83 protein-coding genes, 7 tRNA genes and 31 pseudogenes (2 of these 121 running past the window's edge) are annotated in these 115,343 nt (G+C 42.8%); 67 read left to right on the forward strand and 54 right to left on the reverse strand.

Annotated elements, in window-relative coordinates; genetic code table 11:
• From N4T56_RS01915 to N4T56_RS01945, 7 genes and pseudogenes are all read right to left on the reverse strand, one after another.
• Positions 1-117, reverse strand: partial view of a DUF6482 family protein gene (locus N4T56_RS01915; RefSeq protein WP_261732042.1) — the 5' end (the start) only. The gene continues 174 nt to the left of window position 1, outside the view; only the first 117 of its 291 coding nucleotides appear in the window; its start codon is at positions 115-117; the stop codon falls past the left edge of the window.
• Positions 118-267: 150 nt separating this feature from the next.
• Positions 268-1,830 (reverse strand): annotated as a pseudogene (gene lnt / locus N4T56_RS01920) (apolipoprotein N-acyltransferase).
• A 3-nt stretch (positions 1,831-1,833) separates the two neighbouring features.
• The gene (gene corC / locus N4T56_RS01925) at positions 1,834-2,712 is read right to left on the reverse strand and encodes a CNNM family magnesium/cobalt transport protein CorC (protein ID WP_188919677.1); all 879 of its coding nucleotides are present in this window, start codon (positions 2,710-2,712) and stop codon (positions 1,834-1,836) included.
• A gap of 45 nt (positions 2,713-2,757) precedes the next feature.
• Positions 2,758-3,225, reverse strand: coding sequence for an rRNA maturation RNase YbeY (ybeY, locus tag N4T56_RS01930; RefSeq protein WP_261734732.1), 468 nt, complete (start codon positions 3,223-3,225; stop codon positions 2,758-2,760).
• Between the two features lie 36 nt (positions 3,226-3,261).
• Positions 3,262-4,287: pseudogene (locus N4T56_RS01935) on the reverse strand (PhoH family protein); the annotation flags it as partial.
• Between the two features lie 161 nt (positions 4,288-4,448).
• Positions 4,449-5,873: pseudogene (miaB, locus tag N4T56_RS01940) on the reverse strand (tRNA (N6-isopentenyl adenosine(37)-C2)-methylthiotransferase MiaB).
• An 82-nt stretch (positions 5,874-5,955) separates the two neighbouring features.
• Positions 5,956-6,186 (reverse strand): hypothetical protein, encoded by a 231-nt coding sequence (locus N4T56_RS01945; RefSeq protein ID WP_261732043.1) that lies wholly within the window; start codon positions 6,184-6,186, stop codon positions 5,956-5,958.
• Between the two features lie 367 nt (positions 6,187-6,553).
• Between N4T56_RS01945 and N4T56_RS01950 the strand changes: the two are divergent.
• From N4T56_RS01950 to N4T56_RS02000, 11 genes and pseudogenes are all read left to right on the forward strand, one after another.
• Positions 6,554-7,770 (forward strand): annotated as a pseudogene (locus tag N4T56_RS01950) (FAD-dependent monooxygenase).
• 150 nt (positions 7,771-7,920) lie between these two features.
• Complete coding sequence (gene pth, locus N4T56_RS01955; RefSeq protein WP_261732044.1) at positions 7,921-8,508, forward strand: aminoacyl-tRNA hydrolase; 588 nt, start codon at positions 7,921-7,923, stop codon at positions 8,506-8,508.
• A 78-nt stretch (positions 8,509-8,586) separates the two neighbouring features.
• The gene (gene ychF, locus N4T56_RS01960) at positions 8,587-9,678 is read left to right on the forward strand and encodes a redox-regulated ATPase YchF (RefSeq protein WP_261732045.1); all 1,092 of its coding nucleotides are present in this window, start codon (positions 8,587-8,589) and stop codon (positions 9,676-9,678) included.
• Between the two features lie 200 nt (positions 9,679-9,878).
• Positions 9,879-9,955 (forward strand) — tRNA-Met (locus N4T56_RS01965).
• A 43-nt stretch (positions 9,956-9,998) separates the two neighbouring features.
• A tRNA-Leu gene (locus tag N4T56_RS01970) sits at positions 9,999-10,083 on the forward strand.
• 46 nt (positions 10,084-10,129) lie between these two features.
• A tRNA-Gln gene (locus N4T56_RS01975) sits at positions 10,130-10,204 on the forward strand.
• Between the two features lie 23 nt (positions 10,205-10,227).
• A tRNA-Gln gene (locus N4T56_RS01980) sits at positions 10,228-10,302 on the forward strand.
• 5 nt (positions 10,303-10,307) lie between these two features.
• Positions 10,308-10,384: transfer RNA gene (locus N4T56_RS01985), tRNA-Met, on the forward strand.
• 106 nt (positions 10,385-10,490) lie between these two features.
• Positions 10,491-10,575: transfer RNA gene (locus N4T56_RS01990), tRNA-Leu, on the forward strand.
• A gap of 53 nt (positions 10,576-10,628) precedes the next feature.
• Positions 10,629-10,703: transfer RNA gene (locus N4T56_RS01995), tRNA-Gln, on the forward strand.
• Between the two features lie 181 nt (positions 10,704-10,884).
• A complete protein-coding gene (locus tag N4T56_RS02000) occupies positions 10,885-11,916 on the forward strand; it encodes a patatin-like phospholipase family protein (protein WP_261732046.1) in 1,032 nt (343 codons plus the stop codon).
• Between the two features lie 70 nt (positions 11,917-11,986).
• Here N4T56_RS02000 and N4T56_RS02005 read toward each other — a convergent pair whose 3' ends face one another.
• The 3 genes from N4T56_RS02005 to lolB form a co-directional block, all read right to left on the reverse strand.
• A complete protein-coding gene (locus tag N4T56_RS02005) occupies positions 11,987-12,934 on the reverse strand; it encodes a ribose-phosphate pyrophosphokinase (protein ID WP_188919654.1) in 948 nt (315 codons plus the stop codon).
• Positions 12,935-13,025: 91 nt separating this feature from the next.
• Positions 13,026-13,898 carry a 4-(cytidine 5'-diphospho)-2-C-methyl-D-erythritol kinase gene (ispE, locus tag N4T56_RS02010; RefSeq protein ID WP_261732047.1) on the reverse strand — a complete coding sequence of 291 codons (873 nt, stop codon included), beginning with the start codon at positions 13,896-13,898 and terminating at the stop codon, positions 13,026-13,028.
• 42 nt (positions 13,899-13,940) lie between these two features.
• A complete protein-coding gene (lolB, locus tag N4T56_RS02015; RefSeq protein WP_261732048.1) occupies positions 13,941-14,552 on the reverse strand; it encodes a lipoprotein insertase outer membrane protein LolB in 612 nt (203 codons plus the stop codon).
• Between the two features lie 236 nt (positions 14,553-14,788).
• On the opposite strand from lolB, the gene hemA reads away from it, so the two are divergent.
• The 8 genes and pseudogenes from hemA to N4T56_RS02055 all read left to right on the forward strand — a co-directional run bounded on the left by hemA (position 14,789) and on the right by N4T56_RS02055 (position 22,578).
• The gene (hemA, locus tag N4T56_RS02020; protein WP_188919646.1) at positions 14,789-16,039 is read left to right on the forward strand and encodes a glutamyl-tRNA reductase; all 1,251 of its coding nucleotides are present in this window, start codon (positions 14,789-14,791) and stop codon (positions 16,037-16,039) included.
• 14 nt (positions 16,040-16,053) lie between these two features.
• A complete protein-coding gene (gene prfA, locus N4T56_RS02025) occupies positions 16,054-17,139 on the forward strand; it encodes a peptide chain release factor 1 (protein ID WP_261732049.1) in 1,086 nt (361 codons plus the stop codon).
• 9 nt (positions 17,140-17,148) lie between these two features.
• A complete protein-coding gene (gene prmC / locus N4T56_RS02030) occupies positions 17,149-18,027 on the forward strand; it encodes a peptide chain release factor N(5)-glutamine methyltransferase (RefSeq protein WP_261732050.1) in 879 nt (292 codons plus the stop codon).
• An 87-nt stretch (positions 18,028-18,114) separates the two neighbouring features.
• On the forward strand, positions 18,115-18,510 hold the full coding sequence (locus N4T56_RS02035; RefSeq protein ID WP_188919639.1) for a SirB2 family protein: 396 nt from the start codon (positions 18,115-18,117) through the stop codon (positions 18,508-18,510).
• 9 nt (positions 18,511-18,519) lie between these two features.
• The gene (locus N4T56_RS02040; protein ID WP_261732051.1) at positions 18,520-19,308 is read left to right on the forward strand and encodes a transglutaminase family protein; all 789 of its coding nucleotides are present in this window, start codon (positions 18,520-18,522) and stop codon (positions 19,306-19,308) included.
• 121 nt (positions 19,309-19,429) lie between these two features.
• Positions 19,430-20,678 (forward strand): annotated as a pseudogene (locus tag N4T56_RS02045) (DUF819 family protein).
• Between the two features lie 17 nt (positions 20,679-20,695).
• Positions 20,696-21,547: a 3-deoxy-8-phosphooctulonate synthase gene (kdsA, locus tag N4T56_RS02050; protein ID WP_261732052.1), complete on the forward strand. Its 852-nt coding sequence runs from the start codon at positions 20,696-20,698 to the stop codon at positions 21,545-21,547.
• A gap of 158 nt (positions 21,548-21,705) precedes the next feature.
• Positions 21,706-22,578 carry a DMT family transporter gene (locus N4T56_RS02055; RefSeq protein WP_261732053.1) on the forward strand — a complete coding sequence of 291 codons (873 nt, stop codon included), beginning with the start codon at positions 21,706-21,708 and terminating at the stop codon, positions 22,576-22,578.
• 18 nt (positions 22,579-22,596) lie between these two features.
• On the opposite strand, the gene N4T56_RS02060 is transcribed toward N4T56_RS02055, so the two are convergent.
• Together N4T56_RS02060 and N4T56_RS02065 are read right to left on the reverse strand one after the other, a co-directional pair.
• Positions 22,597-23,568 (reverse strand): ketopantoate reductase family protein, encoded by a 972-nt coding sequence (locus tag N4T56_RS02060; RefSeq protein WP_261732054.1) that lies wholly within the window; start codon positions 23,566-23,568, stop codon positions 22,597-22,599.
• Between the two features lie 29 nt (positions 23,569-23,597).
• The gene (locus tag N4T56_RS02065; RefSeq protein ID WP_188926493.1) at positions 23,598-23,957 is read right to left on the reverse strand and encodes a VanZ family protein; all 360 of its coding nucleotides are present in this window, start codon (positions 23,955-23,957) and stop codon (positions 23,598-23,600) included.
• A 357-nt stretch (positions 23,958-24,314) separates the two neighbouring features.
• Here N4T56_RS02065 and N4T56_RS02070 point away from each other — a divergent pair, with 357 nt between their 5' ends.
• Entirely contained in the window at positions 24,315-24,800 is a 486-nt protein-coding gene (locus N4T56_RS02070) for a YajQ family cyclic di-GMP-binding protein (protein ID WP_188919624.1), read from the forward strand.
• 122 nt (positions 24,801-24,922) lie between these two features.
• On the opposite strand, the gene N4T56_RS02075 is transcribed toward N4T56_RS02070, so the two are convergent.
• The 4 genes and pseudogenes from N4T56_RS02075 to N4T56_RS02090 all read right to left on the reverse strand — a co-directional run bounded on the left by N4T56_RS02075 (position 24,923) and on the right by N4T56_RS02090 (position 28,252).
• Entirely contained in the window at positions 24,923-26,338 is a 1,416-nt protein-coding gene (locus N4T56_RS02075; protein WP_261732055.1) for an AmpG family muropeptide MFS transporter, read from the reverse strand.
• A 100-nt stretch (positions 26,339-26,438) separates the two neighbouring features.
• The gene (locus N4T56_RS02080; RefSeq protein ID WP_188926143.1) at positions 26,439-26,765 is read right to left on the reverse strand and encodes a hypothetical protein; all 327 of its coding nucleotides are present in this window, start codon (positions 26,763-26,765) and stop codon (positions 26,439-26,441) included.
• 270 nt (positions 26,766-27,035) lie between these two features.
• Positions 27,036-27,621: pseudogene (locus N4T56_RS02085) on the reverse strand (peptidylprolyl isomerase).
• Positions 27,622-27,682: 61 nt separating this feature from the next.
• Positions 27,683-28,252 carry a YajG family lipoprotein gene (locus tag N4T56_RS02090; protein WP_261732056.1) on the reverse strand — a complete coding sequence of 190 codons (570 nt, stop codon included), beginning with the start codon at positions 28,250-28,252 and terminating at the stop codon, positions 27,683-27,685.
• Positions 28,253-28,479: 227 nt separating this feature from the next.
• Between N4T56_RS02090 and N4T56_RS02095 the strand changes: the two are divergent.
• Positions 28,480-29,506: pseudogene (locus N4T56_RS02095) on the forward strand (DUF2804 domain-containing protein).
• Between the two features lie 48 nt (positions 29,507-29,554).
• Positions 29,555-30,444, forward strand: a pseudogene (locus N4T56_RS02100) (sterol desaturase family protein).
• Here N4T56_RS02100 and N4T56_RS02105 read toward each other — a convergent pair.
• From N4T56_RS02105 to N4T56_RS02130, 6 genes and pseudogenes are all read right to left on the reverse strand, one after another.
• Positions 30,439-31,212: a class I SAM-dependent methyltransferase gene (locus N4T56_RS02105; protein WP_261732057.1), complete on the reverse strand. Its 774-nt coding sequence runs from the start codon at positions 31,210-31,212 to the stop codon at positions 30,439-30,441. The pseudogene N4T56_RS02100 and the gene N4T56_RS02105 sit on opposite strands and share 6 nt — an antisense overlap.
• A 140-nt stretch (positions 31,213-31,352) precedes the next feature.
• Positions 31,353-32,640, reverse strand: a pseudogene (locus N4T56_RS02110) (MFS transporter).
• Positions 32,637-32,984, reverse strand: a complete 348-nt coding sequence (locus N4T56_RS02115; RefSeq protein ID WP_238102496.1) for a cupin domain-containing protein — start codon at positions 32,982-32,984, stop codon at positions 32,637-32,639. Before N4T56_RS02115 ends, N4T56_RS02110 begins: the two are co-directional and overlap by 4 nt.
• 35 nt (positions 32,985-33,019) lie before the next feature.
• Positions 33,020-35,308: pseudogene (locus N4T56_RS02120) on the reverse strand (alginate lyase family protein).
• Positions 35,305-35,544, reverse strand: coding sequence for a hypothetical protein (locus tag N4T56_RS22900; protein ID WP_261732058.1), 240 nt, complete (start codon positions 35,542-35,544; stop codon positions 35,305-35,307). Before N4T56_RS22900 ends, N4T56_RS02120 begins: the two are co-directional and overlap by 4 nt.
• A complete protein-coding gene (locus tag N4T56_RS02130) occupies positions 35,514-37,592 on the reverse strand; it encodes a polysaccharide lyase 6 family protein (RefSeq protein ID WP_261732059.1) in 2,079 nt (692 codons plus the stop codon). Before N4T56_RS02130 ends, N4T56_RS22900 begins: the two co-directional genes overlap by 31 nt.
• Before the next feature lie 568 nt (positions 37,593-38,160).
• Between N4T56_RS02130 and N4T56_RS02135 the strand changes: the two genes are divergently transcribed.
• On the forward strand, positions 38,161-38,901 hold the full coding sequence (locus tag N4T56_RS02135; RefSeq protein WP_261732060.1) for a FadR/GntR family transcriptional regulator: 741 nt from the start codon (positions 38,161-38,163) through the stop codon (positions 38,899-38,901).
• 494 nt (positions 38,902-39,395) lie between these two features.
• On the opposite strand, the gene N4T56_RS02140 is transcribed toward N4T56_RS02135, so the two are convergent.
• On the reverse strand, positions 39,396-40,544 hold the full coding sequence (locus N4T56_RS02140) for a methyltransferase (protein ID WP_261732061.1): 1,149 nt from the start codon (positions 40,542-40,544) through the stop codon (positions 39,396-39,398).
• Between the two features lie 194 nt (positions 40,545-40,738).
• Between N4T56_RS02140 and N4T56_RS02145 the strand changes: the two genes are divergently transcribed.
• Positions 40,739-41,149: a hypothetical protein gene (locus N4T56_RS02145; RefSeq protein ID WP_238102952.1), complete on the forward strand. Its 411-nt coding sequence runs from the start codon at positions 40,739-40,741 to the stop codon at positions 41,147-41,149.
• An 8-nt stretch (positions 41,150-41,157) separates the two neighbouring features.
• Here N4T56_RS02145 and N4T56_RS02150 read toward each other — a convergent pair whose 3' ends face one another.
• Positions 41,158-41,649 carry a prepilin-type N-terminal cleavage/methylation domain-containing protein gene (locus tag N4T56_RS02150; RefSeq protein WP_261732062.1) on the reverse strand — a complete coding sequence of 164 codons (492 nt, stop codon included), beginning with the start codon at positions 41,647-41,649 and terminating at the stop codon, positions 41,158-41,160.
• Between the two features lie 120 nt (positions 41,650-41,769).
• Between N4T56_RS02150 and N4T56_RS02155 the strand changes: the two are divergent.
• A pseudogene (locus N4T56_RS02155) lies at positions 41,770-43,567 on the forward strand (ABC transporter transmembrane domain-containing protein).
• A gap of 62 nt (positions 43,568-43,629) precedes the next feature.
• Here N4T56_RS02155 and N4T56_RS02160 read toward each other — a convergent pair.
• Positions 43,630-45,230, reverse strand: a pseudogene (locus N4T56_RS02160) (AMP-binding protein).
• 461 nt (positions 45,231-45,691) lie between these two features.
• Between N4T56_RS02160 and N4T56_RS02165 the strand changes: the two are divergent.
• Positions 45,692-48,264, forward strand: a pseudogene (locus N4T56_RS02165) (TonB-dependent receptor plug domain-containing protein).
• A 75-nt stretch (positions 48,265-48,339) separates the two neighbouring features.
• Here N4T56_RS02165 and N4T56_RS02170 read toward each other — a convergent pair.
• Both N4T56_RS02170 and N4T56_RS02175 read right to left on the reverse strand, forming a co-directional pair.
• Positions 48,340-48,609, reverse strand: a complete 270-nt coding sequence (locus N4T56_RS02170) for a hypothetical protein (RefSeq protein ID WP_261732063.1) — start codon at positions 48,607-48,609, stop codon at positions 48,340-48,342.
• Positions 48,584-48,883 carry a hypothetical protein gene (locus N4T56_RS02175; protein ID WP_261732064.1) on the reverse strand — a complete coding sequence of 100 codons (300 nt, stop codon included), beginning with the start codon at positions 48,881-48,883 and terminating at the stop codon, positions 48,584-48,586. Before N4T56_RS02175 ends, N4T56_RS02170 begins: the two co-directional genes overlap by 26 nt.
• A gap of 92 nt (positions 48,884-48,975) precedes the next feature.
• Here N4T56_RS02175 and N4T56_RS02180 point away from each other — a divergent pair.
• Positions 48,976-49,593: pseudogene (locus N4T56_RS02180) on the forward strand (LysE family translocator).
• Positions 49,594-49,654: 61 nt separating this feature from the next.
• Here N4T56_RS02180 and N4T56_RS02185 read toward each other — a convergent pair.
• Positions 49,655-49,972, reverse strand: coding sequence for a DUF3144 domain-containing protein (locus N4T56_RS02185; protein ID WP_261732065.1), 318 nt, complete (start codon positions 49,970-49,972; stop codon positions 49,655-49,657).
• Between the two features lie 198 nt (positions 49,973-50,170).
• Here N4T56_RS02185 and ung point away from each other — a divergent pair, with 198 nt between their 5' ends.
• Entirely contained in the window at positions 50,171-50,782 is a 612-nt protein-coding gene (ung, locus tag N4T56_RS02190) for a uracil-DNA glycosylase (RefSeq protein ID WP_390903998.1), read from the forward strand.
• A 91-nt stretch (positions 50,783-50,873) separates the two neighbouring features.
• Here ung and ispB read toward each other — a convergent pair whose 3' ends face one another.
• Complete coding sequence (ispB, locus tag N4T56_RS02195; protein WP_261732066.1) at positions 50,874-51,845, reverse strand: octaprenyl diphosphate synthase; 972 nt, start codon at positions 51,843-51,845, stop codon at positions 50,874-50,876.
• A 438-nt stretch (positions 51,846-52,283) separates the two neighbouring features.
• On the opposite strand from ispB, the pseudogene rplU reads away from it, so the two are divergent.
• The 7 genes and pseudogenes from rplU (at position 52,284) to N4T56_RS02230 (ending at position 56,525) form a co-directional block, all read left to right on the forward strand.
• Positions 52,284-52,596, forward strand: a pseudogene (gene rplU, locus N4T56_RS02200) (50S ribosomal protein L21).
• 16 nt (positions 52,597-52,612) lie between these two features.
• The gene (gene rpmA, locus N4T56_RS02205) at positions 52,613-52,867 is read left to right on the forward strand and encodes a 50S ribosomal protein L27 (RefSeq protein ID WP_261732067.1); all 255 of its coding nucleotides are present in this window, start codon (positions 52,613-52,615) and stop codon (positions 52,865-52,867) included.
• 202 nt (positions 52,868-53,069) lie between these two features.
• Positions 53,070-54,236, forward strand: a complete 1,167-nt coding sequence (gene cgtA, locus N4T56_RS02210) for an Obg family GTPase CgtA (RefSeq protein ID WP_188919576.1) — start codon at positions 53,070-53,072, stop codon at positions 54,234-54,236.
• Positions 54,237-54,256: 20 nt separating this feature from the next.
• A complete protein-coding gene (locus N4T56_RS02215) occupies positions 54,257-55,048 on the forward strand; it encodes a threonine/serine exporter family protein (RefSeq protein ID WP_261732068.1) in 792 nt (263 codons plus the stop codon).
• Positions 55,017-55,486, forward strand: a pseudogene (locus N4T56_RS02220) (threonine/serine exporter family protein). Before N4T56_RS02215 ends, N4T56_RS02220 begins: the two are co-directional and overlap by 32 nt.
• A 74-nt stretch (positions 55,487-55,560) precedes the next feature.
• Positions 55,561-56,043 carry a type 3 dihydrofolate reductase gene (gene folA, locus N4T56_RS02225; RefSeq protein WP_261732069.1) on the forward strand — a complete coding sequence of 161 codons (483 nt, stop codon included), beginning with the start codon at positions 55,561-55,563 and terminating at the stop codon, positions 56,041-56,043.
• Positions 56,044-56,139: 96 nt separating this feature from the next.
• A pseudogene (locus N4T56_RS02230) lies at positions 56,140-56,525 on the forward strand (DUF3718 domain-containing protein).
• 256 nt (positions 56,526-56,781) lie between these two features.
• On the opposite strand, the gene N4T56_RS02235 reads toward N4T56_RS02230, so the two are convergent.
• The 7 genes and pseudogenes from N4T56_RS02235 to lptD all read right to left on the reverse strand — a co-directional run bounded on the left by N4T56_RS02235 (position 56,782) and on the right by lptD (position 65,764).
• Positions 56,782-58,803: a methyl-accepting chemotaxis protein gene (locus N4T56_RS02235; RefSeq protein WP_261732070.1), complete on the reverse strand. Its 2,022-nt coding sequence runs from the start codon at positions 58,801-58,803 to the stop codon at positions 56,782-56,784.
• Between the two features lie 144 nt (positions 58,804-58,947).
• Positions 58,948-59,766, reverse strand: a complete 819-nt coding sequence (locus N4T56_RS02240) for a symmetrical bis(5'-nucleosyl)-tetraphosphatase (RefSeq protein WP_261732071.1) — start codon at positions 59,764-59,766, stop codon at positions 58,948-58,950.
• 2 nt (positions 59,767-59,768) lie between these two features.
• Entirely contained in the window at positions 59,769-60,149 is a 381-nt protein-coding gene (apaG, locus tag N4T56_RS02245) for a Co2+/Mg2+ efflux protein ApaG (protein ID WP_261732072.1), read from the reverse strand.
• Positions 60,146-61,010, reverse strand: a pseudogene (gene rsmA / locus N4T56_RS02250) (16S rRNA (adenine(1518)-N(6)/adenine(1519)-N(6))-dimethyltransferase RsmA). The gene apaG and the pseudogene rsmA overlap by 4 nt, the downstream one beginning before the upstream one ends.
• A 9-nt stretch (positions 61,011-61,019) precedes the next feature.
• A pseudogene (gene pdxA, locus N4T56_RS02255) lies at positions 61,020-62,005 on the reverse strand (4-hydroxythreonine-4-phosphate dehydrogenase PdxA).
• 9 nt (positions 62,006-62,014) lie between these two features.
• A complete protein-coding gene (gene surA / locus N4T56_RS02260; protein ID WP_261732073.1) occupies positions 62,015-63,319 on the reverse strand; it encodes a peptidylprolyl isomerase SurA in 1,305 nt (434 codons plus the stop codon).
• A gap of 144 nt (positions 63,320-63,463) precedes the next feature.
• Complete coding sequence (gene lptD / locus N4T56_RS02265) at positions 63,464-65,764, reverse strand: LPS assembly protein LptD (RefSeq protein WP_261734733.1); 2,301 nt, start codon at positions 65,762-65,764, stop codon at positions 63,464-63,466.
• Between the two features lie 144 nt (positions 65,765-65,908).
• Between lptD and N4T56_RS02270 the strand changes: the two genes are divergently transcribed.
• The 4 genes and pseudogenes from N4T56_RS02270 to N4T56_RS02285 all read left to right on the forward strand — a co-directional run bounded on the left by N4T56_RS02270 (position 65,909) and on the right by N4T56_RS02285 (position 69,450).
• On the forward strand, positions 65,909-66,940 hold the full coding sequence (locus N4T56_RS02270; RefSeq protein ID WP_261732074.1) for an aminoglycoside phosphotransferase family protein: 1,032 nt from the start codon (positions 65,909-65,911) through the stop codon (positions 66,938-66,940).
• A 2-nt stretch (positions 66,941-66,942) separates the two neighbouring features.
• On the forward strand, positions 66,943-67,626 hold the full coding sequence (gene murU / locus N4T56_RS02275) for an N-acetylmuramate alpha-1-phosphate uridylyltransferase MurU (protein ID WP_261732075.1): 684 nt from the start codon (positions 66,943-66,945) through the stop codon (positions 67,624-67,626).
• Positions 67,627-67,677: 51 nt separating this feature from the next.
• Positions 67,678-68,452, forward strand: a pseudogene (gene djlA, locus N4T56_RS02280) (co-chaperone DjlA).
• 45 nt (positions 68,453-68,497) lie between these two features.
• A pseudogene (locus tag N4T56_RS02285) lies at positions 68,498-69,450 on the forward strand (D-2-hydroxyacid dehydrogenase).
• A gap of 115 nt (positions 69,451-69,565) precedes the next feature.
• On the opposite strand, the gene purT reads toward N4T56_RS02285, so the two are convergent.
• From purT to N4T56_RS02300, 3 genes are all read right to left on the reverse strand, one after another.
• Complete coding sequence (gene purT, locus N4T56_RS02290; protein WP_390904103.1) at positions 69,566-70,741, reverse strand: formate-dependent phosphoribosylglycinamide formyltransferase; 1,176 nt, start codon at positions 70,739-70,741, stop codon at positions 69,566-69,568.
• Between the two features lie 272 nt (positions 70,742-71,013).
• Positions 71,014-71,643, reverse strand: coding sequence for a peroxiredoxin-like family protein (locus N4T56_RS02295; protein WP_261732077.1), 630 nt, complete (start codon positions 71,641-71,643; stop codon positions 71,014-71,016).
• Between the two features lie 176 nt (positions 71,644-71,819).
• Positions 71,820-73,121, reverse strand: a complete 1,302-nt coding sequence (locus tag N4T56_RS02300) for a DEAD/DEAH box helicase (protein ID WP_261732078.1) — start codon at positions 73,119-73,121, stop codon at positions 71,820-71,822.
• A 618-nt stretch (positions 73,122-73,739) separates the two neighbouring features.
• On the opposite strand from N4T56_RS02300, the gene N4T56_RS02305 reads away from it, so the two are divergent.
• From N4T56_RS02305 to N4T56_RS02335, 7 genes are all read left to right on the forward strand, one after another.
• Entirely contained in the window at positions 73,740-74,660 is a 921-nt protein-coding gene (locus tag N4T56_RS02305; protein ID WP_261732079.1) for a hypothetical protein, read from the forward strand.
• Positions 74,661-74,844: 184 nt separating this feature from the next.
• Positions 74,845-75,759 (forward strand): LysR family transcriptional regulator, encoded by a 915-nt coding sequence (locus N4T56_RS02310; protein ID WP_261732080.1) that lies wholly within the window; start codon positions 74,845-74,847, stop codon positions 75,757-75,759.
• A 100-nt stretch (positions 75,760-75,859) separates the two neighbouring features.
• Entirely contained in the window at positions 75,860-77,818 is a 1,959-nt protein-coding gene (locus N4T56_RS02315) for a TonB-dependent receptor domain-containing protein (RefSeq protein ID WP_261732081.1), read from the forward strand.
• A 405-nt stretch (positions 77,819-78,223) separates the two neighbouring features.
• Entirely contained in the window at positions 78,224-78,688 is a 465-nt protein-coding gene (locus tag N4T56_RS02320) for a DUF4405 domain-containing protein (protein WP_261732082.1), read from the forward strand.
• Positions 78,689-78,690: 2 nt separating this feature from the next.
• Positions 78,691-78,969, forward strand: a complete 279-nt coding sequence (locus N4T56_RS02325; RefSeq protein ID WP_261732083.1) for a hypothetical protein — start codon at positions 78,691-78,693, stop codon at positions 78,967-78,969.
• Positions 78,970-79,370: 401 nt separating this feature from the next.
• A complete protein-coding gene (locus N4T56_RS02330) occupies positions 79,371-79,751 on the forward strand; it encodes a hypothetical protein (protein ID WP_261732084.1) in 381 nt (126 codons plus the stop codon).
• Entirely contained in the window at positions 79,705-80,823 is a 1,119-nt protein-coding gene (locus tag N4T56_RS02335; protein ID WP_261732085.1) for a DUF1566 domain-containing protein, read from the forward strand. The genes N4T56_RS02330 and N4T56_RS02335 overlap by 47 nt, the downstream gene beginning before the upstream one ends.
• Before the next feature lie 243 nt (positions 80,824-81,066).
• Here N4T56_RS02335 and N4T56_RS02340 read toward each other — a convergent pair.
• Positions 81,067-82,853, reverse strand: a pseudogene (locus tag N4T56_RS02340) (aminopeptidase P family protein).
• A gap of 205 nt (positions 82,854-83,058) precedes the next feature.
• On the opposite strand from N4T56_RS02340, the pseudogene N4T56_RS02345 reads away from it, so the two are divergent.
• A pseudogene (locus N4T56_RS02345) lies at positions 83,059-84,274 on the forward strand (M24 family metallopeptidase).
• Between the two features lie 76 nt (positions 84,275-84,350).
• Here N4T56_RS02345 and N4T56_RS02350 read toward each other — a convergent pair.
• From N4T56_RS02350 to N4T56_RS02360, 3 genes are all read right to left on the reverse strand, one after another.
• A complete protein-coding gene (locus N4T56_RS02350) occupies positions 84,351-84,821 on the reverse strand; it encodes an FKBP-type peptidyl-prolyl cis-trans isomerase (RefSeq protein ID WP_261732086.1) in 471 nt (156 codons plus the stop codon).
• Between the two features lie 123 nt (positions 84,822-84,944).
• Positions 84,945-85,295 carry a DUF1294 domain-containing protein gene (locus N4T56_RS02355; protein WP_261732087.1) on the reverse strand — a complete coding sequence of 117 codons (351 nt, stop codon included), beginning with the start codon at positions 85,293-85,295 and terminating at the stop codon, positions 84,945-84,947.
• Positions 85,296-85,367: 72 nt separating this feature from the next.
• Entirely contained in the window at positions 85,368-86,510 is a 1,143-nt protein-coding gene (locus tag N4T56_RS02360; protein ID WP_261732088.1) for a DUF418 domain-containing protein, read from the reverse strand.
• A gap of 330 nt (positions 86,511-86,840) precedes the next feature.
• Here N4T56_RS02360 and N4T56_RS02365 point away from each other — a divergent pair, with 330 nt between their 5' ends.
• On the forward strand, positions 86,841-88,745 hold the full coding sequence (locus tag N4T56_RS02365; RefSeq protein WP_261732089.1) for a methyl-accepting chemotaxis protein: 1,905 nt from the start codon (positions 86,841-86,843) through the stop codon (positions 88,743-88,745).
• A 179-nt stretch (positions 88,746-88,924) separates the two neighbouring features.
• On the opposite strand, the pseudogene N4T56_RS22330 reads toward N4T56_RS02365, so the two are convergent.
• Both N4T56_RS22330 and N4T56_RS02380 read right to left on the reverse strand, forming a co-directional pair.
• Positions 88,925-89,810, reverse strand: a pseudogene (locus N4T56_RS22330) (SPFH domain-containing protein).
• Between the two features lie 327 nt (positions 89,811-90,137).
• On the reverse strand, positions 90,138-90,614 hold the full coding sequence (locus N4T56_RS02380) for a hotdog fold domain-containing protein (protein ID WP_261734734.1): 477 nt from the start codon (positions 90,612-90,614) through the stop codon (positions 90,138-90,140).
• 189 nt (positions 90,615-90,803) lie between these two features.
• Between N4T56_RS02380 and N4T56_RS02385 the strand changes: the two are divergent.
• The 13 genes and pseudogenes from N4T56_RS02385 to N4T56_RS02445 all read left to right on the forward strand — a co-directional run bounded on the left by N4T56_RS02385 (position 90,804) and on the right by N4T56_RS02445 (position 103,954).
• Positions 90,804-91,705: pseudogene (locus N4T56_RS02385) on the forward strand (DUF368 domain-containing protein).
• Between the two features lie 198 nt (positions 91,706-91,903).
• Positions 91,904-92,868: pseudogene (locus N4T56_RS02390) on the forward strand (YbgA family protein).
• 12 nt (positions 92,869-92,880) lie between these two features.
• Entirely contained in the window at positions 92,881-94,314 is a 1,434-nt protein-coding gene (gene phrB, locus N4T56_RS02395) for a deoxyribodipyrimidine photo-lyase (RefSeq protein ID WP_261732092.1), read from the forward strand.
• 225 nt (positions 94,315-94,539) lie between these two features.
• A pseudogene (locus N4T56_RS02400) lies at positions 94,540-95,752 on the forward strand (NnrS family protein).
• Positions 95,753-95,792: 40 nt separating this feature from the next.
• Positions 95,793-97,203 (forward strand): annotated as a pseudogene (locus tag N4T56_RS02405) (ammonia-forming cytochrome c nitrite reductase subunit c552).
• A gap of 316 nt (positions 97,204-97,519) precedes the next feature.
• On the forward strand, positions 97,520-97,918 hold the full coding sequence (locus tag N4T56_RS02410) for a nuclear transport factor 2 family protein (RefSeq protein ID WP_261734735.1): 399 nt from the start codon (positions 97,520-97,522) through the stop codon (positions 97,916-97,918).
• Positions 97,918-98,673: an SDR family NAD(P)-dependent oxidoreductase gene (locus N4T56_RS02415; RefSeq protein ID WP_261732093.1), complete on the forward strand. Its 756-nt coding sequence runs from the start codon at positions 97,918-97,920 to the stop codon at positions 98,671-98,673. Before N4T56_RS02410 ends, N4T56_RS02415 begins: the two co-directional genes overlap by 1 nt.
• A gap of 25 nt (positions 98,674-98,698) precedes the next feature.
• Positions 98,699-99,967, forward strand: a pseudogene (locus tag N4T56_RS02420) (NAD(P)/FAD-dependent oxidoreductase).
• The gene (locus N4T56_RS02425; protein WP_261732094.1) at positions 99,964-100,788 is read left to right on the forward strand and encodes a DUF1365 domain-containing protein; all 825 of its coding nucleotides are present in this window, start codon (positions 99,964-99,966) and stop codon (positions 100,786-100,788) included. Before N4T56_RS02420 ends, N4T56_RS02425 begins: the two are co-directional and overlap by 4 nt.
• 103 nt (positions 100,789-100,891) lie before the next feature.
• Complete coding sequence (locus tag N4T56_RS02430) at positions 100,892-102,127, forward strand: SAM-dependent methyltransferase (protein ID WP_261732095.1); 1,236 nt, start codon at positions 100,892-100,894, stop codon at positions 102,125-102,127.
• A 60-nt stretch (positions 102,128-102,187) separates the two neighbouring features.
• Positions 102,188-102,706: a DUF2878 domain-containing protein gene (locus tag N4T56_RS02435; RefSeq protein ID WP_261732096.1), complete on the forward strand. Its 519-nt coding sequence runs from the start codon at positions 102,188-102,190 to the stop codon at positions 102,704-102,706.
• On the forward strand, positions 102,703-103,329 hold the full coding sequence (locus N4T56_RS02440; RefSeq protein ID WP_261732097.1) for a chalcone isomerase family protein: 627 nt from the start codon (positions 102,703-102,705) through the stop codon (positions 103,327-103,329). The genes N4T56_RS02435 and N4T56_RS02440 overlap by 4 nt, the downstream gene beginning before the upstream one ends.
• A 124-nt stretch (positions 103,330-103,453) precedes the next feature.
• Positions 103,454-103,954: a DUF3833 domain-containing protein gene (locus tag N4T56_RS02445; protein WP_261734736.1), complete on the forward strand. Its 501-nt coding sequence runs from the start codon at positions 103,454-103,456 to the stop codon at positions 103,952-103,954.
• A gap of 63 nt (positions 103,955-104,017) precedes the next feature.
• On the opposite strand, the gene N4T56_RS02450 is transcribed toward N4T56_RS02445, so the two are convergent.
• On the reverse strand, positions 104,018-104,362 hold the full coding sequence (locus N4T56_RS02450; protein WP_261732098.1) for a DUF3634 family protein: 345 nt from the start codon (positions 104,360-104,362) through the stop codon (positions 104,018-104,020).
• Here N4T56_RS02450 and N4T56_RS02455 point away from each other — a divergent pair.
• Positions 104,361-104,516 (forward strand): hypothetical protein, encoded by a 156-nt coding sequence (locus N4T56_RS02455; protein ID WP_261732099.1) that lies wholly within the window; start codon positions 104,361-104,363, stop codon positions 104,514-104,516. The two genes, N4T56_RS02450 and N4T56_RS02455, sit on opposite strands and share 2 nt — an antisense overlap.
• 115 nt (positions 104,517-104,631) lie before the next feature.
• Here the strand turns inward: N4T56_RS02455 and N4T56_RS02460 are convergent, their stop codons facing one another.
• The 5 genes and pseudogenes from N4T56_RS02460 to N4T56_RS02475 all read right to left on the reverse strand — a co-directional run bounded on the left by N4T56_RS02460 (position 104,632) and on the right by N4T56_RS02475 (position 108,753).
• Positions 104,632-105,354, reverse strand: coding sequence for a TorF family putative porin (locus N4T56_RS02460; RefSeq protein ID WP_261732100.1), 723 nt, complete (start codon positions 105,352-105,354; stop codon positions 104,632-104,634).
• Between the two features lie 124 nt (positions 105,355-105,478).
• Positions 105,479-105,856, reverse strand: a complete 378-nt coding sequence (locus N4T56_RS02465; RefSeq protein ID WP_261732101.1) for a cupin domain-containing protein — start codon at positions 105,854-105,856, stop codon at positions 105,479-105,481.
• 9 nt (positions 105,857-105,865) lie between these two features.
• Positions 105,866-107,366: pseudogene (locus tag N4T56_RS02470) on the reverse strand (CoA-acylating methylmalonate-semialdehyde dehydrogenase).
• Positions 107,367-107,399: 33 nt separating this feature from the next.
• A complete protein-coding gene (locus tag N4T56_RS22635; RefSeq protein WP_390904001.1) occupies positions 107,400-107,723 on the reverse strand; it encodes an aminotransferase class III-fold pyridoxal phosphate-dependent enzyme in 324 nt (107 codons plus the stop codon).
• A gap of 65 nt (positions 107,724-107,788) precedes the next feature.
• Positions 107,789-108,753, reverse strand: a pseudogene (locus tag N4T56_RS02475) (aminotransferase class III-fold pyridoxal phosphate-dependent enzyme).
• A 292-nt stretch (positions 108,754-109,045) separates the two neighbouring features.
• Between N4T56_RS02475 and N4T56_RS02480 the strand changes: the two are divergent.
• The 3 genes from N4T56_RS02480 (at position 109,046) to N4T56_RS02490 (ending at position 111,993) form a co-directional block, all read left to right on the forward strand.
• Positions 109,046-110,542 (forward strand): aldehyde dehydrogenase, encoded by a 1,497-nt coding sequence (locus tag N4T56_RS02480; protein ID WP_261732102.1) that lies wholly within the window; start codon positions 109,046-109,048, stop codon positions 110,540-110,542.
• A gap of 150 nt (positions 110,543-110,692) precedes the next feature.
• Complete coding sequence (locus tag N4T56_RS02485; protein ID WP_261732103.1) at positions 110,693-111,109, forward strand: VanZ family protein; 417 nt, start codon at positions 110,693-110,695, stop codon at positions 111,107-111,109.
• Positions 111,110-111,159: 50 nt separating this feature from the next.
• Positions 111,160-111,993: a sulfurtransferase gene (locus N4T56_RS02490; RefSeq protein ID WP_261732104.1), complete on the forward strand. Its 834-nt coding sequence runs from the start codon at positions 111,160-111,162 to the stop codon at positions 111,991-111,993.
• Positions 111,994-112,912: 919 nt separating this feature from the next.
• Here the strand turns inward: N4T56_RS02490 and N4T56_RS02495 are convergent.
• A complete protein-coding gene (locus N4T56_RS02495) occupies positions 112,913-113,344 on the reverse strand; it encodes an oxidoreductase (RefSeq protein WP_261732105.1) in 432 nt (143 codons plus the stop codon).
• Positions 113,326-113,757 (reverse strand): hypothetical protein, encoded by a 432-nt coding sequence (locus N4T56_RS02500; protein ID WP_261732106.1) that lies wholly within the window; start codon positions 113,755-113,757, stop codon positions 113,326-113,328. Before N4T56_RS02500 ends, N4T56_RS02495 begins: the two co-directional genes overlap by 19 nt.
• A 111-nt stretch (positions 113,758-113,868) precedes the next feature.
• Between N4T56_RS02500 and N4T56_RS02505 the strand changes: the two genes are divergently transcribed.
• Both N4T56_RS02505 and N4T56_RS02510 read left to right on the forward strand, forming a co-directional pair.
• The gene (locus N4T56_RS02505) at positions 113,869-114,201 is read left to right on the forward strand and encodes a LysR family transcriptional regulator (protein ID WP_261732107.1); all 333 of its coding nucleotides are present in this window, start codon (positions 113,869-113,871) and stop codon (positions 114,199-114,201) included.
• Complete coding sequence (locus N4T56_RS02510; RefSeq protein ID WP_261732108.1) at positions 114,189-114,767, forward strand: substrate binding domain-containing protein; 579 nt, start codon at positions 114,189-114,191, stop codon at positions 114,765-114,767. Before N4T56_RS02505 ends, N4T56_RS02510 begins: the two co-directional genes overlap by 13 nt.
• 354 nt (positions 114,768-115,121) lie before the next feature.
• Here the strand turns inward: N4T56_RS02510 and N4T56_RS02515 are convergent, their stop codons facing one another.
• Positions 115,122-115,343 carry the end of an NAD(P)/FAD-dependent oxidoreductase gene (locus tag N4T56_RS02515; RefSeq protein ID WP_261732109.1) on the reverse strand. It continues 1,086 nt past the right edge of the window, so only the last 222 of its 1,308 coding nucleotides appear in the window; its start codon lies off the right edge, out of view — the gene reads right to left on this strand; the stop codon is at positions 115,122-115,124.

Below are 115,343 nucleotides of genomic sequence, written 5' to 3' on the forward strand. Positions count from 1 at the left end.
AAAGTTACCTTGCTCATCTTCTATTCCAAGTAAATAATGATTTGAATCGGCATAACTGATAATGGTTGGGTGAAGCGCTTGCTGGCTAATGGCTGACTTTATCTCTGATAGTTGCATAGTAACCTCCAGTTGCTGTGTATGATCTATTACGATGCTCAGATGGATATAGTTCAATATTTAATCGGTGTTTGATGAGGGGTAAAAAATTAAGTGAAAAAATAGGCTACCTCAATGAGATAACCTATTTATGGTCAATATTTATGTTGACTACTTACGCAGGTAATTAGCGATGCCCATCAGTAACATGAAGCCACATAAGATGAGTAAAGGTAATTGGCCTATTTTTCTAAACCAGGTTTCACCTTTGTAAAGCGCGACATTAGTCACCAGTACGCCGGTTTCAAATTGAGGAAGAGCATCTGTTATGCGCCCGTATGGGTCGACGACAGCGGTGACGCCATTGTTGGTGCCACGTAGCAGGGGTTTACCCATTTCAATAGCGCGCATCTGGGCTATTTCCATGTGCTGTAATGGCCGTTAGATGCGCCAAACCAGGCATCGTTTGACACCGTTAATAGCATGTCTGTTTGATTGGTTACACTCGCTCTAACTTGTTCTGGAAACACTATTTCATAACAAATGGCTGGCGCAATATGGTAACCCACAGCGGTAAGGTTTTTTTGGGTATATTTACCCCGCTGAAACGATGACATGGGCAAATTAAAAAACGGGGCGATGGGACGCAATAAGTCACCAAAAGGCACAAACTCGCCTATAGGCAGCAAATGATGTTTTTTAAACTCATTACTGCCATTGCCGAGGTGATCTGCGCTCGGTTGCTGCTTTTGATTATGGTTACCCAATACAATCAGTGAGTTAAAATAGTCATCTTGCTGGTGGCTAATAATGCCGGTGATGATAGCAGTATTATTGATGTTGGCCACTTGGTTGGCATTGAATAAAAAGTCTTCCACCATAACTTCAGGCGCCGGTATTGCAGCTTCTGGCCAAATGACAATATCTACACTGGATGTTTCATCAAACTGGGCGCGAGTGAGATCCATGTATTTCAGCATGGTTGGCCACAATGCGTCGGGCTCCCACTTCATACTTTGGGGAATGTTGCCTTGCACTAAGGCAACTTTGACAGACTTTCCGCTTGGGGTTATGGGGTTTAACTGCGGTGCAGCCCATGCGCTTAACGTTAAAATTGGGATAATAATTAAAACAGGTAATAGGCGTTTTTGTGTGAGTAACACCAACGCGCCAGCCACTAGTGCAACAATAAAACTCAGTCCAAGTGCGCCAATAAAACTGGCTAGCTCACTTAATGGCTCCAACTGTTTGGCTGTAACCTGCCCATATCCATGGGAATCCGGTTAATACCCAACCTCTTAACCATTCAGTTAACACCCATAATGCAGGGAACAAGCCTAAATAGGTTAAATATGGGGATAAGACATGTTTACGCGTTTTGGCTAGTTTATTAAGTAGATAGCCGCACAGAGCAGGATAAATGGCTAAATACAGCGCTAAGATAGCCATCAATGCCATCGACACTACAATGGGCATGCCACCAAAGGTGTCAATACTGACATGCACCCAGCTTATACCCACGACAAAGCAACCAAAACCAAAGCTTAGCCAATAGTACAGGCTGTGTTTAGCCGTTAATGATTGGCTTTGCCATAGTGCAAAAGTCAGTGCGAGCGGGAAGGCGGCTCAGATTTCATATGGTGCAAAAGATAATGCAGTGCTGGTGCCAGCAATAAATGCTGTCACCAGACTGATAATACTCAAGTTAGAGTATACAGATTGATTGTTTAACACGATTTAGTCGTCGAGTTCTTCGCTAAGATTAGGGTCGGGTAGTTTAACACGAAGTTGCACTAAGCGGCGGTTATCTGCGTTGATGACTTTGAATTCAATATTGTCGATAACAATACTTTCGTTACGCTCAGGCAAATGACCAAAGGCGTGTGATACTAACCCACCAACGGTATCGAACTCTTCGTCGCTGAAGTGAGTACCACAGGCTTCGTTAAAGTCGTCAATTTCGGTTAATGCTTTAACCATGAATACCGTATTGCTGAGCTTTTTAATTTCGGTGTCTTCTACTGAATTATGGTCAAATTCGTCTTCAATTTCACCAACGATTTCTTCCAAAATATCTTCAATAGTCACAAGACCTGATACGCCGCCGTATTCATCGACCACAATAGCCATATGATAACGTTGTGATCGGAATTCTTTAAGGAGTACGTCGACACGCTTGCTTTCAGGCACCACCACTGCTGGGCGGATCACTTGTGCAAGAGTAAAAGGATCATCAGACTGTTTAAAACCGAATTTGATCAAATCTTTAGCCAGTAAAATGCCTTCGATATGATCTTTATCTTCATTGACGACAGGGAAGCGCGAGTGGCCTGAGTCGATAACTGTTTCTAACAATTGTTCGACGCTACAGTCTATTTGAATGGTCACTATCTGTGCACGTGGGATCATAATGTCACGCACACGAAGGTCGGAAACCTCTAATACACCTTTAATCATTTCGCGAGTGTCTTCGGTTATCAGGTCGCGCATTTCAGCGCCTGCTATGACCTCGACTAAGTCTTCGCGGTTTTGAGGTTCGCCCTGAAATAGTTGGTTGATTTTATCGAACCAGCTTCTCTTGTGGGCGCTTGTACTCGGGGGGATGTCGTCACTCATAATATTTTTATAAACTTGTCTATCTACCAGATAAATATCGTTTATTTATGCTTCCTTATAGGGATCTGTAAAACCTAAGCCTTCAACAAGTTGGGTCTCTAATGACTCCATCTCATCGGCTTCCTCGTCGATAATATGGTCATAACCTAGCAAATGCAAGCAGCCGTGTATGACCATGTGTGCCCAATGGGCATTTAAGGGTTTATTTTGATCGGTAGCCTCTTGTTCAACAACCTTTGCGCAAATCACTAAATCACCTAAAAGTGGTAGTTCAACTTCTGGCGGCGCCTCAAAGGGAAACGACAATACATTAGTGGGTTTGTCTTTGCCGCGATAAGTACTATTAAGTTGTTGGCTTTCGGCTATTTCGACGACTCTAATCGTCAACTCAACCTCTGGCATGGTTTGACCAATGGCGGTGCGCACCCAGGTTTCAAACTCTGCTTGTGTTGGCAGATTTGCGGCTTCGATTGCAATTTGCAGATCGAGATCTAATTTGATTACTTGGCTCATTGGTAGCCGGCCCTGTGTTTCTTGCTGCAGTCGTTTTTGCTCACGTTCACGGTAGGCTTGTTCTTTTGCTGCTTTTTCGATTTGCTCTTGCTGCTCAAACGCCTCGTAGGCTTCAACAATTCGTGCTACTACAGGGTGACGCACCACATCTTGCGCAATAAAGAAGTTAAAGCTGATTTCTGGCACTTCACTTAAGACTTCAATTGCGTGGCGCAGTCCTGATTTTTGGCTGCGAGGTAAATCGATTTGGGTTATGTCGCCGGTGATCACCGCGCGTGAATTAAAACCAATACGGGTTAAGAACATTTTCATTTGTTCAACCGTGGTGTTTTGACTTTCATCTAAAATAATAAATGCATCGTTGAGTGTACGACCGCGCATGTAAGCCAGCGGGGCGACTTCAATGACACTGCGTTCAATGAGTTTTTCAACTTTCTCAAAGCCCATCATTTCAAACAGTGCATCGTAAAGCGGACGTAAATAAGGGTCGACTTTCTGGCTTAAATCACCCGGCAAGAACCCGAGTTTTTCACCGGCCTCAACAGCAGGGCGAGTCAGTAAAATACGGCGCACTTCTTGGCGCTCATAAGCATCGACTGCGGCCGCAACGGCTAAATAGGTTTTACCGGTACCGGCAGGACCAATACCAAAGCTGATATCGTGGCGGGTAATATTGTGCATGTACACGCTTTGATTTGGTGTGCGTGGCTTAATCACGCCACGTTTGGTTTTAATATGCACGCCGCTGTCATCGTTTTCTTGCTCGGCTTCAAGATTGATCGCCTCTTGAATGGCTAAGTGGACGACTTCGGGCTCTAAATCTGGGGTGCTGCCTTTGACTGTTTGGGTTTCGATGTACAGTTGGCGCAATAAATTATTAGCATTTAAAGCATTGCGCGGTAGCCCAACAATAGTAAAGTGATTGTTTTTATGAATAATCTCAACACCTAAACGACGTTCGAGCTGCTTAATGTTATCATCGAATAGGCCACATAATGAGGCTAAACGGCGTGTATCTGAAGGTTCTAGATACAAGTTCATGGTAGTGACTTTAGTGGTCAAATAAGGCTCCAGTGCTTAGTCGAAAACGACACAAAATGAATATGGCTCGCAATATAGATAGTTTACGAGTGTCTTTATTGAATTACCATAATACGCCGATTTTTCGGCAAAAATAAAGGCGGACTAGCCGCCTTTATTACTGCATTCACAATCAAGCTGATTTATGGCTTATATTGGGTAACACCCAAAGCATCATCTTGTTTGTGTTTAGCTAAAATATCAGACGGACGTAAACTTCGGCGTAAATCCATTTCATTTTCGCCACGAATAAATTCGCCGCGTAATGAGTTGGTGTATACGTCAACAATGTTCACATCAACAAAACTGCCAATGTGAGTGTGCGGTGCTTCAAAGTTAACCACACGATTGTTTTCAGTACGACCGCGAAGCTCCATTGGATTCTTAACCGATGGCGCCTTCAACCAAAATACGCTGTACAGTGCCTAACATTTGGCGGCTATAACGCATGGCTTGTTGAGTTATACGATCTTGTAAAATGGCTAAACGCTGTTTCTTTTCATCGTCGCTGACATCATCAGGCAAATCAGCCGCAGGCGTACCTGGACGAGCGCTGTAGATAAAGCTAAAGCTGTGATCAAATGCCACATCTTCAATAAGCTTCATGGTGTCAGCAAAATCGGCAGCCGTTTCACCCGGGAAACCAATAATAAAGTCAGAACTGATTTGAATATCAGGACGGGCTTTACGCAAACGACGAATGATTGATTTGTATTCAATCGCCATATGGCCGCGCTTCATTTGGGTTAAAATGCGGTCAGAACCCGACTGCACAGGTAAATGTAAGAAGCTGACCAATTCAGGCGTGTCTTCGTACACATCAATAATGTCTTGAGTAAACTCAATCGGGTGGCTGGTGGTAAAGCGTAAACGATCGATACCATCAATCGTGGCGATTAGACGCAACAATTCAGCAAAGGTACAGATTTCATCATCGTGAGTGGCACCGCGATAGGCATTGACGTTTTGGCCAAGTAAATTCACTTCGCGTACGCCTTGCGCCGCTAATTGCGCGACTTCAAGAATGATGTCGTCTAATGGACGGCTCACTTCTTCGCCCCGAGTATAAGGTACTACGCAAAAAGAACAGTATTTGCTGCAACCTTCCATAATCGATACAAACGCCGTTGAACCATCAGCGCGAGGCTCTGGTAAACGGTCGAATTTTTCGATTTCAGGAAAGCTAATATCGATCACCGCTTTTTCACCGCGTTGGATCTGATCGATCATATCGGGTAGGCGGTGTAAAGTTTGTGGCTAAAAATAATGTCGACGCATTGGGCGCGATCTTTAATGGCTTTACCTTCTTGTGAGGCCACACAGCCACCCACCCCAATAATCAAATTAGGATTTTTATCTTTTAAAGATTTCCAACGCCCTAGCTGATGGAAAACCTTCTCCTGTGCTTTTTCACGAATAGAGCAAGTATTAAGCAGCAGTACGTCTGCTTCGCTCGCATCTTCGGTCAAGGTATAACCTTGATAGTCGTCTAACAAATCAGCCATCTTTGATGAGTCGTACTCATTCATCTGACAGCCCCAGGTTTTAATATGAAGTTTTTTACTCATCAGTGCTCGCCGGTAAAACATAGTAAAAATAGCGCGATATTTTACCTGTTGTCTGGCCGTATGGCTAGCACTAGTGCAAGTTTCACTCGTTTAGCGATAAGCTTGTTGATAACCCTGAAAATAGTAATGTTTTATCTTTTTCATTAAAACGACTTGATTGTGCTACAAAAATCGTAAATTCAGCTGCCATTTTGTGGCTTTGTTGTCGCACCGCAAGTAAGTTACTTTGGGCTAAATCACGAATAAACAGTAGCAGCATTTCCGTGGTTTGTTGATATAGGGCATAATCGAACGCATTTCTAATGGTTTCCATGCTGGATTGGCTTGGCTAAATGTCGCTTCCGTTATCATTCCATGGCTTGAGTTATCGGCTAACACGGGTACAAATAGCTTAACTGAGCAAGTTATCGCCGTGACGATGAGCGTTGAATGTGGATGTTGACTGTCCATAATGTCTTCTCTTAACTGGTTTAAGTGGAGCCATTAATAAGACAGTCACAGTATAAAACTGGGGTTAGTGATTTATTTTTAGTCATGATATGCAAGTGTTGTAAAACTGCCCAATAGCCACATTTACTTATGTACTGGTGGTTTTAGACATGTTTCGACACAGTTAACCTAGTGCAAATTATAAATAGGCGAGAGCACCCGCCACATCACTTTTTATGGATATAAACACCATGCAACAAACGCCTGACACTCAAAATACCCAACACTTAATTGAATATGATGCCGTGATTGTGGGCGGCGGAATGGTGGGTGCCGCAGCCGCAATCGGCCTCGGACAGCTTGGCTTAAACGTGGCGGTAATTGAAGCGCGTGAGCCGCAAGCTTATGATCCTGAACAACCATTAGATGTACGTGTGTCGGCGATCAGTGTCGCATCAGAGCAGTTGTTGTCTCGACTGGGCGCAATGGAAACACTACTAACAATGCGCCATGCACCTTATGACGGTTTAGAAACCTGGGAGATGGACGGCTGCTTAACTTCTTTTACTGCTGAGCAAGTGGGGCAAACACATTTAGGCTACTTCTTTGAAAACCGTCTAATACAGCTGTGTTTGTGGCAACAAATCCGCCTAATGGATAATGTAGACTTGTTATGCCCTCACAAAGTAAGCCAATTTCACAGGCAATCTGCACAGCAGTGTATTAACGTTACCTTAGAAGATGGAAGCCAACTGTCTACACGCCTGCTTGTTGGCGCCGATGGTGCTAACTCGCAAGTGCGTCAGTGGTCGGGGATTGGTGTGACTGGTTGGGATTATGCTCAGTCGGCGATGTTAATCAATATCCACACCCAAACCGAGCAGCAATCCGTCACTTGGCAGCAATTTACCCCAGCGGCTCAAGGAGCTTATTGCCGCTACCTGGTCATCACGCCTCATTAGTTTGGTACGACGATGCCAATCGCATTAAACAATTATCGCAATTGAACAAACTGCAATTAGCTGAACAAATTAAACAGCATTTTCCTGACCGATTAGATGTTAACTTCAGTGTTGAATCGAGTGGCAGCTTTAGCTTAACTCGCCGCCATGCTCAGCAGTATTATCAAGATAACTTAGTGATTCTTGGCGACGCCGCTCACACCATAAACCCGTTAGCAGGTCAGGGGGTTAATATCGGCTTTAAAGATGTTGATGTGCTGGTGGCTCAAGTCGCTAATGCCATTGGCAGTGGTGAGACATGGTGGCAAGCAACGGTATTAAAACGTTATCAGCAGGCACGCTATTACGATAACCAATTAATGATGACCGCGATGGACGCTTTTTATGCAAGCTTTAGTAATGACTTATTGCCATTAAAATTATTACGTAATGGCGCACTAAAACTGGCTAATATCGACTCACCGATAAAGCGCAAAGTCTTAAAGTATGCGTTAGGGTTAAATTAGCCAAGTTATAAGCGAAACTTGTGGTTTGTTGACAAGCCATTTGAGTGCTAAAATGCCGCGTTTTGCATCAGCTGTATTAAATGCAATCCATAAAAAGACTGTTGCGCAACTGATGAGAGTCACTTGTGTGAATAAATTGACTAGGTTGTGATGAGTAACATTAAACTAATTGTTGGGTTAGCAAACCCCGGTGCTGAATACGCACAAACTCGCCATAATGCAGGTGCATGGTACGTGCAAGAATTAGCACGTATTTGCAATGTGCCTTTAGTGGCCGACAGTAAATATTTTGGTGTCACAGCACGAACCATTTTGCATGGCAAAGATGTGCGCTTGTTGATCCCGACAACATTTATGAATTTAAGTGGCAAGTCGGTTGCGGCCTTAGCTAACTTTTTTCGTATTCTGCCTGAAGAAATTCTAGTGGCTCATGACGAGCTTGATATGGCCCCTGGCGTGGCTAAATTTAAATTAGGCGGCGGGCATGGCGGACATAATGGCTTAAAAGACATTATAGCAAGCTTAGGTAACGACAAAAATTTCCACCGTTTGCGTATTGGCATTGGCCATCCAGGCGATAAAAATAAAGTTAGCGGCTACGTATTGGGCAGAGCGCCAGCGGTAGACCAAGAGCGAATTAATGCTGCGATTGATGAAGCTGTACGCTCCACCGAGATTTTATTTAAACAAGACATGGTGAAAGCCATGCACAGATTACATTCGTTTAAAGCAGAATAAGCTCGGCGAGTTTTGTTTTAGCACCTCATTCGACATCATTATCCAGTGGGATAATTCTACATATATAAAGGTAAGCATATGGGTTTTAAATGCGGCATTGTTGGTTTGCCAAACGTGGGTAAATCAACGCTGTTTAATGCGTTAACACAAGCCGGTATTGAAGCGGCAAACTTCCCGTTTTGTACTATTGAGCCAAACACCGGTGTGGTACCAGTACCAGACTCACGTCTTGACGCATTAGCTGAAATAGTAAAACCACAACGTATTTTACCTACCACAATGGAGTTTGTTGACATTGCGGGTCTAGTGGCTGGTGCCTCTAAAGGTGAAGGGTTAGGGAACAAGTTTTTAGCTAACATTCGTGAGACTGATGCCATTGGTCACGTGGTACGTTGTTTTGAAGACCCAAACATTGTTCACGTTGCTAACAAGATTGACCCAGCAGGCGATATCGAAGTGATTAACACTGAACTTGCTTTAGCTGACTTAGACTCATGCGAGCGAGCTATTTTTCGTCAAGCCAAGCGAGCCAAAGGTGGCGACGGAGATGCTAAATTTGAAGTGAGCGTACTTGAAAAAATGCGCCCTGTGTTAGATGAAGGCAAAATGTTACGTTCATTGGAATTAACTAAAGAAGAGTTAGCCGCTGTTGCTTATCTTAATTTCTTAACCATTAAACCAACAATGTACATTGCTAACGTGTCTGAAGACGGATTTGAAAATAATCCTCATTTAGACGTGGTGCGCGAGATTGCCGCTGGTGAAAATGCAGTAGTAGTACCAGTATGTGCCGCTATTGAATCTGAGCTTGCTGAAATGGAAGCAGACGATCGTGCCGAATTTATGGCTGATCTTGGTATAGAAGAGTCAGGTTTAGACCGTGTTATTCGCGCAGGTTATGAGTTATTAAACCTACAAACGTATTTTACAGCGGGTGTCAAAGAAGTTCGCGCTTGGACTGTGCCTATTGGCGCATCAGCACCACAAGCGGCTGGTGTTATCCATACCGACTTTGAACGCGGTTTTATTCGTGCTCAAGTGATGGCTTATGCTGACTTTATTACTTACAAAGGTGAAGCTGGCGCAAAAGAAGCAGGTAAATTGCGTGTTGAAGGTAAAACTTATACCGTTAAAGACGGCGATGTAATGCATTTCTTATTTAACGTTTAAGCGTTATTAAGAATAAAAGGGGCGTAAGGCGACAAAAGGTAAGTTAAGTGGGGTTATTTTGTCGATTCGGCATCCAGTTTGGTGAAGATATAGCCGAACAAGACGAATTGATGAAAATAGCGAAAAAACCAGTTGACCTCGATAACCTGAATAAGCATAATACGCCCCGTTCCTCACCAAGAGGGATTGCAAAAAGTAGTGGCAATATAGCTCAGTTGGTTAGAGCACAGCACTCATAATGCTGGGGTCGCAGGTTCAAATCCCGCTATTGCTACCATTACTTTGCTCATCTTACTCAAGATGTAAAACATGAGCGTAGTGCGGGAATGGTGAAATTGGTAGACACGCCAGATTTAGGTTCTGGTGCCGCAAGGTGTGAGAGTTCAAGTCTCTCTTCCCGTACCATTTATTAGAAAGGCTGGCTTAGGCGGGCATTTCAACAAAGTTTGATTGGGATATCGCCAAGCGGTAAGGCACCGGGTTTTGATCTCGGCATCCCCAGGTTCGAATCCTGGTATCCCAGCCACTTATTAGTTAGAAAAAGATTATTGGGATATCGCCAAGCGGTAAGGCACCGGGTTTTGATCTCGGCATCCCCAGGTTCGAATCCTGGTATCCCAGCCATCTTTGGCAATATAGCTCAGTTGGTTAGAGCACAGCACTCATAATGCTGGGGTCGCAGGTTCAAATCCCGCTATTGCTACCATTTTTACTAGGTAGAATGAGGGCTTAACCAAGTACTTGTTTGCCGATAGTAAAAGTCAAAGTGTACACTTAAAAAATTTAAGGTATACTCAGAGTTGAAATTTGATGCGGGAATGGTGAAATTGGTAGACACGCCAGATTTAGGTTCTGGTGCCGCAAGGTGTGAGAGTTCAAGTCTCTCTTCCCGTACCATCAAATTTAGTCAAATAGATTTACCTTCTGTTTTACAATAAAAAGATTTCAATTGGGGTATCGCCAAGCGGTAAGGCACTGGGTTTTGATCTCAGCATTCCCAGGTTCGAATCCTGGTACCCCAGCCATATTATAAAAAGCCCGTCTTGATGACGGGCTTTTTATTTTTTGATGTTTTTTCGCACCATTACAACCCTTGGTGTATTGATAGTCTTTTCCTATTAACACAATTGATTCTATCTGTTATCCATCATCAACACAGTTGTTTAGAATTGCCTTATACAATTCATTATCCGTATCAGGTCAACTATGAACAGCCAAGTCAACCCACCATTCACTTCTTCAAAGCAAGCATCAGAGCCCATGACGGCATTAATTGCTGAGGGTGGCGGTCAGCGTGGTATTTTTACTGCTGGAGTGCTTGATGCGTGGTTAGATGCTCAGTTTGACCCATTTGATTTATTTATTGGTACCTCAGCGGGGTCGCAAAATCTCACCAGCTTTTTAGCTAGACAAAAAGGTTATGCAAAACGCTTAATCCGCGGCTTGTCGAGACATAAACGTTTTTATCAATTAGGCCGAGGTTTAGTGGGCGGGCATGTGGTAGATTTAGATTGGTACTTTGAAAAAACCACTCGTGGCAGCTTTGCGTTAGATTTTGATACCGCCAGTAAAACTCTGGGGCAGCGACAATTATTAATTACCGCAACCAGTGCCAGAGACCGTCAAGGCTACTTTTTAAGCCCTAGTGATGATAACAATCACTGGCGCGAGCTATTAAAGGCATCAAGTGCGTTACCGTTTCTTTATAAACAAGGTGTTAAGTTAACGCCATGGTTGTCGTCGGATGCAGCGAACCAATCTGCAGAGCAAACTCCAGCATTACAAGAAGACTTCTTTTTAGACGGTGGCTTGGCTGCGCCATTACCTGTGCGAGAGGCCTATCAACGTGGCGCGCGCAAAATTGTGGTGATCCGCACCGTAAATGCTGACTTTCAAGCGCAATCAGCTTGGGTGCATAAGCTTAAATCGTGGATTTGTGTCTCAGGTTATTGCCCTAAAACCATTGATTATCTAGTGCAGCATGAACAAGCTTATCAAGAGGAGCTTGCGTTTATGGCCAATCCGCCTGCTGATGTAGAAATCGTGCAAATTTTTGCTGATGATACTTTGCAAAGTAAATTGCTTGGCAGTACCGATGCTGATTTACGTCAAGACTATCGTACAGGTATTGCTGCTGGTAATGCGTTTTTACAACGAGGTAATGAAGAGAAGGTGGCACCAGTTGCCTTTAATGTTCAACATGGCAATATCATACAACCGCAGGCGCTGTCGGCATAATAGGGGTGATACAGACAACAAAAAACGCACTCAATGAGTGCGTTTTAGTATGCGACTAATTAAACAAATATTAGTGGCGGAACATCGCAGAGATAGACTCTTCGTTGCTTACACGGCGAATGGCTTCAGCAAGCACTGCTGACATAGTCAATTGGGTGACTTTACCCACTTTAAGCATTTCAGGGCTTAACGGTACAGTGTCAGTGACGATAACTTCATCGATAACTGAGTCTGCAATGTTTTGCGCAGCATTACCCGAAAATACTGGGTGAGTCGCATAGGCAAACACGCGATTAGCACCGTGTTCTTTTAATGCTTCAGCAGCTTTGCATAAGGTGCCACCCGTGTCGATCATGTCATCAACGATAATACAGTCACGGCCTTGAACATCACCAATGATATGCATTACTTGGGCAACGTTAGCTTGTGGTCGACGCTTATCGATAATCGCAAGATCTGAATCATCTAATAGCTTGGCAACCGCACGCGCACGAACAACGCCACCAATGTCTGGCGAAACCACAACTGGGTTTTCAAGTTTTTTCGCTAGCATGTCTTCAAGTAACACAGGGCTACCGAATACGTTATCAACTGGTACGTCGAAGAAACCTTGGATTTGCTCAGCGTGAAGGTCGCACGTGAGTACGCGGTCAACACCGACGCTAGACAAGAAGTCAGCAACCACTTTCGCGGTGATAGGTACACGGGCACTGCGAACTCGGCGGTCTTGACGAGCATAACCAAAATAAGGGATAACGGCAGTAATACGACCAGCAGACGCACGACGAAGGGCATCAACCATCACGATAAGTTCCATAAGGTTATCGTTAGTTGGTGCGCAAGTAGATTGAATGATGAACACATCCGCACCACGTACATTTTCGTTTATTTGAACACTGATTTCACCGTCGCTGAAACGGCCTACAACTGCGTCGCCAAGTTTGCAAAATAAACGTTCGGCAATTTTATTGGCTAGATTTGGGGTAGCGTTACCAGCAAAGAGCTTGATGTCGGGCACTTTATGAACCTCAGGTGTTTGCTTTACTATTAAAGGCTAGATCAATTTTACGTGTTGTCACTCAAAACTGACCCAGAAGAAAAATATGTTGTTAGAGTTGTTCAAGCCGCGTTAATAACGGTGACTTATTCATCCCTTTTGCGACAAAGCCATGCATATCAGCCGGCAATTCGGCTAAAGCATCTAAAGCTTGCTGCGAATGTGTAAATTCCCCGAACACGCATGCACCTGTTCCGGTCATTCTTGACGGCGCATATTCTACCAGCCAGCTTAAGGCATTGGCAACTTGAGGGTACTTAGTTGTGACGAGTTTCTGACAATCATTTGTCCATTGTTGAGTCAGTAAACGCTTCATATCTAATTTAGGCGTGTTACGGGGTAAGTCAGGATCTTGGAATATGTCTTTGGTGGATACATGGGCATCTGGCACAATCACAAGGTACCAAGGCTCATTGGGTTGCACGCTAATCAGTTGTTCACCAACGCCTTCTGCAAAAGCAGCTAAACCATTAATAAAAACAGGTACATCCGCACCTAACGCCAAGCCGATCTCGGCCAGTTTTGATGGGGTAACATTGGTTTTCCACAGCGCATTTAGGGCGACTAATGTCGTGGCCGCATCTGATGAACCGCCGCCTAAACCACCGCCCATGGGCAGCAATTTATTTAACCAAATATGCGCGCCACCTTTATATTGGGTGTAACGTTTTAACGATTTTGCGGCTTTTAGAATTAAGTTATCGCTGTCGGCAACAGCATCACCTAAATTGGAGTGCAGTACCAAATCGGCAGATTCAGTAACATGAAAATCAAGGTAATCACAATGATCAACAAACTGGAATAGTGTTTGTAATTCATGATAACCATCAGCGCGTTGCCCTGTTACATGCAAAAACAAATTAAGTTTCGCTGGCGCAGGCCAGCTTTTAGATGCGGCAGATTTATGTAAATAAGTTGAATTCATTTTATATAACTACCTTGTTATAACGTCACAAGCCGGGCAGGACTATTTACCTTTGACCTGTACAGCAGTCCATTGGTTACTTTGAATTTTAATTTGTACATCATCGCGCTTTATCGTCAATAGTTTGGGTACTAATGCACCACTTTGCAGCTGCCAACTATTAAAACTCACATGCCAGTCGGCTTGTGGATCATAGCTAATTAATTGTTTAATCGTACCATCCGAATTATAGCTGACAATGGTATCATTTTCGCCAATCTGGCCAGTAATCCACAGTGGTAAGCTGTCTAACGGAATTGACCAACCACTAATACCGGTAAGTAAGTCTTGGGCGCTTCGGTCATGATAGGTTTTGCCATCCACCTCTAAGGTTGCCATACCTTCATTTGTGGTTAACGTTAATACTGTTGTACCTAATACCGTGGTGAGGCGTAAGTCATTAGCCAGAGGTTGATGAAACCAATATAGGTTAGTGCTAAATTTGTCGTCAGCAGTTTTGACTGCAATTTTGCCTTGTAACTCCCACGACTTTGCTTGTGAGGCCTCGGTGACTTCTATTGGGGTCAATGGCTCTGACGGGGTGATGCTACAACCTGTTAGCAATAGCACAGTGGCGACGATGATTAATTTGAACGCTGATACTGATAAACGCAATGGCTTGCCTAACAGTTGCTGAAGATGGCGTTATGATACTGGGCTTAAGGTATGATGTAAAAATGCTTTTTTAAAATTAATGTGATTTTAATCTAGCGAATTATGCAATGCCTTTATATCTAAGAAATAAAAAATTAGACATTTATTCGGTTTTGTTAAGCCAATTGTGTTTTTAGTTGGTTCAATTCAGTAGAATAGCCTAATTAACATCACCGAAAAGAACTTGATACAGTCACATGAGCCTAGTAGCAATCGGGATAAACCATAAAACAGCCACGGTAGATTTGCGTGAAAAAGTCGCTTTCTCTCCAGACCGCATTCATGACGCCATGAAAAGCTTGGCCAGTCGCACCCGCACGGGTGAGGCTGTGATTGTGTCTACCTGTAACCGCACTGAACTTTACTGTAATAATGCTGAGAAGCAGGACATTATTGAGTGGTTAGAAGAGTATCACCAATTAAATCATGACGATTTAATGCCTTGCATATACGCCTACGAAGAACAAGTTGCCGTTAAGCATTTAATGCGTGTGGCATCGGGATTAGATTCGTTGGTCTTGGGTGAACCGCAAATTTTAGGTCAAGTAAAGCAAGCTTTTGTTAAAGCAAAAGAGGCCGGTACTACCGCAGCGACCATTGACCGCTTATTTCAAAACACCTTCTCAGTTGCTAAAAAAGTGCGCACCGACACCGAAATTGGTGCTGCAGCGGTGTCAGTTGCTTTTGCCGCAGTGAGCATGGCTAAACATATTTTCTCCACGCTGAGCACCACTAAAGTGTTGTTGATTGGCGCAGGTGAAACCATTGAACTAGTTGCAAAGCACTTAAAAGATAATGGTGTAGCAACTATGGTGGTGGCAAACCGAACCATTGAGCGCGCTCAAGCGATGTGCGAAGAGTTCAATGCCACTGCGATTACCTTGCAACAAATACCAGATTTTCTCGCTAAAGCCGATATCGTGATATCCTCTACGGCAAGCCCTTTACCTATTTTAGGCAAAGGTATGGTCGAAAAAGCATTAAAACAGCGTCGTCATCAACCGATGTTGTTAGTTGATATTGCAGTTCCGAGAGATATTGAAGCAGAAGTCGGTGAGTTAGACGACGCATTCCTTTATACTGTCGACGATCTGCATAGCATTATTGAACAGAACATGGCTTCACGTAAGGAAGCCGCCGAGCAAGCAGAATTAATTACTGAAGATCAATCGCACTTATTTATGGAGTGGATTCGATCTTTAGAGTCAGTTGACAGTATTCGCGAATATCGCAGCCAGAGCTTGGCGATTAAAGATGAGTTAATTGAGCGAGCCTTGAACAAATTGTCTCAGGGCGGTGATAGTGAGCAAGTGATTGTTGAATTAGCCAATAGGTTAACCAATCGCTTAATTCATGCGCCCACACAATCGCTTACCTCAGCCAGTCGTCAAGGTGATTTGAATACGTTAGGCTTATTAAGATCTGCGCTTGGTTTAGATAAAAACTAAGGTTAGCGAGCTAAATGAAAGAATCCGTTATCCGCAAGCTAGAAGGCTTGCTTGAGCGTAATGAAGAAGTATTAGCATTATTAAGTGATGCTAGCGTGATTGCGGATCAAGACCGCTTCCGTGCGTTATCAAAAGAATACTCACAACTTGAAGATGTAGTAAAAAGCTTTACAGCTTATCAACAAGCGCAAAAAGACTTTGATTACGCCAAAGAAATGCTTGAAGAAGATGATGCTGATATGCGCGAAATGGCGCAAGAAGAGTATAAGCAATCAAAGCAAGCGTTAGAAACGCTCGAAGACGAGCTACAAATTTTATTATTACCCACAGATCCTAACGACGACACTAACGCGTTTATGGAAATTCGTGCCGGTGCTGGTGGTGATGAAGCCGCTATTTTTGCTGGTGACTTATACCGTATGTACTCGCGTTACTGTGAAGCCAACCGCTGGCAAATGGAAGTCATGAACCTAAACGAAGGCGAACATGGCGGCTTTAAAGAGATTATTGTTAAAGTGAGCGGCGACGGTGCTTACGGTAAATTAAAGTTTGAGTCAGGCGGACACCGGGTACAACGTGTACCAGAAACCGAATCTCAAGGCCGTGTGCATACCTCGGCATGTACTGTAGTTGTACTGCACGAAGTGCCTGAAGCAGAAGCCATTTCAATTAACCCTGCCGATCTTAAAGTGGATACTTTCCGTGCGTCAGGCGCGGGTGGTCAGCACGTTAACAAAACCGACTCAGCAATCCGTATCACTCATATTCCTTCAGGGATTATTGTTGAGTGTCAGGATCAACGTTCACAACATAAAAACCGTGCCCAAGCGATGAGCGTGCTAGCTGCGCGTATTCAAGCGGTTGAAGATGAAAAGCGTCGTAGTGCAGAAGAAACGACTCGTCGTAGTTTGGTTGCCAGTGGCGATCGTTCTGAACGCATCAGAACGTACAACTACCCACAAGGGCGCGTGAGCGATCACCGTATCAACTTAACCTTATATCGCTTAAATGAAGTGATGGAAGGCGACTTAGATGCCTTGCTTGACCCTATCATGCAAGAACATCAAGCCGATATGCTAGCTGCATTAGCTGACGAATAAGGAGTAATCTTGCCTCATTCTTCGTATTCAACTATCGCTGAAGCCCTGCAATGGGCTTATTCACAGCTGGCAGCTACCTCTGAATCTGCACATGTCGATGCAGAGGCGCTGTTATTGCATTGTTTGAATAAAAATCGCAGCTTTTTATATACCTGGCCAGAAAGGCAGCTCACCAGTGAGCAATTTAAAACCTTTAGCCAAATGGTAGACAAACGCCAGGCGGGGGCACCCGTTGCGCATATTATTGGTGAGCGAGAGTTTTGGTCATTACCTTTTATTGTCAATGACTCCACCTTGATCCCAAGGCCTGACACTGAAATTTTAGTTGAAACCGCACTCAATTTAACCGTGCGGCATAATGCTAAGGTATTGGACTTAGGGACTGGCACTGGTGCTATAGCCTTATCTTTGGCCTCTGAACGCCCTAAATGGCGTATTACCGCCATCGACAATGTGCCAGGTGCTGTTGAGCTTGCGAAAGCTAATCGTAATAATTTAAACCTACCCGATGTTGAGATCATCCAATCAGATTGGTTTTCTGCTGTCGAACATCGTGACTTTGATTTAATTGTGTCAAATCCACCTTACATAGATGAAACTGATGAGCACTTGAGCATGGGTGACGTTCGTTTTGAGCCGCAAAGTGCGTTAACTGCGGCTGACGAAGGTTATGCTGATTTGTTTCATATTGCCGCTGAGGCTCGTTCACATTTATTAACCGGAGGGTACTTGCTGCTTGAACATGGTTATGAACAAGCTATAAGAGTGCGTGAAAAGCTCATTGAACTTGGTTATCAAAACGTGGCGACAGTACGCGATTTTGGCAGCAATGATCGCTGTACCTTGGAGTCAATGGGTTGGTTGATAATTCAACAAGTTAATCCCTAATCTGCCGAACAATAACACAGACCACAATATTGGTATGTGTTGCGCTGTTCGAGTAAACTAACACTTTTGATTTTACGAGACTTAGTAATGGAAACCTTTTACAGTTTATATCCAGCGTTAAAACACACTCACATGTTGTTCGTTGTATTAAGTGTGACATTCTTTATTGTGCGTTTTGTGCTGCATTTACGTCAGTCTCCGATTATGGAGAAAAAGTTTGTTAAAGTTGCACCTCATGTTATTGATACTTTTTTACTACTGTCAGGCTTCACGCTTTGCTTTATGATCAAGCAGTATCCGTTTGTCGACCCGTGGATGACTGAAAAAATCATCTGTGTGGTGGCTTACATTGCATTAGGGATTATGGCACTTAAATCTAACCGAAATAAACTGTTTAAGTTTTTTGCCTTTATCGGCGCAATCGGATGGGTAGTGCTCGCGGCCAAGCTGGCTCATTTTAAACAAGTCGTATTAATGGGTTAATTGGGTTTAATGGCAAAATATCTTCTTAATGATGCAGTTTCACTCCCTGAAACTGCATTTGAACTTTCTGAGCACCTTGGTTTTTCATCAACTAAACCTGCAATGTGGGCTTGGTATGAAATGGCTGGGTCGGTACTGAGTCACTATGTTGTTGACCAGCAAGCACGCTTAACAGGCCTGTTTAGCTGGTTTTACAATGACCTGGGTTTTTGCGCGCGCGATAATTACTTTAGCGTTGAAGCCGCCGACTTAAGTTACTGCGTATTAAAGCGTCAAGGTAATAGCACTACGCTGTCAATTTTGCTGATTTTATTAGCAAAACAACTCGATCTGACTCTTGAGGCAATCTTGCTTCCTGGTAATACGGTGTTAAAAAGCCAAATTAACGATGTGGTGAAATACTACGACCCGTTAACCGGCAAAGAACTTAACCGTCATCAGTTGCATGCATTGGTTCGTGGTGAAATGGGCAATGCGGCAAAGTTAAAACCGAGCCATTTAAAACCTGCCAGCTTAAAGCGTCTGATCAGTCGTATGCTGCATGAGCTCAAAGCGGGTTGCATTGTTAATCAAAAATTTGAGTCGGCAATGGAGTGTTGTAATTTATTATTACAATGGCACCCAGATGATGTACACCTCAATCGTGAGCGGGCGTTTATTGCTCAACAATTAGGTTGCATCAAAGTGGCTATGTCAGACTTACAGCATTTTATTGATTTAAGTCCACATGATCCTGTCATTGAACTGGTTAAGATTCAATTAAAGGAACTGAGTCAACATACAGAGGTTTATCACTAAATTTATGCACGCTGCTTTACGAGGTTAACGCAGCGTAAAACAATAATAGGCTGTAAAAGCCAGTTTAAATAAGCACCACTATAACTATTATAAATATTGCACTTGCAAGGGAGAATACTGCATGACCACGTCAGCTATGGTGAGCAATGATGCCACCGCACTGGGTTTACTCGCTGTTATTTTAGGGTTTGTATTTTACACTAGCTCTTCACCGCACCCATTTTGGCAAAAATTCTACAAATTTATTCCTGCTTTATTACTGTGTTATTTCTTACCCTCGCTGCTTAATACCTTTGGCGTGGTTGATGGGCATACATCGCAATTATATTTTGTCGCGTCACGTTATTTACTCCCAGCATGTTTGGTATTACTGATTTTAAGTGTCGACTTAAAAGCCATTTTAGGACTCGGACTCTAAAGCGGTCATTATGTTTTTAACCGGTACCTTAGGGATTGTTATTGGCGGCTCCAATAGCCTTGTTGTTAGTGTCGATGATTGAACCAAGCTTAATTGGCAATAATGGCCCGATGCCGTGTGGCGCGGTATGACTACCCTTGCTGGTAGCTGGATTGGCGGCGGCGCAAACCAAGCAGCCATGAAAGAAATTTATGAAGTGGGCGGTGAGATTTTCTCGGTAATGGTAACCGTTGATGTGATTGTGGCTAATATTTGGATGGCGGTATTGCTGTTTATGGCCTCAAAAGCAAAAGAGATTGATGCCAAAACCGGTGCCGATACTACCGCTATTGAATCGTTAAAACAAAAAGTTGAAAAGTATCACGCCGAAAACTCACGTATTCCATCGCTGCGCGACATTATGATGATTGTGGCAATTGGCTTTGGTGTGACCGGTTTTGCCCATTTTGCCGCTGATTTCTTAGAGCCATTTTTTGAAACCAATTACCCATGGACTGAAGATTACAGCTTAACGTCTAAGTTTTTCTGGTTAGTCGTGATTGTGACGACAATAGGCTTAGGGTTGTCGTTTAGCCCAGTACGTCATGTTGAAGCTGCTGGCGCGTCTAAAATTGCCTCGGCATTTTTATACATTTTAGTCACCACGATTGGTTTGCATATGGACGTGTCTAAGATTATGGATACGCCGATTTACTTCCTAGTCGGTATTGTGTGGATGCTAGTGCATGCAGGCTTAATGCTATTAGTGGCTAAACTCATTAAAGCCCCATTGTTTTATATGGCGGTGGGTAGCCAGGCTAACGTTGGCGGCGCGGCTTCAGCCCCTGTTGTGGCGGCGGCATTCCACCCTGCATTAGCGCCAGTTGGTGTGCTATTAGCTGTATTTGGTTATGCATTAGGTACCTACATGGCATGGCTATGTGGTCAGTTTTTACAAGTTGTCGCAGGTTAATGCGCAAAGAGGATCAAATGGATCAAAAAAATATTCAGTTAGCTAACGATATTCAAGTGGCCAATGACAAGCCGTTTGTACTGTTTGGTGGCATGAACGTACTTGAGTCTCGCGACTTAGCCATGTCAATTGCTGAGCACTACGTTGAAGTGACCCAGAAATTGGGCATTCCTTATGTGTTTAAAGCATCATTTGATAAAGCGAATCGCTCGTCGGTTAATTCTTACCGTGGTTCAGGTATGGAAGAAGGCTTACGTATTTTTGAAGAGATTAAATCAACCTTCAATGTGCCATTAATCACCGACGTGCACGAAGTGCATCAATGTGCACCAGTGGCTGAAGTGGTTGATGTTATTCAGTTGCCAGCCTTTTTAGCCCGCCAAACCGATTTAGTGGTGGCGATGGCTAAAGCAGGTGCGGTGATCAACGTGAAAAAACCACAGTTTTTAGCACCGCACGAAATGCGCCATATCATCACTAAATTCAATGAAGCCGGTAATGACAACATTATTTTATGTGAACGCGGCAGCAGTTTTGGTTACAACAACCTTGTGGTCGACATGCTTGGTATGGACGAAATGAAGCAGTCGGGTTATCCGGTTATCTTCGATGCCACTCACGCACTACAGCGTCCTGGAGGTCGTGCTGACTCTGCTGGTGGCCGCCGTGCACAAGCCACTGAACTTGCACGCAGCGGTATGGCATTAGGTTTAGCGGGGTTGTTTATTGAAGCACACCCCGATCCTGATAACGCCAAATGCGATGGCCTATGTGCATTGCCACTGCATTTGTTAGAGCAATACTTGACGCAAATGAAAGCTGTCGATGACTTGGTTAAATCATTTGAGTTTATTGATACAAGCAAATAAGCATGGTGCGATTAGATGCCGAACGGCAGGTAAGTTGATTTTTAATTAATTTGACATACTTTGAGTGTCTTTTACTCACCGTAAACAGTAATCTAATTACCCTTGTATAAGCCCTGACTTTTTACAAAGTTGGGGCTTTTGTCTTTCTGGATGTAACGATGTGGATCTTATTTACCTTTCTTGCGGCATTTATGCAGGCATGGCGGAACGCCTTTCAAAGTAAACTCAGTAAAGAGGTCAATGTTGCAGGTGTGACCTTAGCGCGATTTATTTGGGCGGGATCGATTGCCGCTGTGTATTTGTTTAGTCTACATCAATATCAACCCGCCGCATTACCACAATTTAGTGCTGACTTTTGGGGCTTTGTTATTGGTGCTTCTTCAATGCAGATATTGGCGACGGGCTTAATGGTAAAGCTGTTTAAAATGCAAAATTTTGCCATTGGTGCTGGGTTGGCAAAAAGTGAAGCCTTAGTCGCTGCAATCCTTGGGGTGTTTTTCTTTGGTACTCAATTATCATTACTTGGTTGGATAGGCGTTGTGGTCGGCGGTTTAGCTGTCATGTTGCTTAGCAGTAAACAAGGATTTAAGCAGCTTTCAGTTAAAACGGTCATGTTAGGTTTGGCCTGTGGCAGTGCGTTCGCGTTAACATCTTTGTGGGTACGAGAAGCCAGTTTAACCTTGCAAGAGTCGTTTACCCATCGCGCAGCATGGGTTTTATTGTGGGTTATTAGTATTCAAACCATCGTGCTGATTGCTTATTTAATCGCAAAAGACAAATCCACCTTAAGCGCATTATGGCAACGTCCAAAGCTTACTGTCGCAATCAGTGTCGCCAGTTGTATTGGTTCAATTGGGTGGTTTAGTGCAATGTCATTGCAGGCCGTGCCGTATGTTAAAACTCTTGGTCAAGTCGAAGTGTTTTTTACGTTAATGATTGCCGCTCTGTGGCTTAAAGACAAAGTCAAAATCAATGATGTTGCTGGCTTAGTGCTGATTGCCATTGCCGCGATTTTGGTGATGTGGAGTTAACAGTGTTGTGAAGCTTGTTTATTGCTGACTTAGCGCAACGATCTTAGCCACAAGAGATTGGTTAATCGGCACTGCAAGATTATAACGCCGAGCTTGCTGGCAAATATAACCATTAATGTAATCGATTTCGGTGGCGCGATGATGAGCTACGTCCTGATACATGGATGAAAAGTTAGCAGAGGTGAGCGCGATGACTTGCTTCACCCGGGTCAATAACTGTGAGGGGGCTAGCTCAATGCCGTCGCATTTTGCCACATCGACTAACTCATTAATAATCGCCTTAATCTGTGGTTGATATTTTTCAGCCGCTAACTGGCCATTAGCACATTTGTTTAATGCACTTAATGGATTAATTACTGCGTTTATCGCCAATTTTTGCCACAAAATAGGCAACACTGGCTGATACCATTCTAACGGTTGGTTGTCGCTGTGTAATACCTGGAGCCTGAGTTTTAGCTCCGCAGATAATGGCGTGCCACAATAATGCCCTAACTGAGTAACACCAAATCCTGTGTGTTTAATGTGCCACTGGTTTATTTTTAATGCAGCTTGTGACGTTGTGCCTAGTGATAAACCTAGGCCAGGATAATGTTTTAGAGCTGCAGACACCGCTAAATGCGGTACTAATCCATTATGCAACAACACCACATGACAATTGGGCGTCAATTTACTCAGTAATGGCAGTAGGGCGTTTTCAACTTGATAAGCTTTAACGCACACGATTAATAAATTGATATTTGCGAGGTGTGTATCGTCGCGGTTAAGGATTGTTGCCGTGGTATGGTGTGTTCGCCCATTAGAATCCGTAAATTGCAATGTGCGTTGTTGAGTGTGTGGCTGGCGGCCAATCAATACCACGTCATTACACTCTTCTGCCTGACCCGATTGCCCGGTTAAGCCAAGCTTATGATACATCAATTGCCCAATGGCACCAGCGCCTAAAATGGCGATGTTAGCGTGAGCAGTTAGTGGCTTTGCTGTAACTACCATCTGACTGGCCTTTGTTGTTAATGTCGCGATTAAGGGCGTTTAGCGGTTATTTTACGGTATTGCAAAATAGAGAAGTTCATTAAGTAAAATAGGCCAATGCCTGCAAAATCAGCGGCGACATCGGCAGTTGAAGCACTTCGGTAGGGCAAACGCGACTGAACGAGTTCTATTAGAATGGCATAACTGCCTAATGCCGCACATAAATAAAACCATTTAGGCTTAAAGGCATAATGAGCAAGATAAGATAAAGCAAAAAAGCTGCCTAAGTGGCCGACTTTATCCATATGAGAAAAGGTTTGTGGGTAGTTCGGTTTAGAGAAAACTAAATAGCTTGTCACAATCACGGCGACAACTAACGCAAGTTTAAACATATTTTTGTAAGTGATCACGAGCGTTACATCAGCCTTGTGAAACGAGAATATACTTAATAATAAGAAACCTGTTTGATATTGTCACGAATAAACCACTAAGTGATGCCAATATTGTCGTTAATTGGCCTTTGTCAGCCGATTGAATGACCCAGTTGCCAAGGCTAAACCCAATAATAATGGGCTTTGATGGTGCTTGTGTGACAAAAATACCCCCTTAGTTATTTTTTGTTAATTAAGTAAATCTTTGCCACAGTTTTAGCTCGATAACTCAACCGTGTTGCACTTTACTATCCCGTAATACTGACCTAGTGTAAAATACGCATTAATTGCCATTATTTGGGTGGAAACCCGTAGAAGTATCAAAGAGGAATTAATATGCCATCTATGGATATCGTGTCAGAAATCAACGAAGAAGAACTACGTAATGCGGTTGAAAACACCCGCCGCGAAGTGTCGAGCCGCTTTGATTTGCGTGGCAAAGAAATTGATATTGATTTGAAAGATAATGTCGTTAACTTAAAAGCTGAAGATGACTTTATTTGTAAGCAACTTGTCGACATATTACGTATGCAGTTGACTAAGCGTAATGTCGACCCATCGGCAATGGAAGTCGATGACAAAGCGGTACACAGCGGTAAAACGTTCAGCTTAAAAGTGAGCTTCAAGCAAGGTATTGATACCTTAGTGGCCAAAAAATTGGTTAAAGCAATTAAAGACAGCAAGCTTAAAGTACAGTCAGCCATCCAAGGCGACAAAGTACGCGTTACCGGTAAAAAACGTGATGATTTACAAGCCGTAATGCGATTAGCTAAAGAGTCTGAACTAGGCCAGCCGTTTCAGTTTGATAATTTTAAAGATTAATCTTTAACGCGACTCATGCCTTAGCGTTAAACGCCGAAACAATAAAGCCGATAAGAGAAACCCTATCGGCTTTTTTGTATTTTAGGATACAGAAAATGTTGCGGTGTAGGACTATTTTTATTTTATAGTGGTGGCTTTTCTGTATCCATTACGTCCTCTGTCGATGGTGTATCTCTCACCATTGCTTGATGTTGCGAACGATTGACTAATACCACTAACAGCAACACCGGAAACCCTATCAAACTGGCCGCAACAAAGAAGTTGATATAGCCAAATGCATCCACGTACAAGCCAGAGAACCCGGCAATAAACTTTGGAAACAGCAGCATAATTGATGACAACAATGCATATTGTGTCGCGCTGTAGCCGCTGCTGGTCAAGCTGGACAAATAGGCAATGAATGCAGCGGTAGCAATACCTGCGCTGAAGTTATCGACCGAAATAGCAAAGGTTAAAAAGGAGATGTTGTAACCAATGTAGGCTTGCCAAGCAAATAACAAGTTAGTGATAGCCACCAACAATGCGCCTAAGAATAAGATTTTCATGGTGCCATAACGCATCAATAATACGCCACCAAACGCTGCGCCAACCAAGGTCATGATTAAGCCATAAACCTTACTGATAAATGCGATTTCTTCTTTGTTAAAGCCCATATCAACGTAAAATACGTTGGCCATAATACCCATAACAATGTCCGAAATACGATAACAAGAAATAAGCAGTAAAATTAAAATGGCACTTTTGCCATAACGTTTAAAAAAGTCAATAAACGGCAAGACGCTGGCGCTATAAAGCCAAGCCATTGCACCTGCTATTTTCTTTGGATATTTCGCGGCAAATTCAGATCGAAGTTGACGTTCTTTTTCGTCGGCATGTTTGGTATCGACTAGTGGTTCTTGGCTAAATAGCGTGGTCAGAATACCGACCCCCATTAATAGAGCCATTACAAAGTATGCTGTTTGCCAGGCTTGTAAATTGTATTCATCGTTACCCGGTGATACCCAGGCCGCAATGGTTAATGCGCCTGCTGTAGCAATAATCATCGCGCTGCGGTAACCCACTTGGTAAGCCGCTGCAAGGGCGGCTTGCATTTTTTCGGGCGCGGATTCAATCCTAAAGGCGTCGATAACAATATCTTGAGTGGCAGAAGCAAATGCGAGCAATAAAGCACATAAGGCTAAGCGCTCAAGATTAACCACAGGGTCGCTTATTGACATGCCTAAAATGGCGCCGACTAAACACAATTGAGCAAACAGCATCCAACCACGACGACGCCCTAAAAAGCGAGTAAACAATGGCAGTGACATACGGTCGACTAGGGGAGACCATGCCCACTTAAAAGCATAGGTTAGGGCTATCCAGCTAAAATATCCTATGGCGGCTCGGTCAACTCCGGCTTCACGCAGCCAAAAACTGAGTGTTGAAAACACCAGCATAAGCGGTAAGCCAGCAGAGAATCCCAGCAATAATAAAATGAATACACGTTTGTGGTAATAAACCGATAAGGCTTCACGAGCTTGAGCAAAGAAAACCGACATAAGACAACTGGATAAAGGAGAATGGCTCTAGCTTATGTTGCAAGGGGGTTAGGTTCAAGCCATTCAAGCAGTTTATTGAACGAGTTTGAGTTAAAAATGATTAAGGTCTAATACCAATACAGCTCTGAGGCATATTGCCGCCGATATTGATATAGTCACAACAGTCATGTATTTGCTGTCGAAGATACTGATTGCCTTTAATTGCCCACCCAGACCAATGATCGAAGCAATAGAGTAAATGCCAAAATACTTTTTCAGTGTCACTGGGTTGGTCAGCCAGTTGCTTACTTGAAATACATTGCCACTCTTCTAGCACGTCCCACATATAGAGTTGAATCTCTTTGTAATCAAGTTGGTTTTCTAAGAAGGCTTTGCCGTAATAAGCCAGTTGCGGCGCTTTGGTTTCAATAAAATCATTTGCTGTCATGAAAAATGTCCTTGGTAAAGAATGCATGATGAAACAGCGACTACATTGATTAAGATTAGAGTATAGACACAAATTTTCAGTATTGTAGAAAATATGACAAAATTAATCTTTGTTAAAAACATTTTTAATTAATAATTAAATTAATGGCTTAGTTTTTTGTAGACGTTAAAAATTGATGTAAATCAATTGTTAGCTGTTGAGGGCTGTTCAGAATATGTGATGCAGGTCGATAACGCGCTTAATCGATAATCATGATTAAGCGCGGTGTGGCTAGCGCGGTAATAGGGTGGCTTTTTTGAGTAACACGGTTTTTACTGGCACGTCGAGTACAATTTAAGGTGCTGTTATGGCCGGTTTCAACGAGTGATATCGCTTCAAGAACATCCATGCCTTGGGTGACTTCACCAAACACGGTATAACCCCAACGCCGTTTAGAGGGATCTAACTTTTTATTGTCAGCCACATTAAAGAAAAACTGTCTGGTTGCTGAATGTGGGTCGTTATCTCGTGCCATGGCAATGGTGCCCATTGTATTTGATAAACCATTACCTGATTCATTCACAACAGGTGCCATTGAAGGTCGCTCTTCTAACTTGGTGGTTAATCCACCGCCTTGAACGACAAACTCAGCAATGACCCGATGAAAGATCGTGTTGTCGTATTCACCTTTCACCACGTAAGTGAGAAAGTTATCAATGGTTAATGGCGCGCGAGTGCGGTCTAATTCAACCACAATTTTGCCCATTGAAGTATCAAATTCGACTTGCGGGTAAATCGTGTCTTTTTGAATATCAACCGCGGCAGAAGCGGATAAACTGGTTACAAGTAATAAACTGGTGGTGAGCCATTTGAACATAATGAGAGTCCTTTTGGCGGCATCATAAAGATGCCGCATATCACTTAATTGAGGTTAAGTTTTATTTACGCTGAATAAATTGATGTAGTTCTTCATCATTAAGGATTTCTGTGGTGAGTTTGTCGATTAATTGATTAATGTCGAGCTCAAGTGTGGCAAAGTCAGGGCTTAACGGACCTTTAAGATAACCATTAGCGTTATATGATTTTGTCAGTTGCTGCTGGGCATTTTTAGCAAGTACATTAATGACTAACCTAGTATTAGACTCAAAGCTAAAAGTGCTATCGGTGACATCGGCAAGCAAATAATTAAGTTGAAATTGCACCGACGTTGATGCGGCGGGGTCAACCACATAGCCCGCTCTTATCATCCCATCGCGGAACAGCTTTTCCAATTGTTGGCGAACCGGCTCGCTTGTACTGACTAACCGTGGTGTGGTGTCAGGGTCATTAAATCTCACCACAAAGCTGGCTTCTCGTGTATCAATGGTTTCTACTTTTACAGGGAAGTCTAATTCGGTTTGTAAGTTTACAGCACCAAGCGTTGGGTTTAAGCCGACGTGAGTCGGCTCATAGCTGGCACAAGCTGTGAGTAATAGTGATGATAGTAAAATCGGTAAAAATGATTTCATTTGGCAACTATTTTGAGCAAAAGGTAAGTAAAGGATACCAGAAATTGTTCACCATTCCAGTGTAATAGCAAATCGTTAATATAATTATATTGACGGTAAACTGACCTCGTTTAGCGACGTCGCTGATGGGTATGTTATCAGTGTTAATGTTGACTTGAAGCGTTAACTAATACAGTTTAAATTGGTTAAATTCTATTCCGTTGATGACTTATTACGCAGGACTCCAAATGCAGCATGTGCAACCGCAATTAGCTCCACTGCAATTGATTCAATCAGATGGGCAGCCGGTGTTTGGTGTTTTTGATGGTATGGTCGACTCACTCAACGTTAAACAGTTTCAATTTTATAATGAGATGGATAAGCCTGCATCAGCCCTTGCGAAGCATTTTGCCTATAAACATTTCCAGTTTGCGAGCATAGTAACACCGCATTATATTGTGGCGTTCGCGGTGGCAGATATTCGTTATGTCGCAAATGGTTTTTGTTATTTATACGAAATAAAAACCAATAAATTGACTCAAACCCAGTGGCTCACCCCGTTAGGTTTAGGCTGCCAGGTTAGTCAGTCGCCTAAACAAGGTCGAGCGCAAATCGGCAGTAAGCGTAAAGGGGTTATCATTGATATTGTGGATGGCCAATGGCAAGTCGATATTCATTTAGCACATATTCAAGCTAATTTACGGTTACAACCCGCGCCGCTAAGTTTACCAATAAGCTTGTGCACTCCAACAGGCTATAACGGCTGGATCCTATACGCAAAAGCATAATGGTTTGGCAGTGAGTGGGCAATTAACCATTAATCATGAACCGCAACCTTTGCAGTATGCACTAGCAGGGTATGATTTTTCAGCAGGTTTTATGCGCCGCAGAACGAGTTGGCGCTGGGCATCGATTAACGCCCAAACCGATGCAGGGATTATTGGACTCAATTTAGCCGCGGGGGTTAACGAAACCGGCGTCACTGAGAATGTGATGTGGATAAATGGCGAGCGTCACTTATTGGGCGGCGCACAGTTTGATTTTAATCGACACTCGCAACAAGAAATATGGCACATCACCACCAATGACGGTCAAGTCGATTTGTATTTTAGGCCGCTTAACCGGCGCAGTGAGAAACTCAACTTGCTCTGGCTGAAGAATAACTTTAGGCAATACATCGGCTTATTTAGCGGAGTGATATGCGACAACAATGGCAATCAATATCGTTTGCATCATCAATTGGGGTTAACGGAAGATCATTTTGCTAAATGGTAGTAAGCCTCCACACAAAAACAAAAACAAAAATAACAAATGGAATATCATATGGACATGGATTTACTGATTGCCCACCCTGAGTGGCTATTACTGGCGTTAGCACCACTATTTTTTATTTGTATTGCGCTGGAGTGGTGGTTTGGCGTGCGCCTAAGGCGTTTACCTGCCAGCGCCCAGTACCGTCCGGCAGAGGTGGTGTGTAATGTTGTATTAGCAGGAATGCATCAGTTGGCAGACATTATTGCAGGCTTGCTGATTGCGAAAGTGTATTTACACTTTTTTGGTTGGCGTTTGTTTGATATTGAAATGACCTTATTAACGTTTGCGCTATTAATTGTTGCTCAAGACTTTTGTTATTACTGGTTTCACCGCGCCAGCCATCGTATCCGGTGGATGTGGGCTGCTCATGTTGTGCATCACAGCTCTGAAAACATGAATTTTACTACAGCGTTTAGGCAAAGTCTGATGTATCCACTAGCGGGTATGTGGTTATTTTGGTTGCCTTTGGTGGTCGTTGGGTTTGACCCTAACTGGGTGGTGTTCGCGGTATTGCTTAATTTAGGATTACAGTTTTTTGTTCACACCCAGGTGATTAAGTCTTTAGGCCGTTAGAGTGGATTTTTAATACACCGTCACATCATCGCGTTCACCATGGGCGTAACCCGCAATACATTGATAAAAACTACGCGGGAGTGCTGATTATTTGGGACAAAATGTTTGGTACGTTTGAGCCAGAAAATGAAACCGTGCAATATGGTATTACAAAACCAGTCAACAGTTTTAATCCTTTAGTTGTCACCTTTAGCGAATGGCGTGATATGTGGCGTGAAGTGAGCCAACCACAATTAACGTTTGCGCAGCGGTTTAGCATCTTGTTCGCGCCGCCAGCGACCCATCAATCGGTATCAATAACAAATGATACTACACCAAGCTTATAAAGGTTTAATGGCCTTTATTGCATAAATTAAAGGGATGTTTTGGCCTTTATGCTGTAATCGATAGCCTTTATTTTTCACGTATTCTAGCCCTTCAAAACAATCGTAAGGGCTATATGGATGTTCGTTAAATGATGCAATCGTCAGACCTGCTTGAATAAGCGCATTGATCACTTCACTTATCGGATGTGGCCAGGTTGCCACAGTTTCGATTTGGTTATTGTGGTTTTCTGTGTAAGTGACTTCATTTTCAATATCAGGTTGTGTTTGCGAGAAATAACCATAACCAGATAGCACATCATTAAACGGATGAAATTCAACTAAATGGAACTCACCACCAGGGATTAATGCGTTAACAATAGTGCGTGCCCAACTCGTCAGTTCGGGTAGCCAGGCTAATACGCCATATGAAGTAAATACCCTGTCATATTGCTGGGTGTTGCTGAGGCCAAACTGATAAATGTCACTGTTGATAAAGTTTGTGTTGAGTTGTAATTGGCTTGCCAGTTGTTGGGCGGTTGCAATTGACTCGCTCGATAAATCAACACCAGTGACTTTGGCGCCTAATCGTGCCCACGATAAACTGTCTTGGCCAAAGTGACACTGTAAATGCAGTAAACTTTTATGATTAACATCGCCCATTTGTGCTAATTCAATGGGGTTTAATGATGTTTTGCCGTCAATAAACGCCTGTAAGTCATAAAAAGATGACGCTAGATGAATTTTAGTTCGCTTATCCCATGCGTGTTTATTGATTGCTAAGTAGTCCATTTTCGTCTCTTCTTATTGGTTTTTTCTCAACTGAGCATCATAGTACTGGGTTGCTTGTAAGCATGCTAATTAATGGGTATATAAACAAAAAAAGCTTGCTAAGGTAAGATTAGCAAGCTTTTTTACCGATCAAGTAGATATTATAACTTAGGTTTTACCGGTTCTATTTTTCCACCTAACCATAATGAAATTAACGCTAACGGTACTAATGCAGCACCTAAAATAAAGAACGGCGTATAGTCACCGCCCTGGGTCATCATAGGCACCAGCTGGATAGTAATAATCACACTCAATACTGCCGATGTACCACTAATACCCGCTAACGTACCGACGGTTTTACCGGAAAAGTAATCACTTGGTAAAGTTTGCACATTACCAATGGCGGTTTGAAAACCAAATAAAATAACGGCAATCAATCCCATTGCTAACCATGGTGTTGCTGCTTGTGAGGTTAATAACAGTGCCGGAAGCATCACAACACAACCTAATACAATCGCGCTGCGACGGGCTTTATTGACTGTCCAGCCTCGGCTTAATAAATGGCCACTAAACCAACCGCCAAACAATGCACCAATTGCTGCGCCTACATAGGGCAGCCAAGCAAATGCGCCAATTTCTTTGACATCAAAGCCAAATTTTTCATTCAAATACAATGGTAGCCAGGCGACAAATAACCACCAAATAGGGTCGATAAAGAAACGTGCGGCAATCACTCCCCAAGTTTGACGATGGCGTAATAATTGTGCTGTGGTAGGTACGTATTCTTTGGCTTGATTTTCTTCGGTTGAACACTGTTGTCCGCTAAGAATATATTGGCGCTCTGTTTCAGTGATCCATGGGTGAGCATCAGGCGCTGATTTGTAAATAATCATCCATGGGATGATCCAGATAATTCCCAGTGCACCTATTACGATAAACGTCGCTTGCCAGCCTAAAAACGCATATAAAAAGGCAATGAGTGGCGGAGCAATAATAGAGCCAAGCGAAGCGCCAGAGTTAAAAATACCTTGGGCAAGAGCACGCTCTTTAATGGGAAACCATTCGGCATTAGCCTTGGTTGCACCGAGTACAGTTACCGGCTTCACCGATACCAAGAATAGCTCTAAACACGGCAAATGACATTGCTGTTGTTGCGATGGCGTGTAATGCAATTGACACCGACCACACCACTATCGACAGTAAAAAGCCTAAACGGGTACCAATGGCATCAAATATTTTACCAAACAGTGATTGGCCAATGGCGTAAGAGATCATAAACACCGTGATAATATTGGCATAATCACTTTTGTCTAAGCCTAGGTCTTCGGCAATGCCCGGCCACATAATGGCTAGGGCGGAGCGGTCGATGTAATTAATTACGGTAGCTAGGGCAACCAAACTGACCACAAGCCAACGCAAATGGTTTAGTTTAAACGGGCTGTTTTTCATGCTAAGTCCTCAACAAAGTCTTCACGCGGCGGACTAAAAGTATCAATTAAAATACCGCCGGTTGGGCACACTGCACCGTGTTCAACATGAGGTGGTATAAAGAAACTGTCACCGGCGTGAAGTATTTGAATCACACCGTCAACATTGACATGAAACTCGCCTTCAACAACATACGATACTTGAGAGTGACGATGAGCATGCACATAACCTTCTGCACCTTTATCAAACCAAATCTTTACTGCCATTAGTTCGTGGTTATAACCCAGCATTTGACGCTTTAATCCGCCGCCAATGTCTTGAATTTCTGTTTTATTGCCAAAGCCAAAATGTTGATTCTGTTTCATTGTGTGTTGCTCCTAATTTTGTTTTGAATTTTTGCTTAATCAAATGAGCCAGTGTTGAGCGGCTCTAAAAGTTGGGCGCGGCCATTAAACGGGTACTGCACACCATTAATGTTGATGACACTTTGGTTTTGTTCGGTTAATGCTTGCTCGTGATGGTTTATTGCCAATAGGTATTGTTCACCGTCTTTAAAGCGGATGTGTACCGCGGATAGTTCTGCTTGTTGATGGTGAGTCAAGGCTGCGATGTTGCTGGTGGCGCCAATAGTGAACTCTTTTGCTGGGTTGTATTCGCCATGTGGCTCAAGCACGCTGACAAAAGTGTGATTGCTGGCTTCAACCCGGTAAATAAACGCTGGTTGTTGGCGTAAGTTCATATTGGGATCATTTGCACCTAACTGAGTAAACAACATTTGTTGATGCCTGCCGTTAGTACTAACTAACGTGCTATGGCTATAAAAGCGACCATTGTCATTTAACCAAGTAACTCTAGCGAGTGAGTCGCGAGGTTGGTCTTGGGTTAAGTTAGCGGTTGCTAATAACCATAAGTGTTGATAACCATTATCGCTGCCCAGTGTAGACAGTTGTGTGAGTGATGCTTCTCGGTCAAAGTTGGTGTCAATCAATTGGCCTTGATAATGGACTGGTAGATCGAATTGGTGCGACTGACTCGCTGTTGTGTTGAGGATGTCGACAGCAATAACCGCCTCGCGTTGTGGGATATTAATTAGGGCAACAGTGCGCTTAAAGGCAACATCATCGTATGCGTTGTCAATTGAGGCAGAAGCAAGGGTTAGGTTTTGCTGTTGGTCGTAAAAGAGGATTGTCGGGTGATGTTTATTAGCTTGCTTTACCTTGCCATTAAAATGGCTGGTTTCGTCGACAACTAAGGTGTTGTGGGCAATGGTTTGCTTAGCCCAACTGGTGTTTTCTGGTAAGTATCCACCGCCAGATTTAGCTTCAATATTCAAAAATCGAGCAGCACCATAGTCAGAGATGATCTCATTTCCTTGGTCGTAAAACTGCCAGGTGAGTTTATCAAAGTGGCCATGCCCCAAACCTTGCGCCGTGGCTTTGTAGACTAAGGCTTGATCGGTTGGCTTACCATTACGCATGACCACCAGTGCGCCTTCAACTCCTTGTTTACCATCACGGTATAACTCAGAGGTAAAAGCAAAAGGTTGTTGCAGTTGCTGGTCTAATCCTTGTGCGACCTTAAGGCCATCACCGGTTAATAGAATAGTGTCTTGTTGTTTGGCTATATCGAGTAAACGCGGGTCGCCGTTTAAGCCATACGCTATTGCAACGCCATTGACCAATTCGATGGTGTCGATCCCTTTGCTTTTAATTGCATCGTTTAACGGGAACAACAATTTGTTGTAACTTAACGCAGCAGTAGTATTTATCGCCTTAAGTATAATGCCGTCTCGATACTCAAAGATTTTGCGTTGTGGTTCATTTTGTTCAATGGCTTTGGCAAAGGTAACAAACGGCATTAACGCATAGCGTTGATAATAAGGCTCTTCGTTGTAATAACCATCGGGTGAAAACAACTCGTCTAGCTGCCGCATAAAGCCGCCTTTTTGGGCGAGGTCAAGATCATATAAAGCACGCTCAACCCACAAGGGTTTGTTAAGTACGTAACCTGCCATGCCTACGGCTGCAGTGGCTCAGGTGCCGTGGTTATGTACTTTGTTGAAGGTGTGAGGCGACTGCTCTGATAAAAACAATGCTACGGGAATGATTACCCCAGTTTCGATTTTGTTGCGTTCAGTTGGCGTCAGTGCTGGGTAAACAAAGTCGTAAGCCTGAATGGTATGCACTAACCAAACCGCTTCGTTAAGCCCTTGCCAAAACAGTTTACCTGCGTTGCTGTTTTTGCGTTTGGGATGAACTGGTAGTTCAGGATAGAGTGCAGCGTATTGCAGCAACATGGTTTTTACGTATTCGGCATATTTTTTATCGCCAGTAAGCTGGTAAATAATGCCGGTGTCGTACATTTGCTGATAATTGCGTTTGTGTTTTTCGTGGGTATAACCTCCGCCGCCATCTTTAGGTAATGGCACCTCAATAGACTGACTTAGGTCGATATCAACCTGTTTAAGCTTAGCCTTAAATGCATCTTGAAAAGCCCCCGGTTCGGTAATCGCCTGTTGCATGGCTGCGACGTCTTGTTGATTAATCACAAGGTTGGGATTACTGGCTGCATTGGCCGGTAAATTGATGCCCAATAGAGCCAGTGCAATGCCAACCAATATGAAATCAAAGTAACGCAGCGTTAGGCTAATACTGGGTGTTGACAGCTGTTTTGTGAAGATTTTTTTCATCTTGTTTGCACTTTATTATTGTTGATGTTGGCAGTGTGCTTACCCGTGGAGACTAATTCGCTGACTTGTGGGAATGCACTGTTGATGAGTTTATTGTTAGTGATATTGGTTTTGGGTTCACCGACAGTATGTTCAACAACAATGGCTGCGCTGTCGCTAAAACTGTTGTGATCTATTTGGCTCACTTGCACGCCATGTAGTGTTATCAACGCGCCAGATAAATTATGTTTGCCCATGGCAACATCATTAAACTGGTTATGCTTAATTGAAACATGTGGCTAAAGGTACTTTCATCTTTTCCACCGCGATATACCGAAGCGACGCTACCTTGTATATGTTCAAATTGATTATGACTGAGTGTGAGGTATTCGACGTTATAAATGCCTCTGTCGTCTGTTTCTTTATCTAGGCGAAAAAGGTCACCTGATATGTGACTAAACAGGCTATGAGAGATATTTATTTCATCGGCAAATGCACGATTACCCGAATCGAAAAAATGGAATTGATGGTGAGTCTTGAGCTGTTCAACGATGCTGTTGATCATCTCGAAACGATAATTAGTTAACATACCTGTTGAGCGAGTGCTAACAACACTGTTACCACGAGAGTTTGGGCTGTTTATGCCGGTGATACGTAACCCGTCGAGTTGTAAATTACCGTTATTTTGAATTTCAAACAGGCTAGGGCGCTTAAAACTGATAATTGCTTGATGCTTATTTAGGGCTTTAAACGTAAGGGGCTTAGTGATGGCTAAGATGTTTCTGACGTTATAATGGCCATCTTTTAGCAACAAGGTATCGCCCGGCTTAGCGCTTTGCACCGCAGTGTCTAACTCGCCTTCTTCTGAGCTCACCGTGATGATATTGCCAGATTGAAACGCAACACTAAGTTCAGATTTTGGGTACCAACTTACGCCGGTATGCTGTTTTAATGTAGGAGTTAATTTTGGCGTTGCACCATAATGGGCTAAGGCTATATCGCTTGGGTAGAGTAAGCCATTAGCTGCCCGCACAAGGGGAACTTGTTGAGAGTTAAGTCCTTTGGCGATAATTGGATTGATTTTATTGAGGTTAATGTTACTGAGGTTGTCTGTAAATGCTAATCCGTTGATATCGTCATGCACGGAAAATGGTGCTGTTGAGTTGATAAATAGGTTTTGAGTCAGTGTGCTATCTTGAGGTGGGGCTGAGCGTTCGCTGTCACTGCCTGCTGCTAGCTCGATATGCTCAAGGTTGATAAAGCTATTGTGGTTAATATTGGCATTGACCACTTGATGGTAACGATTGAGCGGCGAGTTAGGTACGCCATTCATAATGGTCAATCCACTACCAAAGCGAGTGCCGGTTAACCCTTCAAGATAGTTGTTGGTGACGACTTGATCGCGATTAATAACCCTGATCCCACCGGTATGGTCAATGCCATTACCTAAAAACACATTACTGTCGATAATATTACCGTTGCCATGCCTTAGGGTTAATGTGCCACGAGACTGATAAAACAAATTGTTCTGTATACGGTTTTTACCTGACTTAACCGAAATGATTTCGACTTCACCGTCACAGCGGTCAAAGAAATTATTTTCGACCACGGTTAATGAGTCTGAAAGCGAGTGATGGCTGGTGCCTATTCTGATGGTTTCGCCGCCGTTAGAGCCTAAAATTGGGCGAGGGCCAAAATAGTTATGATCAATGCGATGTTGGTTTTGTTGGTTATGTTCACCCTCAAGACGAACGGCTAAGGTTACGCCTGCATTGCGTTTTGCAGTAAAATGATTGTGATCTAAGCGATTGTGCTGGCCATACAAACCAATCCAATTGTCTGACTGTTGACGGTCTGGGTTATTGTAATTATCGATTACCACTTCGGTCACTCGTGAGTGGTTAGCGACTTGAGTATCGGTTTTTTTAAAGGAAATAACTTCATTACTAGGCGTATAGCCGTGCTTAAATACCAAACCGGATACTGTTAAATACTCACCGGCTAAGGTTAAATTGGATTGACCAGATAAAATCACTTTGCCTTTAGTTTGTGCGGTTAATTCGATGGGGGCTTCTGCGTTGCCTTTCGCAATAAAGTCGATTTCAAAATCTTGCCAAATACCATTTTTTAAGATGATTTTATCGCCAGGTTGTAACTGTTTTAATATTTGTTGGTATTGTGCTTGTGATGCCACTAAATGTTCTTGGGCATTAATCTGAACAGAGAAGGAAGCAAACAGTAATAAGACTAACCATTGAGTTAATAACCTACAGGATAAGAGGGTTTTATTATTAAATGGTTTCATATGAACTCTCGAATATAACCGTTTTTAATTTTCCACCAATGGTTGATTTGTCAATTGGTAGTTCCAGGAAAGTAGTCACTGTTGAGTGACAAGGCCTTTGGTATTTACAGCAAACGAGTCTGCAACGTTGTTGGCGATAAACTTGCTTTAAAAGGGCTGATGAAATGAGAGGCGGTTTTTAGCGATATAAAGGTGGCATGTGAATATACTGAATGGGTAAGCTTATCCCCCTTACATTTGTTTACAGCTGATGTTGTGTTGTCCAATTTCATCTTAATCTCCCCAGATCAATGACTTCGCTTTTTTGCTAGGCATGCCTATTTTTTAATTGTTCACCTGAGTAGAAACTAACCAATTAACGTGTCCGTGTCAATTAAATGGTTTTACCAATTTTTGAAGTGGGATTGTTTTTGTTATTACCAATGGTTTGTGCGGGTATGACAATGTGCTATAATTGCAATAGTTTGATCTAATTAACATGTTAATTAATGGTTTGCTGCGATAGTAAATACCGATAAAATGTCAGCACTAAACCTGTAAATTGGTTTTACTTTTCGAAGGAAGGTATATGAAAAACCGTCGTTTATTTTGGCGAATAGTCGATACAATTGAGGCTTCTATTGCTAGTGGTGAGTATCCGGTTGGCAGCCGTTTACCGCCAGAGCGTGAATTAGCTGAAAAATTTGATGTTAGCCGTCCCACTATTCGTGAAGCGATTATTGCTTTAGAAGTGCGTGAAAAAGTCGAGGTAAAAACCGGTTCTGGTGTGTATGTTGTTAATCATCAGTCGCAAACGGTGACTGCTAGCAAGGTTAATGCCTTTGAATTAACACAGGCACGAGCTCTCGTTGAGGGTGAAATCGCAGCACTGGCAGCAAAAACCATTACAAGAGAAGAGCTTGAAAAGCTTCATGGCACTTTAGTCATGATGAAAGACATGCAGAATGTTGAAGAAGCCGATGAGTTATTTCATCAAATTATTGCTTACTCAACTCGTAACGGTGCATTGATTAATTTATTTGAAAACATGTGGTCATTGCGTTCATCGAGCAATGAAATCATTGAAGATTACAATATTGTTTGTAGTACAGACAATAATAAGACGCTGGCTGAACACACCTCAATTTATCAGGCTCTGTCTGCCCATGACGCTGCTGAAGCTCGTTTAGCGATGCATCGACATTTTAATCGTTTAATCAATGTGTTATTCGACAAGTTAGAGCAACAAGCATTAGAAGAAGTGCGGCGTAAAAACAGTGCGAACCGCGATTTATACTCGATTGAGAATTTGGTTAAGATTAAAGGTTAACCGTCTTTTATCAATGCTGAGCAATATAACGCGTCAATACTTAGTGTTGGCGCGTTTTTATTTTGTGGTCAAAAAAAGACCCCTTAGAAATGATCTAAAGAGCCGACTATCGGTATGAGACAGAGGAGCTCTACCTGTAAATATCGACATCCTTGTCGAACTTTGTCATTCATGAAACCGGTTTTGCCAGTGAAGTTGCATCAATTTGGTCACTTAGTCCCAGCAAATTGAGTTAAAAAGTGATTTTTACTGGGTTAGTTAAGCTATGGCATAAGGGGGAAACTGGTGCTAGTCGATACCATCATCTAGCCCAAATGCATAACTTGGCGTAAATTTTATTAATTGATAATAAGCTTGGGTGACTTTCTTTGTCAACCAATATTGGGTATTGGTCATACCAAATCAATGGTGACAGAGGGAGAAGTAATCGGCAATTGTGTGAATCATTGGCCCAGTAAAAGCACTGAGCCAATCGGTTTGAGTGAATTTAGAGGCTATTTCTTAGCCTGTAAGATGACAAACTTACCGTTAGATGCAACCGTTGTACAGTTATTGAAAATACGTTTTATTTTGACGTGATATGCCAAGTGGCGGTTGCCAACGACATGCAGTATCCCATCTTTTTTCAATCGCTTATATGCATCGACAAACATTTGCCAGGCAATATGATCGGTAATGGCTTCACCTTGATGAAACGGAGGATTACACAAGACAAGATCGGGAGTCACTTCTGGCGGAAGGTGGGTTAAACAATCGTCCCAATAAAAATGTCCTTGTGGTGTGTCTTGTTCGGTATTATCTAATGCGTTGCTTTGCCAATTATGCTCTGCTGAGGCAATTGCCATGTCTGAATCGTCAACAAAATGCACTTGTGCTTGTGGATAACATTGTTTGGCATGTAGCCCTAAAACACCATTACCACAGCCTAAATCAACGATTTGCGTAAAGTCACCTTTTGGCATGTTGTCGAGCATAATCCGCGCGCCGATGTCTAATTTATTGGCGGCAAATACATTAGCTAAATTGCCGATATTAAGACCTAACTCGTCAATTTTCCAGTTTACCGCAGGGGCAATTTTACGTGCCTTACCGTCGCTAACACAGGTAATAACACGTGTTCTCTTCCAGGTGAGGCTAGCATTTGCGGAACCGAGATTTTTCTCTATCAATGACAGTAACGCGGCATTAATTGATTTTGCTTTCGCACCTATTAGTATTTGGGTTCCTGGCGCAAGGATGGTGGATAAGCGCGCCAGTTGTTGGGCAAAATAATGTAAGTTTTTAGGTACTTTCATCAACACCAGTTGAGTGTTGTTATTGAGTGTCTGGCGGCTATTTATAATGATTAATGATTTAGGGGCTAAGCGATTGTGCTGCAAATTATGTTGGCAGCCGAGTAAACTGGTTTTTGCATCGGTTTCTAGGGTAATAGGCCATTGTGTGTCTTGAGCCGCTAACGCACAGGTTAATGCCCCAAAGTTGTCGTTTAGGATTGCTGTTGGCACTGCCGTTTGCTGGGTTTCAATTAAGTGCTTAATTAAATGCTCATCGGCAGCGTCCCATGCTTGTAAGTTTGATGCTTGTTGTGTGGGATAACGAAATAGCTCAAGTTCAATGCCTTCACAAGCAAATTGGGTGGTCATGGGTGTGTTACCTAAATAGAAATTTTATGAATGTGGTCTAATTGGGTCTATTGTGGACCTTGTGACCCAATAGGTAAGCGTATTATCTCAGATATCAGTAAGCGGTGCGAGACATAGCGACAGTGGTAAAGATTGCTATTCATTAAGCGGTTGAGTAAATTGGCAATATTCATAAATAATTTCAAGGGACAATGATGAAAGGTGCTGGTGGAACGTCAGGTGGAATTGGGCAGTTTTTTATTGGTTTAGCGATGATGTGTGGCGGGTTTTATATGCTGCTTAACGCCATCAAAATTACCAGTTCATTTGGGTTTGGTAGCCATTTGTATCGCTTTGGTGGGTTTGGGCTAACCAGTGGTATGGTGATGATCCCGTTTATATTTGGGGTTGGGATGATGTTTTACAACGCTAAAAATCCGCTGGGTTGGCTACTGACGTTTGGGTCATTGGTTGCGCTTATTTTTGGCGTCATTAGTTCGATAAACTTTCGCTTTTCCTACATGAGTGCTTTCGATTTAATCGTCATTTTAGTATTGAGCATTGGTGGCTTAGGGTTGTTTTTACGCTCACTAAAAGCTATCGATAACCGTTATCCTGATGCCTAAATAAGTGGTTAGCAGCCGCTTGTTTGAACATCGATAACGGGTCGTGCGGTGGTTGATGTGGCTTGCCTATAACGTAAATAACATTGTGCAACGCCTGCGTCTTCATCTATTACGCCATGCCAATAAACCCATGCTCCATCGTATACACTCGCTCGTTTTTGCCAATCTCCTTCCGGTATATTCATGAGTAAATCTATCCCTGCAGCGGTACCGTCTGGGTAACCATAAGCAAGTGCGACCTCAACGCCATCAATATTAAGCGTTGTTGTTTCGAGTCTTTCAACGCCAGCTACTGCGGCTTTTGAATACGTTAATGTGGCAGCCGATTGCATCGCACTTTCCATGCCTACCATTGTTGACACAATCGCGTCTTTGCGTAAGTCGATAAAGCGGCTACTGGCGGCTATGGCAAGTATTGCCAAAATAATGATCACCACGACGAGTTCAATTAAGGTGAAGCCCCGTGATTGTTTAGAGATTAAAATATGTGATTTTTTCATGGATCATTTTTATTGTTATTTATCGGTTCATTAATGGTTAAATCTGTAGATCATTGATCTACTTGATGTCGTTTTGTTGTTATTATCGGTTTATCTTAGATTTGTTTGTTGGTTAATACTGTGACGAATTCAACGACTGCAACAGTTCCTTCTAAAAGTTCTACTACACCTTACCGCGTTTTGCCCTGGATTTTACAGTTTTTATCACCTTATAAAATTAAGGTGGTTGCCGCGATTGTGTTTTTGTTTATTGGTTCATTGGCGTGGTTGTCGTTAGGGCAAGGCGTAAAACTGATGGTCGATGAAGGGTTTATTGCAGACAATGCCAGTCGATTAAATGAAATTATATGGCTTATTATCGGAATTACTGCAATCAGTGGTACTGCGGTGTTTTGTCGTTTTTATTTGATGACCTGGCTCGGTGAGCGTGTCAGCGCAGACATTCGCTTACAAGTTTATCAGCACTTATTGTCGTTATCGCCAGGTTTTTTTGCCACTCAACGAACGGGTGAGGTCATTTCGCGATTTACTGCAGACAGTACCCTGATCCAGAGCGTGGTGGGCTCGAGTTTGTCGATGGCATTAAGATCGGTTGTCACTGTGGCTGGTGGTATTGTGATGATGGGATTTACCAGTGTAAAACTAACTTTGCTGGTGTTGTTAGCGGTGCCATTAGTGTTGAAGCCGGTGAGATTTTTTGGTCGTAAAGTCAGGTTGTTATCGCGTAAAAGCCAAGATAGGGTGGGTGATTTAGGTGCCTATATCGATGAAACCTTACACGAAATTCACACCGTTCAGGCCTACACGCATGAGGCGAAAGACCGCCAGCTTTTTTCTGAGCGCGTCGAAGCGGTTATGCAAGTTGCCAAGGGGCGGATTAAGTATAGAGCCTTGCTTATTTCGACAGTGATGTTTTTGAGTATTGCAGCTATTGCTTTTGTCACTTGGGTGGGGGCTCAAGATGTCATGAGTGGCAATATTACTGGCGGTGAATTATCTGCGTTTATGTTTTACGCTGTGATGGTGGCAGGCGCAGTGGCAACCATCAGTGAGGTCTTTAGTGAAATCCAACGAGCATCAGGTGCCGCCGAGCGCTTGCTCGAGTTAGTGAATACGCCGATCGATATACCTGAGCAAGCATTACCAGAACAATTACCCACACCGGTAATGGGTCAGTTAGATGTTAATCAACTGGTGTTTGCGTATCCGTCTGATACAAATCAAGAGGTGATAAAGCAATTATCAATGCAGATTAAACCAGGGGAGCGAGTTGCGCTTGTTGAGCCTAGCGGCGCGGGTAAAAGTACCTTATTTGAATTGATGATGCGTTTTTATCAACCTAAGTCTGGGCAGATATTATTAGATGGTATTGATATTTCTACACTGTCGTTAGCGGCACTTGCGACAGCAATATGCTCTCGTGCCTCAAGAGTCGGTGATATTTGCAATGAATGTGTTTGAAAACGTACGTTATGGTCGTTTGGACGCTACCGACGATGAGGTGATTCAAGCTTGTATTGCGGCAAAGGCCAATGAGTTTATTACTGAGTTTAGTGATGGCTATTTAACCTACTTAGGCGAGCGTGGCGTACGTTTGTCTGGTGGGCAAAAGCAACGTATAGCCATTGCCCGAGCCATCTTGGCTGACAGGCCTTTACTGTTACTTGATGAGGCAACCAGTGCCTTAGATGCGGTAAGTGAAGTGAAAGTGAAACAAGCTTTGGATACGTTGATGGCCTCACGCACTACAGTGATTATTGCTCATCGACTTGCAACCGTTATCAATGCCGATCGGATTTTTGTTATGGATAAAGGGCAGCTGGTGGCGAGTGGCACTCACAGCGAGTTAATGGAAAGTAATGAGTTGTATCGGGAGTTTGCAAGTTTACAGCTTTTAATGGATATCGATGCTGTGTAGCGGGGATGTTTGGCAACAAAAAAGATGCCTCGGCATCTTTTTTGTTATCACGACTTTTTTTGTTATTTGCGCAGTTCTCTACGTAATATCTTTCCTACGGTACTTTTAGGCAGTTGCTCGGTAAATTCAATTATCTCGCGGTACTTTATATGCGGTTAACTGGCTACGGCAAAAATCTTCAATGGCTTTTTTAGTTGCTTCGATATCTGCAGAAGGTTGTTTTAACACAATCACAGCTTTAACGGCTTCGCCTGTGCGTTCATTTTCAACGCCGACTACGGCACATTCAAGTACTAGCTCATTGGTTGATAAGACATCTTCAACTTCATTCGGATAGACGTTAAAACCAGACACAATAATCATGTCTTTTTTACGGTCTACAATGGTGTGATAACCATCTTCACTGGCAATAGCAATATCACCCGTTTTAAAGAAACCATCTTGAGTCATCACTTTAGCGGTTTCTTCTGGTTTGTTCCAATAACCTTGCATGACTTGAGTACGCACGAACGGCTAACTCCCCAGCTTGCCCTGTCGTCACTTCATTGTCTTCCATATCTAGCACCTTAACTTCAGTTGCTAATACGGGTTTACCAATGGTGCCGAGGCGCTGATGTCCTGGGGCATTTAAACTGACAACGGGCGAGGTTTCTGATAAACCATAGCCTTCAGATATCATACAGCCTGTGGTTTGCTGCCATAAGTTAGCTGCAGCGCTAGTTAATGCGGTTCCACCTGAAATAGTAATGGTCATCTTACTGAAATCTAAAGCTTTAAATTCTGGCTGATGACATAAACCCACAAATAAGGTGTTTAAACCTGCAAACCCGGTGAAAGGGTAGGTTTTCATTGTATTGATTAACCCTGCGATATCCCGTGGGTTAGGGATAAGCACTGAGCAACTGCCAGATTCAAAATACAGAACTAAATTCACCATAAATGCGTAGATGTGATAAATCGGCAGCGGGGCAACAAACACGTCTTTGCCCTCATTCATGGTGCTTGCAATACGTGATTTAACTTGGCCTGAGTTAGCTAGAAGGTTGCCATGATTGAGCATCGCTCCTTTTGATAAGCCCGTTGTGCCGCCGGTATATTGTAAGGCTATTAAATCATCATGTGTTGGCTTAACCGACTGATAAAGATGTTTTGCCCCTTCGGTTAGCACATCTAAAAATGTTATTTTTGCAAACGGTGTATCGGGCTGAGGTTGTGGCTGGATAAGATCCATTGCATGTGTCGAAATAACCAGTTCAATAGGTGTGTTTTTGACGACATTGGTGAGTGTTGGCAGCAAGTCTGATAGTACGATTAAGGCTTTTGCGCCTGAGTCGTTAAATTGATGGGTTAATTCTCGTTCGGTGTACATAGGGTTAGTATTAACTAACACCATACCTGCGCGAATTATGCCATAAGCGGCGATAACAAATTGAGTAATATTAGGCAGTTGAAGCGCTACTCTGTCCCCAGGTTGTAAAGTCGTGCAATGTTGTAAATAGGCAGCAAAATGACGTGAATCACGTTCTATTTCGCTAAATGTTGTGTCTTTCCCCAAGCATGCGTAAGCCGTGTTTTGCGCATATTTTTGACACGACTTTTCTATCAGGTCGACGATAGAAGTATATTGATGTAAATCGAGTGTTGAATCAGCATCATAAGGCATGCATACCCCCAGTAAATTTTGAGTTGTTATTGTAATAAAATCAAACGTCCGTTTAGATTGCATTACTAACCTACACTCCTCTTTGTTAATTGGCAAAGATTGTATTGAAATTGAAAATATCTTCTGTTTACCGTCATTTGAAATGATTACCGCTCAGTTTTAGTGTAAATCTATTTTTACAAAAATGTTTTTAAGTCATTTTTATGGCAAAAAGCGTTATATTTCAAAAAAATTCACCTGTGATCTATATCACAAACAAATCAGAGGCTTATATAGTTAATTGCGGAGTTATTATTTAGTTATTGCTTATTTTGTTTTAGAAAATGTTAGCAATTGTGTTTTTGTTGTTATAGAAATGTAACTGGAAGAGGGTCGTTTCACACAATAAAGGGTTGGTTTTAGGGCTGAATCACCTAAAAACCACTCGAACACTAAAATAATAAGCAGTTGGGAAGATAATAATGATGCAATCAAAAAAGACTAAATTTGGTTTTAGCTCATTGAGCTTAGCCATTTCATTCGCGCTTGCCGGTACGGTTGTTAGCAATCAAGCTTTTGCTGCTGATGACGAAACTACAGCCAAGGAAAACGTTGAGAAAATCGCTGTTGTTGGCTCTCGAGCTGCACCACGCTCTATTGGTGACTCGCCTGTACCAGTAGACATCATCAGTAGTGACGATCTTAAAAAGAACGGCTCAACCGATATGATTGATATGTTGGTGACTTCTGTTCCTTCTTTTAACTCTCGTGCTCAACCAATCAGTGATGCTGCGACGCTTGTTCGTCCAGTTAACTTACGTGGTTTACCTTCAGACAGCACTTTGATCTTGGTTAACGGTAAACGTCGTCACCGTGCATCGGTTATTGCGTTCCAGGGGGGGGCATTAACGATGGTGCTCAAGATCCAGATATTTCAGTTATTCCCGGTGTGGCATTAAAGCAAGTTGAAGTTTTACGCGACGGTGCTGCAGCGCAGTATGGTTCGGATGCCATAGCTGGCGTCATGAACTTTGTATTAAAAGATGCCTCTGAAGGCGGCTCGATTACGGTTAGCCAAGGTGAATATTATGAAGGTGACGGCGCGGCAACAACCATCGACGGTAACATTGGTTTACCGTTAACTGATGATGGTTTTGTTAACATCAGTGCGCAATACAAAACCGCTGATGCAACCAGTCGAAGTGTGCAACGTCCAGATGCTGCAGCCATCGCCGACGCTGGTAACGAGTTTATTCAAGACCCTGCGCAAACTTGGGGTAACCCAGAAATCGAAGATGACTTTACCGTCTTCGTAAACTCAGGTTTTGATATCAATGACAATACTCATTTGTATGCATTCGGTAACGTGTCTTCACGTGAAGCAACAGGTGGATTCTATTATCGTAACCCACACAACCGTGGCAATGTTTATTCGGTTGATGGCGGCGAAACATTATTAGTTGGTGACGTTGGCTTAGCTGAAAACGGTGTCGCATCATGTTCATGGGTGGGTAATGTTCCTGCTAACGTGGGTAACGTGCTTGATACTCCTGAATACCAAGCGATGGTAGCGGATCCGAATTGTTTTTCTATGAACCAAATCCGTCCAGGCGGTTATACACCGCAATTTACCGGTAAAATTGAAGACATGTCTTTCTTTGCCGGTGTTAAAGGTACATTGGGCGAGTGGATGTATGACGCTAGTGCTGGTACAGGTAGCAATAAGTCTACTTTTGGTTTAAAGAACTCGCTTAACCCATCTATGGGGTTAGATACGCCAACTGACTTTGACACAGGTTCTTACGAACAAGTCGAAACGACGGTTAACATCGATTTTAACCGCTTTATCACTATCGGCAGTATAGAAGATATTAGCTTTGCAACGGGTTTTGAATGGCGTGAAGAGTCATTTGAAATTGGTCAAGGTGAAGAAGCTTCTTGGATTGCAGGATCATACGCTGAACAAGGCTTTAACATTGGGTCTCATGGTTTTAAAGGTTTTGGCTCATGAATCAGCAGGGAAAAACTCTCGTCACAACATCGGTATTTATACCGATATGGAAGCTTATTTAACGAATGACTTTTTGGTTGGTGTCGCTTTACGTTATGAAGATTTTTCGACCTTTGGTGATACGTTAAATTATAAGTTAACCGCTCAATACATGGCGACTGACGCGTTATCTTTCCGTGCTTCTCACAGTACAGGATTCCGTGCACCAACGGTCGGTCAAGAAAACGTAGTGAATACTCAAACATCAATTGTTGATGGTGATTTGATCCAGACCTTTATTGCACCGCCAACTAATCCACTGTCAGCATTTTATGGCGGTAAAACGTTAGAGCCTGAAGAGTCGGTGAGTTATGCTGCAGGTTTTGTGTATGAATATGAAAATCTATTCTTAACGGTTGATTACTACAACATTGAAGTCACAGGCCGTATTGCTCAGTCTAGTCAAATTGCTGTAGAAGAAAGTGACTATGATGCACTAAGAGCCGCTGGTGTTGAGTTCCCAGAGTTAATTTCTGCGGTAACTTACTACACCAATGATTTTGATACCACAACTCAAGGTATTGATATTGTAGGTTCTTACAGCATGGATCTGTTTTCTGGTGATGCTAAGTTCAGTTTAGCGTATGGCTGGACAGACACTAACGTTGATAAATACGACGAAGCTACAACGGATGCAGGCAAAGTGCGTCGTTTAGAAGATGGTATTCCTGCGCATCGTGCCACATTAACGTGGGCCAAAGCTGGGATGATCTAAGTACGTCGATTCGTGCGAACTACTTTGGTGAGTACTACGCGACACATGCTGATGATACGTCTGATTGGGGTTCTGAAACGGCTGATGCTGCTGTGACCATTGACCTCGAAGTTAGCTATGCGGTGATGGATAACTTAACGGTATCTGTTGGTGCGAACAACATCTTTGATCAAGAAGCGCAAAAGCTTAAAGACGGTACTTTAGGAGAGTTAGGTGCGGTGTACTACGAAAGTGGTCCATTTGATTATAACGGTGGTTTTTACTATGGCCGTGTAAACTATCGCTTCTAAACTTTAAAATGTGTTAACCGTATGTACGGTTACTTTTAAAAAAGACTGCTTCGGCAGTCTTTTTTATTTTTGTTATCAATTGTGAGGCTGAGCAAGTGATAGAGCATAGTGTATGTCATCAATCATCAACACTTTGGGGAGCTCAATACCGTCTGGATAAACTGAGCTATACACTTTATTAAAAGGGGTTCCGGCTACGGATTGTTGCCCCATGTATTGCTCAATTACGGTATTTGCTTGGGTCCAATCACCTTGCATAAGGATAATGTTAGGTTGATTTAATTGATTTACCACTTGTTCTCGGTGCAACACATTCGCTTTATTTATTTGTTTGGCATGGCACACACCAGTCGGCCGTAATGTCAACAAACACTATTTTACTTTGCGACAGGTATTGAGGAATTTTATTTGGTTGCAGTGGTTGCCAGCGTAGCGCTTGATAAGCGAGATAATCTTCGCCTTTATTAATAAATGCCAGCACACCCGCAAAGCAAAGACCCATTACCGCTAACATTACAATGACTAAGGTTGGGATCGATTTCCCTTTGATTTTAGCCAAGGTGAGCCCCGCGACTGCTGCAAAAATAATCCCTAGCAATACCATCATTATTGTTGTCATGGTTTTCTCTGTTATTGCTTTATCAAATACAAAAGTGGCGTTACATTAGCAGCGCACGCTTAATTGGTTGTTAAAAATAAAACAGAGGTGTTATGACATTTAGTGCTTGGTTAGGACTGTTGGCCATTTGTTGTTTGGGGGCGATGTCGCCTGAGGCAGAGCTTAGCAATGGTGGTAAGGCATACTTTGAGTGGTGGGCGTTTACATGGAGTGGTGTGTGCCTGGGCGCACTCGATTGGGATCGGTGTTTACGCGTTAGTGACATTACTTGGATTAGCAGCGGTACTTAAAGCCTCGCCAATGATGTTTAATACCATTGCCGTTGTGGGAGCGCTGTATTTAGCCTGGATAGGGATTCAGTCATTGCGATCTAAAGGGGGGATGCAACAAAAATTAGCCGCAGGCAAACCGAGCCGTTTATGGGAGGCTGCACGTGATGGCATTGCGATTTCATTATTTAATCCTAAGATTTTATTGTTTTTTTAGCATTATTTAGCCAGTTTGTGCTTGCGGCACAAACCACTGTTGGTCAGGGGTTAATTGTGTTTACTCCCTTAGTGGTTGATGGTCTTTGGTATACCATCATCGCATTTGTATTATCACATGCAGCGGTATTGCCTAAGTTGCGTGAAAAGTCGCAATTAATTGACCGTCTGTCTGGTGTGGTGCTGATTTTACTGGCGATAAGAGTGATTTACTCTTTGCTTTAATGCGCACGAGAAACAAAAAAACCATCATAAGATGGTTTTTTTACTTTGGTACTCTGGGTTGTTACTCCCCGTTAAATACCTGTACGCTATCATCAGCAGGTTTTTGTGCTGGTACTGGGGGATGGGCAATATGGTCATCCAAGTTTTCATTTAACATGGCTTTAAATTCGTTAGAAAACCATTCCAATGCATTGTCTTTTTCTGCTGCTAAGTCGGTTGACTTAATTGCGGCTTCAAACGCGTTATAGCGTGCTGATGCAAATCTCATCGCGGTACCGACTTTGCCAATATCATTTTCTTGTTGGCTTAATTGATTGGCAAGAGCAATAAATTGATCGGCTATTTGATACATGGTGAGTTCAGTTTTTTCTTCAGACATCAGATCCACTTTTGGTGAGTTAGTTTCCATTGAGTGTAACGATTTCTATTTAAAATATCAGGTAAAAAAATTAATGAATGGGATCTTAATCGACAGATCGCTTACGCATGTCATCTCAAATAAATTCCAATGCTTTATTTGTCCACTCGTGTTTGGCATCATATTTATCCGTTTATATTATGTGTTAGAGAGTATGCGATGCTAGACAGTTGGCAAGCCTTGCTAGAACAACAAGCTAATCAATCTTATTATCAACAGCTGCAACAGTTTATCGCGTCACAGCGTTCTGAAGGTAAAGTGATATATCCCCCTTGTGATGAAGTGCTTACAGCATTTGATTTAACTCCATTAAATGAGGTGAGGGTGGTGATACTAGGGCAAGACCCTTATCATGGCTTCAAATCAAGCGCATGGGTTGTCTTTTTCAGTGAAAAAGGGGTTAAGCCTCCACCATCATTAGCCAATATGTATAAAGAGCTTTGCAATGACATTGATGGCTTTACGTTGCCTGAACATGGCGAGCTAACAAAATGGGCAAAGCAGGGGGTATTGCTGTTAAACACGGTATTAACGGTAGAGCAAGGGGCGGCGCATTCTCACGCAAAAATGGGTTGGGAAACCTTTACCGATGAAGTATTAAAGCAATTAAATGCCCAAACTAGGCCAATTGTTTTTGCATTTTGGGGAAATCACGCAATTAAAAAAGGTCGATTAATAACGGCACCGCAGCATGAGGTATTAACAGGCTCATCCGTCGCCATTATCGGCTTATCGAGGTTTTTTTGGGTGTCAGCATTTTTCGAAGATTAACAAAATCTTACTTAGCAGAAATGAAAAAGCCATTGATTGGCAAGTGTAGACGCTTAGGCGCATTCAACCCCAGTTAAATGCGCCATGGCGATTAATTATTACGGTTTACAGATAGGTGAGCTAAAGAAATTAACGCTTGCTTATAATCACTGTCAGCAAACACGGACAATGCATCAATGGCTTTTTGTGCTTCTGATTGTGCTTTTTCTTCGGTGTAGGTTAATGCACCCGACTCTTCTAATGCTTTTAAAATCTCATCGATAGCTTTAGTGCCATCGCTTTGCTCAATGGCTTCACGGATGAGCTTTTTAGCCGCATCTGAACCATGCTCCATCGCATAAATGAGTGGTAGCGTTGGCTTGCCTTCAGCTAAATCATCACCAATATTTTTACCTAAGTCGTCGGCATTAGCGGTGTAATCAAGCAAGTCATCAGTGAGCTGAAATGCGGTGCCCAAAAACTTGCCGTAATCACCTAGTGCTTGCTCTTGCTCTGGAGTCACATTGGCAAGTACGCCTGCCAGTTGAGTAGCAGCTTCAAATAACTTGGCTGTTTTACAGTAAATTACCCGCATGTAGTTTTCTTCGCTGGTATTAGGGTCATTACAGTTCATTAACTGCAGTACTTCACCTTCAGCAAGAATATTGGTGGTATGCGCAAGCACTTTGAGCACTTTCATGCTGTCGAGCTCGGTCATCATTTGAAATGAGCGGGTATACAGGAAGTCTCCTACCAACACACTGGCACTATTACCAAATAATGCATTGGCGGTTTCGCGGCCGCGGCGTAAAGTGGATTCATCAACAACATCGTCATGCAGTAAAGAAGCGGTGTGGATAAATTCGATAATAGCCGCAAGTTTAAGGTGTTGTTCGCCTTGATAATCGACGACTTTCGCCGCCAATACTGATAATAGCGGACGTAAACGCTTACCGCCGCCATTGATGATGTAAAAACCGAGTTGGTTAATTAAGGCTACATCTGATTCAAGTTGTTTATATATCAGCTGATTGACTGCTTGCATATCAGTGTCAGCCAGTTGACGAATGGCGTTTAAATCCATAATAGTCTCTGGTTGTTGGGCGACAGAGTTTGCACCCTTAATAAGTCATATCGAATTTGAGCGCACATCTTACAGGATATGGCCACTATTTTTCAAAGTATCTATTCTACTAAGCTTGTGTTACATCACGCATATTGCGAATTTTGTTACTTTATTTAAGTTAGCAATGCTGCAAAATGAGGTTAAAACATGCGTTAAGACGTTTGTTTTTACGCAAGCCTCTTAGGCAACATATATTAGCTAATTTTTAGGTAAGGCACATTAGCTATTAATGAATAGTGTGCGGTTATGTCGTCTTTTTTATTTGAATGTAAATTAGGACTTGCCTGATGCAAAATCTTCGCGTAGAATCCGCGCCCATTGTCATTAAAAGTTTTTTAGCACCTAGTCTCGTCAATAATATGAGTTAGCGTGTTAGTCATTTGGAGTAAAATAGCTATGTACGCTGTTTTTCAAAGTGGCGGAAAGCAACACCGTGTTGCTGAAGGTCATACAGTTCGTTTAGAAAAATTAGAAGTTGCTACTGGTGAAACCGTAGAGTTCGATCAAGTTTTATTGATCGCTGATGGTGAAACAGTACATGTTGGTGCTCCTTTAGTTGCTGGCGGTAAAGTCGTAGCTGAAGTAGTAAGCCACGGTCGCGGCGAAAAGGTAACTATCGTTAAGTTCCGTCGTCGTAAGCACCACGACAAAAAGATGAAGTCACCGTCAGTGGTTCACTGAAGTTAAAATCACTGCGATTAACGCATAATTTAGGAGTCTAACTCATGGCACATAAAAAAGCTGGCGGTTCTACTCGTAACGGCCGCGATTCAGAAAGTAAACGTCTTGGTGTTAAGCGCTTTGGCGGTGAATCAGTTCTAGCTGGTAACATTATCGTTCGTCAACGTGGTACTAAATTCCACGCTGGTATTAATGTAGGTGTTGGTCGTGACCACACATTATTTGCATTAACAGACGGTAAAGTGAAGTTTGAAGTTAAAGATCCTAATAACCGTAAGTTTATTAGCATCGAAGCTTAATTCTTTACAAAGCTAGATCTCGAAAGCCCTGCCTATGGTGGGGCTTTTGTGTTTTTTATATCATTAAATTTCCGTGGGAAGTTTGATGATTTTAGTTTATATGCAGTAGGCGATATCGTGATGAATGCTATCTTCAGCGCTTTCCTGCAAATCCCATTGATTTGGGGTTATAATTACAGAATAAGTGGCGTCAGGAGTCAGTATGAAGTTTGTTGATGAAGCGAATATTCGCGTAGAAGCAGGTGACGGCGGAAGCGGTTGCGTGAGCTTTAGACGCGAAAAATATGTTCCAGATGGTGGGCCAGATGGTGGTGATGGTGGCGATGGCGGCAGTGTTTATCTGCAAGCTAACGAAAACTTGAATACCCTGATTGACTACCGTTTTACTCGTTTCCATATGGCTGAACGAGGTTCAAATGGCCGCGGGCGTGACTGTACAGGTCATGGTGGCGCTGATTTGGTTCTCCAAGTACCCGTAGGTACACGTGCTATCGATCAAGAAACTGAAGAATCATTAGGCGATTTAACTACGCATGGGCAAAAACTGCTTGTCGCTAAAGGTGGTTTCCACGGTTTAGGTAATACACGCTTTAAAAGCAGTACTAACCGTGCTCCGCGCCAAAAAACGCTTGGTACGCCAGGTGAAGTTCGCGCACTCAAGCTTGAGTTGTTATTGCTCGCTGATGTTGGTTTACTTGGTATGCCAAATGCGGGTAAGTCGACCTTTATTCGTGCGGTTTCACGTGCAACGCCAAAAGTGGCTGATTACCCGTTTACCACATTAGTGCCTAACTTGGGGGTTGTTAACCCTCGTCCAGGTCAAAGCTTTGTTATTGCTGATATTCCTGGGCTGATTGAAGGTGCTGCAGAAGGCGCTGGTTTAGGTATTCGCTTCTTAAAGCATCTTGAACGTTGTCGCATGCTGTTGCACATTATCGATATCGAACCTATTGATGGCAGTGATCCAGTACACTCTGCTCGCGCAATTGTGGGCGAGCTTGAAAAATATTCACCTAAGTTGGCGTCTAAGCCACGTTGGTTAGTGTTTAACAAGACTGATTTATTACTTGAAGAAGAACTTCAAGAGAAAATCGACCACATAGTGAAAGAGTTAGATTGGCAAGGTGATGTTTACACTATGTCTGCTTACAACCGCACAGGAACTGAAGAGTTGAGCATTAAGATGCTTGATTACATCAAGAGTATTCCGGTGGTTGAAGAGTTATTGCCAGAAGACAAAGATGTCGAGTTTAAGTGGGATAATTATCACCAAGGTGCAGATGATTCAGTTAATGAAGATTATGATGATGACTTTGATGATGATTTCGACGATGATGATTACGATGTAGAAGTTATCTACCAACGTTAATTTGCTCATTTGAGGATATCGTGTACGCAGATAGCCAAAATGATATTACCCGCCTTGTAGTTCGCTGTGCGCAATTACTGTTGGCCTATGGTGCTGAGTCTGATCTCGTTGAAGAGATCAGTCAGCGTCTTGGTAAAGCTCTCGGGCTTGCCAGTATTGAATTATCAATTTCTTCCAATGCACTTGTGCTCACGAGCCTTGTTCATGGCCGCTGTATTACTACCACGAGACGCATTCGTGCTCATGGCATTAATATGATGGTCATCTGTGAGTTGCAGCGTATTTGTTTGCTGACAGAAAAGGGCATTTATGGTGCTAATGAAGTTAGACGACGCCTAGCCCATATCAAGCCTAAATCTTACCCAGCACTTGCCGTTGTCCCAATGATTGGCTTGTCTTGTGCTAGCTTTTGTCACTTATTTGATGGTGACTTAATTGCCAGCATCATTACCTTTTTTGCTTCCTCTATTGGCATGATGGTACGTTTATTTTTAGCATCTCGTCATTTTAATTTATTAGTCAATTTTTCGCTTACCGCATTTGTTATCACCGCTGTAGCTCAAATGGGTTATTTATGGCCTATTACCCAAACGCCTCAAGCCACAATGGCAGCGAGTGTGCTTATGTTAGTGCCAGGCTTTCCATTAATTAATGCCATTTCTGATATGGTTAAAGGTCACATGAATGTAGGCATATCACGATGGGGGCATGCAACTCTTTTGACTCTAGCGTCAGTGATTGGCATTACCATCGCGATGCAAATGGGTGGTATTTTTTTAGATGTTATCTTTTTTAAATTTACTGCTACATGATGCGTTTTTCTCAGCTATTCCTGCTGTGGGTTTTGCCATGGTGTTTAACGTGCCTAAACGTTATTTAGTTTATTGCGCCATTGCTGGTGCTATTGGTCACAGCTCAAGAACTCTGCTTCTGCAATTTTCTATGCCAATTGAATGGGCAACGTTTGTTGCCGCAGCCCTAGTAGGACTGATTACTATTCGTTTTGCTAAGCGTCATTTGGCTCCTCCGCTGATGTATGCTGTCGCGGCTATCATTCCTATGGTCCTGGAACTTACGCATTTAATACCGTGATTGCGCTGATTCAATTAACGGCTCAAAGCCAGGTGAGCCCAGAGCTTACTGCACAAGTGATTGTAAACGGCCTTAAAACGGTGTTTATACTTGGCGCTCTAGCTGTGGGTTTAGCATTACCAAGCCTGCTTTATTACCGCACCAGACCGATTATTTAATTTGATATACTGAGCGGCATGTTCAGTAAACCTATCTGTTCGTTTACTCCTCGAGATAATAAGGATTTAACTCAATGCGTATCGCAATGATTGCCGCTATGGCTAACAATAGAGTCATAGGTAAGGACAACAAAATGCCATGGCATTTACCGGAAGACTTACGCCATTTTAAAGCTATGACACTTTCTAAGCCGGTGATTATGGGGCGCAAAACTTATGAATCAATCGGTCGACCCTTGCCGGGGCGTCATAATATCGTGATTAGTCGTAATCCTCAGCTTAGTATTGACGGTGTAACTTGTGTTACTGACTTTGATGCTGCGTTAAAAGCTGCAGGTGATTGTGCTGAGGTGGTTGTTATTGGTGGCGGTCAGCTTTACGAACAATTGCTGCCCCAAGCTGACGTATTGTACTTAACAATGATTGATTTAGATGTCGCAGGTGACACGGTATTTCCTGCTTGGGATGATGGTTCGTGGGTAATAGAGAATTCAGAAAGCTTAACAAACGACAAAGGATTGCAATATAGCTTTAACACACTCGTGAAAAAATGCTAAATTAATCACGTAAACCCTGAGATTTTTGTATATCTGTGGAGTGTAACGCTTTGCGTGTACAAGCTATATAACAATAAATATATGAAGGAGTGTCAGATGCGTCTATTGCCTGTGGCTATTGCGGCTATGATTGCAGCATCTTCTGTGTCAGCCCCTGCTGTTGCCAATACAGAACAATTAGTAGCAAACATTTGTGACTATGTAAAATCAGATGACAAAAACCGCTTACGTAAAAAGTTGAAAGAAAGTCGCGTTAAATTACGTAATGTTTATTCAAGCATTTCTTGTGATGGCAGCAGTTTATTGCGTACTGCCTACAATTCAAGTGCTAATGATGTCGGTGAGTTTATCGCAAAACGTATGCCATCGTCTGACCTAGCAGCCCCTGAGGCTGACGGCACAACCATTTTAGACTGGGCTGCGGCCAATGGTCATGATGGCGGCCTATCACTGCAGCGATTAAAGGTCGCATTGGTGGTTAATCTTAATCAGACGATAAAGCGTTAACTTGTATTGAACTGGTTAACTAAAAATACCGATAACATGTTATCGGTATTTTTTTATGTTTTATACCAATCCGACTCTTTGTTGCTGCACTAACCATCACTCATTATTAAGGCTGTAAACTCTTTCTTTAAATAATCGTCAAAGCTCCTCTGTAAAAAAAACGACGAGGGAAGGGTAAGAAAAAGGCGCATGATGAGCCTTTTTGAGATTTACTTAAAGTGTGTGTGCTAACTATACTTTAAACTCGCGTACAGAAGCTTGTAGCTCTTCAGCAAGCACTGCTACTTGATGGCTAGATTGTGCCGTTTGATCTGCACCTGTTGCGGTTTCTTCTGAAATTGATGCAATGTGCTCTAGCTTTTCAGAAACCTGCTGACTGACAATGTTTTGCTCCTGTGCTGCGTGGGCAATATGGTTGCCTGAGTCGAAAGCTTTGTGAACTGACTGGCTGATTGTCTCTAGGGCAATGTTTGCCTGTTCATTCTTTTCAACACAACTGTTTGCCTGGTTGCGACCGAGCTCCATTACGGCAACGGCTTCTTGAGTACCGACTTGTAATACTTCAATCATTTGTTGAATTTCACTGGTTGAATGTTGAGTACGCGACGCTAGGTTACGGACTTCATCAGCGACAACAGCAAAGCCTCGGCCTTGCTCACCCGCTCTTGCAGCTTCAATGGCAGCGTTAAGTGCTAACAAGTTAGTTTGGTCGGCAATGCCACGAATAACATCTAAAATAGAGCCAATTGAGGCGCTGTCTGAATGCACTTTGTTAATGACAATACCGGCTTTTGCAACTTCATCAGCAAGGGCTATAATCGTGTTTTTGCTTTCTTCTGCAAGTGAGCGCATGTGCTGTGCTTCTTGGTCTGCTTGTTTGATTTCGTTAAGGGCTTGATCGGCGCTCATTGAAACCTGCTGAGCACTAGAGCTCAGTTCCGTGGTTGCCGTTGCAACTTGGTCAACTTGGTTTTTTTGCTCTTGAATACCAATCGTTGTTTGCGAGGTAATTGCTGATGTTTGTTCTGCTGCTGCGGCGAGTTGATTTGCCCTGTCAACAATACCCACAATAAGGCTGCGTAAGCTGTCGACCAAACGGTTACAGTTTTTGGCCAACTCAGCAAATTCATCATGGCCAGTGTCATCTAACTTATGAGTTAAATCACCAGAGGCTAGTACCGTTAAGGCTTGGTTCACTTTTTCTAATGATTTGGTGAGCGGGGTTATGACGGCAATACTGACCACAATAGCGACTACAATGGCAAAAAGAACCACTCCGAGGGTTTTATAAAATGCCGAGTCAATGATGCTTAGCGCTTCGTTACTGATATCACCTGCAAATGAGTCAATTGACTTAGCGAGTTCGGTCATTGTGGTATTGACGTCTTTTGCGGCGCTTTGGGTTTGAGCAAGTTGTTTGGTCGCGGCAAAACTGTGGGTTAATTGTTGCTGCTTAAGGTTGATAATGGAGTTATTGCCAGTAAGTAAGGCGAATACTTTGGCGCTTTCTGCTGTTAAGTCTTCAAGGATTGAGTTACTCACCACACCGCTACCCTGACGGTTAATGTAGTCAAGTTTACCTGTGGCTTCACTGACCATGTAATCTAGTTCTTTGATGATAAGGTCGTATTTGCTTTGCTCTGTTGCCGCCACTAAATCATATATGGTGGTTATGATGTTGATGAAGGTGCCATCAACAAGGCTAGCAGAGGCGGCAAGACTGCGCTCAGTTTCATCTTCACTGGTTTCAAGATCGATTATGTCGAGTAAGATTGATGAAGAGTCATCAGCGGCATTTTCAAGGTCGCTGCGCATATCATTGAGCTTTTCTTGTAAGCTTAATGCATCTTTGCGCTCATTAAGCATACTGTTTGCGCTTGCTTCATAAGCGTTATAGCTTTGGGTTAACGCATTTAGGGACGCAGTGAGTTGTGTTTGTTGACTGACTAAGTCACTTAAACTAGTTAAGTCATTTTCGAAACGGCTATTGAGGTCAGAAAGTTTTTTCTCAACAGTAGGAATATTTGATGAATGCGTACTGTAATAAGCCACTAACGCTTCAATTTGTTGGGTATTGAGGTTTTCATTTAACACACTGGTCGTTTCAAGCGCAGGTAAGCTAATCGTTTTAAGGATGGTGGTACCATCTTTAATACTGTTGTTGCTCAGTAGCGTTACCACGCCTAGAAATACGATGAGTAAGGTGACGACACCAAAGCCACCAATCACTCTAGTCGCTACGTTAATTTTCATACAATACTCCGGTAATTATTATTTGATCCTGATTTTAATTTTATTTGGGTATAGAAGCTGAATTTATTATCGGACAATTGTTTCTCAGGCAAATGTAATAAATCCCATAGTTTGCTATCGGCAAACTGCTACTTTAGTTTAACGTTAAATGACCCTTTTTTGGGTAATTTTTTCATTATTTTCAAGATGCCATAATGTGAGGTGCTCTCCCCAACAGCAACCAGTATCGAGTGCGTTAAAATGAGCGTTATTAGTTTGCCCCATTAACGCTGCCCAATGACCAAACACTAGCGTGTTCTGTGGTGCGCACAGTGAATCGAATTCAAACCATGGCTTTAAGTTTGTCGTTGTTTGTTTTAGTGGTGAAGATTTGCAGTCAAAGTCGAGGCGACCATCTAAATGTAAAAAACGCATTCGGGTTAATGCATTAATACAATACCGCAGTCGATCTACTCCCTTTAAATCCACATTCCATTGTTGTGGAGTGTTGGTGTACATTTTCGCGATAAGTGCGGTTAAATAATCGTCTTTTTTTAGAGCAATACTCACTTGTTTGGCTTCACTGGTGAGAGTATCGATATCCCATTGAGGCGGAACCCCTGCGTGAGTCATGATGATATTATGTTCTGGCAACGTCCTAACTAGCGGTTGCTGGCGTATCCAACCTATTAGGTTATTGATGTCAGGTGCGTTGAGTAATTCAGACAGCTTATCTTGTGGGTTGATTTTTTTTAGCTTGCCATGAAGCGCAAGTAGGTGCAGATCATGATTACCTAGTACGACTTTGGCTGAGTCTTGTAGTGACTCAAAAAAGCGCAAGGTTGCTAACGAGTCTGGATCACGAGCAATTAAGTCTCCTACTGCCCAAAGTTGATCTTTTGAGGGGGTAAAATCGACTTTTTGCAGTAATAAGCTTAATTCGTGAAAGCAACCCTGAATATCGCCGACAAAATAATGAGCCATGGTTATTGTAGAATTCCCGGTACCGCTAAACGAAATGTTGGGATGGTGGCTAGAAATCTCTGGCCTTTATCATCTTCCATGCCATAAAAGCCTCGCATAAAGCCGACAGGTGTTTCCATGACGGTGCCGCTAGAGTATTGATAAGCGGTATTGGGGGTAATGGTTGGGGTTTCACCTACTACCCCCGAGCCGCTGACCTCACTCTCTTTACCGTTTGCATCCGTGATGATCCAATGACGGTCTTTTAAGGTCACATTTTTATCACCCAGATTAATGATAGTGATGGTATAGCTGAAAAGGTACTTGCTCTCAGCGACATCCGATTGTTGTTCTAAATAATGGGTGTCGATTTTAATTTTAATTGGCGATTCGACTTGGCTCATTTGAGTTCCTGTGTAGGGGAAAATAATAAGGGCATGCTTAGCATGCCCTTATTATTAATTTTTTTATCGCACAGTAAATTAGCCATCGCGACATATTGCTCAACACTAATTTGTTCTGGCCGCATGCTGGAGTCGATGTTTAATGACGCAAATTCATCATCAGACAGCAAGGCTTTCAGGTTATTTCGTAATGTTTTACGGCGCATACTAAACGCTGTAGAACATAAATGACGTAATACATTCACGTCTTTACATGGCCAAGGTTTAACTTCATATGGCAATAAGCGCACTACTGCTGAGTCCACTTTTGGTGGTGGAGTAAAGCAATGTGGTGGCACTTCTAGTACCGGCACAACCTGGCAGTAATATTGAAGTATGACTGTTAAGCGGCCATAAGCTTTAGTGCCTGGGCTTGCAGAAAGGCGTAATACCACTTCTTTTTGCAGCATAAAGTGCATTGTTTCAATTTGCTCTGCAAACTCAAACAAATGAAACATCAGCGGGGTTGAGATGTTGTAAGGCAAGTTACCAAACACTTTCATCTTTTTGCCTGGCTGTTGTAGCTTCTTAAAGTCAAACTGTAATGCATCACCTTGGTGAATGGTTAGCTTATCTTTAAGGATAGGATGCACTTGCAAACGTTCAACTAAATCACGGTCTAACTCAACAACGGTTAAGTTGTCGATGGAGTCTGCTACAGGCTCAGTTAACGCACCTAAACCTGAGGTCAATTTCAACCATCACATGGTTGTTATCAGGTGCTATTGCGCCAACGATACTGCTGATAACCCCTTGGTCAGTGAGGAAGTTTTGTCCAAAACGCTTTCTGGCCGTGTGGCCTAAATGTACTTTATTGCTCATTAAAATGGGTTACTTACTTTTTGAGGCCAATTCGATGGCTTTGTTTAATGCACAGGTAAAACTGCCGCTATCCGCTTTGCCTGTGCCTGCAAGTTCAAGTGCAGTGCCATGATCGACAGAGGTACGGATATAAGGTAAACCTAAGGTGATATTGACCGACTTGCCAAATCCTAATGATTTAAGCACAGGTAATCCTTGGTCATGATACATCGCGAGCACCACGTCAGCTTGTTCAAGGTACTTAGGCTGGAATAGGGTATCTGCTGGCAGTGGGCCAACAATGTCCATTCCTTGCTCTCGTAACTCGTTAAGCGCGGGGATCATGGTATCAATTTCTTCACGGCCTAAATGGCCGTCTTCTCCTGCATGCGGGTTTAAGCCACACACATAAATTTTGGGTGAACCTAAACCAAACTTACTCACAAGCTCACGGTGTAAAATACCGATAATGTGATGCAGTCTGTCGCGTGTTATGGCTTTAGCGACATACGCTAATGGAATATGGGTCGTCATTAAGGCGACTTGCAATCCTGGTGTGGCTAACATCATCACTACGTCGGCACAGTTTGCTTGTAAGGCAAAAAATTCGGTATGGCCACTAAATGGGATACCGGCTTGATTGATTATGCCTTTGTGCACAGGAGCCTGTAACAACAGCATCAAACTCATTAGACATGTTTTTTTCACCAGCATAACGCAAGGTGTCGACTACATAAGCGCTGTTGGCTTCATTTAACACGCCGCACTCTGCAGGCTCTGCAAGTGCAAAAGGTGAAATTGTCAGAGTGCCCTCCGCTTGTGGTTGCGGTGGCTGATTAGGGTTATAGGTTTTTAATTGTAACGGTAAACCGAGTCGTTTTGCCCGATTAATCAAAAGATCTGGATCGGCACAAACAACTAACTCAACAGGCCATGCCTGTTGAGCGAGTTTGATGACTAAGTCGGGATCAGACGCCTGCTGGTTCACCCGGAGTAATGGCAATACGTTTAGTCATTGATCTTGCTTAACCTCGTTGCGTTTCTGGCTCAATAATTTCAATATAAGCTTCTGAGCGCATTTCATCCAACCAGTTTTGTAATTCTTCGTTAAATTTGCGACGGAAAATTAACTGGTGAGCACGATTGCTGTTGAATTGATCGGTTGCGTCTGTTTTACGGCGCGACTCGAGTTGAACAATATGCCAACCATGGCTAGTGCGGAATGGTTCGCTGTATTGGCCTTCATTTAAGTTAGCCAATGTTTGTGAAAACTCAGGCACATAAATGTTAGGATCTGCCCAGCCTAATTCACCGCCTTTAGCCCCTGAACCTGGATCTTCTGAATACTGTTTTGCGAGTTTAGCAAAGTCTGCTTCTCCGCTACGTACTTGAGTTAAGAAGTTTTCTAGCATCGCTTTAGCGCGTTCTTCCGATAAAATTGGCGACGGCTTTAATAGAATGTGGCGAGATTTAACTTCTGACACTTCTTGCGTTTGCAGACCACGAGTTTCGACCACTTTGATGATATGAAAACCCGATCCTGATTTAATTGGGCCAATAATATCGCCTTTTTTAGCACCATTAACGACTTCAGCAAACAACGTTGGCATTTCGTTAATGTTCATAAAGTCCCAAATACCACCTTCAAGGGCTTTAGGTACTGATGACGCTGCAATGGCTGTGCTACGGAAATCATCACCATCATTAAGGCGTTTTAGTACGATATCAGCACGACGGCTAGAGTTTTCAAGCTGTTCGCTGCTTGGGTTACTCGGAATTTCAATTAAGATGTGACCGATTTGAAACTCAACATCTTTTAAACCTTGTTCTTCAATCAGTTTAACCAGGCCGCTAATTTCTTGTGGCGACACTTGAATACGACGTTGAACTTGAATACGTTGAATTTCACCTAGGGTAATTTCTTGGCGCAATTGCTCACGGTATTGACTAAAGCTACTACCTTCGCTTTCGATTGTCTGTTGCATTTGAGCCACAGTCATTTTTTGTTCTTTAGCGATGTTTTCAATGGTTTGGTCTAATTGTAAATCACCGATTTGCAAACCAATGCGTTCAGCCATTTGCATTTGTAAATGAGTTAAAATAAGGCGTTCAATCACCTGGGTGCGAAGCGCGTCTTCAGAAGGCAGTGTTTGATTGGCCGCTTTTGCGTTAGCCCTTACTGTGACAATCATGTTTTTGATTTCACTTTCGAGAATAATACCATCATTAATTTGTACCGATACGCGGTCTAATTGCACTGGTGCTGCAACACTGGTGTGGCTTATTGCCAACGCAAGTAATGCAAAAATCATTTTTTTACTGTGTTTCATCCACAAAATCCTTGGCACATTCAATTCAATATAAACTGGCGATACATCGCCAAAATAAGGTTACTACTTCATACTCAACAGCATGTTTGTTGTTATTGGACTATGAGTTTATCGCTAGGTTCAGCAATCTATCACAAAAGAATACTAATTCCTCAAGTAAAGTGGCTTACGGTAGTTAAATAAGCCTTCGTTTAGCATGTCTGCGACACCTAACGAGCCAGAACCGCCTAAACCTTTAATCACAAAGTTGAGGTATACGCCGCTTTCAAACTCTTCACTGGTGCTGTCGATGTCTGTTAAATCATCATCATAGTTGGTTTTAATGCGGTAATGGTAACTTAAGCGAACCGCCCAGCAGCAAGACTCATATTGAAAACCGGTATAGGTTTCAATGTTACGAGCTTCATTTAGGTCGTAATAGTAGTTACCGACAAAATACAAATCATCGCTGATTGGCCAAGATGTTCTAAAGCCAGCCTGTGAAATATCGACCTGGTCATTGGTGTTAGTGTTCAATAAATCAGGCACGTAACGATAACTTAACTGCAATAATTTGTCATTGCTTGGACGGAAATCTAAAGTCACTTCGTTCTTTTTGTTTTCGCCCGTTTCAGTGTCATGTTGTACTGAACCACTAATAAACCAATCATCATATAATTGGGCATCTAATTCTGCAGCTAATACTGACGTTGAAGGTGAACTTTCTTCATAGGTGTCATCAATACTCACTTTAGAGCTTTCCAAATACATAATTTGGCCAACACTGAATTTAAATTTTTCACGGTTTGAGTGATCAAATAAGCGGGTCGTAAAACCTAACGTAAATTGGTTGGCATCGGCAATACGGTCTAACCCTGAGTATTGACGGTCACGGAATAAACCGTAGTAATCTTCTTGTAGTTCTGCTGTGTCATAAATACCAATGTTTGATTGGTCTTCATAACCTACGTATAGATACTGCACTTGCGGCTCTAACGTTTGACGATATTGTTCACCAAACAGCTGCGTTGCACGTTCAAAGTTAACTTGGCCATGTAAGCGTGCTTCTGGAATGGTGCGGCTGACGTTTTTATCTAAGGTTGAGTCATCGTCTAGGTTTTGTTGCCAATATTGAGTTTGCATCAATTTGACTTCGCTGGTGAATGAGCCCGCAGGTCCTTGAATTGGCCAGATTAAACTCGGCACTAAATGCAAGCGATTAGCGGTATTGTAATCATCATCTTGGTGGCGGAAATTAGTCAGCTCAGAGTTAAATTTAAAATCAATTGAGTCAATAATATCTTCAGTGCGGTAATTAAAGTTTAACTGCGGCATGACTTGATACGGTTTTTCATCTTCGCCTAACACTTTAATGTCTTGAACGCGGATATTGAAATCCCAATTGCGTTCAAAGTAGCTCGCCTCACCAATACGTGACAATTGGTTGTCCGTTGACTGGTTAACGTCTGAATCTAAATCGTTGAAATAATTGTTGTCTGACACATTAGTGTAGTCAGATCTTACTCGCCAATTTGCATTTATGGCACCCTGGTGACTCCAGTGATAAAGATAACGGTCAGCTTTTGTGCTTAAGTTGTCATCACTGTCTAAGTATTCAACGTTAAACTGGCCATTTTGCTGCTCTCCGGCAAGATAACGAAACTCTGTTTTGGTAAATAAACCGCGAGATGACATGTAATGAGGTGTAAAGGTTAGATCATATTCGGGTGAAATATTCCAATAATAAGGTGTGCTGATTTCAACACCGTTGGTGGTACTAGTACTAAAGCTTGGAAACAAAAAGCCGCTTTTACGTTTGTCTGACACAGGAACTGTCATGTATGGAATATACAAAATAGGGACATCGGCAATCCGTAATTTTGCATTCCAAATTTCACCCCATTCTTCTGTGCTGTCGATTTTAATCATGTCGGCTTCTAACAGCCATGATTCATCGCCCGGAGGACAAGTGGTAAAATTGGTTTTGGTCAGTAATAAATTGTTTTCTGAGGTAATTTGCAGTTTGCTTGCATCACCATGGACTTGTTGACCATGCAGCCAATACTGAGCTTTTTGTAATGTAGCGCTGTTGGTACTCATTTGGGCTTCAAGTGAGTCGGCGGTAACGGTAAATAAATCGTCTTTGAAAATTAAGTTGCCGTTAGCGCTTAATTGTTGATTTTTTTGGTCTAAAATCGCGCTGTCAGCCGCAATATGTCGCTGCCCTTGGCTAAAACTCACATCACCAGTAAATTCGGCTTGCGCGTTAAATGCAGCGTTAGAAAAGTCACTGATAATCACGATTTCTTCGTCATCGATCCCTGTTAATGCAGCTCTGTCATCAAATGAGCGGGAAACCGGTGGCGTAACAAAGCATTGCGATGTTGGCAGTTCAGTCGTGTTAGCTTCTTCAGCTATAACGATATTGGGGAGTAGGCATAGAGTCAGAAAATAACGGATCTGCATTGTTGTCAATAATTTATGATTTCATATTCAGGAAAAGTTTTGGAGAGAAAAAGATACTCAGCTAAATAAAACATTCCATTCATTAGCTGTTTCCAAATGTTATGCTGGCTATAATAAAGCAATTTTTCGTGAAGAGCCATTGAGATGAGTTTATCCGATCCAAGATTTGTCGCCTTAAGCCACTGGTTAAACCATTATTTTGAAGCAGAGGTGACGCCTTCATTAATTTGTGGTGATGCCAGTTTTCGTCGTTACTTTCGTATTCACCATTTTGGCAAACATTACATTGTGTCAGACTCGCCAATACACTTGGTGCCTATTGCGCCTTTTGTTGCTGTAGCTAAGGCTTACCATGCGGCAGGGTTATGTGTGCCAGAAGTGCTTGCAACCTGTAATGAGCAAGGGTTTGTCTTGCAAACGGATGTGGGTGAGCAACAGTTATTGTCCGTGCTAAACCGGCAAAATGTCGTCGACTATTACCAACAAGCGCTTAATTTATTACCCACTATTGCAAGTGTCACTGACACTGAGCAGGGACCGTTAACCGACTACGATGGTGAGTTTGTGCAGCGTGAATTAATGATCTTCATTGATTGGTTGGTAAATAAGCACATAGATTACACGTTAACGAACAATGAACAACAAATGATCACAGCCACATTTGCTGCGTTAACAGACTGTGCCATGTCGCAACCTAAAGTGGGTATGCATCGTGATTACCATAGTCGCAATTTGCTCATCAATGCTGATAAGCTTGCAGTGATTGATTTTCAAGATGCGGTATTAGGGCCAATCACTTACGACGCTGTATCGTTATTGCGCGACTGCTATGTACGCTGGCCTGATGAACAGGTACAACAATTGATGCAATATCATTATCAATTAATCAAGCAGCACAAGTTACTCGACGATGAGGTTGATTTTACGACATATCAGCAATGGTTTGATTTAATGGGGCTACAACGCCATATCAAAGCTGCTGGCATTTTTGCGCGTTTATATCATCGTGATGGTAAGCGCGGTTATTTGGCTGATATTCCATTAACCTTGCAATACATTGTTGATATTGGTGCGTCATATCCTCAAATAGCCGAGTTTAGCGCGTGGGTTGAAACGGTTATCGCCCCTTTAGTGCAGCAAAGACCCATAACGGAATCCACTCAGGCAGGTTATTAAACATGAAAGCGATGATTTTGGCCGCAGGCCGAGGCGAGCGTTTACGCCCGTTAACCGACACCTTGCCAAAGCCTTTAGTTAATGTTGCCGGAAAACCTTTGATTGAATACCATCTTGAAAAGCTCGCCGCCTTAGGGGTTAAACAGGTGGTGATTAACCATGCGTGGTTAGGACATAAACTGCCTGAACAGCTTGGCGATGGACAACGTTGGGGGCTGCAAATCAATTACAGCGCTGAAACCGAAGCATTAGAAACCGCAGGTGGCATTAAACAGGCGCTCAATTTTTTGGGTGATGAGCCCTTTTTAGTGATTAATGGTGATGTTTTTATCGACTACCTGCCTGAGCTGAGTTTGGCTTACCAACGGGTTGCTCAGCATCAAGCTGATGCATTTTTATGGTTAGTTGATAATCCGCAGCATCATCCTTTAGGGGATTTTGCCATTAGTGCACAGGCAAAGCTTAATCTTAGCGATGAACAAAGGTTTACCTTTTCGGGATTAGGGATTTATCATCCGAAATTATTTTACGCTTTGCCAGCAGGCAACCAAGCGTTAGAGCCTTTACTGAAAGATGCGATAGCGCAGCAACGTATTGAAGGTGAACATTTTAGTGGTTATTGGTGTGATGTAGGCACCATTGCAAGGCTTGAGCAATTACAAATAAGGTTACAGGCTCAGCGCTAGCGTGATGAAAGTGGTATAAAAAGTTAATTATTAAATAAAGCGGAAGGTAAAATGCGCATTTGGGGTAAAGTTTTCGGGTTTATTATCGGGTTTATGTTCGGCCGTTTTTTTGGCGCATTTTTAGGATTGTGGCTTGGGCATGCATACGATAAACGCCAAGGGTTAGCGTCGTTAATGCGAAAAGGTAGCGAACGTCAGGCGATATTTTTTAACGCCACCTTTGCCGTGATGGGACATATGGCGAAAGCGTCGAGTCCGTGTCACTGAAAACGACATTCGAATTGCCACCATGCTAATGGATCAAATGAAGTTAACAGGGCAATCGCGTATCGATGCTCAACAAGCGTTTAGGCATGGTCGCCAGGCCGACTTTGATTTAACTAAAGAGCTGGAACAGTTTCGTCACGTCACTCAAGGCCGTGCTGAATTATCGCAAATGTTCTTAGAGATTCAAATTCAAACCGCGCTTTCTGACGGTGAACTGCATGCCAATGAGAAACAAATTTTATCAATTATCGCGAATAAATTGGGGATGGCATCGCAACTTGATGCGTTACTGGCTCGCTGGCAAGCTGAGTTTAGCCATCATCAATCGCCGCAAGGCAATAAAATGCCGCTGACCGACGCTTATGTGATGTTAGGCCTTGCTGATTCGGCCTCCGATCAAGATATTAAGCGTGCTTACCGTAAATTGATGAATGAGCATCATCCCGACAAATTAGTGGCTAAAGGGCTACCAGAAGAAATGATGGCTCTGGCCAAAACCAAAGCGCAAGATATTCAAGCTGCGTATGAATGTATTAAAACATCTCGAGGAATGCGCTAAATTCAGGGCGCTCAAATTTATGCAAACAACGGACTGAGGTCATAGATGAAAATTGTGGTATTAGATGGTTATACGCTCAATCCAGGTGATTTAGATTGGCAAGGGTTACAGTCACTTGGTGAGTGTACTATTTACGATCATACCCTAGCCGATGAGATTGTGGCGCGCTGTCAGGGGGCGCAAATAGTGTTAACCAACAAAACGCCGCTTAATGCCCAAACTCTAAGCCAACTTCCGCAATTAACTTACATCGGTGTACTGGCAACAGGCACCAATGTGGTCGACTTAGCCTGTGCCTGCCAACATGGCGTTCGCGTGACCAATATCCCTGCTTACTACCCGATGCCGTAGCGCAAATGGTGTTTGCCCATATTTTACATCACCATCAGCAAGTGGCATTACACGACCAAGCCGTAAAAGCTGGGCAATGGAGTCGCAACCGCGACTTTTGTTTTACGTTATCGCCGTTAACGTCATTGAAAGGGCTCACCTTAGGAGTTGTCGGGTATGGTGATATTGGCCAGCAAGTGGCTAATTTAGGTGCCGCATTTGGAATGAAGGTGTTGGTGACCAGTGCCAAGCCTAAAACGGGGTTACCACCTTCAATTCAATGGTGTGAGCGCGACATCTTACTGAAACAAGCTGACATTATTTCGCTGCATTGTCCGCTTACTGCTGCCACAAAATACATGATAAACAATGATAGTTTAGGTCTGCTTAAACCGGGGGGGTTATTGGTCAATACTGCTCGCGGCGATTTAATTAATGAAGCTGATTTAGCGCAATGGCTTAATCAAAATAACGGCTTTGCTGCTGTTGATGTGCTATCTACAGAGCCGCCAAGCCCTGACAATCCGTTATTAAGTGCTGCCAATATTACCATTACGCCGCACATTGCCTGGGCAACCTTGCAAGCAAGACAAAACCTACTCAACATTGCGGTTGATAATATAAAGCAGTTCCTGCAGGGGGATGTGGTTAATTGTGTAAATGGTTAGAGATGCTTGAGGATTAAGCAACAAAAAGCCGCAATGATTTGCGGCCTTTTTTTGGGGCTGGTTCAAGGTTTTTTGCTGAGCTCAAGGGGCTCTAACAAGCTCAAGGCTGCCCAGATTAAAATAATACGTTAATGTGGCTGGCGACCGTTTTGGCTTTTTCAATGGCGCTTTCTATCGAAATGTCGCGTGCTAGGGCAACACCTAACCGGCGGCGTCCATCAATATCAGGTTTGCCAAATAAACGTAATTGAGTGTCGGCTGGCGCTAACGCTTGTGCCATGCCTTGGTAACGGATATTAGTCGAGGTGCCCTCGGCTAATATCACTGCAGAAGCACTTGACCCATGCTGAACGATATTGCTCACTGGTAAGCCCAATATGGCACGTACATGCAAGGCGAATTCAGAGATGTCCTGGCTAATTAACGTGACTAGGCCAGTGTCGTGTGGTCTTGGAGACACTTCAGAAAAATACACATCATCGCCTTTGATAAACAGTTCAACACCAAATAAACCAAAGCCGCCTAGTGCTTCAACCACTTTTTGGCTAACGGCTTGGGCTTTTTGTAACACAACATCAGACATGGTCTGTGGTTGCCAAGACTCACGATAATCACCGTCTTCTTGTCGGTGGCCTATTGGGTCGCAAAAATGAATGCCATTAACAGCGCTAATGGTTAATAGGGTGATTTCATAATCAAATGGGATAAAGGCTTCAACAATCACTCGGCCTTGTCCCGCGCGGCCACCTTCTTGTGCGTAATCCCATGCTTTGGCAATGGTATCGCTCGACTTAATCACACTTTGGCCTTTACCTGACGAGCTCATGACCGGCTTAACCACACAAGGAATACCAATGTCGGCCACGGCGTGCTCAAACTCGGTTTGCGTATCGCAAAAGTAATATTTTGAGGTCGGTACATTAAGGGTTTCTGCCGCAAGGCGGCGAATACCTTCACGATCCATGGTTAGCTTAGTGGCATTCGCTGTTGGCACCACATGTAAGCCTTGCTGCTCAAGTTCTACTAAGGTTTGAGTGGCAATGGCTTCAATTTCTGGGATAACAAAATCGGGTTGCTCTAACTCAATTACCGCTTTTAACGCGTTAGCGTCGAGCATATTAATCACATGAAATCGATGAGCGATTTGCATTGCTGGGGCGTTGGGGTAACGGTCAACACCAATGACTTCAATACCGTAACGTTGCAGTTCAATAGCGACCTCTTTACCAAGCTCTCCGCAACCTAATAACATGGCTTTTACTGTGCCAGGTGTGTTTGCTGTGCCGAATATAGTAGGAATGGACATGATGATTTATAGCCTTTATGTAGGGATATTTTTATATGCAGAACAGTGTAACGATCCCTAGGATAAAAAATCCAATAGAAAAACCACTAAATCGCTATTTTATCGCAATAGGTATGATTTTTTGTGATGTAAGATTGTGTTTAATTACGATAAGTAGCTTGAAGCAACTCGGTACGAGTGAGTTAACAAGGGGAGGTAATAACAAGCCAGCAATATTATTACTGGCTTGTTATTGAGAGTAAATTATTGTGTGCATTTTATTTAGCCAAAAGACCAGCAGCGGCCAAAATAAGCTCAGGTGCTGGGCGCACTTTGTAGTTTGGGTTGACATATTGAAAATGAATTATGCTCTTTGTGTCTGCTAAGTATACAGCAGGTACGGGCAACACCAAGCGTTTGTCGCCTTGTGGCGTGGTAAATAACTCATTGGTAACTACACTTGCGGTGTATTTTTTGGTGATATCAGCACTGGTGTAATAGGCTAACCCAAAGGCTTGTGACGCCGTCATTGAGCTGTCTGATAGCAATAAATAATCAAGCTTTTGATCGGTTAATGAGGCGCGCATTTTTTCAGGTGTATCGGGCGAAATCCCCACAAGCTGAAAACCCATTTCGATAAGTTTAGGTTCAATGGCTTTTAGTTGTCCCATTTGTGAATTACAAAATGGGCACCAACCGCCCCGATAAAAAAAGAAAATAGTCGGTTTTTGGGCGACTAATTTTGCTAAATCAACGGCGTTACCCTCTACATCCTGCAAGGTGACAGCAGGAATTTGATGACCATTGAGCAGTGGCATGACATTGTTTTCGTCACTGGCGATAGGTTTAGCTATGCTGGCAAAGCTGGTTAGTATTAAAGTGCTAGCAATTAGTAAAGTTTTTAACATGATAAGTCCTTGTGTGGTGTCGTCCTAACGTACTCGATGTCACAATAGTAACCATACGTTACAAAACAGACCTACAAATAACAAAATAAATTTCATTTAAAGACAAAAAAGACGCCGAAGCGTCTTTTAGTTTGCCTACCCTTTATTGCGGGGTGGTAAAATGTAACTAACCGAGATTACTTAATTTTTTTGTATTTTACCGGGCTGCTGGTTTTACCGACTTTAACACGGCGGCCATCCATGTTTTTCTCAGCAATCATTTGGGCGCCAACGTTGTCGCTACGTTGCTGTTTTTTGGCAAAGCTACGGCGCTTTTCAATTTGCTTAAGCAACATTTCACGGCTACCGACTTCATAACCCGCTACTGTGATGCGGCGGATTTGCTGGCCAATAAGCTTTTCAATGTCGGCTAACGTGCGTTCTTCTTCACGGCTGACAAATGAGATAGCAACACCGGTTTTTCCCGCGCGGCCAGTACGGCCAATACGGTGAACATAATCTTCGGCCAAAAAAGGTAAATCATAGTTAACTACGTATTCAAGACTTGGAATGTCAAGGCCACGTGCAGCCACTTCGGTGGCCACTAATACTCGGACTTTACCTTCAACAAACTCACGTAATGCGCGGCGACGACTGCCTTGGGCTTTCTCACCATGTACGACACCCGACGGAATACCGTCTAGGTTTAGTTCTGCCACTAATTTATCAGCCGCATCGCGGGTCGCGGTAAAGACCAATACTTGTTGCCAGTTTTTAGTACCAATCAGTTCAGACAGTAATTCACGCTTACGGCGTTGTTCAACTGGATAAATTACTTGACTAATGGTTGCCGCTGTTGTGTTTTGCTTATCTGCGGTAATCACTTTAGGTTTATCTAGCATGTCGTTAGCCAGTTTTTTCACTTCGTTTGAGAAGGTGGCAGAAAACAACATGTTTTGACGTTTTTTATTTACCGCTTGCAAGATTTTCTTAATATCGGTACTAAAGCCCATGTCTAACATACGGTCTGCTTCATCAAGCACTAAAAAATCAACGTTAGACAAACTTAAGTTACAAGCCACAATATGCTCAAGTAAACGGCCTGGGGTGGCAACAATGACATCTGCACCGCGTTTCAACTTTTGCGATTGCGTGTCTATTTTTACCCCACCGTATATGGTTAATACGGTGAAGTTGAGGTGTTTGCTGTAAGCGCTAATGTTGTCTGCAACCTGTGCCGCAAGTTCGCGAGTAGGCGTAAGAATTAATGCGCGTGTGTTTGATGGTAATGTCTCTTTAGGCACTTCACACATTTTTTGTAAAATAGGTAAAGCAAACGCTGCGGTTTTTCCTGTACCGGTTTGCGCGCTGGCGAGTACATCTTCACCGCGACGAATGGCTGGGATCGCTTGCTTTTGAATTGGCGTCATAGATTGATAACCGCACTCAGCGATCGCGCGTAATATTTCTGGGGCGAAGCTAAAAGATTCGAATTTCATGGTGCAGTTCCTGTATGTACATCAAAAAAAGCGATTTAGTTGCGTTAAGCTTACTAGCTGAACAAGGTAAATCTAGATAATTTAGGTCGTTAACTTTACTCGATGGCTAAACTCATGCTTAACAATGTTGTTAACTTCTTAGGATAGTTGAAAAATGTTAAACTTGAGTGAGATTACCCGATTTGAGCGCCATCGATAAGCGGCCGCGGAGTATAACAAACTTTTGTTTAAATCCTGAACTTTATCTGTGTTTAATCACAAGATATTTTGTTTGTTGGCGTGTTAAGCAAACAAACTAAGTAGCTTGGCTACATGCTTCTAATGTAGCGCGTATCGACTTGACCTATGCTATATACATCTTGTTTTTTTGTGCGGTAAACGCCAATGAGGTAGTTATTATCTTTAGGTATAGCTTTACATCTGCGCGATTAGATTTAGCCTGTCTTGTCTGTGCTATCCTTCACAGCTTCTATTGTCATTGTTTGATCTTAATACAGTGTCAACCTATGCTTGACTTTGTACACACAAGGTGTCTGATTTTTAATAAATTGTTCCGTTATATTACGGCTTCAATGAATATACACCCATCCGAGTTCTCATTTCGCCACGAGTTAATTTATGAACGCTGTAACGCGATTTTGCATATCAATGAGCCTGCTGTTACTCGGGGCTTTTGCATTGAATCCAACGTGCCAATCTAATGATGAGTTTATCATAAATCGTTCAGAATCAGAGCTAGATAATCGCTATCAATACCCCTATGACTTATTAACCTTGGTGATAGAAGCCACCACAATGGATTTTGGCGAGGGTAGCTTGTTGATGACAGATTTGCACATGAGCCGAAACCGTATTTTTAGATCTCTAAAAGAAGGTGACGGCATTAATGTGATCGCTGAGGCCTCTAAAGTGAGTTGGAATGAAGAGCTTATTCCGATAAAAATTCCTATTCGTAAAGGTATTCAAGGTTTTAGGGTATTTATTGTTAAGCAAGAAAACGCCACTGTACTTGCCAACATTACGAGTCTACCTCAGTTCGTATCGCTTAAAACCGGCTCCGGTAGTCAATGGTCGACCAAAGTGGCTATGCAACAAGCGGGATTTGATGTTGTTGAAAGCACACTTTACGACAATTTGTTTAACATGCTATCCAAAGGACGTTTCGTCACATTTGGACGAGGGGTTAATGAAGTCTTTCAAGAAGTGTCGCAGTTTCATCAGCAGTACCCCGAGTTAATGGTTGATGAGCACCTTTTGTTGCATATCCCATTAGCAACTTATTTTTACGTCTCACCTAACCAACCACGACTTGCGAGACGAATTGAAGTTGGCCTGCAACGAATCATCGAAAATGGTCAATTTGATCAGTTATTCTATCAGCGCCATTGTGAGTTTTTACTCGAGGCTAAATTGAATAACAGATTAGTTTTTAAGATAGATAACCCCTATATTTCAGAAACTGACATCTCTTCAGTTGGCAATGATTTTTTACTTAACCCCAAAGATGACTTTGACACCTTGTGCAAACAGTATCGTTAAGTCAGCTTATTGAATGAAGGTAAGCCGATGGCCATTTCAAGGCGGCTTAAAATGTTCTTTGCCGTCAGTGTCTATATGGGGCGGTGCTGTAAATCATTTCCACCGACAGTCCGCATGATATTTTTCGTGCTATTTCAATGCTAGAATCGGGATCAGTATTTACGCCGCTAGATTGTTAACACCCATGAATATAAACCAACTTGATCTTAATCTTCTGATCATTTTAAAACAGTTACTCGAAGAAAAACATGTCAGTAATACCGCATTGACGTTAGGTATCAGCCAACCGTCGATTAGTCGGTCTTTGGCAAAGTTGCGAGTGATTTTTGATGATCCGCTGTTAATTAGAATGTCAGGTGGTTATGAGTTGACCCCCAAGGCTGAGTCAATTTATCACGACTTAAATAGCATTTTAAGTAACGTTGAACTGCTAGTGAACAAGCAAGACTTTGATCCTCTAACTTGTGAGGCCACAATTAAAGTGTTTGGCTTACCACCGCAAATGAATCTATTAGTAAAAGCTATCATTAGGGCGTTTAGACGTGAAGCACCTAATATGACACTTGATATCGATACCAGCCCGAAACCACAATTTGCCGATTTATTAAAAGGTGATGTGCATTTTGTGGTAACAGGGCATCAACCATCGGTTGCAGAAGATAAACTGTATCGAATCCCTTTATTTGAAAGGGAGTTTGTTTTATTGATGTCGAAAACCCATCATCTTGCCAACACACAGTTAACGACTTCGTTGCTGAGCCAGTGTCATTTTGGACAAATTTCAGTTCAAGGTGAAAAATCGTTATCGATTGCTCCATGTTTTGAAGCCCTTGGATTTGACAATATTTCCACGCCAATACGCCTAAAAAACTTTGACAATATCGGCACTATTACAGAACACAGCGATGTGATTTTTTATGTGCCTAACCATTTTGCTGATGAGTTATGTCAACATTACCCACTCATATCACGTTCCGCACCCAACGAGCTTAAAATCAACCAATCACAGGTTTGCTTATATTGGCATCAACGCTATCACAACGACCCTGTATGCAAATGGTTTAGGAGCTTGATAAATGAACAGTTATTCAATAATTAAATAGTTGTTATACAACTAGGGTATTCATTGTTACTTGCATAACACCCCAACGATAAGTCTAATGGTAACCATTCTCATTTAGATTGGTGTTGTTAAACTAATGATCTCGACTTATTCTTCTCCTTTGGCACGAACTCATGTAGCCATCGTCATCAGTACCTTGTTAACCGGGTTTTCTTTTAATGCTACTGCTGCCGATACCACAGACAAAATAGAAAAAATTGAAGTGTGGGGCACCACGATTACTAATGGCTCTTTATTACAAGATGACATTGAAAAAAGACAAGCAGACCACTTAAGTGACTTATTACGCGACCAAGCTGGTATTGATGTGGGCGGCTCGCACTCTATGGTGCAAGGTATCAACATCCGCGGCGTCGATGAATTAGATTTAAACATCACCGTTGATGGCGTTACTCAAAACAACAACATGTTTCACCATTCAGGAAACTTGTTAATCAATGCGGATATTTTAAAAGCGGTTGATATCAATGTGGGGACAAACTCTGTACTCACAGGTGGACTATCTGGTGGTGTGGCGTTTGAAACCAAAGATGCCGCCGATTTACTTGACCCACAACAAGATTTTGGTGCCCGTGTACATGCTGATTATTCAACTAATGACTCTGTTGGTGGCTCTGCGACGGTTTACGCTCAGCTTACTGACAGTATTGATGCCTTAGGTTATCTGACATATACCGACCGCCATAATTTTGATGATGGTGATGGAAATGAAGTTCAAGGTAACGAAGGGGAAATCACTAACGGTATAGTCAAGCTGGGTTGGGATGTCGATGACAATAGCCGCTTTGAATTGTCTTACGACAAATACACTGATCAAGGTGATTATTACATCAAAACTAACTTCGGCAGTAACTATAACGAAAACAACCAATTAGAAACACAGGAAATTGAATATACCCGTACCACAGTATCATTAGCCTATGAACTTGATCTCGGTGACATGTTAAACCTACGCACCAGCCTATATCAAAATGAACTTAGCTATATGCCAACAGATACTGAAGGGCAGTCTACACATACTGGTTATACCGTGCTGGCTGAATCGGTTGTTCAGGGCAATGTTGTTCACACCCTGCGTTATGGCGCGGAAGGTTACGAGCAGACATCAAAACTGATTGAGCAAGGTATTACCAGCAACGAAGAAACCGCAGACTCTCATGCCATTTATCTTGAAGATGAAATTGCAGTAACCAATAAATTGTCGGTCACCCCAGGTATTCGATATAACCACTACAAAGCGGATATGTTCTCGCCGGGCACGGGGGATTCTCTTGATAAAACCTGGACCGACTTCACTTTTGGTCTGGCTACAAAATACTTAGTTAACGATCAATGGACCGTGACTGCCGGAGCCACTGAATTATTTAAAGGCTCTGGTCTACGTGAAACATACACCGATTACGACACTACCTTTGATCAAGATTTAAAAGCCGAAACGGGTGTCAACTATACGGTTGGCGCAGCGTATCAACAATATAATGTGTTCGGACTAGACCGCATCGGTTTCTCTGTTGATGTGTTTAGAACTGAAATCAACGATTACATTGATAATTGGTCAGTGGGCAAAGGCAATCCTGTCGGTGAATATGTCAACTCTGGTGATTATGTCATTAAAGGTGTTGAATCAACGTTAACCATGCGCAAAGATGATTTAAATGCGCGTCTAACCTACTCAAGTTCAAACTCTGAAAGCCAAGAAACCGGTGAGGTATTGCGCTACGAAGTGGGTGATAGCTTGTCACTTGGGCTTGCTTATGAATTCACCGAATACGACGTTAATGTCAACTGGACAACCTTGGTAACCTTAAGTGATGATGTGGTGTACGGCGGCGCTGACATTAATAAAAAGGGTTTCGACGTGCACAACATTAGTGCACAGTGGCTTCCTGCTAGCGCACCAGATTTAACCTTAACTTTTGGTATCGAAAACTTGTTGGATGAGCAATATTACTCACATGCTTCATACACCAGTGATACGGTTCAAGATTATGAGTCAGGTCGTAATTTTAAAATTAGTGCCTCTTATATTTTCTAGGGTCTGTTGATCTTTGCTGTTTGAATTTTGTTCGAGTTAAAAACGTTTTAATCGAGGCGAATGGATTGATGCCTAGTCATCTAAGCAACTCTTTATTTGCGAAGAATCATTCAACAAAGAGTAAAACGTTTTTAGCCGAACCTTTCAGGCAGCGTTTGTTGGCCATTTTTACTGCGTTATCGACTTTTTATGTAGAATAACTACACCTCAAAGTCTCTGCCGCGCAGTTATATATGTGAGTAAAGACCAACAATTCGCTGCAAAAACAATCTTGAAAGATCAACCGACCCTAGCTAAAACCGTCGCTAATGGCAGCAAATTTACGTCTTCTCTAGGTGAGTTTATTTGCTGTCTAATGTGCTCTCAACATCAATAAATATAAGTGATTTAAAGGTTATAAAAATCATGTCCGATTGGAAACAAAACCTGCAGAAAACCCGTTATGTAATGGATGCGCTGTTACTGGTAAGTTTTATGCTTGTGTCAGCCCCTCAGGCTACCGGTGTGCCGTTGCATGAATGGTTAAGCTTGTTGTTTATTGTGCCATTTGCAATCCACTTGTTATTGCACTGGGATTGGATAACCCACAGTTTTAAGCGATTATTTTCAAAAATATCCGCTAAAGAACGCTTTAACACGGTGTGGAATTACCTACTTTACTTAATGATGCTACTCGCGACTATTAGTGGGTTTCTGGTGTCGGTAGCCCTGTTACCTACACTGCAAATCGACATTAATATTCAAGACTTTTGGTCTAAAATCCACCATGACTCTGCAACACTAATTATGCCAATGATTGGCATTCACCTCGCGTTACATTGGAACTGGATGGTGCAATTGACTAAACGCATGGTAGGCAAAAAGGCATAACGATGAAATACTTACAATATCAATGGAAGCCACGTTTATGTTATGTGTTAGCCATCTCTATTTTCGTGAGCATCTTGCTGGTATCACTAGAGTGGACAAGTTGGGCTGAGCAAATAAATGCCCAGGGATATTCCCATGGCGATGGGGAAGGTAAAAGTAAAATGCCCTCCATATTGATGTACATATTGCCTTTTGTTAAAGAGTTGATTTTAATTGGCGTGCCCATGTTAATTACGGTCGGCATAGCAAAATTAATCGGGCGTTTTAGCAAGCGAAAATAGTTATTATTGCCGATATAATCATATTCGGCAGCAATAGCTTATTACCTTCATTTATCCGGGTTCGCTCAGCATTAGCTCATACCAAGCTAATGCTGTTAACTGGGTACAGTGTGTAAAAGTTCCATTTCAAGGCCGAGTGACAAATAATCAATGTCATTGAGTTAACACTCAATTAATGAGTGTCGACTTTTTGTCTTTTATCCCCCATCCCCCATATTTCGACTCGCATCAAAGCCTTGTTCAAACAGGTTTTGTTTAAATTGTGTGAACTAGATTCAGCTTTGTATTTTTAGTTACCTCACCAACCGTCTTTACATAATTTTTGCACATTTTCTGCACTTTGAAACTGTATTGTAAATGGCAGTGATACAGTGTTTAACATACAGTGCAGAGGATTATAAATGAACAAATATACCCATTTAGCCATGGTCAGTTCTATCATGTTGGGTTTAATTATTGCAGGTTGCGACAGTTCATCATCAGATGATGTTACCGACACAGTCGAAGTGACCGAAACTGTAGACACCACCGACGATGATACGGCAACAGACAATAGCTATTCTTATGCCATTGCAGATTCTGCCCAAAGCATTTGTTATGACAACAATATTGAATTAGCTTGCCCGGCATCGTCATTAGAAGATTTTTATGGCCAAGATGCTCAAACTCTCAATGGCAGCGAGCAAAGTTACACCACCAATGTAACCGATGATGGTGACATTACGGTCACCGATAATGTCACGGGCATTATCTGGACTCCAAAGCCCAGAAATGAACGATGATGGTGAAATCACCAGTGATGACAAAATGTCTTCTGATGATGCGGTAACATATTGTAATAACCTAGATTATGCAGGCCAAACTGATTGGCAGCTTCCTAATATTAAACAGCTTTATTCTTTGATGAACTTTCAAGGAACCGATCCTACTTCTGATGATTTGACTTATCTACAACCCTTTATTGATTGGGATTATTTTGATTTTGCCTACGGTAGCACCGAGAATGAGCGGATTATCGATTCTCAATATGCGACGACTTCAAAGTTCTACAATGGCCAAGGTACTGAAATGATGTTCGGGGTGAACTTTGCCGATGGTCGTATTAAGGGTTATACCGAAGCGTTCTATAATGGCGATAAAACTTACTTTGTGATGTGCATGCGCGGCAATACCGATTATGCAACTAATGACTTTATCGATAATGGCGACCATACCGTAACCGATAATGCAACCAACTTAATGTGGGCGCAATCTGACAGTGGTGCAGATTATGATGAAACGGAAGGCACTTTGACAGAGTCCACAGGCTTTGATTACACCAAGCTTGATTGGACTGATGCCGACGGCAATGGTTTAATCATTGCTGACGACACTGATTTAGCCGGTGCAATGTTATGGCAAGATGCCTTTACCTATGTAACAACCATGAATGAAGCCAATTATTTAGGCTACAGTGATTGGCGTTTACCTAACGTAAAAGAGTTACATAGCCTGGTTGAATATACCGAAGAGCTCGCCGATACCGACTATGCGGTCATCGACGATGTATTTAACATTACAACGATTACCGACGAGAATGGTGAGGCAGATTATGGTCTGTATTGGAGCAGTACAACCCATGCTACTGATGGCGTTGATTCTGATGATACGGATTTAAATACAACCTATGGTAATGCCGCCTCTTATGTTGCTTTTGGTAAAGCCCTTGGCTACGACAGTGATGTCGGACGCTGGGTCGACGTTCATGGTGCAGGTGCACAGCGAAGCGATCCAAAAACATGGGACGGTGAAGATTACTCTGGTGGCTCTGGCCACAATACGACAGCGTACGTATTTACAACTATGTTCGTTTAGTGCGTGATGTAAACTAATTATCGACATAAAATAACTTAAACGCAGGCTTCAGCAGCCTGCGTTTTTTGAACTACTTAGGCGCTGCTGAGCATTTCTTTAACTTCACCAAAGTAGATACCCACAAGTATTGTTGGGTCAGCAGTAAGTTTTTATTTCATTATTTATAGCGACAAACCAAAAAGGCTTAGGGGGATTGAATCGCCCTAAGCCTTTTATCATCACGTGTGCTTGAAATGCTAGCGCTTAAATCGCCTTAGTCACTTTATTTAACCAGGCTAGTTCATCGCTTTGCATTAATGGCGCTAGGGTGTTGCGTACTTTTTGTTGGTATTGATTAAACCAATTCACTTCAAAATCAGTTAATAATGATTTGTCGATTAAGCGTGCATCCATTGGGATGTGGGTTAATGCGTCAAATTCATACATTTCACGCTCAGCACCTTGCAGGGCGTTGCAAGGTTGTACTGCCACTAAGTTTTCGATACGAATACCAAAACCGTCGGCGCGGTAATAACCAGGCTCGTTCGACAATACCATGCCAGGTAACAGCGCAACGCCATTGACGTTTTTACCAATGCGTTGTGGTACCTCATGCACACTCAAAAAGTGGCCAACGCCATGACCGGTACCATGATCATAATCAAAACCGTGTTGCCATAAATATTGGCGTGCAAAGGCATCAAGTTGCTGGCCGAGGTGCCTTTAGGGAAACGTGCAGTATCAAGTGCAATATGACCTTTTAATACTAAGGTCACCATTTTTTTCTGCTCGTCGGTTACTTTACCAATGGCGATAGTGCGAGTGACATCGGTAGTGCCATCGATATATTGTGCACCAGAGTCAACCAGGTAAATACTGTCCATGGTCATGGTACTTGGGGTGCCATTGTTGTGATTGTAATGACACATGGCAGCATTAGCACCGGTGGCCGAGATAGTGTCAAAACTTGGCTCACGATACAGCGGGTCTTGCAGTCTAAAGCGTTCTAATTTATCTGCCAGTTGCGCTTCATCATGCATGATGTTCTGCTCAACCTGACTGTCTAACCAGGCTAAAAAGCGGCTAACGGCAACACCATCACGAATATGACAGGCGCGCATACCCGCAAGTTCAGCACTATTTTTTTGCGCCTTAGGTAATGCAACAGGATCTGTCCCAGCAATGAGTTTGGCACCGCCTTTTTGCGCTAATAATTGTGAGTATGCATTGGCAGAATGAGGATCGGCTAGCAATTTAACCCCATCCATTTGCGCTAACACGCTGGCTAATTCAGACTCTTCTTTAAAGCTCACCCCTTCGCCCACATGCTCGGCAATATTTTGCGGTACTTTGCCTAAGTCGGTAAAGAAGGTCATGTCGCCATTTGCCGATAGTAAACCACAGCCCAAGACAACCGGAAAACGTGGCACGTCGTTGCCACGGATGTTTAACAACCAACAGCATGAATCTAATGCCGCGATAAGTGCCATGTCGGCACCTTGTTTTTTAACTAATGCCCCAATTTGTTGGCGTTTCTCAATGCTATTACGTACCGCACCTTCATGGCTAAATAATGTCATGGTTGATGCTGATGGTGCAGGGCGATCTTGCCAGCTCACATCAATCGGGTTGTCGTTTACTTCAACCAAGTTGATTTGGGCTTTATCGAATTGCGCTTTGGTTTGTTGGTACCAGGCAAGAGTGTGTAAACGGCTGTCGATACCCACATTTGCGCCAGCGGGTAAGGTGTCGATTAGCCAGTCAATTTGTGGGTCGTCATGCAGGCTTAAATACTCAAATAAACAGCCATCGACTTGCTGGCGCACCTGCACTGTGTAACGACCATCGGTAAAAATGGCGGCGCGGTCTTTTAATACAATCGCCATACCTGCTGAGCCGGTAAAGCCCGTCGCCCAGTGTAAACGCTCATTGCGGGCAGGCACGTATTCACCTAAGTATTCATCGGCGCGGGGAATAATAAAGGCATCGATTTGGTTAACTTCAAGTTGCTGGCGAATAGCACTAAGGCGGGTGGCAATAATATTGGACATGGTTTCTCCGTTGGAGGCGACTGATGAACTCAGCTCTGTAAATGAGGTGCAATTATCGCAAGGGCAACAGCAGCCTTGCAAGCGTAGTTGCTAAGATTTGCTTGGCTTAAATTGTAAACTTATATTGTATACAATGGTAACTCTACATTGTAGGCGTTATGCTTGTCGGTGTTTATCTGACAATAACAATAATAAAGGACTCGTGATGACAATCGGTGTTGGTGGTGTTAGCCCGCAGCAGGCATTAGCTAAATTATGTAAAATGACAGACGGTGTTGCAGCCATAAGCGAGGATGAATTTAATCAACGCATACAGCGTGCACAAGAGTTAATGGTACAACATGGCTTAGATGCTATTTATGTTAATGCGGGCACTAACTTGTATTATTTTAGCGGTACACGCTGGTTTTCAAGTGAACGTATGGTCGGGGCTATCATTCCTGCTGTGGGCGCGATTGAGTACATTGCCCCAGCGTTTGAGCTAGATACTTTGCAAGGGTATATGGCCATTAAAGGTCAAATAAACACCTGGCATGAAGATCAAAGCCCTTATCAATTATTTGCCAATTTGCTTGATAAAATGAGCTCTTAAGCAAGCCAAGATTGGCATTGATGAATCGACACCGTTTTTTATTAGCGACGGTATCGCTCAAGCTTCGCCTCAACATCGCTTTACCAGTGCAACAACCGTTACTGCAGGTTGTCGAATGATTAAATCTGCTGCCGAAATCGCCTTAATGCAACGCGCAAAAGACATGACGCTTGAGGTGCATAAAGCGGCTGCGAGTATATTGCGTGAAGGGATTACCACCGCTGAGGTTGAAGACTTTATCGACCAAGCACATTATGCGGTAGGTGCTCCAAAAGGTTCGTATTTCTGTATTGTATTATTTGGCGAAGACACCGCCTATCCACATGGAGTTAAGTCGCCAAAATCATTGGAGATTAACGATACTGTGCTGATTGATACCGGCTGTCAGTTGCACGGTTATAACTCAGATATTACTCGCACTTACGTGTTTGGTGAACCCAATGAACGTCAACGCCAGTTATGGCAGTTAGAGCAAGATGCACAAATTGCCGCCTTTAATGCTGCGCAAATTGGCACGCCTTGCTGTGATGTTGATGTCGCGGCGCGCAAGGTGTTAGAAAATGCAGGTTTTGACTCGGGTTACCAGGTACCTGGCTTACCACATCGCACCGGACATGGCATAGGGTTAGACATTCATGAATGGCCATACTTAGTCGGTAATGACTCAACTTTACTGGCTAGTGGCATGTGTTTTAGTAACGAGCCCATGTTGTGTGTGCCTGGTGAGTTTGGTATTCGACACGAAGACCATTTTTACATGACGGCTCAAGAGCCAAAATGGTTTACCCAACCTGCCAAATCAATTGATGATCCGTTTTATTTGGCTTGAGCATAGGTTAAAGCGAGCTCATAAAACCACAAAGCCTCCATTACGGAGGCTTTTTATGTTGATCAATAGCACTAGATTAATTAATCGCAAATAACTCAACATCAAATATCAGTACCGAGCCACCTACAATTTTGCCGGTTGAGCGGTTACCGTAGGCAAGCTGGCTTGGAATATAAAAACGGAACTTGTCACCCACAGTCATTAATTGTACACCTTCAGTCCAGCCTTTAATCACCTGGTTTAAACCAAAGCTAATGGTTTCGCCACGTTCAACCGAACTGTCAAATACAGTGCCGTCAATTAAGGTGCCATGGTAATGCACGGTCACTTTGCTGTTGGCTTTTGGGGGTTCAGTATTGTCACCTTTAGTCAGAATTTCATATTGCAGCCCAGACAAGGTTTGTACTACACCTTCACGCTTAACGTTTTCGGCTAAAAACAGCTTACCTTTTTCGATGTTTTCTTTTGCGGCCTTGGAATTATTCATCTGGCTGAAAAAGTAAAATATTACTCCAGCAATGACCACAACGGCCAAAATCATACGCATAATTTTTCTCAATAAAATAGGTTTAGTGGCATGAGTTTACCGCAAAATGATGAACGCTATCAAACTACGCAAAATCTATTTTAGTCAGCGGGTTATTGTTGAGTGATAGACGTTGTTAACGCCTTATGACATTGGCACTGCTAGCCTATCAAAATAGACATAGCCTGCAGCGCTTATCGCGGTAATATTAACCACAATGTAGCACCACAGTAGCCGAATAAAAGAGGTCTTTTGGGTTTTATGGCGAAAATGATGTTGGCCTAGCAAGGCGGCAGGCCAACCGCCCAATAACGCACACAGTTGTAAGGTTTTTTCACTAATGCGCCGAGCGCTATTGATTGCCGCGCGTTTATCGAGGTAATACAAGGTCACGGTTAACAGATTAAGCGCTAAAAAAACTGCAGTTAACCACGGGTGAATGAATACACTCGATAGGGTGAGTAGGGTTAACATTAGCCAAGCAAATTTGTTCATATTGGCGTTTTCACTTTTCTGATGATTCGATTGTTACTCAAGGTGTGCTTTTTCTCTTAATACTTATTGAGATTAGCCTCGTTTTAGCACTAAATAACGCCACAACTTTTCTAGTGGACCTTGTTTGAAATAACGTAAATACCAATGTGCGAGCAATAGTTGCACCATGGTGTAAATAATAGCAATAGACATATAACCAGCTCTATCTAGTTGTTGCTGCCACTCTGGGGCAAGATAGCGTAGCAGTATAATTCCGACAATGGATTGCAATATATATAAACTAAATGCCAGCTTACCGACATTTTGTAGTGCGCTTAAACGCTGTGGGCTGTTGTTGCACACCAAACAAATGATATGGATATACACTAAAGCACAGGCGATGGCACTTAACAGTAATACCACGTCCGACAGCGCCACTAACCGCGCCATACCGCTAAAACTTAATGCTGAGTCGATTAGCGATAATACCAGCGCCCAAAAAAGACATTGCTTTAACAACTTACTGTCTAATCCCTGGCTAAAAACATTGCGTTTATATAGTGCCATACCGATTAGCATTAGCCCGGCAATAAACCACATCAACGTTAGTGGGATTACCAAAATCATGTAACCAAACATCGTCAGGTGCAGCATTAATTGTTCTGAATAACTGCCAGTCCAGGCTGATAGTTGCTCCATAAATAACGTTGAGTCTCGCAAGTATACTTGGTCGTCTGGCGTGAGCGATATCAAGGTGATTGGAATAAGCGACATAAAAATAAACCATTTTGCCTGCCTAATTAACGCATCCGCATCGAGGTTGCGATACTTAAAAGCCAGTAATCCACTGACGCCATACGACAGTAAAATATCGCCCGGGAAGATAAAAATCCCATGAATAATTCCAAATAGAATCAGCCAATATAAACGCCACTTTTGTTGTTTGAGGTGCTTCAGTGATGATGGCTGTGCTAACTGAGATTGATATTTTTGAAATTGAATTAACATACCCGCGCCAAACAACATCGCGAATAAACTAAAGAAACGGCCTTCCAGGAAAAAGTTACTCAACAGTTCAATCGTAATATCGCTAACCGGCTGTGCAGCATGTGGTGCATAGCCATAAAAGCTATTGCCCATAAAGTAGATATTTAAAAAGAAAATACCCAGCACACCCACACCACGAATGGCGTCAAGGTTGGCGAGGCGTCGAGTTGGAGTTACGTGTTCATCCATGAGCCTTGTACTGTTAATGGTTGAAATCCTTTTTATGTGTTGTTTAAAAAGCATCTATAGAGGCAGAAAATATGCTTACTGCGGATAGTGCTAATAAATATTCTATTATTCAACCATAACTTACTATTGTGTTGTGTCACATTTAGACTAATCAGTTGAGATAATTTAAGTTTGATAATGTTCGATGTGTGTTTGTATAACATATTGTTTCTTTTGTTTAATAAGTATTTAACCACCCAAAATCTCTTGTGAATTCACAGTTTCATAGACGAGTACAGTATTTTTTACATGTTATCATTAAAATAACGTTAACTTGGTGGGTGGTAAAGCATGAAAAATTTAGGCCTTAAAAAATTATTATTATTTTCAATAATATTATTAGTGGGATCATCGGTTTCTATTTCAAGTTACATCCTTTATTTGCAGCAGAAAGATACCCTCACAGAAAATATTATGCGTGAAAGTAACAATTACGTAGCGGCTAAAGCTGCGAATATTGAAACGCTGATTAATGAAAAAGTAGGCGGAATAAACAAACTTGCTGACCTGTATAAGACAAATAAAATTGAAGGGACAGAGCAAGAGATTATCGCCCAAACTAAATTTTTAGCCAGTGCAATGAATTTAAACAGTGCAGTGCTGGCTTTTGAAACTGGAGATGCTTATTGGAGTATAAGCACACCCCGCTGGCCTAATCATAAATATGATACCGATGTGACTACTGCATCTTGGTATCAAGATGGCCGGAAAGGCAATGATGTTACAGTGACAAACCCTTATATAGGTTCAGATGGCGGTTACTATATTACCATTATTGAAAAAATAATGGGCGGTACCATATCTGTCGATATGACGCTTGATTTCCTTAACAAAATGGTCAAAGAGTCTAATGATATTCCTGGTTCAATAGCCGTAATCCTTAATCACGACACTACCATTCTTGCTTCATCCTCTAAAATCGTCAAACTTGGTGAGAAAGCAACCAAGTTTCCATGGTTTAAAAATGCTGTTCAGGAGGCTGTGAGTAAGGAAAGTCATGTTGTTGATTATTCTGTTGATGGTCAAGATAAGATATTTTTCTCTCATATCATCAACGCAGGTGATAAAAATTGGTATTTCGCGATAGGTTTAGATAAAGAGGTCGCATTCGCCAAATTAAAAGAATCTCGTAATGTTGCTATTTTTATTACGCTTATTGCTACGTTAGTCAGTGTGATGATTGCCTTTATGTTAATTCAAATACTCTACCGCCCTATTTTAGCCCTTAAAGACACTGTGCTCGGTTTGTCAAATGGTGATGGTGATCTAACCCAACGTCTACAGGTTGAAACCAATGATGATTTAGGACAAATTGCACAAGGAGTAAATCAGTTTATTGAAAATCTCCAAAACATGATGTTGGAAATTCAGAACGCCAGTACTACCCTTCAATCTAACATCAATCGAATGCGTGAACATTCGCAAAGAAATAGCACCATTATACAAAACCATGTTGGTGAAACTGAACAGGTGGTTACTGCGATTGAAGAAATGAATTCAACCGCAGAATCAATGGCAAAAGATGCCGCTAACACTGCGAACCTCACTCAACAAGCGAATGAAACCAGTAAAGAGTCTCGAGAAAAAGTACATAAATCTCAAGTCACTGTTTCAGCCCTTGTTGGCGATGTTAATAAAACCACTGACGATATTGCAAAAATGACAGAAGTGACCCAAAGCATAAATGGCATTCTGAGTGTGATTGGTGAAATAGCTGGACAAACAAACCTGTTAGCGTTGAATGCGGCAATTGAAGCCGCTAGAGCAGGCGAGCAAGGTCGAGGGTTCGCTGTTGTTGCTGATGAAGTGAGAAACTTGGCTAGCCGAACTATGTCGAGTACCGAAGAAGTTGAATCCGCCCTTGAGCGTTTATTAACAGGCACTCAAGTTGTGGTCGATTCAATGGGTAATACTAAAGCCCGCTGTCAAGAAACTGCTGTCGATACCAGTAATGTTGAAGCTAGCCTAGATATCATGACTCAATATGTAAATGACATTAATGATTTAAGTACTCAAATTGCAACGGCTGCCGAAGAACAAAGTTGTGTCACTCAGGAGTTGAGTCGCAATATGTCTGCAATTAACGAGATTGTACTGGAATTAGATGCTAATGGGCAGCAAGCATTAACAGAAGCGGATGATATTAATATCATTAATAATCAATTAGCTGATATCGTTGGTCGCTTTAAATTATAGTCATTGTTAGCTGTATTAAGTATGACGGTTTAAATAAGCTTAGTAGGATTATTTGAATTGAAAATGGGCTAGATTGAGTTTGACGTTAAGCCATAAAAAAACCAAGCATTGTGCTTGGTTTTTTTATTGTGAATCAATTTTTTGCTTAACTCGCCTTTAACGAGACGTGGTGTGATAGATTACTTTTTCTGTACTTCTAAAAACGGAATTGTCCCCGTTGGCAGCATGGTGGTTGGCAGTTTGCCGTCCCAGCGCTCAGCTTTGGTTAATTCAACCAGGTTTTGGTTTTGCGCTAATGCTTCGGCACGGATTTTAATTGCCGAGGCTTCAGCATTACCTTTAATCCGAATACTTTCGGCTTCAGCAATAGCACGCGCTAACTGTGAGTCTGCTTCAGCCTGTGCTTGAGTCACCGCAATTTGTGCGCTAACACGTTCTTTTTCAAGGTTTTGCAATTGTGTTTGCACTTCGACTTCGGCGCGCATTCTGTCTTCTACCGATTTTTCATAAGCATTAGAAAAGTCGATGTTTTCAATCTGTACCGAGGTGATCGTTACCGAAGCCTTTAATTGACTTGGTAATGGCATCTGTCACATCAATACCAAATTTAATACGCTCTTGAACCGCAGAGATGGCAGTGTATTTACCAAAAATGTTCTCAACTTGAGTCGGCACTTGGCGGTCGAGCAAGCGTGAAACCATAGAGTCGATACCTTTAAACTTGGCGTACACTTCTTCAACGCGATCGGGCGGCACACTAAAGGTGACAGAGGCGCGTAAGGTGGCTGGCTGCTGATCGCGACTATAGGCTTGTAATGCTTGATAGCTGGCAGTGTGCGTTTGAGTGGAGATTTTAACTACGGTATCCATTAATGGAATTTTAAAACCAAGCCCAGGTTCTGCTGTGTCGATGATTTTACCGTTACGTAATAATACACCGCGTTCGCCTTGGTCGACCGTGTACCAGCTACCGTATAGGCTGATCATCAGTATCAATAAAATCGACACCAAAATGATTTTATTGAGGTGGTTAGTAGTTTGTTTTGATATATCGTTTTTTAACATTGTGCTTCCCTAGCAAAAAATAAAATGAAAATCATTTTATGGATGTTTTAGGGTCTGTTGATCTTTCAAGATTGTTTTTGCAGCGAATTGTTGGCCATTTCTACAAGGCAGAGACTTTGAGGTGTAGTTATTCTACATAAAAAGTCGATAACGCAGTAAAAATGGCCAACAAACGCTGCCTGAAAGGTTCGGCTAAAAACGTTTTACTCTTTGCGAATAAAGAGTTGCTTAGATGACTAGGCATCAATCCATTCGTCTCGATTAACACGTTTTTAACTCGAACAAAATTCAAACAGCAAAGATCAACAGCCCCTAGTGTTTTTATGACTATTTTTGGGGTTTTTCAGAAATCCACAGCTTAATATGGCTCTGTACTACCACTACACCATTGGTGTCGTAGGCTTTCACGTCGACTAACATATCACCGACTTGCCACTGCTCTGGTGTTACCTCTGCCACACACAGAATATCAGTCCCGGCTTTGGCGGTATAGTCTACTGACATACCTTTAGGGATCCAGCGTAAATGAGCAGGAATAGAAGCTTCTGCCATGGTGCCCATTGCCATTTCTAAGCCATTACAAATCGCAATCACGTGCACGGTACCAATATGGTTTTGCACTTTTTTACGTTTTTTAATAAGACATTCACAACGATTAACTTTTAAGTCGCTAATGTAAGGATGAACCGTGCCAAAATAGGGCGCCATGCGTGCCACCATTTTAGAAAAGATATGTTTGCCAAATGGATATGAAGTCACTTTTTTGTACAGTGACATGACTTTATTAGGTTTTGTAGGTGTCATTTTTTTAACTCGGGTTAGGGTATTAATGCGTGTCTGGTCGGATGAGATTAACATTGTTGTAACCTTGGGTGAAGTACTGGGTACTCTTTTTCATCGCTCATTTGCGCCGTGACAGGTATAATTTTGCCCGTGATGAATATTTAAGGATAAATTTTGAAATCTAACTTGTTGTTGAATTATATCAAAGGTATGGCCATGGGTGCGGCAGATGTTGTCCCTGGTGTATCTGGCGGAACCATTGCATTTATTACCGGCATTTTAGACCCTTTATTAGACGGTATTCGCAACATTAATGTCTCTTTGTTTGGCATTATTAAGCAGCAAGGGATTAAAGCGGCTTTTATGTACATTAATGGAGCCGTTTTTATTGTGTGTGTTTGGCGGCATCTTAACCAGTATTTTCACTTTAGCTAAGTTGATTTCGTGGCTATTGGCTACGCATCCCATCCCGGTATGGTCGTTCTTTTTTGGGCTAATTATTTACTCTGTGGTGCACATGGTAAAACAGGTCGAAAAGTTTACCGCGTTAAGAATATTGATGTTTATTGGCGGCGTCGCTTTTGCATGTAGCCATTACGGTATTACATCCTATTGAGCTGCAAATTACTTACCTTAACTTCTTCTTTTGTGGCGCAATTGCGATATGCGCGATGATTTTACCTGGGATTTCTGGCAGTTTTATTTTGCTGTTACTTGGCATGTATCCAGCGGTATTGGCTGCGGCAACAGGGTTTGAAATTGTTTATTTAGCATGTTTTGCCATCGGCGCAGCTATCGGTTTGCTCAGCTTTAGCCATGTGCTATCGGCATTGCTGCGTAAGTGTCACGATGCAACCGTGTTGTTTTTAACCGGATTAATGCTTGGTACATTAGGTAAAATTTGGCCTTGGAAAGAAGTCATTAGCTGGCGCGAAAATAGTAAAGGTGAGCAAGTGCCATTATTGGAGCAAAACTTATCGCCGTTTCAGTTTGAGCAAGTCACTGGTGAGTCGTCGCAAATCGTAGTGGCGATAGTGTGTGCCTTCGTTGGGATTGGCCTAGTGTGGGGCTTAGAGTATGTTGGTCGAAAAGCCAAAACGCAGGCTGCCTAATACGCAATTCCTCAGAATTTAATTAAATAAAAAAGCAGAACCCTGGTTCTGCTTTTTTATGCTTCAACTTTAGCTGAAAAGGTTCTATAAATAATGAACTTATTTCATTTAGTTTCGTATTATTAAACACTAAATCCACCATAAGTGGGTATGATTTGTCCATAACAGGCAAAAAATTCGGTCTCAGGAGTATTATACATGCCAGATATAGCCACATTTGTGCCAGAAAAAATCCAAATTGGGATCAGCAGTTGTCTTTTAGGTAACCAAGTTCGTTTCGATGGCGGCCACAAAAACTCTTACTACTGTAAACAAGAAATAGAACCGTTTTTTGAATACACCACGGTGTGCCCTGAAATGGCAATAGGTATGGGGGCGCCGCGTAAAAGTGTGCGTCAAATTCGCGATGGCGATATTGTGCATATTCGCAGTGCTGATGGGTCTTTAGACGTGACCGATGAACTTAATGCATATTGTAAAAATAAAGTAGAAGAGCTCGACTATCTGGGCGGTTATATTTTATGTGCAAAGTCACCAACTTGCGGGATGGAGCGGGTGACTGAGTATAAAATCGGTACCAATAATGGCTCAAAAACCGGTGTGGGTGTATTTGCCAAAGCGTTAATGGAACGTTACCCATTATTGCCGGTTGAGGAAGAAGGGCGTTTACATGATTTACCCATCCGCGAAAACTTTTTCACTCGCGTGTTTGCTTACAACGATTGGAGAAAGATGAATCAGTCTGGTCTCACAAAGCACAAATTGATGCAGTTTCATTCGCGTTACAAATATTTACTGATGGCGCACAGCCCTAAATGGTATCGCGATTTAGGCTACCAATGTTGGCTGACATTCAAGATTTAGAGCAAACCACACAGCAATATTTTGAAGGCTTTATGACGGCACTTAAAATCATTGCCACGCGAAAAAATCACACCAGCACATTGCAGCACATTCAAGGTTATTTTAAGAAGCAATTAAGTGCAGAACAAAAAGAAGAACTGAGCGAATCGATTTTAAAGTACCGTCAGGGATTACTGCCTTTGCTTGTGCCTATTACCTTGATTAACCACTATGTTCGTGAGTTTCATACTCCTTATATCGAAGATCAAGTGTATTTAAATCCGCATCCTGAAGCGTTAAAACTTCGTTATGCCTACTAGGTTGTGGGGGCAATGACTACGATGAATAGCTTGATGTGGTTTAGACAAGATTTGCGCGTTGCCGACAACCCTGCGTTAGTGGCGGCTTGTGAGTTTGCCAAGCAACATCAAGGCAATGTGAGAGCGCTATACATAGTGACGCCATCGCAATGGGCGCAGCATGATGTTGCGCCAATTCAAATTGATTTTATTGAACGGCATGTCAATTTGTTAGCACAGTCACTCGCTGCGTTAGGTATTGCGTTAGATGTGATGCATTTGCAATGGTTTAATGACTCCCATGCTGCGTTAAATGAGTATTTACAGCAGCACAATATCGATGCTGTTTTTGCTGGCAGCGAGCCCGAAATTAATGAGCGCCGTCGTGATGTTCAGTTAATTGATCAAGGCTTACCACTGACATTAATTGATCAAGATTGCTTGCTCGCACCAGGGCAAGTGCAAAACCTGTCTGGTGATATGTACAAGGTGTTTACCCCGTTTTCAAAAAAATGGAAAAGTATTGCGAGCCAACGAGCCATAGTGCCAGTTGCCGCGCCGGCCTCAGTAGCCGCAGCATTAGCGCAACCTGAGGCTATTGTGTTTGAGTGCAACAAACGCAGTAGTGAGCAATGGGCAGCAGGCGAGGGCGCAGCCAAGCGTATTTTAGATCAGTTTTTAGCAACTCAAGTAGCTGACTATCAAGCCGATAGAGATTTCCCTGCTCTTGAGGGCACCAGTCGTTTATCGCCTTTTTTAGCCCTTGGGGTAATAAGTTCGCGACAATGTGTTGCGGCTATTTTAGCGCGCTACCCGGAAGCATTAGTTGATGATACTTGCCCGGCTAAAACCTGGCTCAATGAGCTTATTTGGCGAGAGTTTTATCGTCATTTGCTGGTGGCGTTTCCACGGTTATCGATGGCACATAACTTTAATGAGTTAGGTGATGGCATTGTATGGCGTAACAACCTTGACGAGTTTCAAGCTTGGTGCGAAGGGAAAACCGGCTACCCGATAGTCGACGCTGCAATGCGACAGTTAAATCAAACCGGCTGGATGCATAATCGTTTACGCATGGTGGTGGCCAGTTTTTTAACCAAGCATTTGTTGGTAGATTGGCGATGGGGTGAACGTTATTTTAGGCAACAGTTGATTGATGGTGATTTAGCGGCTAACAACGGCGGCTGGCAATGGTCGGCCGGAACCGGTTGTGATGCGCAGCCATACTTTAGGGTGTTTAACCCTATGACTCAAAGTAACAAGTTTGACCCTGATGCGAGTTTTATTAAACGTTACATTCCTGAAATTGCAACTTGGTCATTTAAAGATATCCATGAGCCTAAATCGGTTAACCTGCATGACTTATTTGCCCAGCCAGATAATCAAGTTTATCCCAAGCCAATTGTTGAACACAAAATGGCACGCTTACGAGCAATTGACGTATTAAGTGCGTTAAAGCGCGGTTAGTGTTCTCATTAATCCCGTTGTTATTGTTTTATATAAAAGCCAACACTCATTTTCGGTGTTGGCTTTTTTGCGTTAGATCACACTATGGCCTGCCTATCTTGCATTAGCGATGAGTAATGATTGAAGTAATGTAATGCTCAGCATACAATATCCTCAAATAAAGATTTATTTATTATGCATGTTTAAATCTTGTTGCTCTTAACTCACTAAATGAGTGTGCTGTTTATGCTAAATATAGATGACCCTGCTGAAATTGATAACACCCCTGCAATCTGGCGTTTAGGCTTTAGACCGTTTTTTCTTGGCGGCGCAGTGGTGGCTGCTTTGTATATTCCGTTGTGGCTAATGGGCTGGTTTACCCCACAATATAGCTTATTTAGTGCTGAGTTTTGGGCACAATGTTGTGCCGTTATGGTGGCACCCGCATGAAATGCTGTTTGGTTTTGCCATGGCGATAGTGTGTGGTTTTTTACTGACAGCTGTGCAAGCCTGGACTAATCAACCGACCATTAAAGGCCGCAGTTTGATGCTGACATTTGCTTGTTGGTTAATCGCCCGATTAACGCTGTTATTGCCTATGAATATCCCGCTAGTGATCCCCGCGCTATTTGACAGCTTATTTTTAAGCTTCAGTGCTTTTGCATTGTGGCGCTGTATTTATCCTGTAAAACAGTGGCGCAATATCGGTTTTCCCTTATTACTTGTGGTGGCATTAGTGGTTAACCTTGCAAGTTATTATGCGCTACAACAACGTGACTTTTCGCTTTCGACTCAGTTATGGCAAGGGATGATTTGGTGGCTCGCATTGGTGATCACTATTGTTGGCGGCCGGGTTATACCCTTTTTTACCGCCATGCGTATTCAACAACCTAAGCCAGATCCCATTAGTATATTAGAAAATGCGTTATTATTAGTTATGGGAGTCTTGTTTATACAAGCAATAAGTCATTGGATGCCTAAAGGGATTGAGCAAGTTTTATTGGCTGTGGCTGGTGGATTGCATTTTATTCGTTTTGCCCGTTGGCAAGCACATAAAACCTTGAAAGAGCCCATGTTATGGTCTTTGCATTTGGCGTATTTATCATTGCCTGTCACGTTAGTCTTAATGGCGATAAACATTGATAACGAATATGCCTACCGCACGTTATTGCACTTTTTTGCCGTAGGCGGAATTGCCGCGCTGTGTTTGTCGATGATCTCTCGTGTTTCGCTAGGCCATACGAGTCGTAATATTTACCAAGGCTCCAATATGGCATTTGCGTTTTTAAGCATTGCACTCGCGGCAGTCTTTCGAGCGATTATGCCGCTGCTAATGCCAGAGCACACCCAAATGTGGTTATGGATTGCAGGGATGTTTTGGTTTATCGGCTTTGGTTTGTTTGTGTGGTTTTACGCCCCAATTTTAACTCGCCCAAGACTTGATGGTCGTCCTGGGTAGCATTCTTTTGATTTGAGTCAATTCTGTTTAAGGTAAGCATATGATTAATCCAATAATAGACGTAATGATGAAAGCCACTCGTCCTTTACGCAGTAAAACGGGCTTAGGTATTATTGTTAGCGGGCTGGCATTATTAACACTGACCTCTTGGTCACTGCAAAGCGCTGAAATTGACCCTAATCAGATTAAATTTCCCAATCAATTTGCTTCTTGGGAGGCCACAGTAGAGCAAGATGAGCGCGAAGATATGTTGGCGCAATATCCTGCCAGTATTATTTTGTGGGCAGGCTCATCGTTTGCGAAAGAATATCATAGTCCGCGCGGCCATCAGTTCTGCGGTAGCCGACGTCACTCATACTTTACGTACAGGTGTTGCAGTGGCTGAAGGTGACAAAGGCTTATCAGCCAGTTGCTGAATCTGTAAAACACCAGACGCCCCAAGACTGATGAAAGAAATGGGCATTCAAGGTTTTTCGGGATCTAACTTTGTCGACTTAGGCCACGAGATAAAATCGGTCGTATATTGTAGCGATTGCCATGTTGATGGTAGTGCGGAATTAGCTTTACCTCGTCCACATGCACAAGATGCGATGGCAAAAATTAAACTGCCATTTGATAAACAAGACAGTACTATGCAAGGCGCACAAGTGTGTGGGCAATGCCATGTGAGTTATTATTTCCAACCAGAAAACAATAACAAGGTTAATATTCCTTGGATTTTTGGCAATACCGCTGACACCATTGAAAAGTATTATGACACCCGACGTTTTTACGAATGGATCCACCCTATTTCAAAAACTCCGATATTAAAAGCGCGTCACCCAGAGTTTGAACACTGGAGCCGATCTGCCCACGCTAAAAAAGGCGTGACTTGCATAACTTGCCATATGCCAGAGACCAAAGACGAGCAAGGTAATGCGTTTACCGATCATAAAGTGGCAGCTGCCATGGATAATTTTGAGCAAGCCTGTTCTAGCTGTCATGGTAGCAAAGCCGCTATGGTCACAAAACTTGATAAAATCAAAGCCAATATTGATGCTAAAGCGCGCAACGTAGAGTCTTTATTAGTTCAAGCCCATTATGAAGCGAAGGCGGCTTGGGACGCGGGTGCAACATGGCCACAAATGAACGATTCTATTATGGCGATTCGCCATGCGCAGTGGCGCTGGGATTTTGCCATGGCTTCACACGGTTTATATGCTCATAACCCTAAAGAAGGTGTTGAGTTGCTCGATAAAGCAACCGAGCAAATTACTTATGGTCGTGAAGCATTAGCAAGAGTGTTGAGCCAATTGTCGGTTGAAAAAGTAGAGTACCCAGATTACAGCACTAAAGAAAAAGCCCATGCAGCCATTGGGTTTGTTGAGGCCGACGCTGTCAAAGCTAAGCAAGCCTTTATTAAAGAAGAAGTGGAGAAACATTGGCATCCTGTGGCTAAAACCGGCTATTAATTTGTTTTGTTGAGCCATTGAGTCACAAACGCCCAAGCCTTAGCTTGGGCGTTTTTTATACCTACCATAGTGATCTGCATTTTACCTTATCTCGTATCATCTCTTAATTGAATAAGTCTGAATTTGATAGCATGAAACACTTTTATCTTATTGTGATATAAGGCATTGTTGTTTTTATGCTCACAAAAGTAGGCATAAGAGGAGTTCGTTAATGCAAGGTGCACAGTCTGTAGTTGATACTTCAACTGAACCATTAAATGGCGTAAACACATCGTTTAGTCATGACCAGCCTGCTATTGTAGATGCATTTATTAATATGTATCAGCAACTTAACAAAGACAATTTACATTCGCTACGCCAAGTATATCGTGACGATATTGGCTTTCGCGACCCTATGCATCAGGTTAATGGCATCGACGACCTCACTCGTTACTTTGCCAATATGTATCTTAACGTCACCCACATTGAGTTTGATATTAAAGAAGTGGTTGTGAGTCATAACAATAGCCAAGCGGCATTATATTGGACCATGACTTATTCGCACCCTAAGTTAAATAAAGGTCAGCAGATTCAGGTTGACGGCATGTCGCAACTTAAGTTTGATGACAAAATCTATGCCCATCGCGACTATTTTGACCTTGGGCAAATGTTGTATGAACAGGTGCCATTTTTAGGTGGGTTGATTGGCCTGTTAAAAAATAGGGCGGCCAAGTAATGGTGATGACAACCGCTAAAACGCCGGCAGTGCTCATTACTGGTGCTAGCTCAGGCATCGGCTTTGCGTTGGCAGAATATTACCTTACTCAAGGTATGCAAGTGATTGCTTGTGGTCGTAACCGCCAGGCGCTGCAAAACATTAGCGGCGCGACACCACTTGCATTTGATATTACCGACAATGCACAAGTGCAAACCGCGGCCGCTGAGCTTAAGCAGCTGCTGCTCGATAACCACTGGCAATTACAGCACGTGATACTCAATGCCGGCAGTTGCGAATATATCGACGATGCATTGCATTTTGACTCGGCATTATTTGCCCGAGTGATTAACACTAATGTGATTGCGATGGGTTATTGTTTAGAGCATTTTTTACCGTTACTTAGCCGTGGAGCTCAACTTGGGTTGATGAGTTCAAGTGCGACCTACTTACCGTTTCCTCGGGCTGAAGCTTATGGTGCATCAAAAGCGGCGATTAGCTATCTAGGTCGCAGTTTACGGGTCGACTTGGCCGAGCACGATATTGGCGTGAGTGTTATTTGCCCAGGATTTGTTAAAACCCCATTAACCGATAAAAACGATTTTGCCATGCCAATGCAAATTACTGCTCAGCAAGCAGCTGTGGCTATTTATAACGGCATGCAACGCCAACGTAATGAAATTCACTTTCCGGGCAAATTTACCTGGTTACTTAAATTAGCTTCGTTATTACCAGAGTCATTGCTGGTGCCTTTGCTAGCAAAGAAAAATAACTAAAACAGCTTTCAGTAAGGATGATTAAATGAAAAATATCGCCGTGATTGGTACGGGTATTTCTGGCTTAACTTGCGCACATCTATTGAGCCGCAAACACAAGGTCACCGTGTTTGAAGCTAACGATTATATTGGTGGACACACCGCAACGGTTGATGTTGAAGTGGCAGGAAAGTCGTATGCCATTGATACCGGTTTTATTGTATTCAACGACCGTACTTACCCACGATTTGAAAAATTCATGGAGCAGCTCAAGGTTAAATCCATGCCGACAGAAATGAGTTTTAGTGTAAATAACGCTATTACAGGGCTTGAATATAATGGTCATAATTTATGGAGTTTATTTGCCCAGCGCCGAAATTTATTCCGCCCCAGCTTTTATCGATTCCTTGGCGAAATCGTGCGCTTTAATAACGGCTGTAAAGCGATTTATGACGCCGACAAATACCCTAACGCCACACTGGGTGAATACCTAGATCAAAACAACTTTTCTGCCTTTTTTTGCGAGCATTATATTTTGCCCATGGGCGCAGCAATTTGGTCGTCCAGTATTGATGATATTCGCAGTTTTTCATTACGGTTTTTTATTCGTTTTTTTCAACATCACGGCCTGCTCAACATTAATGACCGCCCACAATGGTATGTGCTTGAAGGTGGCTCACGCAGTTACATTCCGGCATTAACCGCCCCGTTTAAAGATCGCATTCACCTTAACTCACCCGTTACCGGCATTAAACGCAGTGACGATGGCGTGCAGGTGCAAGTGTCTCATGGCGAGTGGCAACAGTTTGATGATGTGGTGTTAACTTGCCATAGCGATCAAGCTCTCGCCATGCTTTGCGATCCAAGCCAAGACGAGACAGATATATTGGCCTCAATGGCCTATCAAAATAATGAAGTGGTGTTACATACTGATATTAATGTATTGCCAAAACGCAAAGCGGCTTGAGCCAGTTGGAACTATCGTCTTGATGGTGAAAATGAGTTAGATGTTGCTCAACGCCCAGCGAGCGTCACCTATAACATGAACATTTTGCAGTGCTTACCCAAAGATTCGCCAACCTTTTGTGTGACGTTAAATCAAACTGATTTAATTGACGAAACTAAAATCTTACGTAAATTTAATTATGCTCATCCGGTGTTTAATGACGCCAGCATGAAATCTCAAGCTAAAAAAGCGCTAATCAACGGAAAACGTCATACTTATTATGCGGGCGCCTATTGGCACAACGGTTTTCATGAAGACGGGGTGCGAAGCGCCGTTGACGTATGTAACTTATTTGGGATCACCTTATGACATTAACATCATCGCCACAGACCTTACATAGCGGCATTTATACCGGCACGGTGAGCCATCGTCGCCACGTGCCTAAAGTACACAGTTTTGGTTACAAGCTGGCGATGATGGCAATTGATTTAGACGAAGTCGATGCCATATGTGCCAGCAGTAAGCTGTTTTCGACAGACAGGTTTACTCCGCTAAAATTTAAACCAAGCGACTACCTTAATGAGTTGGATAAACAATTTGCTGATGCATTAGTGTTGCCGCCAGCCTGTCATGGTGATGATGCTAGTGCGTTAAAACAACGGGTGTTAGCCACCATTAAGTATTTAGGTGCGAGCCAAGTATGCGATAAAGTGATTTTTTCGGGGCAAATTCGTCATTGCGGATTTTATTTTAGCCCGGTGAATTTTTATTTTTGTTACCACCAAGATGAAATGGTTTATATGCTGGCGGAGGTAAGTAATACCCCCTGGAATGAACGCCATTGTTATCTAGTGGACATGGCCAATACTACCCACACCGACAAGGTGTTTCATGTGTCGCCGTTTATGAATTTAGACATGCATTACTTATGGCGAATTACCGCGCCAGCGAAGTTTTTAAAGGTGACCATTGAAAACCGCAACGCGAGCAACGATAAACTGTTTGATGCTGGTGTGGTGCTTAAACGCCAAGAGATAAGCGCGAAAAGTATCCGAGGTTTTATGCTGCATTTTCCGCTGATGACAGCCAACATTATGTTAGGTATTTATTGGCAGGCACTAAAGCTATTTGTTAAACGTATTCCCTTTGTCAGTAAACAACCGACAAAACCATCTAATCAACATGGTTAACGAGTCACTAAAACAAATGTAAACCAAATGGACTAGCACAACGTATTGACTGCTTATAACTTTATATCATCACCAATAGCAGTTGATGAACTGGAGACAACACATGGAAAATACAGTCGCACAAAGCAGCATAGCTCAAGCTGGTTTATCTGACAGTTTGGCAAGAAAAATCTTACTTCGCGCGCTAGCGCATCTTGCTGATGGACAGTTAACGATTGTTGATGGTGATCAAACAAGTGTATTTGGTCACGGTAAAAGTGACGTTCACGCAACGATGCAGGTTAAACACCCTAGTTTTTACCGTCAGGTGGTATTTGGCGGATCAATTGGTGCCGGTGAAGCCTATATTCAAGGCCATTGGTGCAGCCCTGATTTAACCAAAGTGGTGCAAGTGTTTGCGCGCAACTTAGCCTTGCTCGACAACATTGAGCGTTATTTTTCGTGGCTAAGTAACGGCATTAGCCGTGTAAAGCACGTGCTAAATCGTAACTCTGAGGCCGGTTCTAAGCGCAATATTTTGGCGCATTACGATTTGGGTAATGACATGTATCAGCAGTTTTTAGACCCTGAAATGATGTACTCAAGTGCGTTATATCCTAGCGATGACAGTACATTAAACGAAGCACAAATTCATAAACTGCACACCATTTGTGAGCGTTTAGATTTAAGCCCTGGGCAAACCCTACTTGAAGTCGGCACTGGATGGGGCGCACTAGCCATTTACGCTGCTAAGCATTTTGGCGTTAATGTGACCACCACAACCATTTCAGATGCGCAATATGACTATGCTGTGGCTCGTGTAAAGCAAGAAGGATTAGAAGACAAAATAACCCTGCTTAAGCAAGATTACCGCATGCTAACTGGCGAATATGACCGTGTGGTGTCAATTGAAATGATTGAAGCGGTTGGTCATGAGTACCTCGGCGGATTTTTTGAAAAACTGCAACACTTGCTCAAACCTAACGGCCGCATGTTGATTCAAGCCATTACCATTGCCGATCAGCGTTATGACAGTTACCGCAAAGGGGTCGACTTTATTCAGCGTTATATTTTCCCTGGTGGTTGCTTGCCGTCGGTGAGTGAAATGACCAAACACATTGCCAAGAAGACCGACATGGTCACTTGGTCCGTGAGCGACATGGGTAAAGACTACGCACGTACATTACGTCACTGGCATGAAAACTTTGATGCGGCATACGACAAGATTAAAGCATTGAATTATGGTGATGATTTTATTCGAATGTGGAAGTTTTATTTAAGCTACTGTGAAGGCGGCTTTTTAGAACGTACCACCAGTACTGTGCATTTGGTTGCAGTTAGGCCGCAATACCGCTTGTAATAGTTTATCTATGGCTTGCTCGTATCCTGCGAGCAAGCTTGCTTATGCGGCGAGGTAGTTATGCCTAATCCAAAGCTATTTATTATCTTAAATGCGTTATCTTTCCAATTGGTTTGGTGGGCAGGCGTCCTTGCCGGCAACCAACTGCTGTTATTATCGATTGTGCTGGTGGTGAGCCATTTTTTATTGTCTCAATCGCAGCGGCTTGATTTTAAATTAATGTGTTTGTGCGCCGTGATAGGCATGAGTGTTGACACGTTACTGACTTGGGCTGGTGTATTTGTGTTTGCTGAAACGCCTTATTGGTTAGCGCTGTTATGGTTAGTGTTTGCACTAAGCTTGAGGTACAGTTTGGTGTTTTTTCAACGGATAGCCGTCAGCTTACAAGCTTTATTTGGCGGGGTGTTTGGTGCCTTAAGTTACATTGCCGGCGCTGAATTTGGTGCGGTTGTTTTGCCATATGGTCAATGGATGAGTGTCATTGTGTTGGCAGTGATCTGGAGTGTGTTATTTCCCGTATTGTTGATTATCAGTCGTGGTGACCACACTAAAGTTCTTACCCAGGAGAGTCAGCAATGAAAACGCTAAATCGGGCGGGTAACGCCGGAGGCAATGCTTACCAATGGTTGGTCGAAGTGCGTTTGGGTGTCGTCGGTGCGGCAATAGTGATATTGATTTTAACGCTCAGCATGAGTAATGCTTTAGCCAATCAATTGTCAGCAGAGCGCAGTACTGAATCACAGCAGGTTTTAACTATGCCGCCGCCATCTGCAACGCTTATTCAAGTCGGTTCAGCCAGTATGAGCATGATGTGGTTCGACATTTACAGCGCAACATTATATTCAATTGACGGTAAATATCAGGCGGAACAATGGCCATTAAAACTTGAAATTGAATACCATCGTGACATTAACGCCGATGACCTCATTGATGCCACGGTCGACCAATGGTTGCACCTAGGCTTATCAGAGCAAAAAATTGATGAATATCATGAACAATTAGCTAAAGCATGGCTCGATGTTAAAGAGGGCGACAGGTTAACTTTTATGGTGAAATCAGTCACTCAAGCTGAGTTTTTATTTAATGACAAACCGTATTTTCAAGTTAGTCACCTTGAGTTCCCGCAAGACTTTTTAGCGATTTGGTTATCAGAAAACACTAGCCGTCCTAAACTGCGCCAGCAGCTTATTGGTATGAACTAACTCCAACGAAGGTAGAACGATGTTATCTAAATTACCCTCTGTATTTACCGCAAGCCACTTGCTGAAAAAAGGGCTTAAGCCGTTATGTAAAACCGTCGTACTGGCATTATTGGCTCTCGGGTTAATGTCATGTTCATCGGCATCAATTGATGACTATGCCAACACCAGCCCAAAGCTTGATTTAGCCGAGTTTTTTGATGGTAAGCTAACGGCTGCCGGTATTGTGCAAGATTTCTCAGGCAAGGTGACGCGTAAATTTACCGTAACCATGGAAGCACAATGGACTGACACACCACAAGGTAAACAAGGTGTCATCAACGAGTGGTTTGTTTATGATGATGGTGAAAAGCAAACACGAGTGTGGACTATCATCGATAAAGGCAGCGGTAAATACCAAGGCACCGCCAATGACATTTTAGGTATTGCCCAAGGCGAAGCTCAGGGCAGTGCATTGCGCTGGCGTTACGATATGATTTTGCCAGTCGATGGCAGCGAATACGAAGTGCATTTTGACGATTGGATGTTTTTGGTTGACCAAAATACCATCATTAATAAAAGCGACATTATCAAGTTTGGTGTAACAGTTGCGCAAGTGACGTTAGTGATATCAAAGCAAACACATTAATATCATGTTCGCTCATAAAAAATGGACTCAATTGAGTCCATTTTTATTGGTGGTCGATAACGATTAACCTTTCAATTTTGATGAGTCTTGTTGTTTTTTATCGTAATACTCAAACGGAAATTGATTGCGAATTTGCTGAATTAAATTATCCCCAACGTTAGCGGACACATGCAGGCGTACATGACCTGACTTTTCAGCTCTCACGGTGCAAGTGAGTTTATGTGATTTTGCAATTGTGCGGCATTCGCGTTCAAAGCGTTCTGGGATTTTGCCTTTGTGGTTTGTGAGCTTACCGTCTTTAAAGTGCATTTCAAATATCGTTAATCCACGGCTGCTGGTAAAAATCAGTTTATAGGCGAGAAAAAACAACCCCACAATGATCAGTATTTTGATTATGGTGTCTGCCATGATGCACTCCTTGGTGGCGGTTAATGTGATACACTCTATGGCTTTAAGATACTCCGGTCATGCCGGTATGCAATGCTATTTTGTTGAAATCTATGAGCAAGATCTAATCCTTGATAAAACCGTACTGTTAAAAGCCTTGCTGAGCATTGTTTAAGCTTATTTTGGCATCGCGGATAATAAAAAACCGCCAAAGGCGGTTTTTATGGTTAATAGCTTAGCGCCCTCAGCGCTAAGCTAGATCTTAAAGCCCGTTTATACACTTTAAGTATTTAAAATGCGTAACTCACGGTCGCTAATAAGGTGCCAGAGTTTTTATAAACCCCAGAATTAACCTCATAGTCACCATCTATATCAGTGTCTAAGTAAGCCATTGAAACACTAAATCCACTAAACTCGGTCGATACGCCAATAGAGAAATCGGAGTAGCTGTCAAAGCCTTCACCATCGTCAATGGCGTCGCCAAAGTTATAGCCATAATGTAAATCTAGGCTCCAATCTTCGACAAATTCCCAGCTGTAGTTAATTTCAGTGTAATGCAGGTCTAAATCACTTCCGCCATAATCGTCGGTATACCAATAAGCTGCTCTAAAACCGCTATAATCGATACCCACGCTGACTTCGAGGTAGTCTAACTCACTGTCTCCAGGGTAGTTATAACGATACAAGGTGAAGTCATAACTGGTGTCGTCGTTAATTTCACCATAGTAACCCGCGTACACGTCTATTTCGACGTCTGAGCAGTTATAACCTGGTTCATCAAAGTCGACATTACTGCCCCAAGCACCCACAAAAAAGCCGCTATCGTGGCTCCAGTCAATGTTGGCTTGCAGTGCAGGATCGCCTGCTGTTTGTGATACACCACGAAAGCGGTAATCATTAGTTACACTCACTGCGCCAGAGACTTCGGCTGTCGCTAACGGAGCGAGTAGGGTAGCTGATAATGTTAATCCGCTTAACAGTGCAATTCGCGTTCTTTTTAATGTGTTCGACACGATATTATCTCCATTTACATATTATACAGTGACTCGTTATTACACTATCCCGTCACTGCGTATGCCACATATCAGAAGCAAAACTCATACCTAGGTTTTGTCTGTACCGCATGGCGGTTAAACGTTATGTTTGTGCAAGTTGCTGCTCAAACATTACGTAGATTTTTTTACAATGTTCAATCACTTCCCACGTGCCAATAAAGCCCGCGGGTATAACAAATTTATCGCCAGCTTTAACCGTTAAACTGTGGCCTTGGCTGTCGGTAATCATGCTGCTGCCTTCAAGAATGTCGCAATATTCATACTCGCTGTAATTTACACTCCAACTGCCGGCTTCGCTTTGCCAAACCCCAACGTTAAATTGTTTGCAGGGACTTTCGAAATGATTTTGCACCGACTGCAACGGGTTACCTGTGATACGTTTTTCATCGGCTAAGTAATACGACTCAACCTCGGTAGATTGGCCACTAAATAGGGTGATATCACTGATGCTTTTATTCATGATGCTCACTTATTTCATGGTTGGCATAATAAAGGCCGATGGTTCGTTACTGTCGATTTTCGCTTGTGGCCAACGGGCGGTAATGGCTTTGCGCTTAGTGTAAAAACGCACGCCATCAGGCACCATGCATGTGTAGCGGCTCAAATAGTGAGCGCTTCCAGCCACCAAAGCTATGAAAGGCCATTGGCACAGGGATTGGCACATTAACGCCAACCATACCGACTTCAACATGGTGGCAAAAATGACGCGCCGCTTGTCCACTTTGAGTGAAAATGGCCGTGCCATTACCAAACTCGTGTTGATTGATGAGTGCTAATGCGTCGGCATAATTATCTACTCGCACAATGGCCAGCACAGAGCCAAAAATTTCTTGCTGGTAAATGCTCATTTGCGGGGTGACATGGTCAAACAAGCAGGCGCCTAAAAAGTAACCTTGTTGATGGTCGTTAATGCTAATATCGCGTCCATCGACCAGCAATGTTGCCCCTTCTTTAATACCGGCTTCAACGTAGTCACGCACTTTCGCTAAATGTTGTGCTGAAATCAGTGGCCCCATGTCCATTTCTGGTGTGATGCCACTCCCCACTTTTAAGGCGCTAATTTGCGGTAATAATTTTTCGACCAGTTTGTCGCCAACATCACCCACTGCCAGCACGACAGAAATGGCCATACAACGTTCACCCGCACTACCATATGCTGCACCCATTAGTGCATTAACAGCTTGATCTAAATCAGCATCGGGCATTAATAACATATGATTTTTAGCTCCGCCCAATGCTTGCACTCGTTTACCGTGAGCAGATGCTGTGGTGTAGATATATTCGGCAATCGGAGTTGAGCCAACAAAGCTGACGGCTTTAATATCTGGATGGGTGAGCAGGGCATCAACGGCTTCTTTATCGCCGTTGACGACGTTAAATACTCCATCAGGTAAGCCAGCTTGTTTGAGCAACTCAGCAATGAACATGACCGAGCTAGGGTCTTTTTCAGATGGTTTCATAATAAAAGTGTTGCCACAGGCAATGGCAATCGGGAACATCCACATGGGCACCATTACCGGGAAATTAAATGGTGCAATACCGGCCACAACACCTAATGCTTGATTAACCGACCATGCGTCAACGCCACCACCGACTTGTTGGGTGTGTTCGCCTTTTAATAAGTGCGGAATGCCACAAGCAAACTCAACAACTTCTAAACCACGGGTTATTTCACCTTTAGCGTCGTCAAGTACTTTGCCATGTTCGAGGGTAATGAGCTCGGCTAGCTTATCGACATGCAGCTCAACTAACGCTTTAAATTTAAATAACACGCGAGCACGATTCAGAGGCGTCACTTGTGACCAGCTGTCAAACGCGGTTTTAGCCGCAATAATGGCAGTGGCTACCTCTTCCTGACTGGCTAATGATACTTGGCCGCGGGCTTCAGCGGTTGCTGGGTCGTAAATCGTTTGTTGGCGTTGACTGGTTTGAGTCTGTTTTCCATTCACAAAATGGGTAATGTTAAGCATGCTTGCAGTCCTTTCTTATAAACTAAAAATAAATTAATCCACGGTGTTAATGGCGTCAGTCAGTTGATTAACCATGTCATCTATTTGTGATTTTTCGACAATTAATGGCGGCGATAGGGCTATGATGTCTGCCGTGGCGCGCACTAGCGCGCCGTTTCTAAAGCAATGGTCAAATATGGCGTAACCCCGTTTACCCACGCCTTTATCACTTGGGGCAAACTGAATGCCGGCAACCAAACCTGTGTTGCGAATATCAATCACATTCGGCAAGCCTTTGAGGCTATGTACTGCCAGCTCAAAGTAAGCTTCGAGGCTTTTTGCGCGTTCAAACAGCTTTTCGTTTTCATAAATAGACAAGGTGGCTAGTGCTGATGCTGCGGCAACGGGGTGGCCGGAATACGTGTAACCATGGAAAAACTCAATTAACTCGTCAGAGTGCCATTCATGCAGGTGTCGTGAATGGTATTGCTCACAAACACTGCGCCCATAGGGATCGCGCCATTGTTTATGGCTTTGGCAGTGGTGATGATGTCTGGCGTGACTTGCCAGCGTTCACTGGCAAAAGCGGCGCCAATGCGGCCAAAGCCAGTAATGACTTCATCAAATATTAATAAAATACCGTGTTTTTGAGTGATTTCGCGTAAGCGTTTAAGGTATCCCTGGGGGGTAAAATCACCCCAGCTGAGCCAGACATGGGTTCAACGATGACAGCGGCAATGTTTTCTGCACCGTGTAACGTTATGAGCTGCTCAAGCACTTCAGCTTTGTCTACACCGTATGGCGGCAGACCATGACTAAAGGCATTGTTGCCAATGTCGAGTGTATGAGGCAGGTGGTCAACACCTTGCAGCAATTGTTGGCTAAAGGTTTTGCGATTATTACTGATACCACCAACTGAAATGCCGCCAAAACCAACACCGTGATAGCCTAACTCGCGGCCAATAAAGCGTGTACGGCTCGCTTGACCATTGGCACGGTGATAACAAAGCGCCATTTTGAGGGCTGTATCAACAGATTCCGACCCCGAATTGGTAAAAAACACATGATCCAATCCGTCAGGGCTCATTTCACTGAGTTTATGGGCTAATTCAAACGCCAATGGGTGACCCATTTGAAAGGAAGGCGCATAGTCCATCTGGCTAATTTGCTTACTGACCGCCTCAGATATTTCTGCTCTGCCGTGACCGGCATTACAACACCATAATCCTGCAGTGGCATCGAGCACCTTGTTACCATCAATGTCGGTGTAATACAGACCTTGTGCTGACACTAACAAGCGTGGATTGGTTTTAAATTGCTTATTGGCGGTAAATGGCATCCAAAAATGGGCCATATTCGGCCATGTTTGCGATGAGTCGCCCGTTCCTTTGTGCTGAAGTTCGTTCATAAATAGACTCTACATAGGTAACAAATTAGTCAATTGTACCCACTCATAATGGTTAAATTATGAGTGATTGATATTTGCTATGCTATGTCAAAAATAATGAACATAAAAGAGGTGTGTGCATTTATTTATACTAAATTAGACTATTTTGTAAAATATATTGAAAATCTCTTGCTGTTTAGCCTCATCAAGTGACAATATTCACAGTAAATATATTGAGTCGAACAAGCTAATTACGTTGTTTAGCATCACATGAAGTGGTGTCTATCAATCCATTTATTAAATCGAGGTCAAAATGAGTACTCCAACAAGTCTTAGCGATTGGCAAGCATTGGCAGCCAGTCTGCAAATTAATGGAAATGCATTTATTAATGGTCAGTATCAAGGTGCAGCATCTGGTGAGACCTTTGATTGCATTAGCCCGATTGATGGCAAAGTATTAGCCAAAGTGGCCAGTTGTGACTTAGTTGACGCTAACGTAGCCGTAGCCAATGCTCGTGACGTATTTGAGGCTGGAACTTGGGCTAACTTGCCGCCAGTACAACGTAAGCAAATCATGATTCGATTTGCTGATTTGCTAGAAGAAAACGCAGACGAGCTTGCACTGCTTGAAACCCTAGACATGGGTAAACCCATTCAACACTCAAAAGGCGTTGATGTGGTGGAGGCTGCGCGGGCTATTCGCTGGTCTGGTGAAGCCATCGATAAAATCTACGATGAAATTGCGCCAACAGCCCATAACGAAATTGGTATGATCACCCGCGAAGCGGTGGGTGTTGTGGCAGCCATTGTCCCGTGGAACTTCCCCATGATTATGGCCTGTTGGAAGTTAGGCTCATCACTGGCAACCGGTAACAGTGTTATTTTAAAACCCTCTGAAAAGTCACCATTAACGGCCATTCGTATGGCTCAGTTAGCGCTGGAGGCGGGGATCCCTGCCGGGGTATTAAATGTGTTACCCGGTTTTGGTCATACCGTGGGTAAAGCATTAGCCTTACACATGGACGTTGATACCTTAGTGTTTACTGGCTCAACTAAAATCGCAAAACAGTTAATGATTTACGCCGGCGAATCGAACATGAAACGCGTGTGGTTAGAAGCGGGCGGTAAGAGCCCTAATATTGTGTTTAACGATGCGCCAGATTTAAAAGCCGCTGCAGAAGCCGCCGCAGTCGCCATTGCTTTTAACCAAGGTGAGGTGTGTACAGCGGGTTCACGTTTGTTGGTTGAATCTGGTGTTAAAGATGAACTCATTCAGCTTATTATTAAAGAAATGCAAGGCTGGCAGCCCGGGCATCCACTTGACCCTAATACCACTTGTGGCGCGGTGGTCGATCAGCAACAATTAACCAATGTGCTTAACTACATTAAAACGGGTACCGAACAAGGCGCAACACTGGTCGAGGGGGGCAAACAGGTCATGGCAGAAACTGGCGGCATGTTTGTTCAACCGACCATTTTTAGCAATGTTAAAAATGACATGCGTATCGCCAGTGAAGAAATTTTTGGCTCTGTGTTATCGGTAATCGAATTTGACGGTATGGACGAAGCGATTAAGATTGCTAACGACACCATTTATGGATTAGCAGCCGCTGTAGTGATCTCAAATTTAAGTAAGGCGCATAAAACGGCTAAAGCACTTCGCAGTGGTATGGTGTGGATTAATCACTACGATGGTGGCGATATGACAGCACCATTCGGTGGCTATAAGCAGTCGGGTAATGGCCGTGATAAGTCATTACATGCGTTTGATAAATACACTGAATTAAAAGCGACTTGGATTGCTTTATAGTCATCATTCTGCCTGTGATGTAAACAAAGCCCTTTAGCAATAAAGGGCTTTTTTATTAACTAAAATTAACGGCTCTTTTTGTTGTATTCGCGTAGACTCAAATTTCGATCGTTATCTAAAATTTCAACCGTTTTGCATGGATGATGCGACATGAGCCATACCCTATTTTCTCGATTATTCCTCGCTGTAGCTGCGGTGTTTTTCTGTTTTATTTTATGGGTCATTTATTTAGCCAACACGGGCGCTCAAAGTTTATTGTTTGATTTAGTCCACCATATTCCTTATGGCGATAAACTGGGTCATATGCTGTTGTTTGGATTGTTAACCTTTGTGGCCAATTTAGCGTTACAGAGTCGACACTTTCTGCTTGGACGTATTCCGCTTTATTACGGTGCTGTGCTAGTGTCAATATTCGTCTTGAGTGAAGAGATCTGTCAGGGCTTTATTCCATCAAGAACGTTAGACATCATCGACTTGGTTGCCGATGCTGTTGGTATTATTTTATTTAGTTATTTAAGTGGTTTAACTCAACGCATTCTCGATAAAAAGCGAGGTGTTACAACCTGAGTTAAGATTAATTTGACTGAGTTTTATCGCAAACAATAGAGAGGTTTAATGTGAATTCTCCTTTAGTGACCACCGATTGGTTAGCGTTACATCTTGACGATCCAGACCTTGTCATACTCGATGCCAGCATGGAAGTTGTGCTAGGTAAAGAACCCCTCGTTTACGATGAGCTGTATGTCATCCCCGGTGCAATATCATGCCAAATTGATAAGTTGTTATTTGATCACCATTCACCACAAACCCACGCCATGCCAACCCCTGAGCAATTTACTGACGCGGCGCAAGCACTGGGTATTACTCATAACAGCACTGTGGTGATTTACGATGACCAGGGTATCTATTCTGCGCCACGCGCTTGGTGGACATTAAAAGCCATGGGGGTTGAAAAAGTGTTTGTGCTTGACGGCGGGTTACCGCAGTGGCGCGCTGAAGGTAAAGACACGGTACGCCAATTTGCTAGCCCAACTCAGGCTGGCGATATAAAAGGGCGTTTATTACAACATAAAGTATGTGACACCGAATTTGTGTTAACTCACCTCGGCCACGCTAATGTAGATATTATTGATGCTCGCGCAGCAGGGCGTTTTAATGGCACATCACCGGAGCCGCGTGTTGGCATGCGCAGTGGTCATATTCCAGGCTCGTTAAACTTACCGTTTGCCCAGGTGCTCAATGGCTTTAAAATGAAGTCGACTAAAGAGCTGCACACCATTTTTGCCAACCTTGATACCAGTAACAATGCCCAACGAGTATTCACTTGCGGCTCTGGTATCACCGCATGTATTTTGATTTTAGCCTCCTATGTTGCAGGCCATCATCAAGCCGCGTTATACGATGGTTCATGGGCGGTGTGGGGCGGAGATGCAGCACTGCCAATAGAATAGGGTCAATTGAATAATTGATGGGTATTTTTTGTTTTATGGCCTGCGGCCACTAACGCTTAAGATCGCAAGGTTCCACCCTGCACGAAGCCAAAAGGGGGTCAACAGCAACCCCCTCTTGGATCACCCCTGCCGTTCCGGCAACATTTTCGCTATTTAACCAAACAATAGCAGCGAAAAAATTGCGACGGAAATTAATCTATCTTCTGACCGCGTTTGTAACCGTCTTCAGCCTTATTCGAAAATGCTAACGCTTCAGATGGGGCGTCCCTTCCCCTCCAAAGCTAGCCAGACATCCATGTCTGGACTCACGTCATTTTCTTCAACGGCCTCAAGTTAAGAGTTGAATTTGGACTGTTGCAAGCAATATACGTAACTCATTTATGCCCCATTGTTTGTTGATGCAATTATTCAGAAGCAGATAGTGTCACTGGAATTGCTGTACTTATATTTATGGTAAGAAGAGGAAATAATAAATGAAAGGATGCGACCATAAATAAACCTAACTTCAGGAAAAGTGCCCCGTAGAAACGCATAGCTATGCGTTTCTAGATCTTAGATGGTGGACTACAGTTGATACTTCGCCTGCCATTTCGTAATACGAGCTTTATCACGATTTTCGTAGGACTGAATTGCTGGCAATAGCTCTAAGTTGAACTCTTTTTCATTATCATGACTTATAGCCGTAAGAAGCATAGTATACCAAGCGGTGACTCCCCCTGCGGCGGTGACTTAAATTTTGGAAAGTCAAATGTAACACCTTCTCCCTCTAACCATTCATTTGGTAAATCAGGTCTGAGTATCAATGCTCGCCCAAGACCAATTGAGTCCGCTGCATTTATAGATAAGGCATCTATTACTTGCTCCCGCTTTTTAAAGCCCCCCGTCACCACTAAAGGAATATTTGTTAATCCTTTAGCCTTTACTGAAAAATCAATGAAGTACGGCCGTTTGAAGCGCTGTCAGAGCTGGATTTTGCCCCAGGAAAATATGATCCGCCACTTATCTCAATCAAATCAATAGAGGTTGTGTTGAGAAGGGAAATGACCTCTAGTGCGTCTTCTTGAGTTAAACCACCTTCGAGCTGATCTGAGCAATTTATTTTTATACCAATAGGGAAAGTACCTCCAACAGTACTTCTCACTTCCGCAATTACTTCAATAATAATACGGGAACGGTTTTCTACCGACCCTCCATATAGATCCGTTCGATGATTAAAGAGTGGTGATAAAAACTGACTTAGTAGAAACCCGTGGCCTGCATGAATCTGTACGCCAGTAAATCCTGCTTGTTTCGCAATTGCTGCGGATTTAGCAAACTGATGTGGTAATAAGGCTATGTCTTGCTCAGACATCCCCTCACACTCGAAATCTCCAATACAAAGAGCTGATGGCCTTTGGGTTTACTCAACGGTTGATACGCCAATCCACCTGCATGCCCAAGTTGGAGCCAGATATGTGCGTTATTAATTGCAGCACGTGAGGTCAATGCTTGTAGCTCTTTAATATCAGACTGTTCGGATAATACGAGATTTCCTGGATTTTCTGGAAATAGTGCGTCAATTTGAACCTCTCCAACGACCGATAACCCAATACCGCCCTCTGCCCAGCGTTCATAGAGTCGAGACTGTGCCTGAGTAGGGTTTCCCTCTCCATCAGCAAGTGAGTCAGACATTGCTGATTTCATTAGACGGTTTTTAATGATGGCGCCACATGGGAGCTCTAAAGGACGGTTAAGTAAGTTTTCGGTGTGTAATGGTTGGGTCATATCTGCCTCTCTGAGCACCATTGTTATGAATAACAGTAGAGACATTGTTCCAGACTTTAAGTAAACTAAAAAGACACTAATAATTAATATACTTTTAAAAAATATTTAATAATGAATACGTCAGATCTCTATCTATTCATTCGAATCGTGGAAACGGGCAGCATAACCGAGGCTGCAAACCAACTGAGTCTTACTCCTGCAGCAGTCAGCACTGCGCTGAAAAGACTCGAAAAACAGTTAGAGGTACAACTACTTATCAGAACAACCAGACAACTGAGAATAACGCCACAAGGAGAGCAGTTCTTGTTTCATTGCCGTCAGGCACTAGCTAGTTTGGAACAAGGTCGTATAGCCGCACATCAGACACAAGGAAAAGTAAGTGGTAATCTCAGATTGTCCGTCTCATCTGATTTGGAAGCCGCAATACACTTTTGCTGTGGATAGAAGAGTTATTGAATGAGCACCCTTTATTATCGATTGATCTGACAGTAGGCGATTCTATTTCAGATTTTTTTCTCGAACAGGTTGATATGGCTCTTCGCTATGGGAAGCCAGAAAATTCATCGATGGTTTCATTTCATATCGCGACCATGAGCAGGATCACTTGCGCCTCTCCAACCTATATATCTAGATATGGAGAGCCAATGCATCCTGAAAACTTGAGGGAGCATAATTGCTTATTACACCGCAAGGCTGGTCGCCTGTTTAACTGTTGGGAGTACGCTAACCACTCTGGTACATACAAGGTTAAAGTAGGTAGTAACCGAATCAGCAATGATACCGATATAGTTCGTAGATGGGCAGTTAATGGCAAAGGAATAGCATATCGCTCTCAGATAGATCTCTACTCAGATCTTAGTAGTGGGCAACTTGTACAGCTTTTACCAGACTTTGAATCACCATCGGTTGAGCTAAATCTAATCTGTCCAAGCCGAGAGCAGGTTAGTCCTGCTGTTATTGCTTTTCGGGAGTTGCTTAGGAGGAAGGTATCTCAAATCGTTTCCTCATAAACTTGTTGAATAACCATGCAGTATCTCACCATTAAAAATAGTAGCCGTCAAAATCAGCCATGTTTGGAATTGTTCAGAACCGACCAAAAATACCTCCTGTCGAAACTACTGCATTTTTATTTTTGGGATACGAGAAGTTATCCAAAGATTGGAGACTGTCTGTTGCTGCTAAATCGGAATTGTCCAAAAGCTAGGTAGTTTCTAATGTAGTGTCCTACTTTCGTTGGCTGCTGTTGCTCAGGTGTGGAGCAAGCGCCACGATGTTAGTGGCCGCTGGCCATAAGAAGAACAAAGGTTGACCCTTTTGCCACCCACAGCAAATCCAGCAACCAATCCATAGCAAATCCAGCAACCCTATAGCAAATCCTTCATCCTGTGGTACAGCATCCCAGCCGCTAATATGGGCGATCTAAACATGGAGCCACCAGGGAAGGTCATGTGCTTGATGTCATTAAACACATCAATACGTTGTGATTGCTGACTAATCGCTTCGGCAATTAATCTTGCGGCCATGTGAGTGGCATTAACACCGTGGCCAGCATAGGCTTGGGCAAAATAAATATTGGCTGCATCGGG

This window comes from Shewanella phaeophyticola (genome assembly GCF_025398315.1).
GTDB lineage: Bacteria > Pseudomonadota > Gammaproteobacteria > Enterobacterales > Shewanellaceae > Shewanella > Shewanella phaeophyticola.

What these genes read in the sequence shown, in the direction of transcription:
- N4T56_RS02455 (WP_261732099.1), top strand. Translation starts at nt 104,361, where the DNA reads ATGATGCACTCCTTGGTGGCGGTTAATGTGATACACTCTATGGCTTTA.
- rpmA (WP_261732067.1), top strand. Translation starts at nt 52,613, where the DNA reads ATGGCACATAAAAAAGCTGGCGGTTCTACTCGTAACGGCCGCGATTCA.
- N4T56_RS02485 (WP_261732103.1), top strand. Translation starts at nt 110,693, where the DNA reads ATGAGCCATACCCTATTTTCTCGATTATTCCTCGCTGTAGCTGCGGTG.
- N4T56_RS02305 (WP_261732079.1), top strand. Translation starts at nt 73,740, where the DNA reads ATGAACGCTGTAACGCGATTTTGCATATCAATGAGCCTGCTGTTACTC.
- ispB (WP_261732066.1), bottom strand. Translation starts at nt 51,845, where the DNA reads ATGGATTTAAACGCCATTCGTCAACTGGCTGACACTGATATGCAAGCA.
- N4T56_RS02355 (WP_261732087.1), bottom strand. Translation starts at nt 85,295, where the DNA reads ATGAACAAATTTGCTTGGCTAATGTTAACCCTACTCACCCTATCGAGT.
- N4T56_RS02295 (WP_261732077.1), bottom strand. Translation starts at nt 71,643, where the DNA reads ATGTTAAAAACTTTACTAATTGCTAGCACTTTAATACTAACCAGCTTT.
- N4T56_RS02410 (WP_261734735.1), top strand. Translation starts at nt 97,520, where the DNA reads ATGTATCAGCAACTTAACAAAGACAATTTACATTCGCTACGCCAAGTA.
- N4T56_RS02235 (WP_261732070.1), bottom strand. Translation starts at nt 58,803, where the DNA reads ATGAAAATTAACGTAGCGACTAGAGTGATTGGTGGCTTTGGTGTCGTC.
- N4T56_RS02320 (WP_261732082.1), top strand. Translation starts at nt 78,224, where the DNA reads ATGTCCGATTGGAAACAAAACCTGCAGAAAACCCGTTATGTAATGGAT.
- ybeY (WP_261734732.1), bottom strand. Translation starts at nt 3,225, where the DNA reads ATGAGCCAAGTAATCAAATTAGATCTCGATCTGCAAATTGCAATCGAA.
- N4T56_RS02070 (WP_188919624.1), top strand. Translation starts at nt 24,315, where the DNA reads ATGCCATCTATGGATATCGTGTCAGAAATCAACGAAGAAGAACTACGT.
- N4T56_RS02310 (WP_261732080.1), top strand. Translation starts at nt 74,845, where the DNA reads ATGAATATAAACCAACTTGATCTTAATCTTCTGATCATTTTAAAACAG.
- N4T56_RS02090 (WP_261732056.1), bottom strand. Translation starts at nt 28,252, where the DNA reads ATGAAATCATTTTTACCGATTTTACTATCATCACTATTACTCACAGCT.
- N4T56_RS02060 (WP_261732054.1), bottom strand. Translation starts at nt 23,568, where the DNA reads ATGGTAGTTACAGCAAAGCCACTAACTGCTCACGCTAACATCGCCATT.
- N4T56_RS02350 (WP_261732086.1), bottom strand. Translation starts at nt 84,821, where the DNA reads ATGCGTATGATTTTGGCCGTTGTGGTCATTGCTGGAGTAATATTTTAC.
- N4T56_RS02505 (WP_261732107.1), top strand. Translation starts at nt 113,869, where the DNA reads ATGAATACGTCAGATCTCTATCTATTCATTCGAATCGTGGAAACGGGC.
- murU (WP_261732075.1), top strand. Translation starts at nt 66,943, where the DNA reads ATGAAAGCGATGATTTTGGCCGCAGGCCGAGGCGAGCGTTTACGCCCG.
- N4T56_RS02325 (WP_261732083.1), top strand. Translation starts at nt 78,691, where the DNA reads ATGAAATACTTACAATATCAATGGAAGCCACGTTTATGTTATGTGTTA.
- N4T56_RS02035 (WP_188919639.1), top strand. Translation starts at nt 18,115, where the DNA reads ATGGAAACCTTTTACAGTTTATATCCAGCGTTAAAACACACTCACATG.
- N4T56_RS02055 (WP_261732053.1), top strand. Translation starts at nt 21,706, where the DNA reads ATGTGGATCTTATTTACCTTTCTTGCGGCATTTATGCAGGCATGGCGG.
- N4T56_RS02105 (WP_261732057.1), bottom strand. Translation starts at nt 31,212, where the DNA reads ATGGACTACTTAGCAATCAATAAACACGCATGGGATAAGCGAACTAAA.
- N4T56_RS02145 (WP_238102952.1), top strand. Translation starts at nt 40,739, where the DNA reads ATGAAAGGTGCTGGTGGAACGTCAGGTGGAATTGGGCAGTTTTTTATT.
- apaG (WP_261732072.1), bottom strand. Translation starts at nt 60,149, where the DNA reads ATGAGCCAAGTCGAATCGCCAATTAAAATTAAAATCGACACCCATTAT.
- N4T56_RS02135 (WP_261732060.1), top strand. Translation starts at nt 38,161, where the DNA reads ATGAAAAACCGTCGTTTATTTTGGCGAATAGTCGATACAATTGAGGCT.
- N4T56_RS02360 (WP_261732088.1), bottom strand. Translation starts at nt 86,510, where the DNA reads ATGGATGAACACGTAACTCCAACTCGACGCCTCGCCAACCTTGACGCC.
- N4T56_RS02495 (WP_261732105.1), bottom strand. Translation starts at nt 113,344, where the DNA reads ATGTCTGAGCAAGACATAGCCTTATTACCACATCAGTTTGCTAAATCC.
- N4T56_RS02175 (WP_261732064.1), bottom strand. Translation starts at nt 48,883, where the DNA reads ATGACAACAATAATGATGGTATTGCTAGGGATTATTTTTGCAGCAGTC.
- N4T56_RS02500 (WP_261732106.1), bottom strand. Translation starts at nt 113,757, where the DNA reads ATGACCCAACCATTACACACCGAAAACTTACTTAACCGTCCTTTAGAG.
- N4T56_RS02465 (WP_261732101.1), bottom strand. Translation starts at nt 105,856, where the DNA reads ATGAATAAAAGCATCAGTGATATCACCCTATTTAGTGGCCAATCTACC.
- ychF (WP_261732045.1), top strand. Translation starts at nt 8,587, where the DNA reads ATGGGTTTTAAATGCGGCATTGTTGGTTTGCCAAACGTGGGTAAATCA.
- N4T56_RS02365 (WP_261732089.1), top strand. Translation starts at nt 86,841, where the DNA reads ATGAAAAATTTAGGCCTTAAAAAATTATTATTATTTTCAATAATATTA.
- N4T56_RS01945 (WP_261732043.1), bottom strand. Translation starts at nt 6,186, where the DNA reads ATGGAAACCATTAGAAATGCGTTCGATTATGCCCTATATCAACAAACC.
- N4T56_RS02415 (WP_261732093.1), top strand. Translation starts at nt 97,918, where the DNA reads ATGGTGATGACAACCGCTAAAACGCCGGCAGTGCTCATTACTGGTGCT.
- N4T56_RS02335 (WP_261732085.1), top strand. Translation starts at nt 79,705, where the DNA reads ATGTCACGGGCATTATCTGGACTCCAAAGCCCAGAAATGAACGATGAT.
- ung (WP_390903998.1), top strand. Translation starts at nt 50,171, where the DNA reads ATGCTAGACAGTTGGCAAGCCTTGCTAGAACAACAAGCTAATCAATCT.
- folA (WP_261732069.1), top strand. Translation starts at nt 55,561, where the DNA reads ATGCGTATCGCAATGATTGCCGCTATGGCTAACAATAGAGTCATAGGT.
- N4T56_RS02440 (WP_261732097.1), top strand. Translation starts at nt 102,703, where the DNA reads ATGAAAACGCTAAATCGGGCGGGTAACGCCGGAGGCAATGCTTACCAA.
- N4T56_RS02130 (WP_261732059.1), bottom strand. Translation starts at nt 37,592, where the DNA reads ATGAAACCATTTAATAATAAAACCCTCTTATCCTGTAGGTTATTAACT.
- N4T56_RS02430 (WP_261732095.1), top strand. Translation starts at nt 100,892, where the DNA reads ATGGAAAATACAGTCGCACAAAGCAGCATAGCTCAAGCTGGTTTATCT.
- N4T56_RS02480 (WP_261732102.1), top strand. Translation starts at nt 109,046, where the DNA reads ATGAGTACTCCAACAAGTCTTAGCGATTGGCAAGCATTGGCAGCCAGT.
- N4T56_RS02185 (WP_261732065.1), bottom strand. Translation starts at nt 49,972, where the DNA reads ATGTCTGAAGAAAAAACTGAACTCACCATGTATCAAATAGCCGATCAA.
- N4T56_RS02315 (WP_261732081.1), top strand. Translation starts at nt 75,860, where the DNA reads ATGATCTCGACTTATTCTTCTCCTTTGGCACGAACTCATGTAGCCATC.
- pth (WP_261732044.1), top strand. Translation starts at nt 7,921, where the DNA reads ATGAGTAACATTAAACTAATTGTTGGGTTAGCAAACCCCGGTGCTGAA.
- N4T56_RS02140 (WP_261732061.1), bottom strand. Translation starts at nt 40,544, where the DNA reads ATGACCACCCAATTTGCTTGTGAAGGCATTGAACTTGAGCTATTTCGT.
- N4T56_RS02040 (WP_261732051.1), top strand. Translation starts at nt 18,520, where the DNA reads ATGGCAAAATATCTTCTTAATGATGCAGTTTCACTCCCTGAAACTGCA.
- N4T56_RS02150 (WP_261732062.1), bottom strand. Translation starts at nt 41,649, where the DNA reads ATGAAAAAATCACATATTTTAATCTCTAAACAATCACGGGGCTTCACC.
- N4T56_RS02300 (WP_261732078.1), bottom strand. Translation starts at nt 73,121, where the DNA reads ATGAAATTCGAATCTTTTAGCTTCGCCCCAGAAATATTACGCGCGATC.
- surA (WP_261732073.1), bottom strand. Translation starts at nt 63,319, where the DNA reads ATGAAACACAGTAAAAAAATGATTTTTGCATTACTTGCGTTGGCAATA.
- cgtA (WP_188919576.1), top strand. Translation starts at nt 53,070, where the DNA reads ATGAAGTTTGTTGATGAAGCGAATATTCGCGTAGAAGCAGGTGACGGC.
- N4T56_RS02115 (WP_238102496.1), bottom strand. Translation starts at nt 32,984, where the DNA reads ATGAAACAGAATCAACATTTTGGCTTTGGCAATAAAACAGAAATTCAA.
- lptD (WP_261734733.1), bottom strand. Translation starts at nt 65,764, where the DNA reads ATGCAGATCCGTTATTTTCTGACTCTATGCCTACTCCCCAATATCGTT.
- N4T56_RS02080 (WP_188926143.1), bottom strand. Translation starts at nt 26,765, where the DNA reads ATGACAGCAAATGATTTTATTGAAACCAAAGCGCCGCAACTGGCTTAT.
- N4T56_RS02445 (WP_261734736.1), top strand. Translation starts at nt 103,454, where the DNA reads ATGTCATGTTCATCGGCATCAATTGATGACTATGCCAACACCAGCCCA.
- hemA (WP_188919646.1), top strand. Translation starts at nt 14,789, where the DNA reads ATGAGCCTAGTAGCAATCGGGATAAACCATAAAACAGCCACGGTAGAT.
- N4T56_RS02450 (WP_261732098.1), bottom strand. Translation starts at nt 104,362, where the DNA reads ATGGCAGACACCATAATCAAAATACTGATCATTGTGGGGTTGTTTTTT.
- N4T56_RS02240 (WP_261732071.1), bottom strand. Translation starts at nt 59,766, where the DNA reads ATGGCTCATTATTTTGTCGGCGATATTCAGGGTTGCTTTCACGAATTA.
- N4T56_RS02380 (WP_261734734.1), bottom strand. Translation starts at nt 90,614, where the DNA reads ATGACACCTACAAAACCTAATAAAGTCATGTCACTGTACAAAAAAGTG.
- phrB (WP_261732092.1), top strand. Translation starts at nt 92,881, where the DNA reads ATGACTACGATGAATAGCTTGATGTGGTTTAGACAAGATTTGCGCGTT.
- N4T56_RS02330 (WP_261732084.1), top strand. Translation starts at nt 79,371, where the DNA reads ATGAACAAATATACCCATTTAGCCATGGTCAGTTCTATCATGTTGGGT.
- N4T56_RS22900 (WP_261732058.1), bottom strand. Translation starts at nt 35,544, where the DNA reads ATGGGCAAACATAATTTATCTGGCGCGTTGATAACACTACATGGCGTG.
- N4T56_RS02270 (WP_261732074.1), top strand. Translation starts at nt 65,909, where the DNA reads ATGAGTTTATCCGATCCAAGATTTGTCGCCTTAAGCCACTGGTTAAAC.
- prfA (WP_261732049.1), top strand. Translation starts at nt 16,054, where the DNA reads ATGAAAGAATCCGTTATCCGCAAGCTAGAAGGCTTGCTTGAGCGTAAT.
- N4T56_RS02075 (WP_261732055.1), bottom strand. Translation starts at nt 26,338, where the DNA reads ATGTCGGTTTTCTTTGCTCAAGCTCGTGAAGCCTTATCGGTTTATTAC.
- N4T56_RS02435 (WP_261732096.1), top strand. Translation starts at nt 102,188, where the DNA reads ATGCCTAATCCAAAGCTATTTATTATCTTAAATGCGTTATCTTTCCAA.
- kdsA (WP_261732052.1), top strand. Translation starts at nt 20,696, where the DNA reads ATGGATCAAAAAAATATTCAGTTAGCTAACGATATTCAAGTGGCCAAT.
- N4T56_RS02000 (WP_261732046.1), top strand. Translation starts at nt 10,885, where the DNA reads ATGAACAGCCAAGTCAACCCACCATTCACTTCTTCAAAGCAAGCATCA.
- ispE (WP_261732047.1), bottom strand. Translation starts at nt 13,898, where the DNA reads ATGAATTCAACTTATTTACATAAATCTGCCGCATCTAAAAGCTGGCCT.
- corC (WP_188919677.1), bottom strand. Translation starts at nt 2,712, where the DNA reads ATGAGTGACGACATCCCCCCGAGTACAAGCGCCCACAAGAGAAGCTGG.
- N4T56_RS02425 (WP_261732094.1), top strand. Translation starts at nt 99,964, where the DNA reads ATGACATTAACATCATCGCCACAGACCTTACATAGCGGCATTTATACC.